At 74.2% G+C, this 96,430-nt stretch carries 109 protein-coding genes and 1 pseudogene (1 of these 110 running past the window's edge); 27 read left to right on the forward strand and 83 right to left on the reverse strand.

Annotated elements, in window-relative coordinates; translation table 11 throughout:
* The 3 genes from ACI8AF_RS07105 to ACI8AF_RS07115 form a co-directional block, all read right to left on the reverse strand.
* Positions 1–1,032 carry the 5' portion of an ABC transporter permease gene (locus tag ACI8AF_RS07105; protein ID WP_456538989.1) on the reverse strand. Its footprint begins 144 nt before the window's first position, so 1,032 of the gene's 1,176 nt are visible here — the first part of the coding sequence; its start codon is at positions 1,030–1,032; its stop codon lies off the left edge, out of view.
* Positions 1,029–2,633 (reverse strand): ABC transporter ATP-binding protein, encoded by a 1,605-nt coding sequence (locus tag ACI8AF_RS07110; RefSeq protein WP_456538990.1) that lies wholly within the window; start codon positions 2,631–2,633, stop codon positions 1,029–1,031. The genes ACI8AF_RS07105 and ACI8AF_RS07110 overlap by 4 nt, the downstream gene beginning before the upstream one ends.
* A gap of 297 nt (positions 2,634–2,930) precedes the next feature.
* Complete coding sequence (locus tag ACI8AF_RS07115; RefSeq protein WP_456538991.1) at positions 2,931–3,998, reverse strand: BMP family lipoprotein; 1,068 nt, start codon at positions 3,996–3,998, stop codon at positions 2,931–2,933.
* A 253-nt stretch (positions 3,999–4,251) separates the two neighbouring features.
* On the opposite strand from ACI8AF_RS07115, the gene ACI8AF_RS07120 reads away from it, so the two are divergent.
* Complete coding sequence (locus ACI8AF_RS07120) at positions 4,252–5,643, forward strand: D-alanyl-D-alanine carboxypeptidase family protein (protein ID WP_456538992.1); 1,392 nt, start codon at positions 4,252–4,254, stop codon at positions 5,641–5,643.
* Positions 5,644–5,710: 67 nt separating this feature from the next.
* On the opposite strand, the pseudogene ACI8AF_RS07125 reads toward ACI8AF_RS07120, so the two are convergent.
* The 4 genes and pseudogenes from ACI8AF_RS07125 to hisC form a co-directional block, all read right to left on the reverse strand.
* A pseudogene (locus ACI8AF_RS07125) lies at positions 5,711–6,610 on the reverse strand (YihY/virulence factor BrkB family protein); the annotation flags it as partial.
* Between the two features lie 44 nt (positions 6,611–6,654).
* Positions 6,655–7,224, reverse strand: coding sequence for a 2'-5' RNA ligase family protein (locus ACI8AF_RS07130; protein WP_456538993.1), 570 nt, complete (start codon positions 7,222–7,224; stop codon positions 6,655–6,657).
* Positions 7,221–8,240, reverse strand: a complete 1,020-nt coding sequence (gene trpS / locus ACI8AF_RS07135; RefSeq protein ID WP_456538994.1) for a tryptophan--tRNA ligase — start codon at positions 8,238–8,240, stop codon at positions 7,221–7,223. Before trpS ends, ACI8AF_RS07130 begins: the two co-directional genes overlap by 4 nt.
* Before the next feature lie 73 nt (positions 8,241–8,313).
* Positions 8,314–9,426 carry a histidinol-phosphate transaminase gene (hisC, locus tag ACI8AF_RS07140; RefSeq protein ID WP_456538995.1) on the reverse strand — a complete coding sequence of 371 codons (1,113 nt, stop codon included), beginning with the start codon at positions 9,424–9,426 and terminating at the stop codon, positions 8,314–8,316.
* Between the two features lie 27 nt (positions 9,427–9,453).
* On the opposite strand from hisC, the gene galE reads away from it, so the two are divergent.
* A complete protein-coding gene (gene galE, locus ACI8AF_RS07145; RefSeq protein WP_456538996.1) occupies positions 9,454–10,410 on the forward strand; it encodes a UDP-glucose 4-epimerase GalE in 957 nt (318 codons plus the stop codon).
* Here the strand turns inward: galE and ACI8AF_RS07150 are convergent.
* Positions 10,407–11,735, reverse strand: a complete 1,329-nt coding sequence (locus ACI8AF_RS07150) for a hemolysin family protein (RefSeq protein ID WP_456538997.1) — start codon at positions 11,733–11,735, stop codon at positions 10,407–10,409. The genes galE and ACI8AF_RS07150 overlap by 4 nt on opposite strands.
* Before the next feature lie 253 nt (positions 11,736–11,988).
* Here ACI8AF_RS07150 and ACI8AF_RS07155 point away from each other — a divergent pair, with 253 nt between their 5' ends.
* Positions 11,989–12,807 (forward strand): CAP domain-containing protein, encoded by an 819-nt coding sequence (locus ACI8AF_RS07155; protein ID WP_456538998.1) that lies wholly within the window; start codon positions 11,989–11,991, stop codon positions 12,805–12,807.
* Positions 12,808–12,882: 75 nt separating this feature from the next.
* On the opposite strand, the gene ACI8AF_RS07160 is transcribed toward ACI8AF_RS07155, so the two are convergent.
* The 5 genes from ACI8AF_RS07160 to ACI8AF_RS07180 all read right to left on the reverse strand — a co-directional run bounded on the left by ACI8AF_RS07160 (position 12,883) and on the right by ACI8AF_RS07180 (position 17,305).
* Positions 12,883–13,440, reverse strand: a complete 558-nt coding sequence (locus tag ACI8AF_RS07160) for an endonuclease domain-containing protein (RefSeq protein ID WP_456538999.1) — start codon at positions 13,438–13,440, stop codon at positions 12,883–12,885.
* Positions 13,441–13,884: 444 nt separating this feature from the next.
* A complete protein-coding gene (locus ACI8AF_RS07165) occupies positions 13,885–15,099 on the reverse strand; it encodes an NADP-dependent isocitrate dehydrogenase (protein WP_456539000.1) in 1,215 nt (404 codons plus the stop codon).
* 37 nt (positions 15,100–15,136) lie between these two features.
* A complete protein-coding gene (mdh, locus tag ACI8AF_RS07170; protein ID WP_456539001.1) occupies positions 15,137–16,090 on the reverse strand; it encodes a malate dehydrogenase in 954 nt (317 codons plus the stop codon).
* Between the two features lie 46 nt (positions 16,091–16,136).
* Entirely contained in the window at positions 16,137–16,436 is a 300-nt protein-coding gene (locus ACI8AF_RS07175; protein WP_456539002.1) for a DUF3017 domain-containing protein, read from the reverse strand.
* Positions 16,436–17,305, reverse strand: a complete 870-nt coding sequence (locus ACI8AF_RS07180) for a bifunctional methylenetetrahydrofolate dehydrogenase/methenyltetrahydrofolate cyclohydrolase (RefSeq protein WP_456539003.1) — start codon at positions 17,303–17,305, stop codon at positions 16,436–16,438. The genes ACI8AF_RS07175 and ACI8AF_RS07180 overlap by 1 nt, the downstream gene beginning before the upstream one ends.
* Before the next feature lie 102 nt (positions 17,306–17,407).
* On the opposite strand from ACI8AF_RS07180, the gene ACI8AF_RS07185 reads away from it, so the two are divergent.
* On the forward strand, positions 17,408–18,073 hold the full coding sequence (locus ACI8AF_RS07185) for a hypothetical protein (protein WP_456539004.1): 666 nt from the start codon (positions 17,408–17,410) through the stop codon (positions 18,071–18,073).
* 30 nt (positions 18,074–18,103) lie between these two features.
* Here the strand turns inward: ACI8AF_RS07185 and purH are convergent, their stop codons facing one another.
* The 6 genes from purH to sucC all read right to left on the reverse strand — a co-directional run bounded on the left by purH (position 18,104) and on the right by sucC (position 24,942).
* Positions 18,104–19,654: a bifunctional phosphoribosylaminoimidazolecarboxamide formyltransferase/IMP cyclohydrolase gene (gene purH, locus ACI8AF_RS07190; protein WP_456539005.1), complete on the reverse strand. Its 1,551-nt coding sequence runs from the start codon at positions 19,652–19,654 to the stop codon at positions 18,104–18,106.
* The gene (gene purN / locus ACI8AF_RS07195; protein WP_456539006.1) at positions 19,651–20,262 is read right to left on the reverse strand and encodes a phosphoribosylglycinamide formyltransferase; all 612 of its coding nucleotides are present in this window, start codon (positions 20,260–20,262) and stop codon (positions 19,651–19,653) included. The genes purH and purN overlap by 4 nt, the downstream gene beginning before the upstream one ends.
* A gap of 9 nt (positions 20,263–20,271) precedes the next feature.
* The gene (locus ACI8AF_RS07200; protein ID WP_456539007.1) at positions 20,272–21,495 is read right to left on the reverse strand and encodes a cell division protein PerM; all 1,224 of its coding nucleotides are present in this window, start codon (positions 21,493–21,495) and stop codon (positions 20,272–20,274) included.
* A gap of 117 nt (positions 21,496–21,612) precedes the next feature.
* Positions 21,613–22,602, reverse strand: coding sequence for a hypothetical protein (locus ACI8AF_RS07205; RefSeq protein WP_456539008.1), 990 nt, complete (start codon positions 22,600–22,602; stop codon positions 21,613–21,615).
* 213 nt (positions 22,603–22,815) lie between these two features.
* Positions 22,816–23,691, reverse strand: a complete 876-nt coding sequence (gene sucD / locus ACI8AF_RS07210; protein ID WP_456539009.1) for a succinate--CoA ligase subunit alpha — start codon at positions 23,689–23,691, stop codon at positions 22,816–22,818.
* A 90-nt stretch (positions 23,692–23,781) separates the two neighbouring features.
* Positions 23,782–24,942 carry an ADP-forming succinate--CoA ligase subunit beta gene (gene sucC / locus ACI8AF_RS07215; protein WP_456539010.1) on the reverse strand — a complete coding sequence of 387 codons (1,161 nt, stop codon included), beginning with the start codon at positions 24,940–24,942 and terminating at the stop codon, positions 23,782–23,784.
* Between the two features lie 173 nt (positions 24,943–25,115).
* Between sucC and ACI8AF_RS07220 the strand changes: the two genes are divergently transcribed.
* Entirely contained in the window at positions 25,116–26,954 is a 1,839-nt protein-coding gene (locus ACI8AF_RS07220; RefSeq protein ID WP_456539011.1) for a CocE/NonD family hydrolase, read from the forward strand.
* A gap of 20 nt (positions 26,955–26,974) precedes the next feature.
* On the opposite strand, the gene ACI8AF_RS07225 is transcribed toward ACI8AF_RS07220, so the two are convergent.
* Positions 26,975–27,385: a cobalamin B12-binding domain-containing protein gene (locus ACI8AF_RS07225; RefSeq protein WP_456539012.1), complete on the reverse strand. Its 411-nt coding sequence runs from the start codon at positions 27,383–27,385 to the stop codon at positions 26,975–26,977.
* A gap of 31 nt (positions 27,386–27,416) precedes the next feature.
* On the reverse strand, positions 27,417–28,388 hold the full coding sequence (locus tag ACI8AF_RS07230) for a hypothetical protein (RefSeq protein ID WP_456539013.1): 972 nt from the start codon (positions 28,386–28,388) through the stop codon (positions 27,417–27,419).
* Positions 28,389–28,668: 280 nt separating this feature from the next.
* Between ACI8AF_RS07230 and ACI8AF_RS07235 the strand changes: the two genes are divergently transcribed.
* Entirely contained in the window at positions 28,669–29,565 is an 897-nt protein-coding gene (locus tag ACI8AF_RS07235) for an esterase/lipase family protein (RefSeq protein WP_456539014.1), read from the forward strand.
* A 212-nt stretch (positions 29,566–29,777) separates the two neighbouring features.
* The gene (locus ACI8AF_RS07240; RefSeq protein WP_456539015.1) at positions 29,778–30,467 is read left to right on the forward strand and encodes a M23 family metallopeptidase; all 690 of its coding nucleotides are present in this window, start codon (positions 29,778–29,780) and stop codon (positions 30,465–30,467) included.
* A gap of 162 nt (positions 30,468–30,629) precedes the next feature.
* Here the strand turns inward: ACI8AF_RS07240 and pcrA are convergent, their stop codons facing one another.
* Positions 30,630–32,936 (reverse strand): DNA helicase PcrA, encoded by a 2,307-nt coding sequence (gene pcrA / locus ACI8AF_RS07245; RefSeq protein ID WP_456539016.1) that lies wholly within the window; start codon positions 32,934–32,936, stop codon positions 30,630–30,632.
* Between the two features lie 281 nt (positions 32,937–33,217).
* On the opposite strand from pcrA, the gene ACI8AF_RS07250 reads away from it, so the two are divergent.
* Positions 33,218–33,493 (forward strand): chorismate mutase, encoded by a 276-nt coding sequence (locus ACI8AF_RS07250; RefSeq protein ID WP_456539017.1) that lies wholly within the window; start codon positions 33,218–33,220, stop codon positions 33,491–33,493.
* On the opposite strand, the gene ACI8AF_RS07255 is transcribed toward ACI8AF_RS07250, so the two are convergent.
* A complete protein-coding gene (locus ACI8AF_RS07255; protein ID WP_456539018.1) occupies positions 33,490–35,820 on the reverse strand; it encodes a putative bifunctional diguanylate cyclase/phosphodiesterase in 2,331 nt (776 codons plus the stop codon). The genes ACI8AF_RS07250 and ACI8AF_RS07255 overlap by 4 nt on opposite strands.
* 162 nt (positions 35,821–35,982) lie before the next feature.
* On the opposite strand from ACI8AF_RS07255, the gene ACI8AF_RS07260 reads away from it, so the two are divergent.
* On the forward strand, positions 35,983–36,873 hold the full coding sequence (locus ACI8AF_RS07260) for an RNA polymerase sigma-70 factor (protein WP_456539019.1): 891 nt from the start codon (positions 35,983–35,985) through the stop codon (positions 36,871–36,873).
* Here ACI8AF_RS07260 and ACI8AF_RS07265 read toward each other — a convergent pair.
* Positions 36,870–39,170, reverse strand: coding sequence for a putative bifunctional diguanylate cyclase/phosphodiesterase (locus ACI8AF_RS07265; RefSeq protein ID WP_456539020.1), 2,301 nt, complete (start codon positions 39,168–39,170; stop codon positions 36,870–36,872). The two genes, ACI8AF_RS07260 and ACI8AF_RS07265, sit on opposite strands and share 4 nt — an antisense overlap.
* Before the next feature lie 110 nt (positions 39,171–39,280).
* Here ACI8AF_RS07265 and ACI8AF_RS07270 point away from each other — a divergent pair, with 110 nt between their 5' ends.
* On the forward strand, positions 39,281–40,021 hold the full coding sequence (locus ACI8AF_RS07270) for a PIG-L deacetylase family protein (protein ID WP_456539021.1): 741 nt from the start codon (positions 39,281–39,283) through the stop codon (positions 40,019–40,021).
* On the forward strand, positions 40,018–40,317 hold the full coding sequence (locus ACI8AF_RS07275) for a TfoX/Sxy family protein (protein WP_456539022.1): 300 nt from the start codon (positions 40,018–40,020) through the stop codon (positions 40,315–40,317). Before ACI8AF_RS07270 ends, ACI8AF_RS07275 begins: the two co-directional genes overlap by 4 nt.
* Here the strand turns inward: ACI8AF_RS07275 and ACI8AF_RS07280 are convergent.
* Genes ACI8AF_RS07280 through ACI8AF_RS07290 form a run of 3 tightly spaced genes read right to left on the reverse strand, consistent with a single transcriptional unit; the run spans position 40,305 to position 42,960 of the window.
* On the reverse strand, positions 40,305–41,102 hold the full coding sequence (locus ACI8AF_RS07280) for an alpha/beta hydrolase (protein ID WP_456539023.1): 798 nt from the start codon (positions 41,100–41,102) through the stop codon (positions 40,305–40,307). The genes ACI8AF_RS07275 and ACI8AF_RS07280 overlap by 13 nt on opposite strands.
* Positions 41,099–41,764: a response regulator gene (locus ACI8AF_RS07285; protein ID WP_456539024.1), complete on the reverse strand. Its 666-nt coding sequence runs from the start codon at positions 41,762–41,764 to the stop codon at positions 41,099–41,101. The genes ACI8AF_RS07280 and ACI8AF_RS07285 overlap by 4 nt, the downstream gene beginning before the upstream one ends.
* Entirely contained in the window at positions 41,761–42,960 is a 1,200-nt protein-coding gene (locus ACI8AF_RS07290; RefSeq protein WP_456539025.1) for an ATP-binding protein, read from the reverse strand. The genes ACI8AF_RS07285 and ACI8AF_RS07290 overlap by 4 nt, the downstream gene beginning before the upstream one ends.
* Before the next feature lie 133 nt (positions 42,961–43,093).
* On the opposite strand from ACI8AF_RS07290, the gene ACI8AF_RS07295 reads away from it, so the two are divergent.
* The 3 genes from ACI8AF_RS07295 (at position 43,094) to ACI8AF_RS07305 (ending at position 45,173) form a co-directional block, all read left to right on the forward strand.
* Positions 43,094–44,014, forward strand: coding sequence for a PspC domain-containing protein (locus ACI8AF_RS07295; RefSeq protein ID WP_456539026.1), 921 nt, complete (start codon positions 43,094–43,096; stop codon positions 44,012–44,014).
* Entirely contained in the window at positions 44,007–44,312 is a 306-nt protein-coding gene (locus ACI8AF_RS07300) for a hypothetical protein (RefSeq protein ID WP_456539027.1), read from the forward strand. The genes ACI8AF_RS07295 and ACI8AF_RS07300 overlap by 8 nt, the downstream gene beginning before the upstream one ends.
* Before the next feature lie 96 nt (positions 44,313–44,408).
* A complete protein-coding gene (locus ACI8AF_RS07305) occupies positions 44,409–45,173 on the forward strand; it encodes an META domain-containing protein (protein ID WP_456539028.1) in 765 nt (254 codons plus the stop codon).
* Positions 45,174–45,249: 76 nt separating this feature from the next.
* On the opposite strand, the gene guaA is transcribed toward ACI8AF_RS07305, so the two are convergent.
* Genes guaA through guaB form a run of 3 tightly spaced genes read right to left on the reverse strand, consistent with a single transcriptional unit; the run spans position 45,250 to position 49,509 of the window.
* Complete coding sequence (gene guaA, locus ACI8AF_RS07310; protein WP_456539029.1) at positions 45,250–46,812, reverse strand: glutamine-hydrolyzing GMP synthase; 1,563 nt, start codon at positions 46,810–46,812, stop codon at positions 45,250–45,252.
* Between the two features lie 4 nt (positions 46,813–46,816).
* Positions 46,817–47,989 carry a GuaB3 family IMP dehydrogenase-related protein gene (locus ACI8AF_RS07315; RefSeq protein ID WP_456539090.1) on the reverse strand — a complete coding sequence of 391 codons (1,173 nt, stop codon included), beginning with the start codon at positions 47,987–47,989 and terminating at the stop codon, positions 46,817–46,819.
* Between the two features lie 2 nt (positions 47,990–47,991).
* The gene (gene guaB, locus ACI8AF_RS07320; protein ID WP_456539030.1) at positions 47,992–49,509 is read right to left on the reverse strand and encodes an IMP dehydrogenase; all 1,518 of its coding nucleotides are present in this window, start codon (positions 49,507–49,509) and stop codon (positions 47,992–47,994) included.
* Between the two features lie 139 nt (positions 49,510–49,648).
* Here guaB and ACI8AF_RS07325 point away from each other — a divergent pair, with 139 nt between their 5' ends.
* Both ACI8AF_RS07325 and ACI8AF_RS07330 read left to right on the forward strand, forming a co-directional pair.
* The gene (locus tag ACI8AF_RS07325; RefSeq protein ID WP_456539031.1) at positions 49,649–50,041 is read left to right on the forward strand and encodes a DUF5319 family protein; all 393 of its coding nucleotides are present in this window, start codon (positions 49,649–49,651) and stop codon (positions 50,039–50,041) included.
* A 105-nt stretch (positions 50,042–50,146) separates the two neighbouring features.
* The gene (locus ACI8AF_RS07330) at positions 50,147–50,581 is read left to right on the forward strand and encodes a hypothetical protein (RefSeq protein WP_456539032.1); all 435 of its coding nucleotides are present in this window, start codon (positions 50,147–50,149) and stop codon (positions 50,579–50,581) included.
* A gap of 84 nt (positions 50,582–50,665) precedes the next feature.
* Here the strand turns inward: ACI8AF_RS07330 and ACI8AF_RS07335 are convergent, their stop codons facing one another.
* Positions 50,666–51,406: a response regulator transcription factor gene (locus ACI8AF_RS07335; protein ID WP_456539033.1), complete on the reverse strand. Its 741-nt coding sequence runs from the start codon at positions 51,404–51,406 to the stop codon at positions 50,666–50,668.
* 358 nt (positions 51,407–51,764) lie between these two features.
* Here ACI8AF_RS07335 and ACI8AF_RS07340 point away from each other — a divergent pair, with 358 nt between their 5' ends.
* Positions 51,765–52,064: a WhiB family transcriptional regulator gene (locus tag ACI8AF_RS07340; protein WP_456539034.1), complete on the forward strand. Its 300-nt coding sequence runs from the start codon at positions 51,765–51,767 to the stop codon at positions 52,062–52,064.
* A 73-nt stretch (positions 52,065–52,137) separates the two neighbouring features.
* Here the strand turns inward: ACI8AF_RS07340 and groL are convergent, their stop codons facing one another.
* Both groL and groES read right to left on the reverse strand, forming a co-directional pair.
* On the reverse strand, positions 52,138–53,778 hold the full coding sequence (groL, locus tag ACI8AF_RS07345) for a chaperonin GroEL (RefSeq protein WP_456539035.1): 1,641 nt from the start codon (positions 53,776–53,778) through the stop codon (positions 52,138–52,140).
* 110 nt (positions 53,779–53,888) lie between these two features.
* Positions 53,889–54,197, reverse strand: coding sequence for a co-chaperone GroES (groES, locus tag ACI8AF_RS07350; protein WP_456539036.1), 309 nt, complete (start codon positions 54,195–54,197; stop codon positions 53,889–53,891).
* Positions 54,198–54,384: 187 nt separating this feature from the next.
* On the opposite strand from groES, the gene ACI8AF_RS07355 reads away from it, so the two are divergent.
* Complete coding sequence (locus ACI8AF_RS07355; RefSeq protein WP_456539037.1) at positions 54,385–55,623, forward strand: THUMP-like domain-containing protein; 1,239 nt, start codon at positions 54,385–54,387, stop codon at positions 55,621–55,623.
* 32 nt (positions 55,624–55,655) lie between these two features.
* Here ACI8AF_RS07355 and tsaD read toward each other — a convergent pair whose 3' ends face one another.
* Genes tsaD through tsaB form a run of 3 tightly spaced genes read right to left on the reverse strand, consistent with a single transcriptional unit; the run spans position 55,656 to position 57,759 of the window.
* Positions 55,656–56,690 (reverse strand): tRNA (adenosine(37)-N6)-threonylcarbamoyltransferase complex transferase subunit TsaD, encoded by a 1,035-nt coding sequence (gene tsaD / locus ACI8AF_RS07360; RefSeq protein ID WP_456539038.1) that lies wholly within the window; start codon positions 56,688–56,690, stop codon positions 55,656–55,658.
* Positions 56,687–57,112, reverse strand: coding sequence for a ribosomal protein S18-alanine N-acetyltransferase (gene rimI, locus ACI8AF_RS07365; protein WP_456539039.1), 426 nt, complete (start codon positions 57,110–57,112; stop codon positions 56,687–56,689). The genes tsaD and rimI overlap by 4 nt, the downstream gene beginning before the upstream one ends.
* A 14-nt stretch (positions 57,113–57,126) precedes the next feature.
* A complete protein-coding gene (tsaB, locus tag ACI8AF_RS07370; RefSeq protein WP_456539040.1) occupies positions 57,127–57,759 on the reverse strand; it encodes a tRNA (adenosine(37)-N6)-threonylcarbamoyltransferase complex dimerization subunit type 1 TsaB in 633 nt (210 codons plus the stop codon).
* A 101-nt stretch (positions 57,760–57,860) separates the two neighbouring features.
* Between tsaB and ACI8AF_RS07375 the strand changes: the two genes are divergently transcribed.
* Positions 57,861–58,361 carry a DUF6221 family protein gene (locus ACI8AF_RS07375; RefSeq protein ID WP_456539041.1) on the forward strand — a complete coding sequence of 167 codons (501 nt, stop codon included), beginning with the start codon at positions 57,861–57,863 and terminating at the stop codon, positions 58,359–58,361.
* Here the strand turns inward: ACI8AF_RS07375 and ACI8AF_RS07380 are convergent.
* Positions 58,345–59,253: an SDR family oxidoreductase gene (locus ACI8AF_RS07380; protein ID WP_456539042.1), complete on the reverse strand. Its 909-nt coding sequence runs from the start codon at positions 59,251–59,253 to the stop codon at positions 58,345–58,347. The genes ACI8AF_RS07375 and ACI8AF_RS07380 overlap by 17 nt on opposite strands.
* A gap of 118 nt (positions 59,254–59,371) precedes the next feature.
* Here ACI8AF_RS07380 and ACI8AF_RS07385 point away from each other — a divergent pair, with 118 nt between their 5' ends.
* On the forward strand, positions 59,372–60,052 hold the full coding sequence (locus tag ACI8AF_RS07385) for an alpha/beta hydrolase (RefSeq protein WP_456539043.1): 681 nt from the start codon (positions 59,372–59,374) through the stop codon (positions 60,050–60,052).
* Here ACI8AF_RS07385 and tsaE read toward each other — a convergent pair whose 3' ends face one another.
* The 3 genes from tsaE to ACI8AF_RS07400 are packed head-to-tail and all read right to left on the reverse strand — an operon-like array spanning position 60,053 to position 62,007.
* Entirely contained in the window at positions 60,053–60,499 is a 447-nt protein-coding gene (gene tsaE / locus ACI8AF_RS07390) for a tRNA (adenosine(37)-N6)-threonylcarbamoyltransferase complex ATPase subunit type 1 TsaE (protein ID WP_456539044.1), read from the reverse strand.
* Entirely contained in the window at positions 60,496–61,125 is a 630-nt protein-coding gene (locus ACI8AF_RS07395; protein ID WP_456539045.1) for a uracil-DNA glycosylase, read from the reverse strand. The genes tsaE and ACI8AF_RS07395 overlap by 4 nt, the downstream gene beginning before the upstream one ends.
* A gap of 24 nt (positions 61,126–61,149) precedes the next feature.
* Positions 61,150–62,007, reverse strand: coding sequence for a helix-turn-helix domain-containing protein (locus ACI8AF_RS07400; protein ID WP_456539046.1), 858 nt, complete (start codon positions 62,005–62,007; stop codon positions 61,150–61,152).
* A 120-nt stretch (positions 62,008–62,127) separates the two neighbouring features.
* Between ACI8AF_RS07400 and ACI8AF_RS07405 the strand changes: the two genes are divergently transcribed.
* Positions 62,128–62,754 (forward strand): TIGR04222 domain-containing membrane protein, encoded by a 627-nt coding sequence (locus ACI8AF_RS07405; protein WP_456539047.1) that lies wholly within the window; start codon positions 62,128–62,130, stop codon positions 62,752–62,754.
* Positions 62,755–62,763: 9 nt separating this feature from the next.
* Here ACI8AF_RS07405 and ACI8AF_RS07410 read toward each other — a convergent pair whose 3' ends face one another.
* The 10 genes from ACI8AF_RS07410 to ACI8AF_RS07455 all read right to left on the reverse strand — a co-directional run bounded on the left by ACI8AF_RS07410 (position 62,764) and on the right by ACI8AF_RS07455 (position 73,070).
* Entirely contained in the window at positions 62,764–63,927 is a 1,164-nt protein-coding gene (locus ACI8AF_RS07410; RefSeq protein ID WP_456539048.1) for an alpha/beta fold hydrolase, read from the reverse strand.
* Positions 63,928–63,941: 14 nt separating this feature from the next.
* A complete protein-coding gene (gene alr, locus ACI8AF_RS07415; protein WP_456539049.1) occupies positions 63,942–65,075 on the reverse strand; it encodes an alanine racemase in 1,134 nt (377 codons plus the stop codon).
* Positions 65,072–66,526 (reverse strand): NAD(P)H-hydrate dehydratase, encoded by a 1,455-nt coding sequence (locus tag ACI8AF_RS07420; protein ID WP_456539050.1) that lies wholly within the window; start codon positions 66,524–66,526, stop codon positions 65,072–65,074. The genes alr and ACI8AF_RS07420 overlap by 4 nt, the downstream gene beginning before the upstream one ends.
* Positions 66,523–66,903 (reverse strand): holo-ACP synthase, encoded by a 381-nt coding sequence (locus ACI8AF_RS07425; protein WP_456539051.1) that lies wholly within the window; start codon positions 66,901–66,903, stop codon positions 66,523–66,525. Before ACI8AF_RS07425 ends, ACI8AF_RS07420 begins: the two co-directional genes overlap by 4 nt.
* A gap of 89 nt (positions 66,904–66,992) precedes the next feature.
* Complete coding sequence (gene glmS / locus ACI8AF_RS07430) at positions 66,993–68,855, reverse strand: glutamine--fructose-6-phosphate transaminase (isomerizing) (RefSeq protein WP_456539052.1); 1,863 nt, start codon at positions 68,853–68,855, stop codon at positions 66,993–66,995.
* Between the two features lie 128 nt (positions 68,856–68,983).
* A complete protein-coding gene (gene glmM / locus ACI8AF_RS07435) occupies positions 68,984–70,327 on the reverse strand; it encodes a phosphoglucosamine mutase (protein ID WP_456539053.1) in 1,344 nt (447 codons plus the stop codon).
* 7 nt (positions 70,328–70,334) lie between these two features.
* Positions 70,335–70,754 (reverse strand): 30S ribosomal protein S9, encoded by a 420-nt coding sequence (gene rpsI, locus ACI8AF_RS07440; RefSeq protein ID WP_456539054.1) that lies wholly within the window; start codon positions 70,752–70,754, stop codon positions 70,335–70,337.
* Entirely contained in the window at positions 70,751–71,194 is a 444-nt protein-coding gene (rplM, locus tag ACI8AF_RS07445) for a 50S ribosomal protein L13 (RefSeq protein ID WP_456539055.1), read from the reverse strand. Before rplM ends, rpsI begins: the two co-directional genes overlap by 4 nt.
* Before the next feature lie 148 nt (positions 71,195–71,342).
* Positions 71,343–72,536, reverse strand: a complete 1,194-nt coding sequence (locus tag ACI8AF_RS07450; RefSeq protein WP_456539056.1) for a DUF7373 family lipoprotein — start codon at positions 72,534–72,536, stop codon at positions 71,343–71,345.
* Positions 72,537–72,584: 48 nt separating this feature from the next.
* Positions 72,585–73,070 (reverse strand): beta-class carbonic anhydrase, encoded by a 486-nt coding sequence (locus ACI8AF_RS07455; RefSeq protein WP_456539057.1) that lies wholly within the window; start codon positions 73,068–73,070, stop codon positions 72,585–72,587.
* Between the two features lie 94 nt (positions 73,071–73,164).
* Here ACI8AF_RS07455 and moeA point away from each other — a divergent pair, with 94 nt between their 5' ends.
* From moeA to ACI8AF_RS07475, 4 genes are read left to right on the forward strand one after another with little or no spacing between them, the layout of a single operon-like run.
* Entirely contained in the window at positions 73,165–74,358 is a 1,194-nt protein-coding gene (moeA, locus tag ACI8AF_RS07460; RefSeq protein ID WP_456539058.1) for a molybdopterin molybdotransferase MoeA, read from the forward strand.
* Positions 74,355–74,828 (forward strand): cyclic pyranopterin monophosphate synthase MoaC, encoded by a 474-nt coding sequence (gene moaC / locus ACI8AF_RS07465; RefSeq protein WP_456539059.1) that lies wholly within the window; start codon positions 74,355–74,357, stop codon positions 74,826–74,828. Before moeA ends, moaC begins: the two co-directional genes overlap by 4 nt.
* Positions 74,825–75,316: a MogA/MoaB family molybdenum cofactor biosynthesis protein gene (locus ACI8AF_RS07470; RefSeq protein ID WP_456539060.1), complete on the forward strand. Its 492-nt coding sequence runs from the start codon at positions 74,825–74,827 to the stop codon at positions 75,314–75,316. The genes moaC and ACI8AF_RS07470 overlap by 4 nt, the downstream gene beginning before the upstream one ends.
* Positions 75,313–75,672, forward strand: a complete 360-nt coding sequence (locus ACI8AF_RS07475) for a VOC family protein (RefSeq protein WP_456539061.1) — start codon at positions 75,313–75,315, stop codon at positions 75,670–75,672. The genes ACI8AF_RS07470 and ACI8AF_RS07475 overlap by 4 nt, the downstream gene beginning before the upstream one ends.
* Before the next feature lie 22 nt (positions 75,673–75,694).
* Here ACI8AF_RS07475 and fdhD read toward each other — a convergent pair whose 3' ends face one another.
* Positions 75,695–76,528 carry a formate dehydrogenase accessory sulfurtransferase FdhD gene (fdhD, locus tag ACI8AF_RS07480; protein ID WP_456539062.1) on the reverse strand — a complete coding sequence of 278 codons (834 nt, stop codon included), beginning with the start codon at positions 76,526–76,528 and terminating at the stop codon, positions 75,695–75,697.
* A 42-nt stretch (positions 76,529–76,570) separates the two neighbouring features.
* Between fdhD and mobA the strand changes: the two genes are divergently transcribed.
* Positions 76,571–77,185, forward strand: a complete 615-nt coding sequence (gene mobA, locus ACI8AF_RS07485; RefSeq protein ID WP_456539063.1) for a molybdenum cofactor guanylyltransferase — start codon at positions 76,571–76,573, stop codon at positions 77,183–77,185.
* A 10-nt stretch (positions 77,186–77,195) separates the two neighbouring features.
* Positions 77,196–77,858, forward strand: coding sequence for an SDR family oxidoreductase (locus ACI8AF_RS07490; protein ID WP_456539064.1), 663 nt, complete (start codon positions 77,196–77,198; stop codon positions 77,856–77,858).
* On the opposite strand, the gene truA is transcribed toward ACI8AF_RS07490, so the two are convergent.
* The 32 genes from truA to rpsJ all read right to left on the reverse strand — a co-directional run bounded on the left by truA (position 77,855) and on the right by rpsJ (position 96,260).
* On the reverse strand, positions 77,855–78,736 hold the full coding sequence (gene truA / locus ACI8AF_RS07495) for a tRNA pseudouridine(38-40) synthase TruA (RefSeq protein ID WP_456539065.1): 882 nt from the start codon (positions 78,734–78,736) through the stop codon (positions 77,855–77,857). The two genes, ACI8AF_RS07490 and truA, sit on opposite strands and share 4 nt — an antisense overlap.
* Positions 78,708–79,523 (reverse strand): 50S ribosomal protein L17, encoded by an 816-nt coding sequence (gene rplQ, locus ACI8AF_RS07500; RefSeq protein WP_456539066.1) that lies wholly within the window; start codon positions 79,521–79,523, stop codon positions 78,708–78,710. Before rplQ ends, truA begins: the two co-directional genes overlap by 29 nt.
* Positions 79,524–79,661: 138 nt before the next feature.
* Complete coding sequence (locus tag ACI8AF_RS07505) at positions 79,662–80,738, reverse strand: DNA-directed RNA polymerase subunit alpha (RefSeq protein ID WP_456539067.1); 1,077 nt, start codon at positions 80,736–80,738, stop codon at positions 79,662–79,664.
* Positions 80,739–80,881: 143 nt separating this feature from the next.
* A complete protein-coding gene (gene rpsD / locus ACI8AF_RS07510) occupies positions 80,882–81,508 on the reverse strand; it encodes a 30S ribosomal protein S4 (RefSeq protein ID WP_456539068.1) in 627 nt (208 codons plus the stop codon).
* Positions 81,509–81,543: 35 nt separating this feature from the next.
* Complete coding sequence (rpsK, locus tag ACI8AF_RS07515; RefSeq protein ID WP_014377968.1) at positions 81,544–81,951, reverse strand: 30S ribosomal protein S11; 408 nt, start codon at positions 81,949–81,951, stop codon at positions 81,544–81,546.
* 99 nt (positions 81,952–82,050) lie between these two features.
* Positions 82,051–82,431 carry a 30S ribosomal protein S13 gene (gene rpsM / locus ACI8AF_RS07520; RefSeq protein ID WP_456539069.1) on the reverse strand — a complete coding sequence of 127 codons (381 nt, stop codon included), beginning with the start codon at positions 82,429–82,431 and terminating at the stop codon, positions 82,051–82,053.
* 29 nt (positions 82,432–82,460) lie between these two features.
* The gene (gene rpmJ, locus ACI8AF_RS07525; RefSeq protein WP_012950458.1) at positions 82,461–82,574 is read right to left on the reverse strand and encodes a 50S ribosomal protein L36; all 114 of its coding nucleotides are present in this window, start codon (positions 82,572–82,574) and stop codon (positions 82,461–82,463) included.
* Between the two features lie 67 nt (positions 82,575–82,641).
* A complete protein-coding gene (gene infA / locus ACI8AF_RS07530; protein WP_012950459.1) occupies positions 82,642–82,863 on the reverse strand; it encodes a translation initiation factor IF-1 in 222 nt (73 codons plus the stop codon).
* A gap of 224 nt (positions 82,864–83,087) precedes the next feature.
* Positions 83,088–83,945, reverse strand: coding sequence for a type I methionyl aminopeptidase (map, locus tag ACI8AF_RS07535; RefSeq protein WP_456539070.1), 858 nt, complete (start codon positions 83,943–83,945; stop codon positions 83,088–83,090).
* A 13-nt stretch (positions 83,946–83,958) separates the two neighbouring features.
* Positions 83,959–84,564, reverse strand: coding sequence for an adenylate kinase (locus ACI8AF_RS07540; protein WP_456539071.1), 606 nt, complete (start codon positions 84,562–84,564; stop codon positions 83,959–83,961).
* A complete protein-coding gene (gene secY / locus ACI8AF_RS07545) occupies positions 84,564–85,874 on the reverse strand; it encodes a preprotein translocase subunit SecY (RefSeq protein ID WP_456539072.1) in 1,311 nt (436 codons plus the stop codon). Before secY ends, ACI8AF_RS07540 begins: the two co-directional genes overlap by 1 nt.
* A gap of 112 nt (positions 85,875–85,986) precedes the next feature.
* Positions 85,987–86,430, reverse strand: coding sequence for a 50S ribosomal protein L15 (gene rplO / locus ACI8AF_RS07550; RefSeq protein WP_456539073.1), 444 nt, complete (start codon positions 86,428–86,430; stop codon positions 85,987–85,989).
* 13 nt (positions 86,431–86,443) lie between these two features.
* A complete protein-coding gene (gene rpmD / locus ACI8AF_RS07555; RefSeq protein WP_456539074.1) occupies positions 86,444–86,626 on the reverse strand; it encodes a 50S ribosomal protein L30 in 183 nt (60 codons plus the stop codon).
* A gap of 1 nt (position 86,627) precedes the next feature.
* Positions 86,628–87,242 carry a 30S ribosomal protein S5 gene (gene rpsE / locus ACI8AF_RS07560; protein ID WP_456539075.1) on the reverse strand — a complete coding sequence of 205 codons (615 nt, stop codon included), beginning with the start codon at positions 87,240–87,242 and terminating at the stop codon, positions 86,628–86,630.
* Between the two features lie 34 nt (positions 87,243–87,276).
* Positions 87,277–87,684 carry a 50S ribosomal protein L18 gene (rplR, locus tag ACI8AF_RS07565; RefSeq protein WP_456539076.1) on the reverse strand — a complete coding sequence of 136 codons (408 nt, stop codon included), beginning with the start codon at positions 87,682–87,684 and terminating at the stop codon, positions 87,277–87,279.
* Positions 87,684–88,223 carry a 50S ribosomal protein L6 gene (rplF, locus tag ACI8AF_RS07570; protein ID WP_456539077.1) on the reverse strand — a complete coding sequence of 180 codons (540 nt, stop codon included), beginning with the start codon at positions 88,221–88,223 and terminating at the stop codon, positions 87,684–87,686. Before rplF ends, rplR begins: the two co-directional genes overlap by 1 nt.
* Positions 88,224–88,238: 15 nt before the next feature.
* Positions 88,239–88,643: a 30S ribosomal protein S8 gene (gene rpsH / locus ACI8AF_RS07575; RefSeq protein WP_456539078.1), complete on the reverse strand. Its 405-nt coding sequence runs from the start codon at positions 88,641–88,643 to the stop codon at positions 88,239–88,241.
* Positions 88,644–88,754: 111 nt separating this feature from the next.
* Complete coding sequence (locus tag ACI8AF_RS07580) at positions 88,755–88,940, reverse strand: type Z 30S ribosomal protein S14 (protein ID WP_113838243.1); 186 nt, start codon at positions 88,938–88,940, stop codon at positions 88,755–88,757.
* 19 nt (positions 88,941–88,959) lie between these two features.
* Entirely contained in the window at positions 88,960–89,544 is a 585-nt protein-coding gene (gene rplE / locus ACI8AF_RS07585; RefSeq protein ID WP_456539079.1) for a 50S ribosomal protein L5, read from the reverse strand.
* Positions 89,545–89,549: 5 nt separating this feature from the next.
* Entirely contained in the window at positions 89,550–89,918 is a 369-nt protein-coding gene (gene rplX / locus ACI8AF_RS07590) for a 50S ribosomal protein L24 (protein WP_456539080.1), read from the reverse strand.
* A 2-nt stretch (positions 89,919–89,920) separates the two neighbouring features.
* Positions 89,921–90,289, reverse strand: a complete 369-nt coding sequence (gene rplN, locus ACI8AF_RS07595; protein WP_012950472.1) for a 50S ribosomal protein L14 — start codon at positions 90,287–90,289, stop codon at positions 89,921–89,923.
* 176 nt (positions 90,290–90,465) lie between these two features.
* Positions 90,466–90,774 carry a 30S ribosomal protein S17 gene (gene rpsQ / locus ACI8AF_RS07600; protein WP_456539081.1) on the reverse strand — a complete coding sequence of 103 codons (309 nt, stop codon included), beginning with the start codon at positions 90,772–90,774 and terminating at the stop codon, positions 90,466–90,468.
* Entirely contained in the window at positions 90,771–91,004 is a 234-nt protein-coding gene (gene rpmC / locus ACI8AF_RS07605) for a 50S ribosomal protein L29 (protein ID WP_456539082.1), read from the reverse strand. The genes rpsQ and rpmC overlap by 4 nt, the downstream gene beginning before the upstream one ends.
* Positions 91,004–91,420: a 50S ribosomal protein L16 gene (gene rplP, locus ACI8AF_RS07610; RefSeq protein WP_456539083.1), complete on the reverse strand. Its 417-nt coding sequence runs from the start codon at positions 91,418–91,420 to the stop codon at positions 91,004–91,006. The genes rpmC and rplP overlap by 1 nt, the downstream gene beginning before the upstream one ends.
* 5 nt (positions 91,421–91,425) lie before the next feature.
* Positions 91,426–92,343, reverse strand: coding sequence for a 30S ribosomal protein S3 (rpsC, locus tag ACI8AF_RS07615; RefSeq protein WP_456539084.1), 918 nt, complete (start codon positions 92,341–92,343; stop codon positions 91,426–91,428).
* Positions 92,343–92,816 carry a 50S ribosomal protein L22 gene (gene rplV / locus ACI8AF_RS07620; protein WP_456539085.1) on the reverse strand — a complete coding sequence of 158 codons (474 nt, stop codon included), beginning with the start codon at positions 92,814–92,816 and terminating at the stop codon, positions 92,343–92,345. The genes rpsC and rplV overlap by 1 nt, the downstream gene beginning before the upstream one ends.
* A gap of 17 nt (positions 92,817–92,833) precedes the next feature.
* Positions 92,834–93,115, reverse strand: coding sequence for a 30S ribosomal protein S19 (gene rpsS, locus ACI8AF_RS07625; protein WP_089402109.1), 282 nt, complete (start codon positions 93,113–93,115; stop codon positions 92,834–92,836).
* 23 nt (positions 93,116–93,138) lie between these two features.
* On the reverse strand, positions 93,139–93,972 hold the full coding sequence (rplB, locus tag ACI8AF_RS07630) for a 50S ribosomal protein L2 (RefSeq protein WP_456539086.1): 834 nt from the start codon (positions 93,970–93,972) through the stop codon (positions 93,139–93,141).
* A gap of 43 nt (positions 93,973–94,015) precedes the next feature.
* Positions 94,016–94,318 (reverse strand): 50S ribosomal protein L23, encoded by a 303-nt coding sequence (gene rplW, locus ACI8AF_RS07635; RefSeq protein ID WP_456539087.1) that lies wholly within the window; start codon positions 94,316–94,318, stop codon positions 94,016–94,018.
* A complete protein-coding gene (gene rplD / locus ACI8AF_RS07640; RefSeq protein WP_456539088.1) occupies positions 94,315–95,280 on the reverse strand; it encodes a 50S ribosomal protein L4 in 966 nt (321 codons plus the stop codon). Before rplD ends, rplW begins: the two co-directional genes overlap by 4 nt.
* A complete protein-coding gene (gene rplC, locus ACI8AF_RS07645) occupies positions 95,277–95,939 on the reverse strand; it encodes a 50S ribosomal protein L3 (protein WP_456539089.1) in 663 nt (220 codons plus the stop codon). The genes rplD and rplC overlap by 4 nt, the downstream gene beginning before the upstream one ends.
* Before the next feature lie 15 nt (positions 95,940–95,954).
* Entirely contained in the window at positions 95,955–96,260 is a 306-nt protein-coding gene (rpsJ, locus tag ACI8AF_RS07650; protein ID WP_014742859.1) for a 30S ribosomal protein S10, read from the reverse strand.
* Positions 96,261–96,430: the final 170 nt, after the last annotated feature.

Consider the following 96,430-nt stretch of genomic DNA (forward strand, 5'->3'; position numbering starts at 1 on the left):
CACGACGGCGAGCACGATCGTGCCCTGGATGATCGTGACCACCGAGGACGGGTAGTCGGCGATCTGCAGCGGCACCTGCGAGCGGTCGAGGAAGGCGAACAGCAGCGCGGCGAGCGCGATGCCGCCGGGGTTGTTGCGGCCGAGCAGGGCGACGGCGATGCCGAGGAAGCCCAGGCCGGCGGTGAAGTCGGTGGTGTACGCGTGCGTCGTGCCGAGCAGGTCGGGCAGCCCGATCAGGCCGGCGACCGCGCCGGAGAGCAGCATCGTCTTGATCACCATGCCGCGGGCGTCGACGCCGCTGGCGCTGGCCGCCGACGGCGACAGGCCGCTGGCCTTGAGGTCGAAGCCGAACCGGGTGCGGTTGAGCAGCACCGCGATGAAGACGCCGACGAGGGCCGCCACGATCAGGAACCCGTAGAGCTGCCGGGGCGGCGCGGCCAGGCCGATCGCGCTGAGGATGCCGTTGAGCCCCGGCATCTGGCCGGACTCGGGGATCTCCGCGGTGCTGATGATCGACGCGCCCTCCGGGCTGCCCCGGAACGGCCCGGTGAGCAGGTAGGACGCCAGGCCCAGCGCGATGAAGTTCAGCATGATCGAGCTGATCACCTCGCTCACGCCGCGGGTGACCTTGAGGACGGCGACGATGCCCGCCCAGAACGCGGCCACGGCCATCGCCACGACGACGATGAGCAGCAGGTGGAGCGGGCCGGGCAGGCTCACCGCGGCGCCGACCGCGGCGGCCATCACCGTGGCCAGCCGGTACTGGCCCTCGACGCCGATGTTGAACAGCCCCATGCGGAAGGCGACGGCGACCGCGAGCCCGGCCAGGAACAGCGGGATCGCGCGGTTGACGATGACCACGATCGCGTTGACCTGCTGGCTCGGGGTGTCCCCGAAGTCCACCATCACCGCGAAGACCTCGAGGGGGTTGACCCGCAGGACGGCCATGACCGCCGAGGAGATGACGATCGCGACGACGACGGCGAGGACGGGCGCGAGCAGCGCCGTCCGGAGCCGCTGGACGGCGCTCATGCCGCACCCGCCCCGACCTGGCCGCCGGTCATGTGGCCGCCGAGCTGCTCCGGCGTGCACGTGGCCGGGTCGAGGGAGGCGACCAGCCGGCCGCGCAGCATGACCTGCAGGGTGTCGGACAGGCCGATGAGCTCGTCGAGGTCGGCCGAGATCAGCAGGATCCCCATCCCTTCGGCGCGGGCGTCCTTGAGCAGCTCCCAGATCGCGGCCTGCGCGCCGACGTCGACGCCGCGGGTCGGGTGGGCGGCGACGAGCAGGCGGGGCCTCGCACTCATCTCGCGGCCGACGATCAGCTTCTGCTGGTTGCCGCCGGAGAGGGCGGCGGCCATGGTGTCGGGCCCGGGCGCCCGGACGTCGTACTCGCGCATGATCCGCTCGGTGTCGGCGCGGGCGCCGGCCCGGTCGATGAAGAAGCCCTTGACCGCCGGCGGCCGGGTCTGGTGGCCGAGGATCCGGTTCTCCCAGAGCGTGGCGTCCAGCAGCATGCCCTGCCGGTGCCGGTCCTCGGGGATGAAGCCCAGGCCGGCCTCGCGGCGGGCGCGGGTGCTCCAGGAGGTGATCTCCTCCAGCCCGCCGCCGGAGGCCAGGAAGACCCCGCCGGTGGCGAGCGGGCGCAGGCCCATGATCGCGTCGACCAGCTCGGCCTGGCCGTTGCCCTCGACACCGGCGATGCCGACGACCTCGCCCTCGCGGACGGTGAGGTCGACCGAGTCGATGAGGTCGCGGCCGTCGACGTCGCGGACGGTGACACCGCGCAGCTCGAGCACCGGCGTCTCGCGCACGGTCGACGTGCGGGTCTCCGGCGAGGGCAGCTCCGCGCCGACCATCATCTCGGCCAGCTGCCGGGACGTCGTCGTCTTCGGGTCGGCCTCGCCGACGGTGGTGCCGCGACGGATCACGGTGATCGCGTCGGCGACCTTGCGCACCTCGTCGAGCTTGTGCGAGATGAAGATGACCGTCAGGCCCTCGCGCTTGAGCTCGGCGAGGTTGCCGAACAGCTCGTCGACCTCCTGCGGGACGAGCACGGCGGTCGGCTCGTCGAGGATGAGGATGCGGGCGTCGCGGTAGAGCACCTTGGCGATCTCGACCCGCTGCCGGTCGCCGACGCCGAGGTCCTCCACGAGGGCGTCGGGACGCAGGCCGAGGTTGTAGCGGTCGGAGAGCTCGGCGATCCGGCGGCGCGCACCGGCGCGGTCGAGGCGACCGCCGCGGGTGGGCTCGCTGCCCAGCACGATGTTCTCCAGCACGGTGAAGTTGTCGGCCAGCATGAAGTGCTGGTGCACCATGCCGATGCCGGCGGCGATCGCGTCGGCCGGGCTGCGGAACTGCACCTCGCGCCCGTCGACCAGGATCGTGCCCTCGTCCGGGCGGTGCTCGCCGTAGAGGGTCTTCATCAGCGTCGACTTGCCCGCGCCGTTCTCGCCCACGATGGCGTGCACCTCGCCGCGGCGGACCCGCAGCTCGATGTCGCGGTTGGCCACGACGCCGGGGAAGCGCTTGGTGATGCCGCGCAGCTCGACGGCGTAGGGGGTCCCGCCCGGCGGCGACCCTCCTCCGGACGGTCCGGCCCCGGCGCCCGCCGGAGCGTCTGTGGTGGCCATCGGGCTCTCCTCGCTGTCGCGGCCGCGGGCGCGCGGCGCGGGGTCCACTCTGCTGCACCGGAGGCGCGGGATCGACCGTCCGCCGCCGGTTCGCCCGGTCGGTCGACCCGGCGACGCGCCGCCGGTGCGGGCAGCTGGGCAAGCACTCCGGCGCATGATCCCCCAGCCGGCGGAGGGGGTGGCCCGCCGCCCCCACCGCGGGGCTACGGACCACGACGGCGGGCCCGGGGGCTCGCGCCCCCGGACCCGCCGCCGGGTGTGCCTGGTGCGGCGGACGTCACGCCCGCCGCGCCCGGGTCACGGGGTGGTCGGCACCTCGATCGCGCCGTCGACGATCTGCTGCTTGTAGTCGTCGATCTGCGACTGGATGTCGTCGATGAACCCACCGGTCGTGGACAGGCCGACGCCGTCCGTGGACAGGTCGTTGACCTCGTCGGTGCCGCCCTCGAGCGAGCCGTCGGCGAACTCGCCGAGGAAGCCCTCGACCGCGAGGTCGACGCGCTTGAGCATCGAGGTCATGATCACGGCCTGCAGGGCCGGGTCGTCGACGGTGTTGTACTGGTCGGAGTCGACACCGATCGCCCGGCCGCCGGACGCCGCCGCGGCCTGGAAGACGCCCAGACCCGAGCCGCCCGCCGCGTGGTAGACGATGTCGGCACCGGCGTCGTACATGCCCTGGGCCACGATCTGGCCGCGGGCCGGGTCGTTGAAGCCGGAGAAGTCACCGGCCGGCGAGATGTACTGCCGGTCGATGGTGATGTCCGGCTTCACGGCCTGCGCACCGGCCACGTAGCCCGCTTCGAACTTCTGGATCAGCGGGGTCTCGACGCCGCCGACGAAGCCGATGTGGTTGGTGGTGGTCTTCAGCGCCGCGGCCACACCGGCGAGGAACGAACCCTGCTCCTCGGCGAAGAGCAGGCCGGTCAGGTTGTCCGCGCCGATCTCGGCGACCGAGGAGTCGACGATCGCGAACGTCACGTCCGGGTACTGCTCGGCCACGTCGCCGATCACGTCGCCGTAGGCGAAGCCCACCGCGATGATCGGGTTGTAGCCCTGGTCGGCCAGCTGGGTCAGCAGCTCGGCCCGGTTGGAGGCGTCGGAGTTCGGCGACAGCTCGGTGAAGTCACCGCCGTGCTCCTCGATCGCCGCCTCGACGCCGGCGTACGCCGAGTCGTTGAACGAGCGGTCGCCGCGGCCGCCGGTGTCGTACGCCAGGCCGACCTTGAGCTCGCTGGCGGTCTCCTCGCCACCGCCGGAGCCGCCGCCGCTGCTGCCGCCGCCCTCCTCGTCGCTGGCACAGGCCGCGAGGGCCATGCTGCCGGCCAGCAGCATCGCCGCGGCCTTCATCATCCGCGCTCGGCGCAAGACGATCTCCTCTCTCGGCGGGTCACCCCGACCCGGTCGGTGGGGCGCCTGCAACTTGCGTGGTCCGCGCGTCGCCGCGCGGCCGGCACGGGACACCGGCGGCCGGGGGCGACACGTCTGGGGGGACGCTAGCTGCGGGTGCGGCCGCTCCCGAGCTCTCCGGACGGACCGAGACCCGATCGTTAAGCGCTGAGGGTTCCGGTCCCGGACGGGGCGGAACCGCCGCGGGCCACCTGCGGGTTAGCGTTCGGGGATGGCGCGCACGGTCCCGGCGAAAGGGCTGCGGCCGGCCCTCGTGGCGCTGGTCACGGGTCTGCTCCTGCTCTCGGGCACGCCGTGGGCCGCGGCCGCCCCCGGCACCGACCCCGTCCCCCGCCCGACCGTCGACCTCACCGCACCGACGCCCACCTCACCGCCGGCGGGGCCGCCGCCGCGGGGCAGCGCGCCCGACGGCAGCGTCGTGGGCGGGGACCGGCTGGGCACCCGCGGGGTGGTCGTGGCCCACGGCGCCCCGCCGCTGCCCGACGGGGTGGGCGCGGCCGGGTGGCTGGTCGCCGACGCGCTCACCGGCGACGTCCTGGCCGCCCGCGACCCGCACGGCCGCTACTACCCGGCGAGCACCCTCAAGACGCTGACCCTGCTCACGCTGGCCCCGCTGCTGCCGCCCGACCGCGTGGTCGAGGGCACGCCCGAGGACGAGAACATCGAGGGCAGCCGGGTCGGCATCGTCACCGGTGGGCGGTACACGGTCGACCTGCTGTTCAAGGGCCTGGTGCTGCAGTCGGGCAACGACGCGGCGAACGCGCTCGCCCGGGCGGCCGGCGGTGTCCCGGTCACCGTCGCGGCGATGAACGAGACGGCGGAGCGGCTCGGCGCGTACGACACGGTGGCGGGCACGCCGTCCGGGCTCGACGTGGCGGGCCAGACGTCGTCCCCCTACGACCTCGCGCTGGTGCTGCGGCAGCTGGTGGCCGACCCGGTCACCGCCGCGGTGCTCACCACACCGACCGCCGACATGCCCGCCGTCGGCGACCGGCCGGGCTTCCAGATCCAGAACCAGAACCCGCTGCTGGGCAGCTACCCCGGCAGCCTGGGCGGCAAGAGCGGGTTCACCGACGCCGCCCGGCACACCTTCGTCGCCGCGGCCGAGCGCGGCGGCCGCCGGCTGGTCGTGACCGTGATGCAGACCGAGCGCCGCCCGGTGCACGAGGCCGCCCAGGCGGCGCTGCTGCTCGACTGGGGCTTCTCCGTCCCGGCGGGCACCGACGGCGTCGGCCGGCTGGTCGAGCCGGGCGAGGTGGGGACGGCGACCCCGACCACGCCCGCGGAGACGGCACCGGTCACCCCGACCGCGGCCGCGCCGGTCGCCGAGACCGCCGCCGGGACGACGTCGCCGGTGTGGCTCGGCGCCGGTGCGGCCGTCCTCGCCGTGGTCGCGGTGGGGACGGCGGTCACCGTCCGCCGGCGCGCGAGGACGGGCGCGGGCGCCGCCGCAGCAGCCGCGACCCGGCGACCCCGATCAGCGCCCCCGCGCTCAGGATCGCCCCCACCACCCGGACCGGGGCCGGCGGCGGCGGAGGGCGCTCCCCCGCCGGAGCCGGAGCCACCGGATCGACCGGAGCCGCCGGAGACGCCTGCTCGCTGACCGCCGGCTGCTCCGGGGCGGGTGCCGGCTCGGCGGCCGCCTGCACCGCCGGTGACGTCGCCGTCCACGCGGCGGTGAAGAAGGCGTAGCGGGCGACGACGTTGATCCACACCAGGATGCCGACCGCGCCGCCGAACGCCGAGGCGGTGACGCTCGTGGAGATCAGCGAGAGGTAGTAGCCGCCGATCAGCTTCAGCGCCTCGAAGCCGAGCGCACCGAACAGCGCCCCGGGCAGCAGCAGCCGCAGCGGGTGGCTGATCGACGGCACCACCCGCAGCAGCCACAGGAAGACGACGGTGTCGCCGGCGATGGCCAGGGCCAGGCCGAGCACCCAGGTGAGCACCCCGTAGCCGGGGGCGTCGTCGAGGCCGAGGAAGCCGAGCACCCTCGAGGTGGCCTGGGTGACGAAGCCGGTCAGGCCCAGGCTCAGCAGGCCGGCGGCACCGAGGGCCACCAGGGCGACCAGGTCCTGGAGGTTGTCGCGGAGGAACTCGGGCGCGTCGACCCGCCCCTTCCAGATGCGCTCCATGCCGAGGCGCAGCTGGTCCATCGTCCGCAGCCCGGCGTACAGGAAGCCGACCAGGCCGAGGACGCCGACGAACCCGGCGGCCTCGATGGCGCCGCGGAGCTGGCGGACGAGCTCCTCGCCGGTCTCCCCCGGCACCGTCTCGCGGATCGCGTCGAACAGCTCCTGCTGCAGCACCGCGTCCCCGGCGAGCACCAGGCCGACGATCGAGGCGACCAGCAGCAGCACCGGGAACAGGCCGAGGAAGGCGAAGTAGGTGACGCCGGCGGCCATGAGGTCGCCCTGCGTGCGCTGGTAGCGGCCGCCCGCGCGGGCGAGGTGGTCGAACCAGCGCCAGCGCCGGCGCACCCGCGTGATGGCGGCGTCGGCCGCGCCGGGGACGCCCGCGACCACCTCGCGCAGCGAGCGCCGCCGGGAGCGCTCGGGCGGGTCGGTGCTCACCCGGGAGAGTCTGGGGCCTGCGCGCGCCGGACGCGCGCCCTTCCTCAGCGGGGCGGGCCGGTGAGCTCGTACTCGCGCGCGACCGTCCAGCCGCCGTCCGGGGTCTGCTCGAACTCGGTGAACGAGGTGACCCGGAACTCCGCGGACAGGTCGGCCAGCCCGCTGTAGGCCAGGTCGAGCATGTCGGTGGGGACGTCGTGGGCGACGGTCACGTGCGGGTGGTACGGGAACGCCAGCGAGCGGGCCAGCGGGCCGCTGCGCACGTCGTTGGCGATCAGCTCGCAGTTGCCGATGCCGCGGGCCACCGCCACGAAGACGACGTCGGAGACCGGTGCGAAGGTGCCGGTCCCGGACAGGTGCATGTCGAACGGCGGGTGGCAGCGGGCGACCTGCGCGAGGTGCGCGCTGATCGTCAGCCGCTCGGCGGCCGACACCTCGGTGGGCGGGAGCAGGGTCACGTGCGGGGGGACGACGGCGGCCTGCGGGTCGCCGACCTTGGCCCGCCAGTCGACCAGCAGCTGCGCCCAGGGCTCGGGGATCCGGATGATCACGCCGAGGACGGCGGACTGCGGCGGGGTGCTGCGGCTGCGCGGGACGAAGGTGTCGTCGTTCACCGCGCACCCGCCGGGGGCAGGAAGCCGACCGCGTCGTACGCCGCGGCCACCGTCTGCGACGCCACCTCGCGGGCGCGCGCGGCCCCGGCCGCGAGCACCTTCTCCAGCTCCGCCGGGTCGTCGAGCAGCTCCTGGGTGCGGCGGCGCACCGGCTCCAGCGCCTCGGTGACGACCTCGGCGAGCTCCTTCTTGAGGTCGCCGTAGCCGCTGCCGGCGAAGTGCTCCTCGAGCGCGGCGACCGGCGTCCCGGACAGCGCGCTGTGGATGGTCAGCAGGTTGCTGACCCCGGCCTTGTTCTCGGGGTCGTAGACGACCTCGCGGCCGGTGTCGGTCACCGCCGAGCGGATCTTCTTCGCCGTCACCTTGGCGTCGTCGAGCAGGAAGACGCAGCCGGCCGGCGGCAGGCTCTTGCTCATCTTCTTGTCCGGCTGCTGCAGGTCGAGGATCTTCGCCGCGCCCGGCGGGATGTAGGGGCTGGGCAGCGTGAAGGTCTGCCCGAAGCGGCCGTTGAAGCGGGTGGCCAGGTCGCGGGTCAGCTCGAGGTGCTGGCGCTGGTCCTCACCGACCGGCACCTGGTCGGCCTGGTAGACGAGGATGTCGGCGGCCTGCAGCACCGGGTAGGTGAAGAGGCCGACCGACGCGCCGGCGGTGCCCTCCCGCTGGCTCTTGTCCTTGAACTGCGTCATCCGGCTGGCCTCGCCGAAGCCGGTCAGGCACTCCAGCACCCACGCCAGCTGCACGTGCTCCGGGACGTGGCTCTGCACGAACAGCGTGCTGCGGTCGGGGTCGACGCCGAGCGCCAGCAGCTGCGCGGCGGAGACCAGGGTGTTGCGGCGCAGCTCCGCGGGGTCCTGCGGCAGCGTGATGGCGTGCAGGTCGACGACGCAGTAGAACGCCTCGGTCGTCTCCTGCAGGCTCACCCACTGGCGCAGCGCCCCCAGGTAGTTGCCCAGGTGGAACGAACCCGCCGTCGGCTGGATCCCGGAGAGGACACGGGGAAGAGGCACGGAGGCCATCAAACCAGCCGCTCGCCCGGAACCGGCCCGGACTCCCCCGAGCGGGGACGACGGACAGCCATGCGGGGGACCCTCAGGCGACCGGTGCGGCCGTGCGCACGTCGTCGAGGGCGGCGAGGAAGACGTCGTCCTCCTCGGGCGTGCCGACCGTCACGCGGATCCCCTCGCCGGCGAACGGGCGCGTGATCACCGCCCGCGACTCCAGCGCGGCGGCGAGCTCCGCGGCCTGCTCCCCCACGGGCAGCCACACGAAGTTGGCCTGGCTGTCGGCGACGTCGAGGCCGCGCTCGCGCAGCGCCGCGGTGAGCCGCTCGCGCTCGGCGGTGACCGCGGCGCAGCGCCGGCGCACCTCGTCCTCGCTGGCCAGGGCGGCGACGGCGGCGGCCTGGGCGAGCATCGAGACGCTGAACGGCACGTGGGTCTTGCGCACGGCCCCGGCCACGGCGGGGTCCTCGGCCACCAGGTAGCCGACCCGCAGCCCGGCCAGACCCCACGCCTTGGAGAACGTCCGCAGCACCGCCACGTTGGGCCGGCCGCGCATCAGCTCCAGGCCGTCGGGGACGTCGGGGTCGGTGACGAACTCGCGGTAGGCCTCGTCGAGGACGACGAGGGTGCTCGCCGGGACGGCGTCGAGGAAGCGCTCCAGCTCCGCGCGGCGCACCGCCGTCCCGGTGGGGTTGTTCGGGTTGCAGACGAACACCAGGCGGGTGCTGTCGTCGACCGCGGCGGCCAGCGCCTCGAGGTCGTGGGTGTCGGCCGGCCCGCCCGGCCGCCCCGGGACCAGCGGCACCTGGGTGCTGCGGGCGCCGGCGACCTGGGCCAGCAGCGGGTACATCTCGAACGACCGCCAGGCGAAGGCGATGCTGGTGCCGGGGTCGTTGTAGGACTGCGCCAGCTGCTGGCAGAGCATGACCGCGCCGCAGCCGGTCACGACCTGCGCCGGGTCGACGCCGTAGCGGTCGGCGAGCGCCCGGGTGAGGACGACGGCGCCGTTGTCGGGGTAGCGGTTCGTCTCGGCCGCGGCCGTGGCCAGCGCCTGGACGACGGCCGGCAGCGGCGGGAACGCGACCTCGTTGCTGGCCAGCTTCACGGCCCGCTCGACCCCGATCTCGCGGGCGACGTCGGCGGGGTTGCGGCCCGGCTTGTAGGCAGGCAGGGCCTGCACCGCGGGGCGTGCGCTGACCACGACGTCCGGCCTCCCTAGTGTTGCGGCATGCGCGTTCTCGTCACCGGCGGCGCCGGGTACATCGGCAGCGTAGTCACGGCCGCCCTGCTCTCGGGCGGCCACGAGGTCACGGTGCTCGACGACCTGTCCACCGGTCACGCCGACGCCGTCCCCTCGGGTGCGGCGTTCGTGCGGGCCGCCCTGCACGAGTCGGGGCCGGTGCTGGCCGACGCCCGCCCCGAGGCGGTGCTGCACTTCGCGGCCAAGAGCCTGGTCGGCGCCTCCCAGCAGGCGCCCGAGGAGTACTGGCGCAACAACGTCGGCGGGACGCTGGAGCTGCTCGAGGCGATGCGCGCGGCCGACTGCCGCCGGATCGTCTTCTCCTCCACCGCGGCCACCTACGGCGAGCCCGAGCAGGTGCCGATCCGCGAGGACGCGCCCACCCGGCCGACCAACACCTACGGGGCGACGAAGCTGGCCGTCGACGCCATGCTGACCTCGTACGCGGCGGCGCACGGGTTCGCCGCGGTGAGCCTGCGCTACTTCAACGTGGCCGGCGCCGCGTTCGGCCTGGGCGAGCGGCACACGACCGAGACGCACCTGATCCCGCTCGCGCTGCAGGTCGCGGCCGGGCAGCGCGACCACCTGACGATCTACGGCGAGGACTACCCGACCCCCGACGGCACCTGCATCCGCGACTACATCCACGTCGAGGACCTCTCCGACGCCCACCTGCTGGCGCTGCCCGCGCCGGCGCCCGGCGAGCACCGCATCTACAACCTCGGCAACGGCACCGGGTTCTCGGTCCAGCAGGTGGTCGACGCCGTCCGGGAGGTCACGGGCCACCCGGTGCCGGTCGAGGTCGGTCCGCGGCGGGCGGGTGACCCGGCGCAGCTGGTCGCCGCGAGCGACCGGATCCACGCCGACCTCGGCTGGACGCCGCGGCACACCGACCTGACCGGCATCGTGCGCGACGCCTGGGAGATCGCGCAGGAGCGCCGCTAGGCGGTCGCGCCGCTCTCCACGGCGTCGTCCTCGCTGTCGGGCGCGGGCGGACGGCTGACCGAGAGCCGGGCGATCCGCCGTCCGTCGAGCTCGAGGACGGTGAACGTGCGGCCCTCGTGCTCGACGGTGTCCCCGACCTCGGGGAGGCGGCCGAGCACGGCCAGCACGTAGCCGGCGACGGTCTCGTACGGCCCCTCGGGCAGGCGCACGCCGGTGACCTCGGTGAAGTCGTCGAGGTTGAGCAGCCCGTCGACCTCCTGCGGGCCGTCGGGCCGGCCCGCCTGCTGCGGGACGACGTCCGCGTCGTACTCGTCGTAGATCTCCCCGATGACCTCCTCGATGAGGTCCTCGAGGGTGACGATGCCGTCGGTGCCGCCGTACTCGTCGACGACGATGGCCAGGTGCTGGCTCCCCCGGCGCATCTCGCTGAGCGCGACCAGCACCCGGGCCGTCCCCGGCAGCCGGGTGACCTCGCGGGCCAGGTCGCCGACGGTCGCGGCGCGGCCGGCCGGGTGCGAGGGCAGGAACAGGTCGCGGACGTGCACGAAGCCGACGACGTCGTCCTGGTCGCGGCCGACGACGGGGTAGCGCGACCAGTTGGAGTCGGCCACGAGCTTGGCCGCGCGGCTGGCGGTCATCCCCGCCTCGAGGAAGGTGACCTCGGTGCGCGGCGTCATCACCTCGCGGACCTCGCGGTCACCGGCGCGGAACACCTCGCCGATCAGCCGCCGCTCGTCGCTGGTGAGCGACTCGTGCGCGGCGACCAGGTCGCGCAGCTCCTCCTGGCTGATCGACTCGCCGCTGGCCCGCGGGTCACCACCGAGCAGGCGGACCAGCAGGTTGGTGGACTTCGACAGCAGCCAGACGATCGGCCGGAACAGCTTGGCGATGGTGTTGAGCGGCGAGGCGACGGCGAGGGAGAAACCCTCGGCCCGCTGCAGGGCCAGCCGCTTGGGGGTGAGCTCGCCGACGACGAGGGACAGGTAGCTGATCGCGATCGTGACGAGGACGAGGGCGAGGGTGGAGGCCAGACCGCTGCTCATCCCGAAGCCCTCGAGCCACTCGGCGACGGGCCGGGCGAGGGTGCTGGCACCGAAGGCCGCGGAGAAGAAGCCCGCGACGGTGACGCCGACCTGCACCGCGGCGAGGAACCGGTTGGGGTCGGCGAGCAGCTTCTCGAGGGCCTGCCCGCGGCGGCCGCGCTCGGACAGCGCACGGACCTGCGACTCCCGGAGCGAGACCAGGGCGATCTCCGCCCCGGAGAAGGCGCCGCCGATCAGCACGAAGACGACGACCATGACGATGTTGAGCCAGACGTCGCTCACCGGCGGCGTGCTCCTCGGGATCGGGTGGTGCGGACCCGTTCCATGCTGCCCGGCGGGGGTGCCCGCGCGCAGCAGGAGACCGGGTGCCCCCACTCTCGCGGACCACGAGTGACCTCGGTCACACCTGACTCGCCGTGACGCCTCGCCTACCGCTAGTCTCGACGAGGTAACGAATCGTGATCTAGTGCCTCCCGAGGATCTTCCCGTGCACCACTCCCCCAGCGGTCCCACCACGTCCGAGCGCCTCCGGGCCGTGCGCACCTCCTGGTGGCAGCGCGGGGTGCAGCTCCGCGGCAAGATCGCGCCGGTGGTGCTGGTCTGCGGCATCGTGGCCGGGATCGCCCTGGTCCTGCCCGACTACGCCCCCGCCGTCACCAGCGCGGAGGGCGGGCTCGGCGCCGCGGCGGCGTCGTCCGGCGCGGCGACCCCCGAGCAGGACCGGAGCGATGTCGTCACGCTGGGCGTCGACGGCGGCGAGGCCGCGGTCGCCGCGCCCGCCGCCCCGGGGACGACGGAGGCGGCCCCCGCCGCGCCGGCCGAGACGCCCGCGGCGACCCCGTCCGCGGAGCCGACGGCGGAGGAGACCACCCCCGCGGAGACCCCCGCGGAGACGGCGGAGGCCGAGGAGAGCGGCAGCGCCCCGTCGGCGCCCGCCCCCGCGCCCGCCGCGTCGGCGCCCGCGCCCGCCGCCGCCCCGGCCGACCCCAGCGCCGAGGGGCAGGTCCTGGCGCTGGTCAACCAGGAGCGCGCCGCGGCCGGCTGCGGCCCGGTCGCCGCCGACGCGGGGCTGGCCGCCGTCGCCCGCGCGTTCAGCGCCGACATGCGCGACCGCGGCTTCTTCTCGCACGTCGACCCCGACGGCCTCTCCCCGTTCGACCGCGGCGACCGGGCGGGCGTCACCGTGCTGGCCGAGAACATCGCCTACGGCCAGCCGGACGCCGCCTCGGTGATGGAGGCCTGGATGAACAGCTCCGGTCACCGCGCCAACATCCTCAACTGCTCGCTGACCCGCCTCGGCGTGGGCGTCGCCCAGGGCGCCGGCGGCCCCTGGTGGACCCAGAACTTCGCCTGACCCCGGGTGCCAGGTGATCAGCCCGGGTGCACCGTTGCCTCATCCGGCGCCGAGGCAACGCCGGACCCGGGGTGATCACCGCCCGAGCGCTCGGGCGATCTCGCGCAGCACCTGATCAGGCCGGCGCATGTCGCCCTTCGTCACGAACTGCACCCGCCAGTCCACGGCCGAGAGCCGGTTGAGCCGCCGACGGTCCTCGGGGAACTGCTCGGGATCGCCGTGCCAGACGCCGTCGTACTCCACGGCGAGCCGCTGGTCCGGCCACCCGAAGTCGACCCTCGCGACGAACCGGCCGCGGTCGTCCCGCACCTCGAACTGCGCGATCGGGAGCGGGAGCCCCGAGCGGTGGAGCAGCAGGCGCAGCCGCGTCTCCGGCGGCGACTCCGCGAGCCCGTCGGCCAGCATCGCCGTCCGGCGGGCGACGGCACTCCCCCGGCAGCGCGGCCGCCCGGCGACCGCCTCCCGGACGTCGTCGAGGTGGACCACGCGGGCGTGCACCAGCCGATCGAGCAGCACGACCGACTCGTCGCCGTCGTCGCGGCGGACGAGGTCGACGGCGGTCCGCACGCGGCTCGTCCGGCGCAGCAGACGATCGCGGACGACGTCCCCGTCGAGCGGCGCCGTCCGGACCACCGGGCGTCCACCTGGTCCCCGGCGGCAGGACGAGCTCGACCGGGTCGTCGGCCGGGACGAGGTCCTCCACGCCCCACAGGTGGGCGGCCGTGAGCCCGCCGAACGCGTACGCCGGCGGCGCGACGAGGGCGATGCCGCGCGCCATCAGCCGGTGGTCCACGGGCAGACCGGCGTCCGCGTACACGTCGCGCCGCAGCCGGCGCCAGGCGGAGCTGCGCAGCTGCTGCTCCGTCAGCACCCCTGCGGAGACGGCCCAGCTGCCGCGGAAGACACGTCCGCGCACGATCGGCGGGCGGAGGGGCGGCACGGGCACCGCCGGAGCCTGCCCGCCGGGACGGCTCGCCTGCTGGCGTCGTCCACAGGCCCGAGATCACCTCGGGCCCACCGTTGCCTCAGGTCTGCTGAGACACCGGCGGGCCCGGGGTGATCATGTGAGCGGAGGCGTCAGGCCATGGCCTTCTGCAGGTTGCTGTCGATCGCGGCGAGGAAGTCCTGGGTGTTGAGCCAGGGCTGGTCCTTGCTGATCAGCAGCGCGAGGTCCTTGGTCATCTGGCCGCCCTCGACGGTGTCGATGCAGACCTTCTCCAGGGTCTCGGCGAACCGGGTGACCTCGGGGGTGCCGTCGAGCTTGCCGCGGTGGGCCAGGCCCCGGGTCCAGGCGAAGATCGACGCGATCGGGTTGGTCGACGTCTGCTCGCCCCGCTGGTGCTGGCGGAAGTGGCGGGTCACCGTGCCGTGCGCGGCCTCGGCCTCGACGGTGCGGCCGTCGGGGCTCATCAGCACCGAGGTCATCAGGCCCAGCGAGCCGAAGCCCTGCGCGACGGTGTCGGACTGGACGTCGCCGTCGTAGTTCTTGCAGGCCCAGACGTAGCCGCCCTCCCACTTGAGGGACGCGGCGACCATGTCGTCGATCAGCCGGTGCTCGTAGGTGATGCCGGCCTTCTCGAACTGGTCCTTGAACTCGGTCTCGAAGACCTCCTGGAACAGGTCCTTGAACCGGCCGTCGTAGGCCTTGAGGATCGTGTTCTTGGTGGAGAGGTAGACCGGGTACTGGCGGTTGAGCCCGTAGTTCATCGAGGCGCGCGCGAAGTCGCGGATCGACTCGTCGAGGTTGTACATCGCCATCGCGACACCGCCGCCGGGCGACTGGAACACCTCGTGCTGGATCGGCTCGCCGCCGTCCTTGGGCTGGAAGGTGATCGTCAGCGTCCCCTCGCCGGGGAACTTGAAGTCGGTGGCGCGGTACTGGTCACCGAACGCGTGACGGCCGACGACGATCGGCTTGGTCCAGCCGGGCACCAGCCGCGGCACGTTGGACATGATGATCGGCTCGCGGAAGATGACGCCGCCGAGGATGTTGCGGATCGTGCCGTTCGGCGACCGCCACATCTTCTTCAGGCCGAACTCCTCGACCCGCGCCTCGTCGGGCGTGATCGTCGCGCACTTGACGCCGACGCCGTGCTTCTTGATGGCGTTGGCGGAGTCGATGGTGATCTGGTCGTCGGTCTCGTCGCGCTTCTCGATGCCCAGGTCGTAGTACTCGAGGTTCACGTCGAGGTACGGGAGGATCAGCTGGTCCTTGATGAACTGCCAGATGATCCGGGTCATCTCGTCACCGTCGAGCTCGACGACGGTGCCCTCGACCTTGATCTTGCTCACGTCGGGTCTTCCCTCTCTGCAGCTCTGACCGGTGCGGTCAGAGGTCGGCTACGTCAGCCTGCTTGGCGCGCACGGCCTCGGCGGCCTCGCGCAGCCCGGCCAGCTCGCTCTCGGACAGGTCGCCCTCGACCACCCGGCGCACGCCCTCCCGGCCGATCTCGGCCTCGACGCCCAGGTACACCCCGGAGATGCCGTACTCGCCGTCCACCCACGCGCAGACCGGCATGACGGCGCCGGAGTCCTCCATGACCGCGCGGGCCATGCGGGCCGCGGCGGCCGAGGGGGCGTAGTAGGCCGAGCCGGTCTTGAGCAGCGCCACGACCTCGGCGCCGCCGTTGCGGGTGCGGTCGACCAGGTGGTCGATGCGGTCCTGGGCCAGCACGTCGGACAGCGGCTTGCCGTCGACGGTGCAGCGCGAGGGCACCGGCACCATCGTGTCGCCGTGCGAGCCGAGGGTCAGCGTCTGCACCGACCCGACCGGGACGCCGAGCTCCTCGGCGACGTTGTTGCTGAACCGCGCGGTGTCCAGCATGCCCGCCTGCCCCATCACCCGGTTCTTGGGGAACCCGGTGGCCAGCTGCGCGAGCGCGGTCATCTCGTCGAGCGGGTTGGACACGACGATGACCACCGCGTCGGGCGAGGTGCGGGCGATGTTCTCGGCGACCGACCGGACGATCTTGGCGTTCGTCTCGATGAGGTCCATCCGGCTCATGCCCGGCTTGCGGGGCAGGCCGGCGGTGATGACGACGACGTCGGAGTTCTCGGTGCCCTCGTAGGAGCCCCCTCCGACACCGACGACCTTCGTCTCGAAGCCCTCGATGGGCCGCGACTGGTTCATGTCCAGGGCGAGGCCTTCCGGCTTGCCCTCCACGATGTCGGTCAGCACGACGGTCTCGAAGATGTCGTACTCCGCGAGCCGCAGAGCGGTGGTGGACCCGTAGAAACCGGCGCCGACGACGGTGACCTTGCCCGACCGGGACTTCTCAGCCATGGCGGTCAACCTATCGCCGGGTCCCCGCGCGCGCCCGAGGGGGCCCTCAGCTGCCCGGGATCGCCAGCGCGATGACCGCCAGCGCGAGGCCCGTGCCGCCCATCAGCAGCACGTCGACCGACCGGCTGCGGACCGCGAGGAAGCCGACCATGCGCACCGGCAGCAGCAGCCGCAGCACCGCCCCGGCGACCACCGCGAGGCCGGTCACCAGCAGCCCGGCCCGCCAGTGCTCCACCGTCACCAGCAGCAGCCCGACGCCCACGCCGGTCAGCACCGCCAGCAGCGGCGCCTGCCGAAGCAGGCCGGCGAGGAACGGCCGGCGGACGTAGAGGGGCGGCCGGGTCATCAGGCGGAGAGCACCTCCACCGCGGCCGCCTGCTCGGCCGCCGAGACCACGTTGGCCAGCAGCATCGCGCGGGTCATCGGCCCGACCCCGCCCGGGTTGGGCGCCACGTGGCCGGCCACCTCGACGACGTCCAGGGCGACGTCCCCGGCGATCTTGCCGTCCACCCGGCTGACGCCGACGTCGAGGACGGCGGCGCCCGGCTTGACGATCTCCCGCGTGATCAGCCCGGGCACACCGGCGGCGGCGACCACGACGTCGGCGCCGCGCACGTGCGCGGCCAGGTCGCGGGTGCCGGTGTGGCAGAGGGTCACGGTGGCGTTCTCGCTGCGCCGGGTCAGCAGCAGCCCCAGCGGCCGGCCGACCGTGATGCCGCGGCCCACGACCACGACCTCGGCGCCGGCGATCGGGACGTCGTAGCGGCGCAGCAGCTCGACGATGCCCACCGGCGTGCACGGCAGCGCGCCCGGCACGTTGAGCACCAGCCGGCCGAGGTTGACCGGGTGCAGCCCGTCGGCGTCCTTGGCCGGGTCCATGGCCTCGAGGACGGCGTACTCGTCGACCTGGTCGGGCAGCGGGAGCTGGACGATGTAGCCGGTGCAGGCCGGGTCGGCGTTGAGCTCGGCGACGACCGCGAGGACGTCGGCCTGCGTCGCGGTCGCCGGCAGCTCGCGCTGGATGCTGGCGATGCCGACCTCGGCGCAGTCCTTGTGCTTGGCGTTGACGTACCAGCGGCTGCCGGGGTCGTCGCCGACGAGCAGCGTGCCGAGCCCGGGGCGGCGCCCGGCCGCGGCGAGCGCTGCCACGCGCTCGGTGAGCTCGGTGCGGATCGCCGCAGCGGTGGCCTTGCCGTCGAGGATCGTCGCGGGCACGAGCGACAGTGTGCCGGAGACGGCTCCGGAGGAGCGTCCGCGGCCCTAGGCTCCGGGGGTGCGGGCCGCGTCCCCGCCCCGACCCGCTGGAGGAGCCACCACATGACCGAGCGCGAACAGACCCCGTACCAGCCGGGGAACCGGTCCGCGCCGCCCCCGCCGCCGCCCGCCCGCGACGAGTCGTGGCGCGAGTCGACCAAGCCCGGCATCCAGCCGGTGAGCGGTGGCTCGCCGGTCGGGTCGGGCGCCCACGGCTACGCCGGCCCGGGCGAGAACTACTACACGACCCCGCAGTACTCGACGCAGCCCGTGGCGGTGCGCAAGGGCGACGCCTTCGCGGCCCTGCTGCTCATCCTCGCCGGCATTGCCGCCGGCGTGAGCCTGCTGCTGTCCTGGCTGCCGGGGGACGACACCCGCGGCTGGGACATCCTGCGCAGGGCCTTCGACACCCTGGGCGAGGGCGTCGGCGAGCTGTTCAGCTCCGGCTTCTGGCAGCCGATGGCGGTCCTGCTCGGCGGCGGCGTCCTGTTCGTGCTGGGCCTGCTGATGCTGATCCCGGCCAAGGCCCACCGCTTCCTGGGCCTGCTGGCGCTGCTGGTCAGCTTCGCCGTCATCGCCGGTGTGCTGGTGCCGCTCGCCGACCGGGGCTGGGCGCTGGGCGACTTCCGCATCGGCTTCTGGTTCGCGATCGCCGTCGGCGTCCTGGGCCTGCTGGGTTCGCTGAAGGCGCTGCTGTCCGGGCCGAAGTACAAGACCGCGGCGAGCTGAGCCACTGACCGGCCCGCCGGGGCGGGCCGGTCAGTGGGCGAAGTGCCGGGTGCCGGTCAGGTACATCGGGACGCCGGCGGCCGCCGCCGCGGCGATGACCTCCTCGTCGCGCACCGAGCCACCCGGCTGGACGACGGCGCGCACGCCGGCGTCGAGCAGCACCTGCAGACCGTCGGCGAACGGGAAGAACGCGTCGGAGGCCGCGACGGCCCCGGCCGACCGCTCCCCCGCCCGCGCCACGGCCAGCCGGGCGGAGTCCACCCGGTTCACCTGGCCCATGCCGACGCCCACGGTCGCCTTGTCGTGCGCCAGCAGGATCGCGTTGCTCTTCACCGCGCGCACCGACCGCCAGGCGAAGACGAGGTTGTCCAGCTCGGCGGCGTCCACCGGCTCGCCCGCGACCAGCGTCCACGTCGTCGGGTCGTCGCCGGGCGCGTCGATCCGGTCGAGGCTCTGCAGCAGCAGCCCGCCGCTGACCGGGCGCATCTCGGCGCCCGCGCCCGGGACGTGCGGCAGCCGCAGCAGCCGGATGTTCTTCTTCGCCGTCAGCACCCCGAGCGCGTCGTCGGTGAACGACGGCGCGACCACCACCTCGGTGAAGACCTCGGAGATCTGCTCGGCCGTGGTCAGGTCGACCTCGCGGTTGGCCGCGATCACCCCGCCGAACGCCGAGACCGGGTCGCACGCGTGGGCCTTGCGGTGCGCCGCGGCGATGTCCGGGCCGACGGCGATGCCGCACGGGTTGGCGTGCTTGATGATCGCCACGCACGGGTCCTCGTGGTCGTGGGCGGCCCGCCAGGCGGCGTCGGTGTCGACGTAGTTGTTGTAGGACATCGCCTTGCCGTGCAGCTGCTCGGCCTGCGCCAGCCCCGGGTTGAACCCGCGGTAGAGGGCGGCCCGCTGGTGCGGGTTCTCGCCGTAGCGCAGGACGTCGGCCCGCTCCCACGTGGCGCCCACCCAGGCCGGGAAGCCGGTCTCGTCGTCGGGTGCGAGCACGTTGCCCATCCACGAGGCGACGGCGATGTCGTAGGTGGCGGTGTGCCGGAACGCCGCGGCCGCCAGGCGCCGCCGCTCGGCCAGGGTGAACCCGCCCGCGGCCGCCGCGGCGAGCACGTCGCCGTAGCGGGCCGGGTCGACGACGACGGCGACCGACGGGTGGTTCTTCGCCGCCGCGCGCACCATGGCCGGCCCGCCGATGTCGATCTGCTCGACGCACTCGTCGGGCGCCGCGCCGGAGGCCACCGTCTCGGTGAACGGGTAGAGGTTGACGACCACCAGGTCGAACGGCGCGATGCCGAGCTCCTCGAGCTGGCTGCGGTGCTCGGCCTTGCGCCGGTCGGCGAGGATCCCGGCGTGCACCGCGGGGTGCAGCGTCTTCACCCGGCCGTCGAGGCACTCGGGGAAGCCGGTGACCTGCTCCACCGGCGTCACCGGGACGCCGGCCTCGGCGATCCGCCGCGCCGTCGCGCCGGTGCTGACCAGCTCGACGCCGGCCGCGGCCAGCCCGCGGGCCAGCTCCTCGATGCCCGTCTTGTCGTAGACGCCGAGCAGGGCGCGGCGGATCGGCGTGCGGTCGGTCATCGGCTGGTCTCCCTCGTCGCGTGCTCGGTGACGAGTCGCGCCACCGTCCCCACCAGGAGCTCGCGCTCCACGATCTTGATGCGTTCGTGCAGGCTCGCCTCGTCGTCCCCCGGCTCGACCGGCACCTCGCGCTGGGCGAGCACCGGGCCGGTGTCGACGCCGGCGTCGACGAGGTGGACCGTCGAGCCGGTCACCGCCACGCCGGCGGCGAGCGCGTCGCGCACGGCGTGCGCGCCCGGGAAGGCCGGCAGCAGGGCGGGGTGGGTGTTGATCAGCCGGCCGCCGAATGCCTCGAGCACGGCCGGCCCGACGATCTTCATGAAGCCCGCGGAGACGACCAGGTCGGGGGCGTGCTCGGCGACCGCCGCGGCGAGGGCCCGGTCCCAGGCGGCGCGGTCGGGGTGGTCGCGCAGGGCGGTGACGAACGTCGGCAGGCCGCGCCGGCGGGCGTGCTCGAGGCCGGGAGCGTCGCGGTCGGCACCGACGGCGACGACCGCGGCCGGGTAGCCGGGGTCGTCGGCGGCGTCGAGCAGGGCGGCGCACAGCGAGCCGGTCCCCGACAGCAGGACGACGACCCGCGCCCGCGGGAACGACTCGGGTGCGGGCACGACGAAACCTTAGTGCGGCCGCTCCCGGACCCTCGCCCCCGGTGAGCGCCACCGCGCCACCGCCGCTGCCAGCGCCGCGGCGATGCCCGCCTGCGCCGCGACGGCCACGCCCGTGGCCAGGGCCGGCGCGCCCACCTCGGCCAGGGCGCCGTCGCCCAGCGAGGCCCCGGCCAGCCACACCACCACCACGGACGCGAGCCCCAGCAGCACGCCGGCGAGCACGCCCCACAGCCCGGCGACGACCGCACCGCCGTCCCGCGGGCCCAGCCGGCGGCCGACCACCACCCCGGTGACCAGGCCGCCCAGGGCGGGCACGGCCTGGGAGACGAAGGCGAGCAGCGGCACCGCCTGGGTGTCGGGCAGCGCGGCCAGCATCGGCAGCGCGGGGACGGCGCCCAGGGTGACCCCGTGCACCGAGACCGCCGTGCCGCTGCCGACGACGAACCCCGGGCCGGCGGCGAGCCCCAGCACGGCGGCCGCGGCGTTGGGCAGCAGCAGCACCGCGAGCCCGAGCAGGCCGGCCGCACCGGCGGCCGCGCCGCCGAGCTCCCCGGAGACCGCGGCGTAGCCGCGGGTGTCGCTGGCGAGGGCCACCCCGACCACGGCGGTGCACAGCGCGAGCAGCGCCCAGCCGCCCGCCAGCACGCCGCGCAGCACCGGCCGCGCCGCCCCGGGCAACCGGTCGAGCGCGGCGTCGAGGTCGCCGGACTCCCGCAGCACGCCCCAGCCGCCCGCGGCCAGCGACAGCAGCAGGGCGCCGAGCGCGGTCCGCAGCAGGTCGACGCCCACGTCGGGGTCGTCGAGCACCACACCGAGCCCCAGGGTCAGGACGGTGTGGACGGCGACCAGCGCCGCGATCGTCACCCCGGCCGCCCGGCCCGTCGTCCCGGCGAGGTGGACGGCGAGCCGTCCCGCCCGGGCCAGGCCCCAGGCGATGGCCGCCGTCAGCAGCAGCGGCGCCAGCCGCAGCGGGCCGCCGGGCAGCGTGAGCTCGGAACCCTGCGCGAGGAGCCACAACCGGCCCGCGAGCGCGGTCGAACCGCCCACCGACAGCCCGCCGCCGGGGTCGAGCGTCCCGACGACGACGACCGCGACGCCCAGCCCGACGAGGCCCAGGAGGGACACCGCCGCCGCGGCCAGCGCCGCCCACACCGGGGCCCGGGCGAGACCGCGGTCGGCCCCGGGGTCGGGACGGCGGTCCACGACCGGTGCCCGTGGGGTGGAGGAGGCCATGCCCCCACTGTCCCAAGGCCGCGCCTCCCAAGGGAGCGCACGCGCCGACGGGCGGACGACGACCGACCGCCGGCGGCCCGAGGGCCACCGGCGGTCGGCGGAGGAGCGGTGCGGAGCTCAGGCGGTCGTCGGACCGCTCGGCCCCTGGGCGGGACCGGAGCCCGACGCGGTGGAGCCGCCCGGCTGGCCGTACGGCGGCGGGGGCGGCGAGCCCGGGCCGGTGGCACCCGGACCGCCGGGGACCGGGCCGGGCCCGGTGTGCGACGGCGGCGGGTTGTACGAGTGCTGCGGCGGCTGACCGTAGGACGGCGGCGGAGGGGCGGGCTGCCCGTACTGCTGGCCGGGCGCACCCCCCTGCGGGGCACCGCCGAACGAGCCGGGCAGGTTCGGCGCCTGCTGGTTGGCCCACTGGGCGGCGTTGGCCAGGTTGCCCGGCAGCGCCGGCCGGTTCTTCAGCTCCGGCAGCACCGAGAGGAAGGCGAAGACGGCGATCGCCAGCGCCACCAGGAACCCGAGCAGCGCGAAGATCGAGAAGCCGGCGTCGAAGGTGTTGATCCACTCGAAGAGCACGAGCAGCGCGCCGAGCGCGGCCAGGCCCACGGTGATCCAGCCCCGCGGGAAACCGAGCTTCACCTCGTAGAAGGCCGGCAGCAACGCCCAGATGGTGGCCAGCAGGAACAGCACGAACGCCGTGCTGACCAGACCCCGGCTGAAGCCGTTCACGGTGAAGCCGGTGAAGAACTCGTCGCTGAAGTCGTACCAGGGGAACAGCGAGAGGACGAGGAACACCAGGGTGCCGCCGGCGATGACGTAGTCCGCCATCTTCAGCTTCTTGGCGTCGAAGGAGACCCCGCCACCGGTGCCCGCGGGCTGCGCGTAGGGGTTGTACCCGGGCTGGCCCGGCTGCTGCGGGGGGTACCCCGGCGGCGGGCCGTAGGACGGCTGGCCGGGATAGGGCTGGCCGGGCTGCGGCTGCCCCGGCTGACCGTAGGACGGCTGCCCCGGCGCGGGCGGCGGGAACCCGGGCTGCTGCCCGTAGCCGGGCTGCCCGCCCTGGGGCGGCGGCCCGTACCCGCCCGGCGGCTGCGGGGGCTGACTGGAGGTCATGACGGGGGTCTCCTCGGTAGTGACAGGCTTGCGGAGCGCATGGTGTCGGCCCTGCTCGCCCGGCGCAACTGTGCCGCGCGGGTCGTCCCCCGTCCGTGACACGCCGCTGCCCGGCGTCCCGAGGGGGACGCCGGGCAGCCGGTGACGTGCTGGAACGGCCACCCTTCGGGGACCCACGCCGAGCGTGCGAGGCGGGGGGAGGGTGGTCCTCCCTCAGGAGACGATGTCGCGCATCAGCCGGGCGGTCTCGGACGGCGTCTTGCCGACACGGACGCCGGCGGCCTCGAGGGCCTCCTTCTTGGCCTGGGCGGTGCCGGCCGAGCCGGAGACGATCGCGCCGGCGTGGCCCATGGTCTTGCCCTCGGGCGCGGTGAAGCCGGCGACGTAGCCGACGACCGGCTTGGTCACGTTGGCCTTGACGAAGTCGGCGGCCCGCTCCTCGGCGTCCCCGCCGATCTCGCCGATCATCACGATCGCCTCGGTCTCCGGGTCGTCCTGGAACGCCTGGAGGCAGTCGATGTGGGTGGTGCCGATGACCGGGTCGCCGCCGATGCCGACGCAGGTGGAGAAACCGATGTCCCGGAGCTCGTACATCATCTGGTAGGTCAGCGTGCCCGACTTGCTGACCAGGCCGATCTTGCCCTGCTTGGTGATGTTGGCCGGGATGATGCCGGCATTCGACCGCCCGGGGCTGATCAGGCCGGGGCAGTTCGGGCCGATGATGCGGGTCGAGCCGCCCTGGGCGTGCGCCCAGAAGTAGGTCGAGTCGTGCACCGGGATGCCCTCGGTGATGACGACGGCGAGCCCGATCTGGGCGTCGACGGCCTCGATGACGGCGCCCCTCGCACCGGCCGGCGGCACGAAGATCACGCTGACGTCGGCGCCGGTCTCCTTCATCGCCTCGGCGACGGAGCCGAACACCGGCACGGTGCCGCCGTCGAACTCGACGCTCTCGCCGGCCTTCTTCGGGTTGACGCCACCGACGATGGCGGTCCCGGAGGCGAGCATGCGCTGGGTGTGCTTGCGCCCCTCCGAGCCGGTCATGCCCTGGACGATGACCTTGCTGTTCTCGTTGAGGAAGATCGACATCTCTTCAGGTCCTGTCTTCAAGAGGCCGGAGCGGCCCCTTCCAGGGGCCCGCCCCGAGCTCGCGAGGGGTGGGGAGGAAGGGGTCCTTTGTCAGGCGGCGAGCTCGGCGGCCCGCCGGGCGGCGCCGTCCATCGTGTCGACCACGGTCACGAGCGGGTGGTTGGCCTCGGCGAGGATCCGCCGGCCCTCCTCCACGTTGTTGCCGTCGAGGCGGACGACCAGCGGCTTGGTCGCCTCGTCCCCGAGCAGCTGCAGCGCGTGCACGATGCCGTTGGCGACGGCGTCGCAGGCGGTGATGCCGCCGAAGACGTTGACGAAGACGCTCTTCACGGCGGGGTCGGACAGGATGATGTGCAGCCCGTTGGCCATGACCTCGGCCGAGGCGCCGCCGCCGATGTCCAGGAAGTTGGCCGGCTTGACGCCGCCGAACTCCTCGCCGGCGTAGGCCACGACGTCGAGGGTGCTCATGACCAGGCCCGCGCCGTTGCCGATGATCCCGACCTCGCCGTCGAGCTTGACGTAGTTGAGGTCCTTCTCCTTGGCGGCGGCCTCGAGCGGGTCGGCCGAGGCGGTGTCCTCGAGCGCGGCCCGGTTGTCGTGCCGGAAGGCGGCGTTGTCGTCGAGGGTCACCTTCGCGTCGAGCGCGAGCACGGTGCCGTCGGGCGCCTTGGCCAGCGGGTTGACCTCGACCAGCGTGGCGTCCTCCTTCTGGAAGACCTCCCACAGCCGCTGCGCGATGGCGATCGCCTGGTCGCGGACCTCGGCGGGGAAGTTCGCGGCGTCGACGATCTCGGCGGCCTTGGCCTCGTCGACGCCCGTGGTGGCGTCGACCGGGATGCGGGCCAGCGCCTCGGGGCGCTCGACGGCGAGCTGCTCGATCTCCATGCCGCCCTCGCGCGAGGCCATCGCCAGGAAGGTGCGGTTGGCCCGGTCGAGCAGGTAGGAGAAGTAGTACTCCTCGGCGATGTCGCTGGCCTGGGCGACCATCACGCGGTGGGTGATGTGGCCCTTGATGTCCAGCCCGAGGATGTCCTGCGCCCGCGCCCGGGCGTCGTCGGCGTTGTCGGCCAGCTTGACGCCGCCGGCCTTGCCGCGGCCACCGACCTTGACCTGCGCCTTGACGACGACGGTCTGCCCGATCTCGCGGGCGATGGCCTCCGCCTGCTCGGGCGTCTCGGCCACGCCGCCGGGGAGCACGGGCACGCCGTGCGATGCCAACAGGTCACGCGCCTGGTACTCGAAGAGATCCACGAACGAGCACCGTAGCTCTCCCGTAACCGGCCCGCCGCACCGGCGGGGGCACAGGTGGGCCGGGTCACAGGACGCCTCGGGGGCTACTCGCGCGTAACCACGGCGCGGCCTGCGCGTTGGGAGGGTGGGCCGCGTCGCGGCGGCCCGGTCCCCGACGACGAGGAGCCCCGCCCGTGCGCCGAGCAGCCACCGCCGCCGTGACGTCCCTGGTGGTCGCCGGGGGGACGGTGGCCCTCGCCACCCCCGCCGCGGCGGCCGAGATCGTGCCGCGGGACCTGACGATCACCGTGACCGGGCTGGGGCCGGAGAACCGCACCTGCTCGATCGACGCGGACCTCTACGTGCCGCCCGGCGTCACCGCCGCGGACCCCGGGCCGGCGCTGCTGGCCACCAACGGCTTCGGCGGCACCAAGGCCGACCAGGCCGACTTCGCCCAGGGCTTCGGCGAGCTCGGCTACGTGACCCTGTCCTACACCGGCCTCGGCTTCGTCGACGGCGACCTCTGCCCGATCACCCTGGACGACCGCGAGCACGACGGCGCCGCCGCCGGCCAGCTGCTGCGCTTCCTCGGCGGGGACCCGTCGATCACCGCGGTGGACGACGCCACCGGGGAGCCGGTGCACGTCGACCAGGTGATCCGCCAGGACGCCCGGACCGGCACCCCGCACGACCCCGCGGTGGGCATGATCGGCGGCTCCTACGGCGGGCAGGTGCAGTTCGCCGCCGCCGCCGTCGAGCACGCCGCGGGCACCGACCGGCTCGACGCGATCGTGCCGATGATCACCTGGAACGACCTGGCCTACTCGCTGAACCCGGACAACGGCTCCCTGCCCGGCGGCACCGCCCGCAGCGGCTCGGTGAGCTACGCCGACAGCGGCGTCTTCAAGTACCAGTGGTCGCTGCTGTTCACCACGCTCGGCGTCGTCAACGGCGTCCAGGACCTGCAGGCGCTCGCCGACCCGGCCCGGTTCTCCGCCTTCGTCGACCAGAACTGCGGCAACTTCGACCCGCCGGTCTGCCGGGCCCTGCTGGAGGTGGCCGCAGTCGGGTACGCCACCCGGCAGTCGATCGACTTCCTGCGCTCCAACTCGGTGGCGAGCTACCTCTCCGACGTCCGGGTGCCCACGCTGATCGCCCAGGGGCAGGCCGACACCCTGTTCAACCTGCAGGAGTCGGTGGCGACGTACACGGCGCTGAGGAGCCAGGGCACGCCGGTGGCGCTGCAGTGGCAGTCGTGGGGGCACAGCGCCTCGACGCCGGTGGCCGGCGAGCTCGACGAGCGCGATCCCGAGAACTCCTTCCAGGGCCGGCAGGTGATCGCCTGGTTCGACCACTGGGTGCGCGGCGAGGGTCCGCGCCCCCGCCTCGACTTCACGTACTTCCGCGACTGGGTGTTCGAGGCGACCGGCGACGTCGCGCGCGCCTACGCATCTGCGCCCCGCTTCCCCGTCGGGACGCAGCGGACGCTGTTCCTCTCCGGCGACGGCGCTCTCGTGCCGGACGGCACCGCGGTGCTGCCGGGGTCGCGCTCGTACAGCAGCGTCGCGCCGGTCGGCCCCGGCTACACCGAGACGTCGTTCCTCGACCGGACCGGGCCGGTGACCGATCCGCCCGGCACCGCGATCCGCTTCGAGAGCGCGCCGCTGAGCCGGCCGCTCGACGTCGTCGGCTCCCCGCAGCTGACGGTGCAGCTGGACTCCCCCGCCGCGCTCACCCAGGCGGCCGGGCCCGGCGGGCAGCTCGTCGTCTTCGCGAAGCTCTACGACGTGGGGCCGGACGGGGTCGTGGAGCTGCCGCACCGGCTGGTGTCGCCGGTGCGCCTCACCGACGTCACCCGGCCGGTGACGATCGAGCTGCCCGGCATCGTGCACCGGTTCGAGCCCGGTCACCGGCTCGCCGTCGTCCTCGCCGGTGGCGACCTCGCCTACCGGGGGTCGACGACGCCGCAGCCGGTGACCCTGACCACCGGGCCGGGCCGGGTGCAGCAGCTGACCCTGCCGGTCACGTCGTGACCGCGCGGATGAGCTGGCCGCTAGGCGCCGGCGGGGGCCCCGACGTGGTCGCGGACCCAGTCGACGATCTCGGTGGTCGTGGCGCCGGGCGTGAAGATGCGGGCCACCCCCATCCGCTCGAGCTCGGGGATGTCCTCGTCCGGGATGATCCCGCCGCCGAAGACCACGACGTCGTCGACGCCCCGTTCGCGCATGAGCTCGGTCAGCCGCTCGAAGAGCGTCATGTGCGCCCCGGAGAGGACTGACAGGCCGACGGCGTCGGCGTCCTCCTGGACGACGGTCTCCACGATCTGCTCCGGCGTCTGGTGCAGGCCGGTGTAGACGACCTCCATGCCGGCGTCGCGCAGGGCGCGGGCGACGACCTTGGCGCCGCGGTCGTGCCCGTCGAGGCCGGGCTTGGCGACGACCACCCGGATGCGTTCTTCAGCCACGAGGGCACTGTAGGGCCGGGGGTGCCACCGGTCACCCTCCGGCGCCGGCCGGCGCCCGCCGGAGCCGCCAGGCCAGCACGGTGAGCAGCGCGTACCCCACGCCGGCGACGACGAGGCCGGCACCCGGGACGGTCCACTGCAGCTCGTCGGAGGTGAGGGCGTCGCGGACGCCGGTGAGGCCGGCGGCCAGCACCGCGACGGCCAGCGCCAGCAGCCCGCCGACGGCGGCCAGCCGGGGCCGCAGCGAGGGCGCCACCACCGAGCACAGCACGATCGCGCCGGCCAGCAGCAGGCCGCCGAGCAGCGCCAGGCCGGGCCGCTCGAGCAGGGCCTGCGGTCCCTCCTGGGTGACGACCGTCTCCAGACCGGTGGCCGGGTCGGTGACGAGGCGGTCGGGGACGTCGGCGGCGGGCAGGGTCATGCACAGCACCGTGAGGACGCCGAGCAGCACCGAGCCGCCGGCCAGTGCCGCCCGCAGGGGGTCGAGGGTGCCGTTGTCCTCCATGACCGTGCGCCCCCAGGCCACCGCGGCGACGACGCCGGCGAGCACGGCCAGCCCGAGGGAGACGACGCCGAGGACCCAGCCGGCGCCGATCTCGACGGTGCTGGTGAGCACCCGCTCGCCGGCCAGCACCTCCACGCCCGGGCGGCTGGTGGAGCTGCGGCCCCGGTACAGCTCGATGAGCAGCTCGCCGACGGCCAGCGCGGCCGCCACCCCGGCGTAGGCCAGCCCGAACTTCGGGACGGCGCCGCGCACGAGCAGCGCGCCGACGGCCAGGTGGGCCACCGGGACAAGCAGCGCGACCAGCGCGCTGCCGAACCCGCCGACCAGGGAGACCTCGGTCCCCCCGACGACGAGGTAGGTCGGGACGAGGGAGACGACGGCGACCAGCCCGGCAAGGACCAGCAGCGCGCCGCTGACCCGGGCGAGGACGGGGACCGTGCCGACGACGACGGCGTCGGCGGGCGGTGAGCTGCGGCGCGCGGACGGGCGGTCCGGCACGCGGCCCGGGCGGGTCCTCCCGCTGCCGCTCCGGCGGTCCCGGGCCTTCCCGGTGGCGGCGCGGTTGCGGGCGGGTCCGCTGCGAGCGTCGCGGGCGGGCACGGCTCCCCCTTCGGCTGGACGGTCACGAACAGGCCTCGATCCGCCGATGACCAGCGTCGTTCGTGTGACGGCGAACACACACGGGCATTACCGTCGGGTGAACGGAGCACAGCACGAGTGCTCCGCCACCGGCGGAGGGCGGTTCCGGCACGGTGGGACGGACGGAGGTAGGCGGCCCATGCGCCCCACGAGCGATCCGGACTCCGGTCCAGAGTCGCACACCGGCGCCGTCCCCCCCGGGACGACGCGAGGTGGGCTGCGGTCGCTGTGCACCCCCGCGACGCTGACCGGCGGGCTCACCGAGCTGGCCTGGGTCGGCGCCCACGCGCTGCTCTACCCGCTCGGCACGCGCACCGAGCCGCTGCGCCCCGACGGCCGGTTCCGCCCCGGCGTGCAGCCCCCCACCGTGCGCGCGCTGTTCGCCGCCGACCCGCTCGCCGCGCGCATCCCCGTGCTGCTCGTGCACGGCCTGGTCGACAACCGCTCGGTGTTCGCGGTGATGCGCCGCAGCCTGCGCCGGCGGGGGTTCGCCTCGGTCTGCTCCTGGAACTACAGCCCCCTGCTCCGCGACGTCGGGCAGGGCGCCGCCGACCTGGCCGAGCACGTCGAGCGCGTGTGCCAGGAGACCGGCCACGACCGTGTCCACGTGGTCGGCCACAGCCTCGGCGGGCTCATCGCCCGCTACCTCGTGCAGCGGCTCGACGGCGACCGGGTCGAGTCGCTGGTGACCCTCGGCACGCCGCACCAGGGGTCGCGCTGGGCGCACGTGGTACCGGCGCCGCTGATCCGCCAGCTGCGCCCCGGGTCCGGCCTGCTGCAGGAGCTCGCCGAGCCCGCGCCGGGCTGCCGCACCCCGATCACGGCCGTCTACAGCGACATCGACCAGGTGGTCGTGCCCACCAGCTCCGGCCGGTGCGACCACCCCGACCTGCGGGCGCGCAACGTCCTCGTGCGGGGCGTGGGGCACGTGTCGCTGCCCATCCACCGTGCCGTCCTCGACGAGGTGGCGGCCACGCTGGCCGGCCTCCGGCCGGTGCCGGAGACCGCGGCGGACCTGCCGGCCGCCGTCGCCTGAGCCCCACCAGTCACACGCCTCACGGCGTCCTGCGGGGGCGGCACGACACGTCCCGCAGGTGCTTTGTCGACTCCTGACGCATCGTTACGGTCCGATCACGTTCCCGACACCAGCCGGGCTCGTCGATCCACCACCGGAAGGTGCTCCCCGTGACCCTGGCTCTTCCCCGGCCCGGGATCCGCCGCCCGACCCGTCCTGCTACGGAGACCGCGGTGGAGTCCGAGCGGAGCGAGCACACCCGCGGTCGCCGGCTGCCCCTGCCGCCCGGCCGGCGGGCGCACCTCTGGCTGGCCGCCCTCATCGCCGGCGCGGTCATCGCCGGCGTCCCGTCCTTCGCCGGCGACGACACCACCGACGTCTCGGCCACCGCGGCCGACTACGGCCTGGGTGCCTCCACCGACATCGGGATGACCGGCGGCATGGACGACGCCGCCATGCGGCAGAGCATCACCGAGGCCGAGGCGCAGGCCCGCCTGGGCGAGCTGGCCGCCTCCCGCGCCGCCCGCGAGCCCGAGACCGTGCTGCCCGTCCAGGGCCGCATGACGACCTGCTACTGCATGCGCTGGGGCCAGATGCACTGGGGCATCGACCTGGCCGCACCGCTGGGCACCCCCATCTACGCCGCGTCCGACGGCGTCGTCATCCGCGCCGGAGCGGCGTCCGGGTACGGCAACGCCGTCTACATCCAGGACGCCGACGGCAACGTCCAGATCTACGGCCACATGCGCTACTACGACGTGGAGGCCGGCGACGTCGTCCACGCGGGCGACCAGATCGCCAAGGTGGGCAGCGAGGGCTACTCGACCGGCCCGCACCTGCACTTCGAGATCCACCGCGGTGGCATGAACGGCCGGCCGATCGACACCGAGGAGTGGCTCGCCGAGCGGAACGTCACCATGTGATCTGCCGGCCTACCGGCCGCACCGCGGCCACGTGCCGTCCCCCACCGGCGCTGAGCCGTTCCCGGGCCTCCTCGAGGACCCTCCGGGCCCTCTCGTCGGACCGCCTCGCAGGGCGGCGTCCAGCGCCTCCTCGCCAACCCCTCCGGGGCCGGCTCGTCGACGCTAGAGCTTGACGAGGGGGGCGTAGCGCAGGACGAGGCGCTTCGTGCCGCCGGAGCCGAAGTCGACGGTGGCCTGGGCCTTGTCGCCGACGCCGTTCACCTCGACCACGGTGCCGAGACCGAAGGCGTCGTGGCTGACGCGGTCGCCGACCTCCACCGAGATCACCGCCCGGTTGCCGGCGCCGCCGCGCAGGCCGCCGGTCGACAGGCCGGTCGCCGCCACCCGGGCCTGTGCCGAGGACGAGTAGCTCGACGTCGTGGGGACCGGCTCGGTGCGGGTCCAGTGCACGGTGTCGGCCGGCAGCTCGTCGAGGAACCGGGACGGCGGGTTGTAGGCCGGCTGCCCCCAGCTGGTGCGCACCTGCGCCCGCGACAGGAACAGCCGCTGCCGCGCCCGGGTGATGCCGACGTAGGCCAGCCGGCGCTCCTCCTCCAGCTCCCGCGGGTCGCCGAGCGCGCGAAGGTGCGGGAAGACGCCGTCCTCCAGACCGGTCAGGAAGACGACCGGGAACTCCAGCCCCTTGGCGGTGTGCAGGGTCATCAGCGTGACGACGCCGGCGTCGTCCCCGGAGACCGGGATCTGGTCGGCGTCGGCCACCAGCGAGACCTGCTCGAGGAAGTCGGTGACCGTGCCCTCCGGGCTGGCCGCCTCGAACTCGGCGGCCACCGAGATGAGCTCGTTGAGGTTGTCGACGCGGCCCTCGTCCTGCGGGTCGGTCGAGGCCGACAGCTCGGCGAGGTAGCCGGTGCGGTCGAGGATGCTCTCGAGCAGGGCGGCCGGACCCGAGCCGGTCTCGACCAGCTGCTCGAACTCCTCGAGCAGGGCGACGAACTCCTGGATCGCCTTGAGCGACCGCGGGGCGAGCGTGTGCACCTCGCTGCACCGGCGCAGCGCCGAGGCGAAGGCGATGCGCTCGCGGTCGGCGAACTGCTCGATGCACGCCTCGGCCCGCTCGCCGATGCCGCGCTTCGGGGTGTTGATCACCCGCCGCAGGCTGACGACGTCGGCCGGGTTGGCGACCACCTTGAGGTAGGCCAGCGCGTCGCGGACCTCCTTGCGCTCGTAGAAGCGCACGCCGCCGACGACCTTGTAGGGCATGCCGACCCGGATGAACACCTCTTCGAAGACGCGGGAGGCGTTGTTGGTCCGGTAGAAGACGGCGATGTCCTTGGGGGCGACGTCGCCCTCGTCCACCAGCTCGTCGATCCGCTCGGCGACCCAGGCCGCCTCGTCGTGCTCGTTGTCGGCGACGTAGCCCTCGATCAGCTCGCCGTCGCCGGCGTCGGTCCACAGGTTCTTCGGCCGCCGGCCGGTGTTCTTCGCGATGACGGTGTTCGCGGCCCGCAGGATGCGCTGCGTGGAGCGGTAGTTCTGCTCCAGCAGGATCGTCGTCGCCTCGGGGTAGTCCCGCTCGAACTCGTCGATGTTGCGGATCGTGGCGCCGCGGAAGGCGTAGATCGACTGGTCGGCGTCACCGACGACGCACAGCTCGGCCGGCGGCACCGGGCCGGCCGGTCCCCCACCCGTCCCCCCGACCAGCTCGCGGACGAGCACGTACTGCGCGTGGTTGGTGTCCTGGTACTCGTCGACGAGGACGTGCCGGAACCGCCGGCGGTAGTGCTCGGCGACGTCGGGGAACGCCTGCAGCAGGTGGGTCGTCGTCATGATCAGGTCGTCGAAGTCCAGCGCGTGCGCCTGGCGCAGCCGCTGCTGGTAGAGCTTGTAGGCCTCGGCGAGCACCTTCTCCGGCGCCGTCTGCGGGACGAAGCTCTCCTCGTCGACCAGCTCGTTCTTCAGGTTCGACACCTGCGCGGCGAGGCTGCGGCCCGGGTAGCGCTTGGCGTCGAGGTCGAGGTCGCGGGCGACCATCGTCATCAGCCGGACCGAGTCGCCCTGGTCGTAGATCGTGAACGACGACTTCAGGCCCAGCTTGGCCGCCTCGGCGCGCAGGATGCGCACGCACATCGAGTGGAACGTCGACACCCACATCGCGCGGGCGCGGGGCCCCACGAGCTGGGCCACCCGCTCCTTCATCTCGCCGGCGGCCTTGTTGGTGAAGGTGATCGCGAGGATCTCGCCCGGCTGCACCCCGCGGGCGCCCAGCAGGTAGGCGATCCGGTGGGTGAGCACCCGCGTCTTGCCCGAGCCGGCGCCGGCGACGATCAGCAGCGGCCCGCCCTCGTGGACGACGGCGTCGCGCTGCGGGCCGTTGAGCCCGGCGAGCATGCGGTCGAGGTCACGCCCCGCCGGGCCCCGAGCCGTGCGCTGGAGGGTGGCGGTACCGGGGAGGGGTTGGGCGCTGCTCATGACCACATCACTGTAAGCCGATCGGGTGACACCTCCTCCCGGGTCCGGGGAGGCCCCCCGCGACACCCGTCCGGGGCACCTGGTGGCCGGCGCGGCGACGGCTGTGGCAGACTCCTCGCCGTGCAGCTCGCCAGCGTCAGCTTTTACCACGGGCATCGGGATCCGGTGTCCGTCACTGCTGGCTGAGCGACCACAGCAACCGACGCCCCGGGCCCGAAGAGCCCGGGGCGTCTCTCGTTCCCGGGGTCCGACGGCCCGGACCGCCCTGAGGAGCCGTTCCGATGAGCACCACCACCGCTGACGCCGCCACCGAGACCGCCGCCCGCATCGGCGAGCTGCGCGGCGAGATCGACGCCTGCGACGCCGGGATCATCGAGCTCGTCCAGCGCCGGCTGGCGATCTCGAAGGAGATCGGCGCGCTGCGCGCCGCCGCCGGCGGCACCCGGCTCTCCCTCGCCCGCGAGCAGCAGATCCTGGCCAGGTTCCAGGACGCGCTCGGCCCGGACGGCGCCACGCTCGCCCTGATGCTGCTCCGCCAGGGCCGCGGCAAGCTCTAGCCGGTCAGGACGGCGGAGCTCCCCAGCAGCTCCGGCACCGCGGTCGGCGGCAGCGGCCGGGCCAGCAGGAAGCCCTGCACCCGGGGGCAGCCCATCCGGCGCAGCGCGGTGAGCTGGCCGGGGCGCTCGACGCCCTCGGCCACCACCGGTAGCGCCAGGTCGCGGGCCAGCCGGAACACCGCGCCGAGCAGCGTCGCCTCCCGCTCGTCGCTGTCGATCCGGGCGAGGAACGACCGGTCGATCTTCACCGACTCGAGGGTGAGCGCGCCCAGCCGGGCGAGCGAGGACTGGCCGACGCCGAAGTCGTCCAGCGCCACCCCGACCCCGACCTCGCGCAGCTCCCGGATGACCCGCTCCGCGGCCTCCTCGTGCGCCAGCAGACCGGTCTCCGTCAGCTCCAACACCAGCTGACCGGGGGCCAGCTCGTACCGGGCCACCAGCCCGCGCACCCGCGGCACCAGACCGGTCCACGCCAGCGACGCCGGCGCGATGTTGACGTGCACCGACAGGACGGCGTCGCACTGGGCCGACCACGTGGCGACGCGGTCGCACGCCTGCTCCAGCAGCACCCCGGTCAGCCGGTCGAGCAGCCCGGCCCGCTCGGCCAGCGGCACGAACACCGACGGCGGCACCTCCCGGCCGTCGGGCCGCCAGCGGGCCAGCGCCTCCAGGGCGACGATCCGGCCGGTGCCGAGCTCGACGATCGGCTGGTAGGCCAGCGTCACCTCCCCGTCGGTCAGCCCCCGGCACAGCCGGTCCGCCTGCGTGAAGTCCTCGACCTCCTCGAGGTGCAGCCCCGGTGTGTAGGTGACGACCTGCCCCTTGCCCGACCGCTTCGCCGCGTACATCGCGGTGTCCGAGCGCACCAGCAGCGCGTCGGGGCGGGCCGGCGGGTCGTCCGGGCCGAGGACGCAGACCCCGACGCTGGCCCGCACCGTCACCGGCCGCCCACCCAGCACGACCGGTGAGCGCAGCGCCTCCAGCGCCCGGGCGCTCGCCGAGTGCACGTCCGCTCCGCTCTCCAGCAGGACCGCGAACTCGTCGCCGCCGAGCCGGGCGACCGTGTCCACGTCGCGGGTCGCGTCCTGCAGCCGCGCCGCCACCTGCACCAGCAGCTCGTCGCCGGCCGCGTGCCCGAGGGTGTCGTTGACGACCTTGAAGTCGTCGAGGTCGAGGAAGAGCAGCGCGACCGGGCTCTGCCGGCGGCGGTGCCGGTTGAGCGCCTGCTCCAGCCGGTCGAGGAACAGCGCACGGTTGGCCAGCCCGGTCAGCCCGTCGTGGAACGCCTGGTGCCGCAGCATCGCCTCGCGCCGGGCCAGCCGGCCGCCGAGCCGCACGTTCTCCCGCAGCATCGCGTACTGGCGCACCAGGATCAGCGTGATCACGACCGTCGACAGGACCACCTCGGCGACGCCGAGCCGACCGCCGCCCAGCGCGAAGACGACGGTCGCCACCAGCGCGACGGCGACCGGCACGTACGGCAGCAGGTCGGCGCGCAGTTCCGCCGCCGGGTCGCCGGTGCCCAGGTCGCCGGCGTCGTCGTTCCCGACCTCCGTCGCCCCCGTGCGGGCCACCCCGGCGAGCGCCAGCAGCAGGAAGCCGACGATCCAGCCGAGGTCGGCCGAGCCCCCGTTGTAGGACGACGTCGCCTGCAGGTAGGCGAACGCGCTGTCGGCGACGCTGAGCGCGACCACCCCGGCGCAGACCAGCAGCAGCGGCAGCCGCGGCCCGCGCGTGCGGGTCGCGGTCAGCACGGCGAGGACGATCAGGACGACGTCGAGCACCGGGTAGGCGAGGAACAGCACCCACGCCAGCCGGCTCAGCTCGGCCGAGCGGTCGCTGACGGCGCTGAGCACGGTCTCCCAGCTGACCAGGCCGACGGCGGCCGAGGTCATGAGGGCGTCGGAGGTCCGCCGCCAGCGCCCCCGGGCACCGCCGTCGGTCGGGTAGAGCAGCAGGGCGGCGGCGGCCAGCAGGGGGAAGACGAGGAAGCCGACGTCGGCCACCGAGGGGAACGGGATCCCGTCGCCGCGGATCTCCTCGCTGGCCCACCAGGACTGCCCCGCCGCCCAGGCGGCGCAGCCGACGGCCAGCAGCCCCCAGCCCCAGCGCAGCCGGCCCGCCGACCGCCGGGCCCGCCAGGCCAGGGCGGCGGCCGCGCCGGCCGGCGCGACGACCTGGGCCAGGTTGGAGACGTAGCGCGACCAGACGTCGGAGGGCAGGACGAGCATCGCGGCCAGGCAGCCGGCCACCAGGGCGACGGCGGCGGCGACCGCGGTGGTGGGCAGCGCCGCCCGGCCGACCACGGGGCGTGCCTGGACCACCACGGTCGGACAGCATGGCGGACGTGGCGGGCGGCCGACCAGGGGTTTCCGCGGCCGATCTCGGTCCGGAAGCGCCGGATGTCACACCGGGGGCCGCCGTCCCGTCTCCATGGGACACCCTGCGGAGAGAGGACGACGGACCATGACGAGCTGCGAGGTGCAGTCGTGAGCGACCCGCTGGAGGCCTTCGACCGGCACCGCCGGCTGCTGTTCACCGTCGCCTACGAGATGCTCGGCAGCGTCGCCGACGCCGAGGACACCGTGCAGGACACCTGGCTCCGCTGGTCGGCGGCCGACCGCGACGACGTCGTCGACGAGCGGGCGTACCTGGTGCGGATCACCACCCGCCTGGCGCTGGACCGGCTGCGGTCGGCGCGGGCGCAGCGGGAGACCTACGTCGGCCCGTGGCTGCCGGAGCCGCTCCTCACCGGCGCGGAGGCCGACCCCCGGCACGACCCGGCCGAGGCGGCCGAGCTCGGCGAGGAGGTCTCGCTCGCGGTGCTCGTCGTCCTGGAGACGCTCTCCCCCGTCGAGCGCGCGGTCTTCGTCCTGCGCGAGGTGTTCGGCCTGCCGTGGGCGGAGGTGGCCGCCGCCCTGGACCGCTCGGAGGCCGCCGTCCGGCAGCTCGGGCACCGGGCGCGCGAGCACGTGCAGGCGCGGCGGCCGCGGTTCGACACCGACCGCCGGTCGGCGCGCGAGGTCACCGAGCGCTTCCTCGAGGCCGCGGTCGGCGGGGACGTCGACGCGCTGCTGGCGGCGATGTCGCCGGGCGTCGTGCTGGTGGCCGACAGCGGCGGCCTGGTCAAGGCGCCGCCGCGCCCGATCGTCGGCGCCGGCAAGGTGGCCCGGTTCCTCGCCGCCGTCGCCCCCCAGGGCACCGCGCTGCCCGGCATGCGGGTCGAGCCGGTCGAGCTCAACGGGGCGCCCGCGGTCGTCGTCCGCACCGACGCCGGGCCGTACATGGCGCTGCAGCTGGTGCTGGTGGACGGCCTGGTCGAGCAGGTGCTGCTGATGGGCAACCCCGACAAGCTCGCCGGCCTGGCGGCCGTGAGCTAGGGGGTCAGCGCGACGAGCTGGTCGGACAGCAGCCCCGGGACGGCGGCGGCCGCGACCGGTTGCCCGAGGAGGAAGCCCTGCGCGAGCGGGCAGCCGAGCTCGCGGAGCATCTCCAGCTGCCGCGGCCGCTCCACGCCCTCGGCCACGACGGGCAGGCCGATGTCGCGGGCCAGCCGGAGCACCGCGGCCAGCAGGGTGGCCTGCGGCGGGTCGGTGTCGATCCGCTCGAGGAAGGACCGGTCGATCTTGACCGAGTCCAGCGCGATGCTGCCCAGCCGGGCGAGGGAGGACTGGCCCACCCCGAAGTCGTCGAGGGAGACGCCGACGCCGAGCGCGCGCAGGTGCGCGACGACGCCCTCGGCCTGCGCCGGGTCCTCGAGGATCCCCGACTCGGTGATCTCCAGGACCAGCTGCCCGGCGGCGAGCCGGTGGCGGGCGACCAGCCGCCCTACCGACCGGACGAACTCCGGCGAGGCCAGCGACGACGGCGGCACGTTGACGTGCACCGACAGCGGTCGGCCGGCCTCGACGGACCAGGCGGTCACCTGCGCGCACGCCTCGGCCAGCAGGGCGGCGGTGAGCTCGTCGATGAGGCCGGTCCGCTCGGCGACCGGGATGAAGACGTCGGGGCCGACGTCGATGCCGCCCGGGCGCCAGCGGGCCAGCGCCTCCAGCGAGGAGATCCGCCCGGTGCCGACCTCCACGATCGGCTGGTACTCCAGCGTGACCTGGGACGCCGCGATCGCCGCCCGCAGCCGCTCGTGCAGCACGCGGTCCTCCACTTCGGCCAGGTGCAGGCCGCTGGTGTAGCTGACCACCTGGTCCTTGCCGGACCTCTTGGCGGAGTACATCGCCAGGTCGGAGCGGACGAGCAGCTCGTCCACGGTGCACGGCGGGTCGTCCGGCGCCACGGTGCACACCCCGACGCTGGCGCGCACGCCGACGGCACGGGCACCCACCGCGAACGGCGCGTGGAAGGCCTCGAGCGCCCGGTGCGCGGGGCCCGCTGCGTCGTCGTCGGCGAGCAGGACGGCGAACTCGTCACCGCCGAGCCGGGCGACGAGGTCGCCGGACCGCATGGCGCCGGTGAGCCGCTCCGCGACGCGGATCAGCAGCTCGTCGCCGCTGGCGTGGCCCAGCGTGTCGTTGACGACCTTGAAGTCGTCGAGGTCGAGGAAGACCAGCGCGACGGCGCTGCCCCCGTCGGCGTGGGCCTGCAGCGCCCGCTCGACCCGGTCGCGGAACAGCGCGCGGTTGGCCAGGCCGGTGAGCCCGTCGTGGGACGCCTGGTGCACCAGCAGCGCCTCGCGCGCGGCCAGCTCCTCGGCGAGGCGGACGTTCTCCCGCAGGGCGAGGAACTGGCGGGCCAGCAGCAGCGAGATGACCACCGTCGCCAGGATGGTCTCGACGCTGCCCAGCGTCCGCCCGACGAGCGTGACCACCAGGCTGGAGGCCAGCCCCGCGGCCACCGGGACGTAGGGCAGCAGGGCGGTCCGGACGACGGCGCCGCTCGAGCCGGCCGTGCTCGCCTCCCCCACCGGCCGCGGCAGCGTCCCGGCCAGCGCGACGAGCAGGAAGCCCACCACCCAGCCGCTGTCGACCAGCCCGCCGTCGTAACCGCCGGTGGTCTGCAGGTAGGCGAACGTGCTGTCGGAGACGCCGATCGAGACCAGGCCCGCGGCCACGAGGACGAGATCGAGGCTGCGCCGCTGGCTGCGGGCCAGCGTGGCCACGGTGAGGACGACGAGGACCACGTCGAGGACCGGGTAGGCGACCAGGAGCAGCGAGGAGAGGACGTCGTCGGCGAACCCCCCGGCCATGACGACGCCGAGCGAGGTCTCCCAGCTGACCAGGCCGACCGCGGCGGCGGTCATGACCGCGTCCATCGCGCGCTGCCACCGGGCGCGGGTGCCACCCTCGGCGGGGTGCAGGAGCAGCCCGACCGCGGCGACGACGGGGAAGAGCAGGAAGCCGACGTCGGCGACCGACGGGAACGGGATGCCGTGCCCGGACATCTCCTCGACCGCCCAGTACAGCTGCCCGGCGGTCCAGCAGGAGCAGGCGAGGGCGAAGGTGGCCCACGTCCAGGCCAGCCGGCCGGTGGAGCGGACGGCGCGCCAGGCGAGGGCCAGGCTCGCGGCCGCGGCCGCCCCCAGCTGGGCCAGGTTGGAGACGACGACGCCGAAGACGTCCGCGGGCAGCCACACCGCGGCCAGCGACCAGCCCAGCACGACGGCCGCCGCGGCGAGCACGGCGGGCGTCGGTGGCGCCGGCCGGCGCCTCCGGGTGGTGGCCATGGGCCTCCGTTCCCTGGTCGGTGGCGCAGCCGCGCCCGACCAGGACGTCGGCAGGATCGGGCGCCGGGTTCATCCCCCGGAGTGGTGAGGGCGCGCCTAGAGTCCGGCGGGTGACGAATCCGTTCGCCCGGCCGACGAAGCCAGCCGAGCACGTGGAGCGGGCGCTGTGCGTGCTCGCCCACCCCGACGACGTCGACTTCGGCAGCGCCGGCACGGTGGCCACCTGGGTGGACGCCGGCACCGAGGTGACCTACTGCATCGTCACCGACGGCGACGCCGGCGGCTTCGACGAGACGCCGCGGCACGAGATGGGCCCGCTGCGGCGGGCCGAGCAGCGGGCCGCCGCGGCCGCGGTGGGCGTCGAGGACGTGCGCTTCCTGGGCTACCCGGACGGCCGGCTGGAGCTGTCGCTCGACCTGCGCCGCGACATCAGCCGGGTGATCCGGCAGGTCCGGCCGCAGAGGGTGCTGACCAGCTCGCCGGAGCGCTTCTACGAGCGCATCGGGGCGAGCCACCCCGACCACATGACGGTCGGCGAGTCGACGCTGCGGGCGGTCTACCCCGACGCCCGCAACCCCTTCGCCTGGCCCGAGCTGCTCGCCGACGAGGGGCTCGAGGCGTGGACGGTCGCCGAGGTGTGGCTCGGCGCCAGCCCGCGCGCCGACCACGCCGTCGACGTCACCGACGTCGCCGACCGCAAGCTCGAGGCGCTGCGCCAGCACAAGAGCCAGGTCAGCCACGTGCCGGACCTGGACGGGTTCGTGCGCGGCTGGATGGCCCAGACGGCGCGGCGGTTCGACCTGCCGGAGGGCCGGCTGGCCGAGGCCTTCCACGTGGTCTTCACGGCATGACCGCCTGGGACGAGCTCGCCGACCGCGTGGTGGACGGCGCGGTGACCCGCGGCAGCATGTTCGGCTCGCAGGGCCTGCGGACCGGCCGCACGTTCTTCGCGATCTGGTGGCAGGAGCAGCTCGTGCTCAAGCTGCCCCCCGCGCGGCGCGACGCGCTGGTGGCCGGCGGGCGGGCCGAGCAGTTCGAGCCCATGGACGGCCGGCCGATGAACGGCTGGGTCGTCGTCGCCCCGTCGCCGGCGTGGCCGTCGCTGGTCGAGGAGGCCCGCGACTTCGTGGCGGCTCAGTCGAGCTGACCGGCCAGCTCGACGACGGCGCCCACCAGATCCGGCCCGTCGAGCAGGACGGCGTCGTTGTGGTCGGCGCCGGGCACCTCGACCAGCCGGTCGAGCCCGGCGGCGGCGTCGGCGACGGCGCGGCTCTGCGCGGGCGGCACGATCGAGTCGGCGGTGCCCAGGACGACCACGGTGGGCACCCGCACGCCGGCGATCCGCTCGGCCACCGGGAACCGGTCGCGCAGCAGCAGGCGGACCGGCAGGAACGGGTAGTGGTGGCTGCCGACGGCGGCCAGGTCGGTGAACGGCGAGCGCAGCACCAGCGCGGCCGGCGGGTGCTCGACGGCCAGCTCGGTGACGACGGCGGCGCCCAGGCTCTCGCCGTAGTAGAGCAGCGGCGCCCCGGTCTCCTCGAGCAGGAAGGCGCGGGCCGCCCGGACGTCGCGGGCCAGCCCCTCCTCGGTGGGGTCGCCGGGGTTGCCGCCGTAGCCGCGGTAGTCGAAGAGGAGCACCGACAGCCCGGCGTCGTGCAGCGCCCGGGCCAGCGGCGCGCGCATGCCCCGGTGCCCGCCGTTGCCGTTGGCGACCAGCACCGCCGGCGCGCCGTCGTCCCCCTCGTAGAACCACCCACCCAGCCGCAGGCCGTCGGCGGTGGTCAGCTCGACCTCCCGGGCGCCGGCCGGCACGGGCCCGGGCGCTCCCTGCGGCAGGTAGACCAGCCGGCGCTGGAAGGCCCAGAAGAGCGTCACGACCAGCGCCAGCACGCAGACGACGATCCCCAGGCCGACCAGCACACGCCGCCTCACAGCAGCCGGTTGGTCGCCGCCCACCTCGTGAGCTCGTTGCGGTTGGACAGCTGCAGCTTGCGCAGCACGTTCGACGCGTGCGACTCGACGGTCTTCACCGAGATGAACAGCCGCGACCCGATCTCGCGGTAGGTGTAGCCGCGGGCCAGCAGCTGCATGACCTCGCGCTCGCGGGCCGACAGCAGGTCCAGCCCGGGATCGGTCGCCGGGTCCTCGGCCGGCGCCGGGGCTGCCGGCCCGGAGGCGGCGAAGGCGTCGAGCACGAACCCGGCCAGGCGCGGGCTGAAGACGACGTCGCCGTCGGCCACCCGGCGGACGGCGGCGAGCAGGTCGGCCCCGGAGATCGTCTTGGTGACGTACCCCCGCGCCCCGGCCCGGATGACCGCGATGACGTCCTCGGCGGCGTCGGACACCGACAGCGCCAGCCAGCGCACCGACGGCAGCTCGGCGCGCAGCGTCTCGAGCACCGTGCGCCCGCCCCCACCGGGCAGGTGCACGTCGAGCAGGACGACGTCCGGCGCGGTCGCCCGGATGCCCTCGACCGCGCTCGGGACGTCGGCGGCCTCGCCGACGAACTCGACGTCGTCCCCCAGCTCGGCGCGCACGCCGGCGCGGACCATCGCGTGGTCGTCGACGACGAACACCCGCACCAGATCGCTCACGCGGCCACCTGCCTCGGCAAGACGAGCTCCACTTCCGTTCCTTCTCCCACGGCCGACCGGATCTCCGCCGTGCCGCCCAGCCGGGTGAGCCGCCCGCGGACCGAGTCCTGCAGGCCGCGCCGGTCGTCGGGCACGGTGTCGGGGTCGAAGCCCTTCCCGCGGTCGCGGACGAACACCGACACCCCGCCCGCCCCGACCTCGGTGTAGAGGTCGGCCGACGGCGCGCCGGAGTGCTTCGCCGCGTTGACCAGCGCCTCGCGGGTGGCGGCGCCGAGCGCGGCCAGGGCGTCGTCGACCGGGGCGTCGCCGACGACCACCGAGTCGACGGTGAGCGCGTGGTCGGCCTCGACCTCGGCGACGACCCGCGCCACCAGCCCGGCCCAGGTACCGCCGGCGGCGACCTGCGGCTCGTAGAGCCAGGTGCGCAGCTCGCGCTCCTGACCGCGGGCGAGCCGGCCGACGGCCTCGGCGTCGTCGGCGTTGCGCTGGATCAGCGCCAGGGTCTGCAGCACCGAGTCGTGCAGGTGGGCGGCGACGGAGGCCCGTTCCTCCGACCGGATGCGCGCGGCCCGCTCGGCGTCGCGGGAGTCCAGCAACCGCCGCCACAGCGGCGCGGTGGCCAGCACGATGCCGACGAGGATGACCAGGGTCGCGGCGAAGCCGTTGCGCGCGTTGGCCAGCTGGCCGGTCGTGGCCAGCAGCAGGACCAGCCCCGTCGCGCCGAGCAGGATCCCGCCGGCGAGCAGCCACTTGACGCCGGGCAGGGCCAGCGTGCGGTCGGTGTCCAGCTGCCGCCAGATGACCGCCAGGCCCGCGGCGACCAGGACCAGGGGCAGGACGACGTTGCCGTTGCCGAGCGAGAGCACCTGCCCGAACAGCGTGACGCCGAGGATGGCGAGCACCGCCAGGCCGACCAGCTGGCTCTTGCTGCGCTGCTTGCCGGGCGCCAGCGCCACCACCGGCTCCGCGCCGGGCTCGGCGACCGGCATGGTCAGCCAGAGCAGGCCGTAGAGGACGACGCCGATGCCCAGCGCGGCCAGGACGACGAACGCGGCGCGCACCAGCAGCGGGTCCTGCCGCAGGTGCGCGGCGGTACCGGCGGCGACGCCGGCCAGCACGCGGCCCGAGCGGGGGCGCGCCAGCGGCGGGCGGGGCGGCTCCCCGACGGCCGGGGTCCCCGCGACAGGGGTGGTCACGTTTCCGATGGTCGCACCGCTCCCCCGCGCGGGACACCGGTGATCACCCGGGTCGGCGGCGGTTCCCGGGACCAGGGTCGGATGGGGGCGATCCCGGATGTCCACCGGCCCCCGCGGCGGGGAGGCTGCTGGCATGACATCCGCACCCCCTCCCGCTCCGCCGGTGGAACCACCGGCCGCCGAGCCCCCACCGCCGGAACCGGCGGTCCGCGCACCGCTGCGCCGCAGCGGAGACCGGATGCTCGGCGGCGTCGCCGGCGGCCTCGCCGAGTACAGCGGCATCGACCCGCTGCTCTGGCGCGTCGGCTTCGTCGCCCTCGCCTTCGCCGGCGGCTCGGGCATCCTCGTCTACCTGCTGCTCTGGCTGCTCATGCCGGGCGCCTCGGTGACCGGCCCCGGCCGGCGCGACCGGGCGCTGGAGCGGCGGCAGGCCGCCGGTCCCCGCTCCCGGGTGCCGGGCATGACCATCGCCGGGTTGCTCATCGTCGTCGGCGCCCTGGTCCTGGTCACCCGGCTCACCGCCTGGGACGTCGACCCGGCCCGCTTCCTCGCCGCGGCGCTCCTGGTCGTCGGCCTCGGCCTGGTGGCCGCCGCGTTCAGCCGCGGCCGGCGCTCCCGGGGTGGCCTGATCGCCCTCGGCTCCCTGCTGTCGCTCGCCACGATCGCGGCGAGCGCCGCGCCGTGGAACTACGGCGGCGGGGTCGGCGAGCGCACCTACCGGCCCGCGGTCCCGGGCGACGTCCGGCCGCTCTACGAGCTCGGCGCCGGCGACATGACCGTCGACCTGTCCGACGTCGACCTCACCGACGTCGACGACCCGATCCGCCTGCGCATCGAGCACGGTGTCGGCGACCTCGACGTCCTCGTCCCCTACTCGGCCGACGTCGTCCTCCGGGTCGACCAGGGCATCGGCGACGTGCAGGTCTTCGACGGCGAGGGCGGCCTCGACTCGCTCGACCCGGGTCGCGGCGCCGCCTGGAGCGACGACGGACGGGCCGAGTTCGTGATCACCATCGAGTCCGGAGTCGGAGACGTGGAGGTGCAGCGTGCCTGAGCCCGACTACAGCGAGTTCCCCACCACGCCCACGGCCTGGCAGGAGCGGGCCTGGCAGGAAGTGATGCCCCTGGCGCTGGAGGACCCGGCGCCGCCGCCCCCGCCGCAGCGCCGCAGGGTCGACCTGGTCGCCCTGGTGCCGGGAGTCCTGTTCACCGTCCTGGCGCTGGTCACCCTGGTCGGCGTGACCTTCCCGCTCTCGGTGTTCGAGGACGGCGGACTGCTCTGGATCGTGCTGATCGGCGCCGGCGTCCTGCTGCTGGCCCGGGAGCTGCGCAGGTCGCGCGAGAAGCGCTGACACCGCAGGAGCGGACGTCACGAGGGCCCGGGGAGCTTCGGCTCCCCGGGCCCTGCTGCTTGCGCGGCGGGATCCCCGCCCGCGACGCTGCACGGCGTGGTGCGGACGGCGGTGCTCCTGGTCACGGGGCTGCTGGTGCTCGCCGCGTGCGGCGGCTCCGCCGGGTCGCCGCGGCCCGACGTCCTCGGCAGCTGGGAGCTGGTGTCGGGCAGCGCCGGCGGAGCGCCCCTCCCCCAGCCGGCCGGCGTCGTGGCGACGCTGGTGTTCGGGGACGGGGAGCTGTCGGGGCGGTCGTTCTGCAACCACTTCTCCGGCACCTACCGCCTGGACGACGGCGCGCTGACCGTCGAGGGCCTCGGCGGCACCGAGATGGGCTGCGACCCCGACGTCATGGCGGCCGAGACGGCGTTCGTCTCCGCGCTGGGATCGGTCGACCGGGCCGCCCTCGAGGGGTCGGAGCTCGTGCTCACCGGGACCGACGTGGCCCTGCGCTTCCGCGAACCGGCTCCGGTGCCCGACCGCGAGCTGGCCGGGACCACCTGGGTGCTCGACACCCTGGTGGACGGTCAGACGGCGTCGTCCACGGTGTCGACCGCCGAGCCCGGGACTCTCCTCCTGGCGCCGGACGGCTCGCTGACCGGCTCGACCGGGTGCAAGCCCTTCCTCGGCACGTGGTCCGTCGACGGCGACGTCCTCACCCTGGTGGTCGACCGCGACGACGTCGGGTGCCCCGAGGGCCTGGGCCGGCAGGACGAGCACGTGCTCGCCGTGCTCGACAGCGGGCCGACCGCCGCCGTCGACGGTGACCGGCTCACCCTCACCGCCCCCGACGGCCGCGCCCTCTCCTACCGGGCCACGTGACGTGCTGGAACGGCCCCGCTGCAGGGGCCCGCCGCGAGCGTGCGAGCGGTGGGGGGCAGCGGGGTCCTTCTACCGCTCATTCCCATTCGATGGTGCCGGGCGGCTTGCTCGTGACGTCGAGGACGACGCGGTTGACGTCGGGCACCTCGTTGGTGATCCGCGTGGAGATCCTCGCCAGCACGTCGTAGGGCAGGCGGGTCCAGTCGGCGGTCATGGCGTCCTCGCTGGACACAGGGCGGAGCACGACCGGGTGCCCGTAGGTGCGCCCGTCGCCCTGCACGCCCACCGAGCGGACGTCGGCGAGCAGCACCACCGGGCACTGCCAGATCTCGGTGTCCAGCTTCGCGTTCGTGAGCTCCTCGCGGGCGATGGCGTCGGCCCTGCGCAGCACGTCCAGCCGCTCGCGGGTCACCTCGCCGACGATGCGGATGCCCAGCCCCGGCCCGGGGAAGGGCTGCCGCTGCACCAGGCGGTCGGGCAGGCCGAGCTGCCGGCCCACCTCGCGCACCTCGTCCTTGAAGAGCGTGCGCAGCGGCTCGACGAGGGTGAACGTGAGGTCCTCGGGCAGCCCGCCGACGTTGTGGTGGCTCTTGATGTTCGCCGTCCCGGTGCCGCCCCCGGACTCGACGACGTCGGGGTAGAGCGTGCCCTGCACCAGGAAGTCGACGCTCTCGCCGTGCGCCTGGGCGTCGGCGACGACGTCGGTGGCCGCCTGCTCGAACACCCGGATGAACTCGCGGCCGATGATCTTCCGCTTCTCCTCCGGGTCGCCGACCCCGGCCAGCGCGGAGAGGAACTGCTCGCTCGCGTCGACGACCCGGAGGTCCGCCCCGGTGGTCGCGGCGAAGTCCCGCTCGATCTGCTCGGTCTCCCCCGCGCGCATCAGCCCGTGGTCGACGTACACGCAGGTGAGCCGGTCGCCGATGGCGCGCTGCACCAGCGCCGCGGCGACCGCGGAGTCGACCCCGCCGGACAGCGCGCACAGCGCCCGTCGGTCGCCGATCTGCTCGCGGATCGCGGCCACCTGCTCGTCGACGACGTTGCTCATCGTCCAGGTCCGCTCGAGGCCGGCGATGTCGAAGAGGAAGTGCTCGAGCACCGACTGGCCGTGCGAGGTGTGCCGCACCTCGGGGTGGAACTGCACCCCGGCGAGCTTGCGGTCGACGTCCTCGAACGCGGCGACCGGCGCCCCGGTCGAGGTGGCCGTGACGGTGAAGCCGGGCGGGGCCTCGGCGACGGCGTCCCCGTGGCTCATCCACACCGACTGCTGCACCGGCAGGCTGCCGAACAGCGCACCGCCGGTGGTGACGGTCAGCGGGGTGCCGCCGTACTCCCGGTCGCCGGTGCGCGCGACGGTGCCGCCGAGCGTCTGCGCCATCGCCTGGAAGCCGTAGCAGATGCCGAACGCCGGGGTGCCGGACTCGAACAGCGCCGGGTCGATCTGCGGGGCGCCGGGCGCGTAGACGCTCGACGGCCCGCCGGAGAGCACGATCGCGGCCGGCTTGCGGGCCAGGATCTCCTCGGCCGGCGTCGTCGACGGGACGATCTCGGAGTAGACGCCGGCCTCGCGGACCCGCCGGGCGATGAGCTGGGCGTACTGCGCGCCGAAGTCGACGACCAGGACGGTCGGGAAGTCCACCCGCTCAGCCCCCCAGGCTCTGCTGCCCGGGGGCCCCCTCCCGGGGGGTCCCTCCCCCTAGGACGAGGTCGACCCGCTGGAACTCCTTGAGGTCCCGGTAGCCGGTCTTGGCCATGGTGCGGCGCAGCGCGCCGAAGAGGTTGGTGCGGCCGTCGGCCTCCTCGGCCGGGCCGAGCAGCACCTGCTGCAGCGAGCCGGCCGGCGGCAGCGGCGCCGAGGCGCCGCCCCGGGGCAGCCGCGGGTGGGCGGCCACCGAGTCCCACCACACACCGCCGCCGGGCACCTCGCGGCCGATCCGCAGCGGCTCGCCCAGCTGGACGGCGTCGGCGCCGCAGGCCAGCGCCCGAGCGATCGACCCGCTGGTCTCGATCCGGCCGTTGGCGATGACGTGCACGTAGCGGCCGCCGGTCTCGTCGAGGTAGTCGCGGCGGGCGGCCGCGGCGTCGGCGATCGCGCTGGCCAGCGGCACGCGGATGCCCATCACGAGGTCGGTCGTGGAGAAGCTGTCGGCGCCGACGCCGACGATCACGCCGGCCGCGCCGGTGCGCATGAGGTGCAGCGCGGTGCGGTAGTCGGCCGCGCCGCCGACGATGACCGGCACGTCGAGGTCGGCGATGAACTCCTTGAGGTTGAGCGCGTCTCCCTGGGTGGTGACGTGCTCGGCCGAGACCACGGTGCCCTGGATGACCAGCAGGTCGACCCCGGCGGCCAGCGCCGCGGGGGCGAGCTGCTCGGTGTGCTGCGGCGAGACGCGGACCGCCGTCGTCACCCCGGCGTCGCGCACCTCCCGGATCCGCGCGGTGATCAGGTCGGGCTTGACCGGCTCGCAGTAGACCTCCTGCAGCAGCGCGACCGGCGGGCCGACCCGGCCGGCCGCCTCGCGCAGCTTGCGGTACACCGGCAGCGGGTCCTCGTAGCGGGCCCACAGCCCCTCGGCGTTGAGCACGCCGAGGCCGCCGGCCTGCCCGACCGCGATCGCCGTCTCGGGGCTGACCACGGCGTCCGAGGGGCTGGTGACCAGGGGGATGTCGAAGCGGAAGGCGTCGATCTGCCAGGCGGTCGAGACGTCGTCGACGTCCCGGGTGCGCCGCGACGGCACGATCGAGACCTCGTCGAGGTCGTAGCCGCGGCGGGCGAAGCGGTTGAGGCCGATCTCGACGGTCTCGCGCACGGGCATCGTCACCGCCCCCGGTAGTTGGGTGCTTCGACGGTCATCTGGATGTCGTGCGGGTGGCTCTCGACCAGGCCGGCAGAGGTGATCCGGGTGAGCTGCCCGTGCTCGCGCAGGTGGTCGATGGTCGGCGCGCCCGCGTAGCCCATCGACGCCCGCAGGCCCCCGACGAGCTGGTGGGCGACGCCGGCGAGCGGGCCGCGGTAGGGCACCTGGCCCTCGATGCCCTCGGGGACGAGCTTGTCGTCGGAGAGGACGTCGTCGGCGAAGTAGCGGTCGCGGCTGTACGACTGGTTGCCGCGCTTCTGCATGGCGCCCAGCGAGCCCATGCCGCGGTAGGTCTTGAACTGCTTGCCGTTGACGAAGACCAGCTCGCCGGGCGCCTCCTCGACGCCGGCGAACAGCCCGCCGATCATCACGGTCGACGCGCCGGCGACCAGCGCCTTGGCGATGTCGCCGGAGTACTGCAGGCCGCCGTCGGCGATGACCGGGACGCCGGCCGGGCCGGCAGCCAGCGACGCCTCGTAGACGGCGGTGACCTGCGGGACGCCCACGCCGGCCACGACGCGGGTGGTGCAGATCGAGCCGGGGCCGACCCCGACCTTGACCGCGTCGGCGCCGGCGTCGATGAGCGCCTGGGCGCCGGCGCGGGTGGCCACGTTGCCGCCGACGACGTCGATGCCGCCCTCGCCGCCGAAGTCCTCCTTGACCCGGGCGACCATGTCGAGGACGGCGCGCTGGTGGCCGTGCGCGGTGTCGACGATGAGGACGTCGACGCCGGCGTCGACGAGCAGGCCGGCGCGCTTGTAGGCGTCGTCGCCCACCCCGAGGGCGGCGCCGACGACCAGGCGGCCGTCGGCGTCCTTGGTGGCGTTGGGGTACTGGTCGCGCTTGACGAAGTCCTTGACGGTGATCAGCCCGCGCAGCCGGCCGGCGTCGTCGACCAGCGGCAGCTTCTCGACCTTGTGCCGGGAGAGCAGCTGCAGCGCGGTGTCGGCGTCGACCCCGACGGGCGCGGTCACGAGCGGCATCGGCGTCATCACGTCGCGGACGAGCCGGTTCTTGTCGGTCTCGAACCGCATGTCGCGGTTGGTGCAGATGCCGACCAGCACGCCGTCGGCGTCGACGACGGGCGCGCCGGAGATGCGGTAGCGGGCGGAGAGCGCGTCGAGCTCGGCGAGGGTGTTGTCCGGCGAGGCGGTCACCGGGTTGGTCACCATGCCGGCCTCGGAGCGCTTGACCAGGTCGACCTGGCCGGCCTGCTCCTCGGCGGCCAGGTTGCGGTGCAGGATGCCCACGCCCCCGACCCGGGCCATGGCGATCGCCATGCGGGCCTCGGTGACGGTGTCCATCGCGCTGGAGACGAGGGGGACGGCGAGGCGGATCCGGCGGGTCAGCCGGCTGCTGGTGTCGACCTCGTTGGGGACGACGTCGGACGGCCCCGGGATGAGCAGGACGTCGTCGTAGGTCAGGCCGAGCGGAGCGAACTTCGCCGGCAGCTCTGGCACGCGGTCGTCGGGCTGCATCGTCGGCGGCCACCCCTTCGCTCGTGGGTCCCGTGGCGGCGGGCGCGCCCCTGGCCGGGCGCGGAGGGACCGCACACGATCGTAGGCGGCGCCGTGGAGGGGGCGGTCTTTCCCCTGTCGGCGCACTACCGTGGAGGCCGTGAACAGCTGGGACGACGCATCGGGAGACTACGGGCGCGACGACCGCCCGGGGCCGCCGCCGCTGACGATGGAGGAGCGCGCCGGCGTCCTCGACGACCTCGCCGAGCTCGAGGTGTTCCGCACCCTGCTGGAGCCGACGGGCATCAAGGGGATCGTCGTCGACTGCCCGGACTGCGAGGAGGAGCACCACGTCGACTGGGCGCTCATGCAGGCCAACCTGCGGCAGCTGCTCGAGGAGGGCCAGACCGGCCGGCACGAGCCGCCGTTCGACCCGAACCCCGACGACTACGTGAGCTGGGACTACGCCAGCGGGTACGCCGACGGCGTCGCCGCGGCCGCCGAGCACGAGGAGGACGGTCAGCCCCGCGGCCGCCACGCCCGCGAGGACTGAGCCCGCCGTCCCGGGAGCCGGGCTGGTCCTGGTCAGCGCCCCGCCCGGGTCCGGCAAGTCCACGGTGGCGCGCCAGCTCGCCGGCCGCTTCCCGAAGTCGGCCTGGTGCCCGGTGACGACTTCCTCGCGTTCGTGGCCGGCGGCTGGGTCGAGCCGTGGCTGCCCGAGGCGCACGAGCAGGACGAGGTCGTCCTGCAGGCGGCCGCCGCCGCGGCCGGACGCCTGGCCCGCGGTGGCTACGCGGCGGCCTGCGACGGCGTCGTCGGGCCGTGGCTCCTGCCGGCGTTCGCCGCCGCGACGGGGCAGGCCGAGCTCGCCTGCGCCGTCCTGCTGCGGCCCGGGGACGAGTGCCTGCGGCGGGTGGCGACGCGGACCGGCCACGGCTTCACCGACGCCGGCGCGACCCGGCGGATGCACCGCCAGTTCGCGGCCGCCGGCCTGGACCCCCGGCACGTGCCGACGGACACCGGGCCGGCGTCAGCGCTCGCGAGCGCCGTCCTGGACCGCCTCGCGGCGGGCACCCTCCGCTGCCGGTCCTGACCTCCCCCTCCACGCGATCATGGCGCCGGAACCACCTCCGCAGCTCGGGAGGTGGTTCCGACGCCATGATCGTCGGAGAGGTGGTTACTGCATCATGCCGCGGCGGAAGCCCGTCGCGACGGCCTCGGCGCGGTCCTTGGCGCCGAGCTTGCGGAACAGCCGCCGGGCGTGGGTCTTGATGGTGTCCTCGGAGAGGTAGAGCTCGCGGCCGATCTGGGCGTTGCTCTTGCCCTGGCTCATGCCGGTGAGCACCTGCATCTCGCGCATGGACAGCTGCACCGGGGCCAGCTCGCGCACCGTCGAGCGCACCGTGGTCGGCTGCGAGCCGGCCAGCGGGGCGGCGCCGTTCCAGGCCGGCACCGGGGAGGCGCCGATGGAGGACAGCTCGCGCGGCGGCCCGGCGGGCGCCGGGATCCGGCCGTCGGCGCGCAGCCCGACGCGGGACAGGCCGAGGCCCATCTCGATCGGCGAGGCGTCCCAGCGCAGGTAGCCGCGGGCGCCGAAGGCGACGGCCGCGCGGACGGTCTCGGCGTCGTCGGGCGCGCCGAGCACCAGCACCGGGAGGTTGGGGTGGGCGCGCAGCGCCTGGGTGGCGGCGGTCAGCCCCGAGTCGACCGCCCGCTGGGTGCCGACCAGCAGCACGTCGGGCGTGCGGGTGGCCAGCCGGGACAGCAGCGACTGGGCGTCGCCGACGACCTCGACCCGGCCCACGAAGGGCAGGGCCACCAGCCGCGACGCGATGTCGTCGCGCACCCGGCGCCGCTCGTCGTACACCCAGACGGTCGTGGCACCGTGGCCCGGACCGCGCATCCGATCGTCGATCACGCCTGCTCCTCGTTCCCCCGGACGGGTTGCCGGCCGGTGTCCCTGCCGACCGGGGAGCGCCCGGCCGGGTGTCGCTCGGACGGGGCCTCCCCCGCCGGGGAGACCGCCGTCCGCTGCGCTGGGCCGCGCCGCGCCGGGTTCCCCCACCCGGTCGTCGGCGCCTCCCGAGAACACCTTGATCGACTGCGTGGAGGGGCAACAGCAGCCCTCACTCCCGGGGGTGAGGTCGCGCGATCGGGGAAACGGGGCGAAAATGCGCCGCCCGGGCGTGTTTGACCGTCCGGGGGCTCGGGCACCGGCCCCCTTGCAGCCGGACGCGCCCCCCGCCGGCTCGCCGACCCGAGCCCTGGAGGACGACATGGCCGACATCCGCCGACTCCCGACGCCCGTCGCCGAGGTGTGGGACTGGCAGCTGCACGGCGCCTGCCGTGGCGAGAGCACGTCCCTGTTCTTCCACCCCGACGGGGAGCGGGGTCCGGCGCGGGCCCGGCGGCAGGCCGCGGCCAAGGCCGTGTGCGCGAAGTGCCCCGTGGTCGAGGCCTGCCTGAAGCACGCCCTCTCGGTCCGCGAGCCCTACGGGGTGTGGGGCGGCATGAGCGAGGAGGAGCGGGCCCGGCTGATCGCCGCGGAGCCCGCCGCCGTCGCCGCCGGGGTCTAGCCGCCCCCTCGACGCACAGAGGGCCGGTCCAGCTGCTGCTGGACCGGCCCTCTGCGTCTGCCGGGCTCCGGGCTCAGTGGGAGTGGCCGTGCCCGTGCGAGTGGCCGTGCGTGTGGTGGCCGCCCGCGTGGTCGTGCTCTTCCTCCGGCGCCTCGACGACGGCGGAGTCGGTGGTCAGGATCATCGAGGCGATCGACGCGGCGTTGCCGAGCGCGGCCTTGGTGACCTTGACCGGGTCGATGACGCCCTGCTCGGCCAGGTCGCCGAACTCGCCGGTGGCGGCGTTGAAGCCCCGCCCCTCGCCGAGGTCGCGCACCCGGCTGACCACGACCGGGCCCTCGAAGCCGGCGTTGGCCGCGATGCGGGCCAGCGGGGCGTCGAGCGCGCGGCGGACGATGCCGGCGCCGGTGGCCTCGTCACCGTCGAGGTCGAGGGCGTCGATCGCCGTGGCGGCGTGCACCAGGGCCGAGCCGCCGCCGGGGACGACGCCCTCCTCCACCGCGGCCTTGGTCGCGGCGATGGCGTCCTCGATGCGGTGCTTCTTCTCCTTCATCTCGATCTCGGTGGCCGCGCCGACGCGGATCACGCCGATGCCGCCCGCGAGCTTGGCCAGCCGCTCCTGCAGCTTCTCGCGGTCCCAGTCGGAGTCGGTGGCCTCGATCTCGCGGCGGATCTGCGCCACGCGGTCGCCGATGGCGTCCTTGGAGCCGCCGCCGTCGACGATCGTGGTCGTGTCCTTGGAGACGGTGACCCGCCGCGCGGTGCCGAGCACCTCGAGGCCCACGCTGTCGAGCTTGAGGCCGACGTCCTCGCTGACCACCTGACCGCCGGTGACGACGGCGAGGTCCTGCATGAACGCCTTGCGCCGGTCGCCGAAGTAGGGCGACTTCACCGCGACGACCTTGATGGTCTTGCGGATCGAGTTGACGACGAGGGTGGACAGCGCCTCGCCCTCGACGTCCTCGGCGACGATGAGCAGCGGCGAGTTCCCCCGGCCGAGCACCTTCTCCAGCAGCGGGAGCAGGTCGGCCAGCGCGCTGACCTTGCCGCTGACGAGCAGCACGAGGACGTCGTCGAGGACGGCCTCCTGCGCGTCGGCGTCGGTGATGAAGTACGGCGACAGGAAGCCCTTGTCGAACTGGACGCCCTCGGTGACGTCGAGGTCGGTGTCCATGGTGTTGGACTCCTCGACGGTGATCACGCCGTCCTTGCCCACCTTGTCCATCGCCTCGGCGATCAGGTCGCCGACCGTGGCGTCCTGGGCGGAGACGGTGGCGACGCCGGCGATCGCGGCGCGGTCGTCGACGGGGATGGCGACCTTGTCCAGCGCCTGGTGCACGGCGTCGACGGCGGCGCGCATGCCGCGGCCGAGCGCGATCGGGTTGGCGCCGGCGGCCACGTTGCGCAGCCCCTCGTGGACCAGCGCCTGGGCCAGCACGGTCGCCGTCGTGGTGCCGTCGCCGGCGACGTCGTTGGTCTTGGTGGCGACGTTCTTCGCCAGCTGCGCGCCGAGGTTCTCGTACGGGTCCTCGAGCTCGACCTCGCGGGCGATGGTGACGCCGTCGTTGGTGATCGTCGGGGCGCCGAACTTCTTGTCGAGCACGACGTTCCGGCCGCGCGGGCCGAGGGTCACCTTGACCGCGTCGGCGAGCTTGTCGACGCCGCGCTCGAGCGAGCGCCGGGCGTCCTCGTTGAACTTGATGATCTTGGCCATGCCAGACCTCTCGGTGTCAGGGGGTCGTACGACGACCGCCCCGGGGACCCGGTGTGCGCGGGCCGCCGGGGCGGTCGTGGGAGAGCGGTTCGCTCAGCAGGCCGGAGAGGTCACTTCTCCACGACGGCGAGCAGGTCGCGCGCCGACAGGACGAGGTACTCCTCGCCGCCGTACCGGACCTCGGTGCCGCCGTACTTGGAGTAGATGACCACGTCGCCGACGTTGACGTCGAGCGGGACGCGGTTGCCGTTGTCGTCGATGCGACCGGGGCCCACGGCGATGACCGTGCCCTCCTGCGGCTTCTCCTTGGCGGTGTCCGGGATGACCAGACCGGAGGCGGTGGTGGTCTCGGCCTCGTTGGCCTGGACCACGACCCGGTCCTCCAGCGGCTTGATGCTGACCTTGGTAGCGGTCGTCACGTCGGTGACGCCCCCTTCGGGATCGCAGGGCTGGTGACTGGTGCTGATGCTGTGGCACGGGAACCGGCCTGCCGTCGCGGGGGTCAGGCGACTGTGCCCGTGTCGGTTGGCACTCTACCCACGAGAGTGCCAGCCGCTCAACCGGGTCCCCCCGGCCCGCGAGCACGGTGTGCGCGACGCTGTGCGCATGTCCGCCGCTCCCGATCCGCTGCCGGCCGACGGCGCGGTCGCCGCGCTGCGCCGGTTGCGCACGGCGGAGGGCAGCGCGGCGGTCCAGCGCGCGGCCGGGCTGCTCTCGGAGGGCGTGGACCTGCTGACCGGCCTCTCCCGCCTCCGCGACGAGCTCGGCGCCGAGCTGGCCGGCCCGGCCTGGGAGCTGGCCCGCCTGCGCGTGCGGGCGCGACCGGTCTTCGGCGCGGACGCCGACCTGCTCCACCTCACGGCCGACACCCTGGAGCAGGCCGGGCGGCCGGATCTCGCCGACCGCAGGGCCGCGCGACTGCTCGCCGACGGCGGTCCCGCGGCCGACCTCGGCTGCGGCGCCGGCACCGACACCGTGGCGCTCGCCCGGCGGGGCGCCTCGGTGGTGGCCCTCGACCGCGACCCGCTGGCGCGGGAGCTGACCGCGGCCAACGCCGCCGCGCTCGGCGTCGCACCGCTGGTGCGGGTGGTCGCCGGCGACGTCGTCGACGTGGTCGACCGGGCCGAGCACGGCTGGGTGGCCGGCTGCCCGGCGGCCGTGCTCGACCCCGCCCGGCGGGCCGGCGGGCGCCGCCGGCTGGACCCCGACCGCTGGTCGCCGCCGTGGTCGACGGTGGCGACGCTGCTCGACCGCGTCCCCCGGTGCGTGGTGAAGGTGGCCCCCGGTCTCGACCACGACCGGGTCCCCGACGGCGTCGAGGCCGAGTGGGTGTCGGTGGGCGGGAGCATCGCCGAGGCGCTGCTCTGGGGCCGTGGCCTCGCCTCGACCTGGCGCCGGGCGACCCTGGCGCACGACGGCGGGTTCCTCGAGCTGACCGCCGACGAGGACCCGGGGCCGGCGCCGGTGGGGCCGGTCCGCGGCTGGCTGCACGAGCCCGACCCGGCGGTCATCCGCTCGGGGCTGGTGTCGCTGGTCGGCCGCCGGCTCGACGCCACGCTGGTCGACGCGACGATCGCCTACCTCACCTCCGACGCCCACCCGGGCTCGCCCTGGGTGAGCTCCTACCGGGTCGACGAGGTGCTGCCGTTCAACCTGAAGCGGCTGCGCGCCCTGCTCCGGGCCCGCGGCGTCGGCCGGGTGGTGGTCAAGAAGCGCGGCTCGGCGATCGAACCGGAGACCCTGGTGCGGCAGCTGCGCGGGCCCGCTGCGGGCACAGCCGTCGTCGTCGTCACCCGGGTGGCCGGCGCGCCCACCGCGATCGTCTGCGACGTCACCGGAGGCTGAGCGCGCAGAGAACCTGCGCTGTCAGCCTCCGGTCACCGCGAGACGACGTCGATCGGCAGCGAGCTGTCGGCACCGAGGTCGGGCTCCGACGGCGTCACCCCCGCGGCCACCAGGCGCGAGCCGAGCGCGGCCACCATGGCGCCGTTGTCGGTGCACAGCCGGGGGCTGGGCACGCGCAGCACGATGCCGGCCGCGGCGCAGCGCTCCTCGGCCAGCGCGCGCAGCCGCGAGTTCGCCGCGACGCCGCCGCCGAGCACCAGGTGGTCCACCCCGTGGTCGCGGCAGGCCCGCACCGCCTTGGCCGTGAGCACGTCGGCGACCGCCTCCTGGAACGAGGCGGCGACGTCGGCCACCGGCACCGGCTCCCCCGCACGCTGCCGCGCCTCCACCCAGCGCGCGACCGCCGTCTTCAGGCCGGAGAACGAGAAGTCGTAGGGGGCGTCGCGCGGGCCGGTGAGCCCGCGCGGGAAGTCGATCGCCGCGGGGTCGCCCTCGCGGGCGGCCCTGTCGATCGGCGGACCGCCGGGGAAGGGCAGGCCCAGCAGGCGGGCCACCTTGTCGAAGGCCTCCCCCGCCGCGTCGTCGATGGTGCGGCCCAGCGACTGCACGTCGCGGGCGAGGTCGGGGACGAGCAGCAGCGAGCTGTGCCCGCCCGAGACCAGCAGCGCCAGCGTCGGCTCGGCCAGCCGCCCGTGCTGCAGCTCGTCGACGGCGACGTGCGCGGCCAGGTGGTTGACGCCGTACAGCGGCTTGTCCAGCGCCAGCGCGTAGGCCTTGGCCGCGGCCACCCCGACCAGCAGCGCGCCGGTGAGGCCGGGCCCGGAGGTGACGGCGATCGCGTCGACGTCGTCCACGGTCGCGCCGGCGTCGGCGAGCGCGCGGTGCACCGTCGGGACCATCGCCTCCAGGTGCGCCCGGGAGGCGATCTCGGGGACGACGCCGCCGAAGCGCTCGTGCTCGCCGACCGAGGTGGCCAGTGCGTCGGCGAGCAGGGTGTGCCCGCGCACGAGACCGACGCCGGTCTCGTCGCACGACGTCTCGAACCCGAGCACCAGCGGCTCGCTCACAGCAGCTCCCTCTTCATCACCACGGCGTCGGTCCCGCTCGGCTGGTAGTAGCCCCGCCGCCGGCCGATCTCGGCGAACCCGCGGCGCCGGTAGAGCCCCTGCGCCACCTCGTTGTCGGCCCGGACCTCCAGCAGCACCACCGGGCTGCGGCGGTCGGCCTCCTCGAGCAGTGCGTCGAGCAGCCGCGCCCCGATCCCCTCGCCCTGCCGGGCCTGCGTGACGCCGATCGTCGCCACGTGCGCCTCGTCGGCGTAGGCGATCAGCCCGGCGTAGCCGACCACCGAGTCGTCCTCCTCGGCCACCAGGTAGTGGCGGGTGTCGGTGCGCGACAGCTCGTCGCGGTACATCGCCGCGGTCCACGTGTCGGGGGCGAAGAGCTCCTCCTCGAGCACCATCACCGCCGGCACGTCCGCCAGCCGCATGGGTCGCAACCGGATCACCGCGACACCGGCTTGACCGACGTCGGCGGGGTGGCGTCGGGACGGCGGAGGTACAGCGGGACGAGCGGCCCGGCGGACGAGGGGCCCACCAGCTGCGGCGCCGCGGCCCGCAGCAGGCCGGCCGTGGTGACGGCGGCCGGGGTGACCGGCGCGCCGAGGCGCTCGGCGAAGCGCTCGTCCCCGACGAACGGCCCGTCCGCGGCCAGCTCCTCCGGCCGGTCCACACCCGGGCCCGCCGTGCGGGTGCCGTCGCCGTCGTAGGCGGCCCAGTAGACCTCCTTGCGGCGGGCGTCGGTCACCACGGTGCGGGGGCCGGTGCCGATCGCGTCCAGCGAGCAGACCCCGACCGCCGGCAGCCCGCGGGCGTCGGCCAGCGTCGCCGCCGTCACCACCCCCACGCGCAGGCCGGTGAACGGCCCCGGGCCCAGCCCGACGACGACCGACTCCAGGTCCCCGGTGCGCACGCCGGCGTCGGCGAGCGCGCCGCGGATCGCGGGGGTCAGCAGCTCGGCGTGCCGGTTGCCCGACGGCACCGCCCGCTCGGCCAGCACCTCCACCCCGCCGTCGGACCAGCGCGCCACCCCGGCGACGAGGGTCGGGGTGGCGGTGTCGAGGGCGAGGACCAGCACGAGCGCCCAGCGTAGGCGTGCGGCCGGGCCCACCCGGACGGGGAGTTGCCTTCCTCCGCCCGTGGGTCTGTACTTCGCGTACCGGGAAGGAGGTCGCCACCGTGACCGAGTTCCGCACCCCGCTCCAGCAGCTGCGCCGGGCCGGCCACACCCCCGAGGCGGTGAGGACCCCCGACCTGCTGCGCACGTGGGCCGCGGCCGAGCGGCTGCGAGCCCTGGAGCTGCGCGAGGAGGCACGCAGCCGGCGCGCGCCCGCAGAACCCGGGACGCCGCCGGACTGGTCGCGGGTGTGGCCGCTGCGGCACTTCCTCGCGGAGCGCACGGCGGAGACGGTGCGCGCTGCCGCGGAGGCCCGGTCGAGCGACCGCTTCGCCGATCCGGGCGCCGCGCTGGCGAACTGCGACGTCGTCGAGCGCCTGCTGGACACGTGGCAGGTCGTCGCCTCCTGGGCCGAGGACCCCGACGCCGAGCCGGCCGACGCCTATCGGCTCGCCGCCGACGGCCTGCACCGCGCCCTGTGGCGCCTGGCCCTGCACTTCGCCGACCACCCGGGGTTCGACCCGGCCTGGCGCCCGGGTCGGCCGCCTAGCGGTAGCCGGTGACGTCGGCGGGCTTCCCGGCGTCCTGCACCTCGACCAGGTACCGCCAGCAGTCCGGCGCCGACCCGTCGAGGTCGGTGAACCCGTACTCCCGCGCCAGCTCGCCGCTGGAGGTGGACCGGCCGTTGTGCCGGTGGAGCTCCGGATCGGCGGCGAGCGCCGCCACCGCGCGACCGACGAACCGCGGGGACTCCGAGATGGCGAAGTGCGGCACCCGCTCGAGGGCGTCGCGCCAGTTGTCCTCGGTGACCCCGAACGCCTCGAGCATCATCTCCGACCGCAGCCAGCCCGGCGTCAGCGCCACCGCCGTCCCGCCGTGCGGTGCGAGGTCCTTCGACTGCGCGAACGCCAGCCGCAGCACCGAGGCCTTGGCCAGGTCGTAGAACGCGTTGATGCGGAAGGTGCCGGCGTTGTACGCGGCGGTGCCGTCGGTCATCTCGACCACCAGGCCGCCCGGCCGCCGGATCAGCAGCGGCAGCGCCGCGTGGCTGGTGACCAGGTGCGTCTCGACCGCGAGCCGCAGCAGGCGCAGGCCGTTGGCGAGGTCGTGCTCCCACAGCGGGGTGCCCCACTGGAACAGCGTCTCGCCGCCCCACACGTCGTTGACCAGGACGTCGAGCCGCCCCTGCTCGGCGTCGATGCGCCGCACGAGGCCGGCGACCTGCTCCGGCTCCAGGTGGTCGACCCGGACGGCGATGCCCGTGCCCCCGGCGGCGGTCACCAGCTCCGCGGTCTCCTCGATCGTCTCCGGCCGGTCGTACTCCGACCGCTGCTCCCGCGTCGTCCGCCCGGTGCAGTAGACGGTCGCGCCGGCCTCGCCGAGCGCCACCGCCGTCCCCCGGCCCGCCCCGCGCGTGGCTCCGGCGACCAGGGCGACCTTCCCCTCCAGCGACATGCGCCGGACCGTAGACCCGGCCACCGACGGAACCAGGACGGCGGCGGGGGGCGTGGCGCGGACGCCCGCGCTCATGATCCACTCCAGCGTCCCCACTCCTCGACGGAGAGGCCCCCGCGTGACCGCCACCCTGCTGCTCGTCCACGGCGCCTGGCACGGCTCGTGGGCCTGGCGCCCGCTGCTCGACCACCTGGACGGCGTCGAGGTCCGCACCGTCGACCTGCCCAGCGCGGGCCCGGACCCCGACGCGCTGGGCGACCTGCACGCCGACGCGGAGGCGGTGCGCGGCGCGCTGGCGGGCATCGACGGGCCCGCGGTCGTCGTGGGCCACTCCTACGCCGGCGCCGTCGTCACCGAGGCGGTCACCCCGGACAGCGGGGCCGCGCACCTTGTCTACCTGTGCGCCTTCCTGCTCGACGAGGGGGAGTCGCTGCTGGGTGCGGTCGGCGGGCAGGCGCCGCCGTGGTGGGACGTGCGGGACGGGCACGTCGCCGTCCGCACCCCCGAGGAGGTGTTCTACGACGACTGCCCGGCCGACCTCACCGCCGAGGCGGTCGGGCGGCTGGGCGTGCACTCCCTCGCCGCGTTCGAGCAGCCGCTGAGCCGGGCGGCCTGGCGGTCGGTCCCGAGCACGTACGTCGTCTGCGAGGACGACCGGGCCATCCCGGTGTTCGCGCAGGAGGCCATGGCACAGCGGGCGGGCACCGTCGTCCGGATGGGCGGCGGGCACTCGCCGTTCCTCGCCCGGCCCGCGGAGCTCGCGGCGGTCCTCCGCGAGATCGCCGGGAAGGCGGGCTGATCAGCCGAGCCGCTCGGCCCACCCGGCGCCGTGCGGGACGAGGACGGCGGTGCGCACGTCGTCGTCCCGCCGGTCGAGCCGCACCTCCAGGTGCTCGTCGGTGAGCTGCTCGACCAGGCCCTGCCCCCACTCCACGACGGTCACCGACTCCTCGGTGGACGCGTCGAGGTCGAGGTCGTCGACGTCGGCGACGCTGCCCAGCCGGTAGGCGTCGACGTGCACGAGGGGCAGCCGGCCGCCGGTGTGCACGCGGGCGATGACGAACGTCGGGGACGTGACCGGCTCGCGCACGCCCAGGCCGTCGCCGATGCCCTGGGTGAGCGCGGTCTTGCCGGCGCCCAGCGGCCCGACCAGCACGACGAGGTCGCCGGCCCGCAGCAGACCGGCCAGCTCCGCCCCGAGCGCGCGGGTGTCCGCCGGGGCGGGCAGGGTGTGCTCGAGCTTCACGACAGGCTCCTGGCGACGGCAGCGAGGTCGGCGGCCAGGCCCGCGCGCGGGGCGCCGTTCGGGCCGAACCGGATCGCCGCCGACGGGTGGTAGGTCGCCCAGACGGCCCGGCCGTCGACGTGGTGGGGGGCGCCGCGGACGGCGGCCAGCACGGTGCGCGGGCCGAGGAACCACTTGGCCGACGACAGCCCGAGCGCGATCACGACCGGCGGGTCGAGCAGCTCCAGCTGGCGGCGCAGCCAGCCGCTGCAGCGGGCGACCTCGGGTGCCTTCGGCGTCCGGTTGCCCGGTGGCCGGCACTTCACCACGTTCAGGACGGCGGCCTGCTCCCGGTCGAGACCGGCCTCGGCGAGCAGCTGGTCCAGCAGCGCGCCCGACCTCCCGACGAAGGGCCGCCCGGTGGCGTCCTCCTGGGCGCCGGGCGCCTCGCCGACGAGCGCGAACCGGGGCCGGCCGGCGCGCGGGACGTCGCCGACGACGACGTGCTGCCGGGCGGCGGCCAGCTCGGGGCAGGCGAGGCAGGGGCGGGCGGCGGCGGCCAGCGCCGCCCAGTCGGCCGCCGCGGCCGCGGTCCGCGCGACCTCCTCGGCGGCCGCGTCGAGGCGGGGCGGACGGGGTGCGGCCACGCGTTGCACCATAGGCGGCGGCGCTCAGAGCGCCGCCAGGGCCCGGCGGATCGTCGCCCGCGACTCCTCGGGGTCCTGCGCCGTCTCGCTGATCAGCTCCCACGCCCGGGTGTAGCGGTGCACCTCGCCCTCGGCGTCGAGGAAGAAGATGCGGGTCTTGTTCTCCAGGTAGACGACGTCGGCCGCGCCGGTCGCGCGCGACTCCAGCACGGAGAACGAGCCGGAGGTCACCGGCGGCAGCCCCGCGGCGAACGGCAGCACCTGCACCGTGACGTTCGGCTGCGCGGTGACCTCGAGCAGCCGCTGCAGCTGGCCGCGCAGCACCCCGGGATCGGCGGTCCGGCGGTGCAGCACCGCCTCGTCGACGACCGCCGAGAGCTCCAGCGGTCCGCCCGGCCGGTCCGGCTCGAGCACCTCCTGCCGGCGGCGGCAGATCTGGACCCGCCGGTCGACCTCCGTCTGCGGCGGCCGCTCCCAGGTGGCGAGGACGACCTCGCGGACGTAGTCCGGCGCCTGGAGCAGCGCGTGCGGGACGACCGCGGCGTAGCAGCGCAGCGCGCGCGAGCCCGCCTCCAGCCGGATGAGGTCGGCGTACCCGGCCGAGAGGGTGTCGGCGTAGGCGTCCCACCACCCCTTGGGCCGCGCGGAGGGGGCGAGCTTGCGCAGGAAGGCGGCCTGCTGCTCGGGCACCCCGTAGAGCTCGATCAGGCGCTCCAGGTCGTCGGGGCTGATCCCGATCCGGCCGTTCTCGATGCGCGACACCTTCGACGCCGACCACCCCAGGCGCTCGGCGACGTCCTTGCCGTGCAGCTGATCGACCTCGCGCAGCAGCCGCAGCTCGGCGGCGAGCCGGCGCTCGCGCACCGAGGGGCTGTCGATCACCGGACCATCCTCGCCGGAGTGCGTGCAATGTTGCAAGCCAGCTTTCGCACGCCGGCTCGGTCGTGCCACCGTCACGGTGCGGCCGCAGCACCCGGTTCCCCGACCGAAGGACGGACGACGATGACGGCACCGACCCGCCTCCTCGACGTGTACGAGATCGCCTACCTCACCGGCGGCCCCACCCACGTCGTCGACACCGCGCTGGCCGCCCTGGCCGAGAGCGGCCGCGTGACCGCGACCCCGACCGGCGCGCTGGCCGCGACCGGCCTGCGCCGCCGCTCCCCCGTCGAGGCCGCGGTCCTCGACCAGGTGGGGGCCCGGCCCCGCCGGTCGGCGTCGACGCTGCGGTGGCGGGCGGCCGAGGACGAGCGGATCACCGCCCTCGGTGCCCGGCTGGCCGCCGACGGGCTGGTGGTCCCCGGGCGCAGCCGGCGCTTCCGGCCCGGCCGGCCGCTCCTGACCCGCGAGGGCCGCCGCCTGCTCCGGCAGCTGCGCCAGGACCCGCCGGTCGACGTCGTCGCGCCCGGGACGAGCGCGCTGCTGGTCGCCCTCACCGGGGTCCGCGCGATGCCCGACACCGACCTGCGGGAGCGGCTGTTCACCCCGCCGCAGCCGCCCCGCCGGCGGCGGTGGGCGGACGGCGGCTCCTCCTCCTGCACCCCGGTCTTCTGGGGCGGCGGGGACGGCGGCGGCTGGGGCGGGTCCGGCGGCGACTGCGGAGGCGGCGGGGACGGCGGCGGCTGCTGACCGCCCGGCTCAGTGCCGGGCGACCGGGACGCCGGCCTCGGCGGCGGCCCGGCGCAGCAGGCCGGCCAGCGCCGCGGTGACCTCCTCGTGCTTCTCCAGCAGCACGAGGTGGCCGGCGTCGGGGACCACCAGGTACTCCGCCTCGGGCAGCCGCTCCACGATGGCGTCGCTGTGCTCCATCGGGATCATCCGGTCCCGGTCCCCGGTCAGCACCAGCGTGGGGATGCGGCGCAGCGGCTCCAGCGCACCGATCTCGTCCATGCCGGCCAGCGCCGGGTAGAACTCGGCGATCACGTCGACCGGCGTCCCGCCGATCATCGCGTCGACGTAGCGGCCCAGCCGCGGTTCGACGTCGGTGGACGAGAACGACAGCGACCAGGTGACCGCCGAGACCAGGTCGGCGGCCCACCGGCGGGTCCGCTCGGCGAAGGCGGGGCGGCGGCGCATCGTCCAGGCGGCGACCGGGAGGACCGCCGCCCGCACGCGGGTGAGCAGCTCCGGCAGCCCGAACGTCAGCTCGGCGAGGTTGCCGCTCGAGGTCGAGACGAGCGCGGCGGCCACCACGCGGTCGCCGAAGAGCTCCGGTCGCAGCGCGGCCAGGGCCATGATCGTCATGCCGCCCATGGAGTGGCCGACCAGGACGACGGGGCCGCGCGGTGCCCGCCGCTCGAGCACGGTGGCCAGGTCGCGGCCGAGCTGCTCGAGGGTGGCGTGCTCGGCCGACCCCCGGCCGGACGATCCGTGCCCGCGCTGGTCGTAGAAGACCAGGCGCGCGGTGGGGCGGGACCCGTTCGCGGTGGCGAGCTGCGCGCCCAGGGAGCGGCGCTGGAACGCCCACGACGCCATCGAGAGCGTGTAGCCGTGCACGAAGACGACGGTCAGCGGGGCGTCGAGCGGGCCGACCTCCTCGACCGACAGCAGCACGCCGTCGTCGGCCTGCACCAGCGCGGTGCGGTCGGCCCGCCGTCCGGCCGGCCCGAGCGGGTCGTCCTCGCGCAGCTCCGCCTCGTCGGCCGCCGACTCGGGCAGCTGCGGCGGCGCGGCCCGCCGGCGGGTGGCCACCTTGGCCACGGCGACGCCGACCGCGGTGCCCGCGGCGGCGAGCCCGAGGACGGCGCCGGCGATCCCGGCGACCTGCCCCGTGGAGACGTGGTGGCCGGCCTGCTTCCGCATGGGCCGGTGCGCCATCAGACCGCCCCCGCCGAGCCGACGTGGCGGCGGGTGAACCGGCCGCCGACCCGGGTGACGAGCTCGTAGTGGATGGTGTCGAGGACGTCGGCCCAGTCCTGCGCCGTCGGCTCGCCCGCGGTGCCGGGACCCCAGAGCACGACCCGCTCCCCGGGGGCGATCGGGTCGTCGCCGACGTCGAGCACGAACTGGTCCATGCAGACCCGGCCGGCGATGGTGCGCCGCGCGCCGGCGGCGAGGACGGGCGCGCGGTTGCCGGCGGCACGGGGCACGCCGTCGGCGTAGCCGACCGGCACCAGCGCCAGCGTGGTCTCGGCCGCCGTCGAGTAGGCGTGGCCGTAGGAGACGCCGGCCCCCGCGGGCACCCGCTTGGTCAGCGCGACCCGTGCCTGCACGGTCATCGCGGGGCGCAGCCCGTGCGCGGCGGGGTCGCCGCCGAGCGGGTCGAGGCCGTAGATGGCGATGCCGGGCCGGACCATGTCGTACCAGGTCTCCGGCAGCGCGACGGTGGCCGCCGAGTTGGCCAGGTGCCGGCGGGCGTCGGTGAGCCCGGCCGCGCGCGCGATCGCCACCGCCTCCTCGAAGACGAGGACCTGGCGGCCGATCGTCGGGTGCCGCGGCGCGTCGGCGTAGGCCATGTGGCTCCACAGCCCGACGACCTCGACCTCGCCGTCGGCCTGGGCACGTGCGGCGGCGGCGACCAGGCCGGGCCACTCCTGCACGGTGGCGCCCTCGCGGGAGAGCCCGGTGTCGACGAACAGGTGCAGCCTTGCCGGCCGCCCGGTCGCGCGGGCGGCGGCGACCACCTCGTCGAGGCCCCACGTCGCGTTGACCGAGACCTCGACGTCGGCGGCGAGCGCGGCGGCGAAGTCCTCCCCCGGGCCGTTGAGCCAGGCCAGCAGCGGGGCGGTGACGCCGCCGGCGCGCAGCCGCAGCGCCTCCTCGACGACCGCGACCCCGAGCATGTCCGCGCCGCCGGCCAGCGCGGCGCGGGCGGCGGGCAGCATGCCGTGGCCGTAGCCGTCGGCCTTGACCACCGCCATCAGGGGTCGGTCGACCTTCGCGCGCAGCACGGCGGTGTTCGCCGCGATGGCGTCGAGGTCGACCACCACCTCGGCCCGGGCATCGCTCACGGACGCCAGTCTCCCAGGCGGCGCGCCGGAACCCCGTGCAGCCGGGCCACCGCGTCGGGCAGCCGGCGGACCAGGTCGCCGGCCAGCAGCGGACCGCGCTCGGCGGCCAGCTGCCCGGTGCGGCCGTGCAGGTGCGCACCCGCGGCCGCCGCCTCGGCCGCGGGCAGGCCGGTGGCCAGCAGCGCGCCGGTGAGGCCGGACAGGACGTCGCCGGTGCCGGCGGTGGCCAGCCACGGCGTGCCGGTCGCGTTGACGAACGCGGCGCCGTCGGGGCCGGCGACGACGGTGGCGTCGCCCTTGAGCAGGACGACGGCGCCGAGATCGGCGGCCAGCCGGCGGGCCGCGCCGATCCGGTCGTCCCCGACCTCGGACCCGAAGCGGGCGAACTCCCGGTCGTGGGGCGTGAGGACGGTGGGCGCCGACCGCCGCCGGACCAGGTCGGGCTCCCGCGCCGCCATGGTCAGGCCGTCGGCGTCGACCAGCACGGGCAGGTCGGTCGCGAGGACCTCGGCGAGCACGCTGCGGGCGTCGTCGTCGGTGCCCGTCCCGGGGCCCACCACCCAGGCCTGCACCCGGCCGGCGTCGGCGGGGCGGCCGGAGGTGACGATCGCCTCCGGCCAGGCGGCGCGGACGCCGTCGGCCGCCGTCCCGGCGTAGCGGACCAGGCCCGGCCGGGTGCGCAGCGCCGCCCCGGTGCACAGCACGCCGGCGCCCGGGTAGGTGCTGGAGCCGGCGACGATGCCGACGACGCCCTGGGTGTACTTGTCGTCGTCCGGGCCGGGCGGGGACAGCCGGGCGGCGACGTCGGCGTCGGTGAGCTGGTGCACGGTCGCCCGGGGCAGGTCGAGGCCGATGTCGACGAGGTGGACGACGCCGGCGTACCCGCGGCCGGCGCCCACCACCAGGCCGGGCTTCACCGCGCCGAAGGTGACCGTGTGCTGGGCGGGGAACGCCGCGCCGGGCACCGCGCCGGTGTCCGCGTCGACCCCGCTCGGGACGTCGACGGCGACCATCAGCCCCGGGCCGGTGGCCGCCGCCTCGACCAGGGCGGCCGCGGGCGGGCGCAGGCCGCCGGTGCCGCCGATGCCGACGATCCCGTCGAGGACGAGGTCGGCGCGGGCCAGCCCGGGATCGCCGTCGGTCACCACCCGCCCGCCCGCCCGCCGGAAGGCGGCCAGCCCGGCGGCGTGCGCCCGGTCCGGTGCGAGCAGGACGGCGGTGACGCGGGCGCCGCGGGCGGCCAGGGCGGCCCCGGCGAACAGCGCGTCGCCGCCGTTGTTGCCGGCCCCGACCAGCGCGGTCACGCGGGCGCCGTAGGCGCGGCCGAGCAGCCGCAGGCACACCGTGGCCAGACCCGTGGCGGCCCGCTGCATGAGGGCGCCCTCCGGGGTCGCGGCGAGCACCGGCTCCTCCGCCGTCCGCACCTCGTCCGCGGTGTGCAGGCCGATCACGCGCGCCCCAGCCCCTCGGCGACCACCATCGCCGAGGCGATGCCGCCGTCGTGGCTCATGGACAGGTGCCAGGACGTGACGCCGAGCTGGGCGGCGCGGCCGGCGACCGTGCCGCGGATCTCCAGGTGCGGGCGGCCGTGCTCGCCCACGGTCACCTCGGCGTCGTGCCAGTGCAGGTCGCCCGGTGCGCCCAGCGCCTTGGCGACCGCCTCCTTGGCCGCGAAGCGGGCGGCCAGCGACTCGCCGGTGCGCGGCGTCCCCGAGGGCGTGTGCTGCTCGGCCTCGGTGAAGAGCCGGTCGCGCAGCCCCGGTGTCCGGACGAGCGACTCCGCGAAGCGCTGCACGGGCACCACGTCGATGCCGACCCCGATGATCACCCGCCCAGTCTGCCTGGTGACGTGCTGGAACGGCCCGGCTGCAGGGACCCGCGGCGCGCGGAGCGTGCCGTGGGGGGCAGCCGGTCCTTCTACTCCACGGTGACGGACTTGGCCAGGTTGCGGGGCTGGTCGACGTCGAGGCCGCGGGTGTCGGCGATCTCGCAGGCGAGGACCTGCAGCGGCACGGTCGTCACCACGGGGGCCAGCAGGGTCGGCGTCCGGGGCACCCGGATGACGTGGTCGGCGTACCGGACGACGTCCTCGTCGCCCTCCTCGGCGATCACGATGGTGCGGGCCCCGCGGGCACGGACCTCCTGGATGTTGGACACCACCTTGCCGTGCAGCAGCTCGCGCGCCCGCGGCGGGACGACGACGACGACCGGCGTCCCCTCGTCGATGACCGCGATCGGGCCGTGCTTGAGCTCGCCGGCGGCGAAGCCCTCGGCGTGGATGTAGGCGAGCTCCTTGAGCTTGAGCGCCCCCTCCAGCGCGACCGGGAAGCTGACGTGCCGGCCGAGGAACAGCATCCGGTCGGCGTCGGCGAGCGAGCGGCCGAGCTCGCGCACCGGCTCCATCTGCTCGAGCACCCGGGCCACCTTGTCCGGCAGCGTGCGCAGGTCGGCGACGACCGAGCTGACCTCGTCCTCGTACTTGATGCCGCGGACCTGGGCGAGGAAGAGCCCGACCAGGTAGCAGGCGACCAGCTGGGTGAGGAAGCCCTTGGTCGAGGCGACCGCGACCTCCGGGCCGGCGTGGGTGTAGAGGACGGCGTCGGACTCGCGCGGGATCGTCGAGCCGTTGGCGTTGCAGATCGCCAGCACGCGGGCCTTCTGCTCCTTGGCGTGCCGCAGCGCCATGAGGGTGTCCATCGTCTCGCCGGACTGGCTGATGACGACGACGAGCGTCGAGCGGTCGAGCACCGGGTCGCGGTAGCGGAACTCGCTGGCCACCTCGACCTCGACGGGCAGGCGGGTCCAGTGCTCGATGGCGTACTTGGCGATCAGACCGGCGTGGTAGGCGGTCCCGCAGGCGACGACGAAGATCTTGTCGATGTCGCGCAGCTCCTGGTCGGAGAGCCGCACCTCGTCGAGGACGAGCTCGCCCTTGCTGCCCAGCCGGCCCAGCAGGGTGTCGGCGATGGCCTGCGGCTGCTCGGCGATCTCCTTGAGCATGAACCAGTCGTAGCCACCCTTCTCGGCGGCCGCGGCGTCCCAGTCGACCGTGTAGGCCCTCGGCTCGGCCGGCCGGCCGGTGAAGTCGGTGACGGTGACCCCGCGCGCGCGGTCGATCTCGACGACCTGGTCCTGACCGAGCTCGAGGGCGTTGCGGGTGTGGGCGATGAAGGCGGCGACGTCGGACCCGAGGAAGTACTCGCCGTCCCCGACGCCCACGACCAGCGGGCTGTTGCGCCGGGAGGCGACCAGCGTGTCGGGCTCGTCGGCGTGCGTCGCGACCAGCGTGAAGGCGCCCTCCAGCCGGCGGCTCACCACGCGCATCGCCTCGATCAGCCGGTCCGGCCCCGCGGGCAGCTCCCGGTACGCCGCGGCGAGCAGGTGCGCGACCACCTCGGTGTCGGTCTCGGAGGAGAACTCGACGCCGGTGGCCTCGATCTCGGCGCGCAGGCTCGCGAAGTTCTCGATGATCCCGTTGTGGATCACCGCCACCCGGCCGTCGGCCGACAGGTGCGGGTGGGCGTTGCGGTCGGTCGGGCCGCCGTGGGTGGCCCACCGGGTGTGCCCGATGCCGATCGTCGACGACGGCAGGGGCGTGTCGGCGAGCACCTTCTCGAGGTTGGCGAGCTTGCCCGCCTTCTTCGCCGACGCGAGTGCACCGCCGTCCGTGCGGACGGCCACCCCCGCCGAGTCGTACCCCCGGTACTCCAGCCGGCGCAGGCCCTCCAGGACGACGTCCAGGGCGTCCTGCGGGCCGACGTAACCCACGATCCCGCACATGTCACCGAGGGTACCGGCGACGAGGGGGTCCCCCGCCGGACGGCACCGCACCCGCCCCGTGCACCACGCGAACGTGCGCACCGTCACGACCGCTGGGCCGCCCGACCGCGACCGCGACCCGGACGGCGTCAGCTGACGGCGGCGACCACGTCGGCGAGGCGGGCGGCGACGGCGTCGGCCTGCTCCTGGGTGGGTGCCTCGACCATGACCCGCACCAGCTGCTCGGTGCCCGACGGGCGCAGCAGCACGCGGCCGGAGTCGCCGAGCTCCTCCTCCACCGCGTTCACCGCGGCGGCGACCTCGTCGCTCTCGACGACGGCGAGGCGGTCGGTGACCGGCACGTTGACGAGGACCTGCGGCAGCTTGACCACCACCGAGCTCAGCTCGGCCAGCGAGGCGCCGGTGGCCGCCATCCGCGCCATCAGCGACAGGCCGGTGAGCAGGCCGTCGCCGGTGGTGGCGTGGTCGAGGAAGACGAGGTGCCCGCTCTGCTCGCCGCCGAGCGACAGGTCGAGCGTGCGCAGCGCCTCGAGCACGTAGCGGTCGCCGACGGCGGTGGTGTGCACCTGGATGCCGGCGTCGCGCATCGTGTGGTGGAAGCCGAGGTTGCTCATCACCGTGGCCACCACGGTCTCCTGCTTGAGGGTGCCGCGCTCGTGCAGCGCCAGCGCGCAGACGGCCAGGATCGCGTCGCCGTCCACCACGTCGCCGTCGGCGGTCACCGCCAGGCAGCGGTCGGCGTCGCCGTCGTGGGCGAGGCCGAGGTCGGCACCGCGCGACCGGACGGCGTCGACGAGCGGACCGAGGTGGGTGGAGCCGACGCCGTCGTTGATGTTCCAGCCGTCGGGCGCGCAGCCGATGGCGTGCACGTTCGCCCCGGCGCGGCGGTACACCTCGGGTGCGATCGCGGCGGCGGCGCCGTGCGCGGCGTCGACCACCAGGTCCAGCCCCGCCAGCGGCTGCTCGAGCGTGCCGAGCAGGTGCGTCGTGTAGTCCTCGGCGGCGCCGTCGAGGGCGCGGACCCGGCCGATGCCGGCGCCGGTGGGGCGGTGCCCGCCGTCGACATGGCCGGTGACCAGCCGCTCGATGTCGGCCTCGACGGCATCGGGCAGTTTGTGCCCGCCCCGGCTGAACAGCTTGATGCCGTTGTCGGGCATCGGGTTGTGGCTGGCCGAGATCATGACGCCGAGGTCGGCGCCGGAGGTGGCGGTCAGGTACGCCAGGGCCGGGGTCGGCAGGACGCCGGCGAGCAGCACCTCGGCGCCGGCGCTGGAGAGCCCGGCCACGACGGCTGCCTCGAGCATCTCCCCGCTGGCGCGGGGATCACGGCCGACGACCGCGACGGGACGTGACGTCCCGTCGCGGTCGGCGAGCACCCCGGCGGCCGCGCGGGCCACCGAGAGGGCCAGTTCGGGGGTGAGGTCGGCGTTGGCCAGACCCCGCACCCCGTCGGTCCCGAAGAGGCGACCCACGAAGAGGTCAGCGCTTCGAGTACTGGGGCGCCTTGCGGGCCTTCTTCAGGCCGTACTTCTTGCGCTCCTTGACCCGCGGGTCGCGGGTGAGGAAGCCGGCCTTCTTGAGGGCCGGTCGGTCCTCGGACTCGACCTCGATGAGGGCGCGGGCGATCGCCAGGCGCAGCGCGCCGGCCTGCCCGGTGACGCCGCCACCCTTGAGGATGCCGACGACGTCGTACTGCTCGCCCTTCTCCAGGGTCACGAACGGCTCGCGGATGAGCTGCTGGTGCACCTTGTTCGGGAAGTACTCCTCGAGGGTGCGGCCGTTGAGCGTGAACTGGCCGGTGCCGGGCAGCAGCCGCACGCGGACCACGGCCTCCTTGCGCCGGCCGACGGTCTGGACGGGACGCCCCTCGGCGTCGGTCAGGGTCAGGGCGCTGGTCACTGGGCCACCTGCTTGATCTCGAAGGTCTGGGGCTGCTGGGCGGCGTGCGGGTGCTCGGGCCCGGCGTACACCTTCAGCTTCTTGAGCATCTGCCGGCCGAGGCTGTTGTGCGGCAGCATGCCCTTGACGGCGCGCTCGATGACGCGGTCGGGGTGCGTGCGCAGCTGGTCGCCCACGTTGATGGTCTTGAGGCCACCCGGGTAGCCGGAGTGCCGGTAGGCGTTCTTCTGGTCCCGCTTCGACCCGGTCAGGGCGACCTTGCCGGCGTTGACGATCACGACGAAGTCGCCGACGTCCACGTGCGGGGCGTACTGGGGCTTGTGCTTGCCGCGCAGCAGCTGCGCGGTCTGGCTGGCCAGTCGACCGAGCACCACGTCGGTGGCGTCGATGACGTGCCAGGCCCGGGCGACCTCGCCGGGCTTGGGGGTGTACGTGCGCACGGGCTCGTCACCTTTCGTCTGTCGGGTGGAGGCCGGTGGGTTCGCCTCGCCGAGGACGGGAGACGGTGCCGCGCGCGCGAGCACCAGCCGACCCGCGCGCCGATCGGCCACGATACCAGCCGGCGGATCTCCGCCGCCGGGCGCGAGGTCAGTCGATCAGGGCGACCTGGGCCGGCAGCAGCTGGCTCATCGGGCCGAGGTCGTCGGGACGCGTCAGGCCGGCCACGTCGACGCTGGCCAGGAAGGTGTTGAAGGCGACGTAGCACCGCTGGAAGTAGAAGCCGTCCTCGCCGGAGTGGAAGCACGGCGCGGTGGGGACCTGCGGCAGCTGGAACGGCGTCCCGCCGAACGTCGCGACCTCCAGCTGGGCGAACGCGGCGTGGACGGAGTACGCCTGCTCGAGCGTCGGGAACGTGTAGAGCGCCACGGCGTAGCTGAGGTCGTCCTGGTCGGACTGCTTGGTGTAGAAGCCCGTGAACCCGTGGCCGGTGAGCAGGTCCCGCTCCAGGACCGGGTCGATGGCCAGCCGCAGGTAGCCCTCGAGGTCGTAGGGGCCCGACTCGTTGCGGAAGTCGCCGGGCGGGTCGAGCGTGTACGCCGACAGGCCCTGCGGGTCGGCCGGCAGCGCGGGCACGTCGGCCTGCGGCGTGGGGGTGAACCCGGCGAGCAACTGGACCTGGTCGGTGAGCACCTTCTCGACGTCGGCGGCGGCCGCGTCGGCCGTGGTCTCGTGGAACAGGTAGGCGATCATCCGCCCGACCGGCACGAACGCCTGGACGGTGGCCTCGTCGCCCTCCTGCAGCACCACCGCGCCGCCGTCCACCTCGATCGGCGCCTCCTCGTACCCGGCGGCCACCTGGTCGGCGACCAGCTCGTCGGCGGCGAGGACGGCGGCCTCGGGGTCGGAGACCTCCATGGCCATCGTGAGGGTGGCCGGACCGCCGTCCGGCTCGCTGCCGCACTGGCCCCACGCGGCGACGAAGCCGTACCGGTCGAGGACGCCGGCGACGGTGCCCGTCCCGAAGTACGCGGCGTCGAGGTCGGCGGCGGTGACCTGCGGACCGGCCGGGAAGCAGCTCTCGGTCCGGCTGGGGAAGCTGATCGGGACGAGCGAGGTGACCGAGGCGATGCGGTGGGACTCGAGCACGGTGCCGACGCCGACCGGCGGCGGCGGGGTGATCTCCACCGGCGTCTCGGTGGGCGTGGGCCCGCCCTCGGTCGTCGACGGCGCGGTCGTCTCCGCCGGGCTCGCCGTCCCCACCACCGTGCTCGTGCACCCGGTCACCAGCAGCCCGGCGAACAGCGCCGGGACCACGGCCCGCACCCACCCCCGTCCGATCACGGGCCGCAGCCTAGGCGGCGGATGGGGCGAACAGCGTGGTCGACGCGCTCAGTCGACCTCGGCGAGCTTGCCGGTGTCGACGTCGTAGACGGTGCCGCGCACCTCGCGGGAGAGCAGGTAGGGGCTCTCCCGAATCAGGCGCATCGACTCCCGGACGTCGTCGGCGGGGTCGCGGAACGCGCGCACCGCCCACGGCGGCCGGCGCCCGGTGGCCTGCTCCACCTGGTCGGCGAACGACGTGTCGTCGGTGGCCTGCAGCCCGCACCGGGTGTGGTGGACCAGCAGGATCTCCCGGGTGCCCAGGACGTGCTGGGAGACGGTCAGCGACCGGATGACGTCCTCGGTGATGACCCCGCCGGCGTTGCGGATGACGTGCGCGTCGCCGACCTCGAGCCCGAGCATCTGGAACAGCGGCATGCGGGAGTCCATGCACGCCACGACCGCGACCTTGCGCGCCGGCCGCACGTCCTTGGACCCCGGGAACCGCTCCGCCCACTGGTCGTTGGCCGCCAGCATCCGGTCGATCTCGGACATCAGCACCTCCGTCACTCGCCTGCCGCACCCTAACCACGGGGAGTCCGTGCCTCCCGCCGCACCCCACGGTGGACGGTTCCCGCAGGATGGGGCCGTGCGCACGGTCGAGGAACACCAGGCGGTGGTGGCCGCCCTGCTGACCCCGCTGCCCGAGGAGGACGTCGACCTCGCGGCGGCGCACGGCCGGGTGCTCGCCCGCGACGTGACCGCGGCGGTGGGCCTGCCGGGCTTCGACAACTCCGCGATGGACGGCTACGCCGCACGCGCCGAGGAGCTGGCGCAGCTGCCGGCACGGCTGCCGGTCGCCGACGACATCCCGGCCGGGCGCACCGACGTCCGCCCGCTGGCGCCGGGCACCGTGCAGCGGATCATGACCGGCGCCCCCCTGCCGGACGGCGCCGACGTCGTCGTCCCGGTCGAGCTCACCGACCGCGGCACCGACGTCGTCGAGATCCGCGACGCCCCCGCCCGGGGCACCCACCTGCGCACCGCCGGGGAGGACATCCCGGCCGGCGCGGTGGCCCTGGCCGCCGGGACCCCGCTGGGCGCGGCCCAGCTCGGGCTGGCCGCGGCGGTCGGCCTGACGACGCTGCCGGTGCGGCGCCGGCCGCGGGTGCTGGTGCTCTCGACCGGTAGCGAGCTGGTCGAGCCCGGGCAGCCGCTGCTGCCGGGCCAGATCTACGAGTCGAACTCGCGGCTGCTGGTGGCGGCCGTCGAGGACGCCGGCGGGGAGGCCCGGCGGCTGCACTTCGTGCCCGACGACGTCGACCAGTTCCTGGCCACCCTCCGCGCCGAGCTGGACTCGGCCGACCTGCTGCTCACCAGCGGCGGGGTGAGCGCCGGCGCCTACGAGGTGGTCAAGGACGCGCTGGCGGAGCTGGGCACGGTCGAGTTCGTCAAGGTGGCGATGCAGCCCGGCGGGCCGCAGGGGGCGGGCACGGTGGACGGCGTCCCGGTCGTCACGCTGCCGGGCAACCCGGTGAGCTCGTTCGTGTCGTTCGAGGTGTTCGTGCGGCCGGCGCTGCGGCGGGCGCTCGGGCACGCGCTGCCCGACCGCTTGCGCGCGCCCGCCCGGCTCACCGCGCCGCTGTCCTCGCCCGCCGGCAAGCGGCAGTTCCTGCGCGGCCGCTACGACGCCGGCCGGGTCTCCCAGGTCGGCGGCCCCGGCTCCCACCTGGTGGCGCACCTGGCCCGGGCGAACTGCCTGGTCGTGGTCCCCGAGGACGTCACCGCTCTGCCCGACGGCGCCGAGGTGGACGTCGTCCTGATCGAAGGAGCCCTGCAGTGAGCGACGCCCGCTTGACCCACGTCGACGAGACCGGCGCCGCCCGGATGGTGGACGTGTCGGAGAAGGCGGTCACCACCCGGGTGGCGACGGCGGCGGGACGGGTGCTGGTCAGCCCCGAGGTGGTCGCGCTGCTGCGCGGCGAGGGCGTGCCCAAGGGCGACGCGGTGGCGGTCGCCCGGATCGCCGGCATCGCAGGGGCCAAGCGCACGCCGGACCTCGTGCCGCTGTGCCACCCCATCGCGCTGCACGGCGTCACGGTCGACCTCGAGGTCACCGACGACGGCGTGGAGATCACCGCCACCGCCCGCACCGCCGACCGCACCGGCGTGGAGATGGAGGCCCTCACCTCGGTGGCCGTGGCCGGGCTGACGATGATCGACATGGTCAAGGCGGTGGACCCCCGCGCGGCGATCACCGACGTCCGGCTGCTGGCCAAGAGCGGCGGCAGGAGCGGGGAGTGGCGGCGGTGAGCGAGCTGCCGGCGGACGCCCGGGCGCTGGTGCTGACCGCCTCCAACCGGGCCTTCGCCGGGGTGTACGAGGACCGCAGCGGGCAGGCGCTGGCCGCGGGGCTGCGGGAGCTCGGGTTCGACGTGGAGGGTCCGCACGTGCGCCCGGACGACGTCGGCGAGCTCGAGGCGGTGCTGCGCGCGGCGGTCGACGCCGGCTTCGACGTCGTCCTCACCACCGGGGGCACCGGGCTCTCCCCCACCGACGTCACGCCCGAGGCGACCCGCCGGGTGCTCGAGCGCGAGGCGCCGGGGCTGGCCGAGGCGGTGCGGCGGTACGGAGCCGGGAAGGTGCCCACCTCGGTGCTGTCGCGGGGCGTCGCCGGCACCGCCGCGCGCACCCTGATCGTCAACCTGCCGGGCTCGACCGGCGGGGTGAAGGACGGCCTCGCCGTGCTGGGCCCGCTGCTCCCCCACGTCGTGAGCCAGCTCCGTGGAGGTGACCATTGATCGGCCGTCTCGAGAAGACGGTGCTCGACTGCCCGGACCCGCGCGCGCTCGCCGGGTTCTACGCCGAGCTGCTCGGCATGCGGGTGAACGAGGACGGCGACGACTGGGTCGTGATCGGCCGGGAGCCCGGGATGCGGGAGCTGGCGTTCCAGCGCGCGGACCCCTACGAGCCCCCGCGCTGGCCCGACCCGGCGCGCCCGCAGCACGAGCACCTCGACATCCGGGTGGACGACGTCGACAGCGCGGAGCGGGCCGTGCTGGCCCTCGGCGCCCGCAAGCTGCCGGCGGAGCGCGAGGACGGCTTCCGGGTGTTCGCCGACCCCGCCGGCCACCCCTTCTGCCTGGTCTTCGGCTAGGCAGCCCGTCGCTCCCGGGTGGCTAGCTCTCGGGCAGCACGATCCGCTCGGGCCGCGCGTACACGTTGCAGCCGTCGCCGCGCAGGAAGCCGACCAGCGTGATGCCGACGTCGGCGGCGAGCTCCACGGCGAGCGACGACGGCGCGGACACCGCGGCCAGCACCGGGACGCCGGCCATGGCCGCCTTCTGGGTCAGCTCGAAGCTCGACCGGCCGCTGACCATGAGCACGTGCCCGGCGAGCGGCAGCCGGCCGGTGCGCACGGCGTCCCCCACCACCTTGTCGACGGCGTTGTGCCGGCCGACGTCCTCGCGCAGGGCGACGAGCTCGCCCTCTGCGGTGAACAGCCCGGCCGCGTGCAGCCCGCCGGTCTTGTCGAACACCTGCTGGGCTGCGCGCAGCCGGTCGGGCAGCGCCAGCAGCACCTCCAGCGGCAGGCGGAGACCGTCGCCGGCCACGTCGAAGCGGGTCCGCGTGCGGATCGCGTCGATGCTGGCCTTGCCGCACACGCCGCACGAGCTCGACGTGTAGAAGTTGCGGTCCAGCGCCGTGTCCGGCGCGGCCACGCCGGGGGCCAGGTCGACGTCGACGACGTTGTAGGTGTTGCGGCCCTCGGCGTCGACCGAGTTGCAGTAGCGGAGGCCGGCGAGGTCGTCGGCGGAGGCGATCACGCCCTCGGTGAGCAGGAACCCGTGGACCAGGTCGAAGTCGTCGCCGGGGGTGCGCATGGTGACCGCCAGCGGCGTGCCGCCGAGCCGGATCTCCAGCGGCTCCTCGGCCGCGACGGTGTCCGGCCTCGTCGAGGAGACCGGCCCGCGGATGCGCAGCACCGGTGTGCGGCTGGTGACTCGTCCCACGCGGGGAACGGTACCCACGCGCGAGGCCCTACCGTGCAGGTCATGGACGGGTCCGTTCCGCTGCCGCCGTACGCGGCGGTGGTGCTCGCCGGCGGCCGCGCGGCCCGGCTGGGCGGGCAGGCCAAGCCGCAGCTCGAGGTCGGCGGGCGCAGCATCCTGGCCGCCGTCCTCGCCGCGGTCGCCGACGCCGATCCGCGGGTCGTCGTCGGCCCTCCGCAGCCGGTGCCGGCGGGCGTGGTCGTCGTCCGGGAGGAGCCGCCGCGCGGCGGTCCGGTGGCGGCACTGCGGGCCGGCCTGGCCGCGGTGCCCACCGACGTCGTCGCCGTCCTCGCCGGCGACCTGCCGTTCCTCACCGCCGGGCTGGTCCGCTCGCTGCGCGAGCGGCTCACCGGCGACGGCGTCCTCGTCGTGGACGACACCGGCCGCGACCAGCTGCTGCTCGGGGTCTGGCGGACGGCGGTGCTGCGCGCCGCGGTCGCCGACGTCGCGGGGCCCACCTCGATGCGCAAGGTGCTCAGCCCGCTCGCGGTGCGGCGGTTCCGGCCCCCGACCGTGCCCGGCGTGCCCCCGCCGTGGACCGACTGCGACACCCCGGCCGACCTCGCCCGGGCTCGTGAGGCGGCCGCCCGGCTGCGCCGGACCCGCCGACCGGAGTAGGAAGGGCGGCATGCGCGTCGTCGTCGCCGGGGCCCACGGGCAGGTCGCCCGCCGCCTCGGCCGCCTGTTGTCCGCCCGCGGCGACACCGTGGTGGGGATCGTCCGCAACCCCGACCACGCCGCCGACCTGGAGGCCGACGGCGTGCAGCCCGCGGTGCTCGACCTCGAGCATGCCTCGCCGGACGACGTCGCCGAGGTGCTGCGCGGCGCCGACGCGGTGGTCTTCGCCGCCGGGGCCGGGCCGGGCAGCGGCGCCGCCCGCAAGCACACGGTCGACCACGGCGCCGCCGTCCTGCTGGCCGACGCCGCCGAGCGGGCCGGGGTGCGGCCGTACCTGCTGGTCTCCTCGATGGGCGTCGAGCAGGCGCGCGGGGGGACGCCGGCCGGGATGGACCCGGTGTTCGCCGTCTACCTGCAGGCCAAGCTGCGGGCGGAGGACCAGATCCTGCCGCGCCCCGGTCTGGACACCACGATCGTCCGGCCCGGGCGGCTGACCGACGAGCCCGGCACCGGCCGGGTCACCCTCGCCCACGGGGTCGAGTTCGGCGACGTGCCGCGGGACGACGTCGCGGCGGTGCTGGCCGAGATCCTGCGCACGGGCAAGGTCAACGACGTCGTGGAGCTGGTGGGCGGCGACACCCCGGTGGCCGAGGCGGTCGCCGCGCTGCCCTAGCCGCGGCGGGCGCGGGTGACCGTCGCCCGGGCGGCGAGCATGTCGTCCGGCGGGTAGTCGACGCGCAGCAGCGTGAGCCCCCCGGCCGGGGCGACGGGCACCTCGTCGGCCCGCGCCGTGCGCGTCAGCAGGCCGGCCGGCCAGTCGGCGGGGCGCCGCCCCTCCCCCACGACGAGCAGGGCGCCGACGAGGCTGCGCACCATCGAGTGGCAGAAGGCGTCGGCGGAGGCGTGCACCAGCACCAGGTCGCCGTCCCGCTCGACCGACAGGGCCAGCAGGGTGCGCACGGTCGTGGCACCGTCCCGGCGGCGGCAGAAGGCGGCGAAGTCGTGCTGGCCGAGCAGCAGGGCGGCGGCCTGCGCCATCGCCCGGTCGTCCAGCGCGCGTGGCCAGCCGACGGTGTCCGCCCGGCGCAGCGGTGACGGGCCGCCCGGGGCGTCGGTGAGCCGGTAGGCGTAGTGCCGGGCGAGCGCGGCGAAGCGGGCGTCGAAGTCGGGGTGCGCCGCGGCGACGGCGGAGACGGCGATGTCGGGCGGCAGGAGGCCGCGCAACCGCCGCAGGAGCTTCCCGTGCTGCTCCTCCCAGGCCGCCTGCGGGACGTCGCCCGAGGCGACCTGGCCGGTGGCGTGCACGCCGGCGTCCGTGCGGCCGGCGACGGTCAGCGCGACCGGCGTCCGCAGCACGGTGGCGAGGGCCTGCTCCAGCTCGCCCTGCACCGTCCGCTGACCGGGCTGGCGCGCCCAGCCGTGCAGCGCCGTGCCGTCGTAGGCGATGTCGAGCCGGACGCGGACGAGCCCGCCACCGTGACCGGTGGCGGGCTCGTCGGGGTGGTGCGAGGTGATCAGCGGATCACTTGGGGTCGGGCGCGGACTCGCCACCCGGGGCGTGCGTACCGGCGGTGGCGGCGTCGCCGAGCTCGGCGGCCTCCACCTCGGCGGCGGCCGCGGCGGCCACCTCGGGCGAGACGTTGTCGCTGTCGACGACGGCGAGGTTCTGCGCCGACGGCTCGGCCTCGACGTCGCCGTCGTCCTGCCGCTCGCCGTCGGGGTTGAAGACGTCGGCGACGACCTGCTGCGCCTCCTCGTCCACCTCCCCGTCGGTGACGGCCGGCGAGGTGTCGCCGCCGGGGCCGGTGTCCTCGCCGGTGCCCTCGGTGTCGGTGACCTCGGTGTCGGTGACCTCGTCGGCGTCGGCGGTCTCGACCGCGTCGGCGGTGACCTCACCGGACGCGGCGGCCGCGCCGGCGCCGGAGGCGAAGCGGGTGCCGCGGGCGCGCTCGGCCTCGCCGACCGCCTGCTGGCCCACGGTCAGGGCCTCGACCAGCTCGATGACCGCCATGGGGGCGTTGTCGCCCTTGCGGTTGCCCACCTTGGTGATCCGCGTGTAGCCACCGGCGCGGTTCTCGTAGCGCGGCCCGATCTCGGCGAACAGGTGGTGGACGACGTCCTTGTCGCGGATGACGGTCATCACCTGGCGCCGGGCGTGCAGGTCACCGCGCTTGGCGAAGGTCACCAGCTTCTCGGCGAACGGACGCAGCCGCTTCGCCTTCGCCTCGGTGGTGGTGATCCGCCCGTGCTCGAACAGCGACGTGGCCAGGTTGGCCAGCATCAGCCGCTCGTGCGAGGGGGACCCGCCGAGGCGGGGGCCCTTGGTGGGGGTGGGCATGGTCGGTCTCTCCTCGAGCGGCCGGGCGGGCAGTGCCCGGCTGCGGTCCGTTGCTGCGGTGCGTCGCTGTTCAGTGTGGCGGGCCGGGAGACCCGGCCGGGCAGCGGGGGTGGTCCGCCGCTGCCCGGCCGTGCAGCGTCAGAGCTGCTCGGTCTCCTGGTACGCGGTGTCGTCGTACTGCGCGTCCCCGTAGGGGCTGCCGTACTCGGCGGTGCCGTGGTACGCGTCGGTCTCGTAGCCCTCGTCGTAGCTCTCGACCGAGGTGGGGATGAACCCGGGCGGGCTGTCCTTCAGCGCGAGACCCATCGCCGCGAGCTTCATCTTGACCTCGTCGATGGACTTGGCCCCGAAGTTGCGGATGTCGAGCAGGTCCGCCTCCGAGCGGGTGACGAGCTCACCGACGGTGTGCACGCCCTCGCGCTTGAGGCAGTTGTAGGACCGGACGGTGAGGTCCATGTCCTCGATCGGCATCGAGAAGTTGGCGATGTCGGCGGCCTCGGCCGGGCTGGGGCCGACCTCGATGCCCTCGGCGTCGATGTTCAGCTCGCGCAGCAGGCCGAACAGCTCGACCAGCGTGGAGCCGGCGCTGGCGATCGCGTCCCGGGGGGCGATCGACGGCTTGGTCTCGACGTCGACGACGAGGCGGTCGAAGTCGGTCCGCTGCTCGACACGGGTCGCCTCGACGGCGTAGGTGACCTTGAGGACCGGCGAGTAGATCGAGTCGACGGGGATGCGGCCGATCTCCTGGCCGGGCTGCTTGTTCTGCGGCGCCGGCACGTAGCCGCGACCGCGCTCGACGACCAGCTCGATCTCCAGGCGGCCCTTGCCGTTGAGGGTCGCGATGTGCAGGTCGGGGTTGTGCACCTCGACACCGGCCGGCGGCGCGATGTCCGCGGCGGTGACCTCACCCGGGCCCTGCTTGCGCAGGTACATGGTCACCGGCTCGTCGGAGTCGGAGCTGACGACCAGGCCCTTGAGGTTGAGGATGATCTCGGTGACGTCCTCCTTGACGCCCGGCACGGTGGTGAACTCGTGCAGGGTGCCCTCGATCCGGATGCTGGTGACGGCCGCACCGGGGATCGAGGACAGGAGCGTCCGCCGCAGGGAGTTGCCGAGGGTGTAGCCGAAGCCCGGCTCGAGCGGCTCGATCACGAACCGCGAGCGCTGCTCGGAGATGGTCTCCTCGGTCAGCGTGGGGCGCTGTGCGATGAGCATGGGACTGCTTCTCCTTCAGGTCCTCCGGCGCCCGCCATATGACGCCGTGAGGGGGGTGGTGCGGGCGCCGGCGGGCATCTGTCCGCCCGCCGGGGCCGGACCTGCGGCAGGAGCCGGAGCCCCTGCCGCAGGCCGACGAGCTGCTACTTGGAGTAGAGCTCGACGATCAGCTGCTCCTGGACCGGGGTGTCGATGACCTGCCGGGCCGGGACGCTGTGCACGAGGACGCGCAGCTGGCTGCTGATGACCTCGAGCCACGGCGGCACCGGGCGCTCGCCGGCGCGGGCCTGGGCGATCTCGAAGGGCACCATGCGGCGCGACTTCTCGGCGACCTCGATGATGTCGTTCTCGCTCACGCGGTACGACGGGATGTCGACCTTGCGGCCGTTGACCCGGATGTGCCCGTGGCGGACCAGCTGGCGGGCCATGTCGCGGGACTCGGCGAAGCCGGCCCGGTAGACCACGTTGTCCAGCCGCGACTCGAGGATCTGCAGCAGGACCTCACCGGTCTTGCCCGTCTTGCGGTTGGCCTCTTCGTAGTAGCCGCGGAACTGCTTCTCGAGCACGCCGTAGATGCGGCGGGCCTTCTGCTTCTCGCGCAGCTGCAGCAGGTACTCGCTGTCCTTGCTGCGGCCCCGGCCGTGCTCGCCCGGCGGGTACGGCCGGATCTCGATCGGGCACTTCGGGGACTCGCACTTGCTGCCCTTGAGGAACAGCTTCATCTTCTCGCGCCGGCACATGCGGCAGTCGGCACCGGTGTAGCGGGCCACGTCGGGTTCTCCTCGTTCGTCTCGTCAGTGGCCGGTCAGACCCGGCGACGCTTCTTCGGGCGGCAGCCGTTGTGCGGCTGCGGGGTGACGTCCTGGATCTGGCCCACCTCGAGGCCGGTGGCCTGCAGCGAGCGGATCGCGGTCTCCCGGCCCGAGCCCGGGCCCTTGACGAAGACGTCGACCTTGCGCATGCCGTGCTCCTGCGCCTTGCGGGCGGCGTTCTCCGCGGCCATCTGCGCCGCGAACGGCGTGGACTTGCGCGAGCCCTTGAAGCCGACGTGGCCGGCGGAGGCCCAGCTGATCACGTTCCCGTTGGGGTCGGTGATCGACACGATCGTGTTGTTGAACGTGCTCTTGATGTGCGCGGCGCCGTGGGCGACGTTCTTCTTCTCCTTGCGGCGGACCTTCTTGGCGCCGGCCGCAGCGCGAGCCCTGGGAGGCATGAGTCTTTTCCGTGTCCTTCTGACGAATGGCCAAGAACAGCGCGCCGCGCGCGGTCGCTCCCGCCCTCTCGGGGTAGCTGCGACCGCGCGCGTGGCGGCTTACTTCTTGCCGGCCTTCTTCTTGCCGGCGATGGTCTTGCGCGGGCCCTTGCTCGAGCGCGCGTTGGTGCGGGTGCGCTGGCCGTGGACCGGCAGCCCGCGGCGGTGGCGGAGCCCCTGGTAGCAGCCGATCTCCACCTTGCGGCGGATGTCGGCGGCCACCTCGCGGCGGAGGTCACCCTCGACGCGGAAGTGCTCGTCGATGTAGTCGCGGAGCTTCAGCAGGTCCTCGTCGCCGAGGTCCTTGACGCGCAGGTCGGGGCTGACGCCCGTCGCGGCCAGGGTCTCCTTGGCGTGGGCCTTGCCGATGCCGTAGATGTACGTGAGCGCGATCTCCGTCCGCTTCTCGCGGGGCAGGTCGACGCCGGCCAGTCGTGCCATGTTCTAGGTACTCCCAGTCCTGTTCCGACTCAGCCCTGGCGCTGCTTGTGCCGGGCGTTGTCGCAGATGACCATGACCCGGCCGTGCCGGCGGATCACCTTGCACTTGTCGCAGATCTTCTTCACCGACGGCTGGACCTTCACCGGTGCCGCCCCTCATTCCTTCTGATCGGGCCACCCTCGCGCGCCGCGGTGCGCGGCGCGCCGGTGGTCACTTGTAGCGGTAGACGATGCGACCGCGGGTCAGGTCGTAGGGCGAGAGCTCCACGACCACGCGGTCCTCGGGCAGGATGCGGATGTAGTGCTGACGCATCTTGCCGCTGATGTGGGCGAGCACCCGGTGCCCGTTCTGCAGCTCGACCCGGAACATCGCGTTGGGCAGCGGCTCGACGACGCGACCCTCGACCTCGATGGCCCCGTCCTTCTTCGCCATGCCCGACACGGCCTCCTGATTCGATCTGCGCCCACGCCGGAACCCGGCGGTGGACGCGCGGTGGTTTGCAGAACTGGTGGTGCCTGACGTCCTCGCGAGGGCGCCCTGCGTCACGCGGCCACAGCACGACGACAGAGCGGCGCGAACGCCACAGGCCACTGTACCCCGCTGTCCCAGCCGTCACCAACCCGGGTCGGGGGTGACGAGCAGCGCAGCGACTTCCGTCAGCGACGGACCGTGACGCCGTGGGGCGCCAGCCCCGCGGCCCCGCCGTCCTCGGCGGTGAGGACCCACGGGCCCTCGGGGGTGATCGCCACCGTGTGCTCGAAGTGCGCGGCGCGCGAGCCGTCCTTGGTGACGACCGTCCAGCCGTCCTCGAGCTCGGCGGTCGCCGGGTCGCCCACGGTGACCATCGGCTCGATGGCGAGCACCAGACCGGGCACCAGCTTGGGGCCGCGGCCGGGGCGGCCGTAGTTGAGGACGTGCGGGTCCTGGTGCATCTCGGTGCCGATGCCGTGGCCGCCGTAGTGGTCGACGATCCCGTACGGGTGCGCCTCGGCGGTGATGACCTCCTCCACGGCGTGGCTGATGTCGGTCAGCCGGCCGCCGGCGACGGCCCGCGCCAGGCCGGCCCACATCGACCGCTCGGTGACGTCGAGCAGCGCCGCGTCCTCCGGGGACGGCTCCCCCACCGTCACCGTGACGGCCGAGTCGCTGTGCCAGCCGTCGAGGATCGCGCCGCAGTCGATGGAGATGTTGTCCCCCTCGGCCAGCCGGCGGTCGGGGTTCGGGATCCCGTGCACGATCTCGTCGTTGATCGACGCGCAGATGGTGCCGGTGAACCCGTGGTAGCCGAGGAAGTTCGGCACCGCGCCGTGGGAGCGGATGTAGTCCTCGGCGACGGCGTCCAGCTCCTTGGTGCTCACCCCGGGGCGGACGGCGGCCTTGACCGCCTGCAGCGCCCCGAAGGTGATCAGCCCGGAGGCGCGCATGAGCTCGATCTCGTGCGGTGTCTTGATCTGGATCATGCGTCCACTCCACTTCGCCAGCAGCGGGATGCGGGCCAGGAGCTGGTTACCCATTCCCGCGCTGCCCTCAGTCTGCGTGCGGCTGCGCGCCGTCCGACCGGCCCAGCGCGGCCATCGCGCGGGCGGTGACCTCCTCGATCTCGCCGATGGCGTCGATCCGCGAGAGGAGGCCTTCGGACTCGTAGAACCCCGACAGCGGGGCCGTCTGTTCCCGGTACACCTCGAGCCGGTGGCGGACGGTCTCCGGCTTGTCGTCGTCGCGCTGCACCCACTGGCCGTCGACGAGCATGCGCCGCCCGGACAGCCGGCGGACCAGCTCGTCCTCGTCGACGACGAGCTCGAGCACGCGGTCGAGGGCGCCACCGAGCTCGACGAGCGAGGCGCGCAGCTGCTCGGCCTGCGGGATGGTGCGGGGGAAGCCGTCGAGCAGGAACCCGGCCTTGGCGTCCGGCTCGGCCAGCCGGTCGCTGACCATGGCCACGGTGATCTCGTCGGGGACGAGGTCGCCGGCGTCCATGTAGACCTTGGCCTGCCGACCCAGGTCGGTCTTGCCGCTGACGTTGGCGCGGAAGATGTCGCCGGTCGAGATGGCCGGGACGCCGAGCCGCCCCGCGATGATCTGCGCCTGCGTGCCCTTGCCGGCCCCCGGCGGCCCGAGCAGGACGACGCGCACTACTTCAGGAACCCTTCGTAGTTGCGCTGGTTCAGTTGCGTCTCGATCTGCTTCACCGTCTCCAACCCCACTCCGACCATGATGAGCACCGCGGTCCCGCCGAACGGGAAGTTCTGGTTCTGCCCCTGCTGCGTGATGGACAGGAAGAAGTTCGGCAAGACTGCCACGAGCCCGAGGTAGATCGAACCCGGGAGGGTGATCCGGGAGAGCACGTACTGCAGGTACTCGGCCGTCGGCCGGCCGGGACGGATGCCGGGGATGAAGCCGCCGTAGCGCTTCATGTCGTCGGCCCGCTCCTCCGGGTTGAAGGTGATCGACACGTAGAAGTACGTGAAGAACACGATCAGGCCGAAGTACAGGGCGATGTGGAACGGGCTGCTCTGGTCGATGACGTAGGTCTCGAAGAACTGCCGGACCGGTCCGGTCTCGTCGCCCTGCAGCTGGGTGATCAGCTGCGGCAGGTACAGCAGGGACGACGCGAAGATGACCGGGATGACGCCGGCCTGGTTGACCTTGAGCGGGAGGTAGGTCGAGGTGCCGCCGTACATGCGGCGGCCGACCATCCGCTTGGCGTACTGCACGGGGATGCGTCGTTGCGCCTGTTCGACGTAGACGACCGCCCCGATGATCAGCAGGGCCAGCAGGCAGATGAGCGTGAAGACCAGCACGCCGCGGGTCTGCAGGATCGAGCCGCCCTCGGCAGGGATCCGCGCCGCGATCGAGGTGAAGATCAGCACGGACATGCCGTTGCCGATGCCCTTCTCGGTCAGCAGCTCGCCGAGCCACATGATGACGGCGGTGCCGGCGGTCAGCGCGGTCACCAGGATGACCGTCGTCCACACCGAGTCGTCGGGGATGATCTCCTGCTGGCACTCGGGGAACAGCTGGCCGCTGCGGGCCAGGGCGATGATGCCGGTGCTCTGCAGGATCGCCAGGGCGATCGTCAGGTAGCGGGTGTACTGGGTCAGCTTCTGCTGGCCAGACTGCCCTTCCTTCTTCAGCTGCTCGAACCGCGGGATCACCACGACCAGCAGCTGGATGATGATGCTGGCCGTGATGTACGGCATGATCCCGAGCGCGAACACCGACAGGCGCAGCAGCGCCCCGCCGGAGAACAGGTTCACCAGCGAGTAGACGTCGCGCTGGGCGCCCTGGCTGGCGGCGTCGAGGCAGCTGTTGATCGCGGCGACCGACACACCGGGACCGGGCACGCTGGCGCCCAGGCGGTACACGGCGATGATCGCCAGGGAGAACAGCAGCTTGCGCCGGAGGTCTGGCGTCCGGAACGCCGCGGCGAACGCCTGCAGCACGTGCCCTCCCCTGGTCGGTCGTTCGAGATTAGCAACGTGCCCGGCCACTCCTGTGGAAGGCCGGGCAGCACGTGACCCCGGGGCGGGAGAGCCGCCCCGGGGTCACCGTGGTTCAGATGAGGGTGGTGCTGCCCCCGGCAGCGGCGATCTTCTCGGCGGCGGACGACGAGAAGCCGTGCGCGTGCACGTGCACCTCGATGCCGCCCAGGTCGCCGGTACCGAGCACCTTGACCGGCTGGCCGCGACGGACCGCGCCCGCCTCGGCCAGGCTGTCGGGGTTGATCGAGCCGCCGTTCGGGAACAGCGCCGCGATCCGGTCGAGGTTGACGACCTGGAAGACGACCTTGTTCGGGTTCTTGAACCCGGACAGCTTCGGCAGCCGCATGTGCAGCGGCGTCTGGCCACCTTCGAAGCGGGCGGAGACGTTGCCCCGCGCGCCGGTGCCCTTCGTGCCGCGGCCGGCGGTCTTGCCCTTGGAGCCCTCACCGCGACCCACGCGGGTCTTCGGCGTGTGGGCGCCCTTGGCCGGGCGCAGGTGGTGGACCTTGAGAGTCATCGTGATTCCCTGCTCAGCTGATCTCTTCGACGCGCACCAGGTGCGGCACCGTCGCGACCATCCCGCGGATCTCGGGACGGTCCTCCTGCACGACCGTGTCGTTGATCCGCTTCAGGCCCAGGGACCGCAGCGTCTGCCGCTGGTTGGGCTTGGTGCCGATCGCCGACCGGATCTGGGTGACCTTCAGCTGCGCCATCTCAGACCCCCTGGCCCGCACGCGCGCGGAGCATGGCGGCCGGAGCGACGTCCTCGAGCGGCAGACCACGGCGGGCCGCGATCTCCTCGGGACGCACGAGGTCCTTCAGCGCCTGCATCGTCGCGTGCACGATGTTGATCGGGTTCGACGAACCCAGGCTCTTGGAGAGCACGTCGTGGATGCCCGCGCACTCCAGGACGGCGCGCACCGGACCACCGGCGATGACACCGGTACCGGGGCTGGCCGGCTTGAGCAGCACGACGCCGGCCGCCGCCTCGCCCTGCACGGGGTGCGGGATCGTGCTGGCGATGCGGGGCACCTTGTAGAAGTGCTTCTTGGCCTCCTCGACGCCCTTGGCGATGGCCGCGGGCACCTCCTTGGCCTTGCCGTAGCCGACGCCCACGGTGCCGTCGCCGTCGCCGACGACGACCAGCGCGGTGAAGCTGAAGCGCCGACCGCCCTTGACGACCTTGGACACGCGGTTGATGGCCACCACGCGCTCGATGAAGTTGCTCTTCTCGGCGGGAGCGCCTCCCTGGCCCCGCCCGCCGTCACGACGGTCGCGGCGGTCGTTGCCGCCGCCGGCGCCGCCGCCGCGTCGCTGTGGTCCTGGCATCAGACGTCCCTCTCGATCAGTTCAGAAGCGTTCATCAGAAGTCCAGCCCGCCCTCGCGGGCGCCGTCGGCCAGGGCGGCGATCCGCCCGGCGTAGCGGTTGCCACCGCGGTCGAAGACGACCGCGGTGATGCCGGCCGCCTTGGCGCGCTCGGCGACCAGGGCGCCGACCTTGCGGGCGAGGGCGGACTTGTCGCCCTCGCTGCCGCGGATGTCGGCGTCCAGCGTCGAGGCGCTCACCACGGTGCGGCCGACGGTGTCGTCGACGACCTGCACGTGGATGTGCCGCGAGCTGCGGTTGACCACCAGACGGGGGCGCTCCGGCGTGCCGGAGACCCGCTTGCGCAGCCGGGTGTGGCGACGCAGCCGCGAGACGCGGCGCGCGGTGCTGACGTCGGTGCCGACGGGCTTGTGCACCCGCGCGGTCTTCTCTGCCTGAGCCATCACTTACCCGTCTTCCCGACCTTGCGCTTCACGACCTCGCCCTGGTACCGCACGCCCTTGCCCTTGTAGGGGTCGGGCTTGCGGAGCTTGCGGATCTTGGCCGCTACCTCGCCGACCTGCTGCTTGTCGATGCCCTCGACCCGGAACCGGGTGGGCGCCTCGACCGTGAAGGTGATGCCCTCGGGGGCCTTCACCGGCACCGGGTGGCTGTACCCCAGCGCGAACTCCAGGTCCGACCCGCGGGCCTGGACGCGGTAACCCACGCCGACGATCTCCAGGGTCTTGCTGTAGCCCTGGGTGACGCCGGTGATCATGTTGGCGATGAGCGTCCGGGACAGGCCGTGCAGGGCACGGCTGTCGCGCTCGTCGTCCGGCCGCTTGACCAGGAGGGTGCCGTCCTCACCGCGCTCGACGGTGATCGGGGCCGCGACGGTGTGCGAGAGGGAACCCTTGGGGCCCTTCACGTTCACCGTGCGGCCGTCGATGGCGACGTCCACACCACCGGGCACCGGAATCGGCAGTCGTCCGATCCGTGACATCTTCGCTCGCTCCTCTTACCAGACGTAGGCGAGGACTTCCCCGCCCACGCCCTTCTTGGTCGCCTGCTTGTCGGTCAGCAGCCCGCTGGAGGTGGAGATGATCGCCACCCCGAGGCCGCCCAGGACCTTGGGCAGGGAGTTCGACTTGGCGTACACCCGCAGACCGGGCTTGGAGACCCGCCGGACGCCGGCGATGCTCCGCTCGCGGTTGGGGCCGTACTTCAGGTCGACGACGAGCTCCTTGCGGACGGTGCCGTCCACCTCGACCTCGTTGACCTTCCAGCCGGCGATGTAGCCCTCCTGCTGGAGGATCTCGGCGATGTGCGTCTTCAACTTCGACGACGGCATGGTCGCGGAGTCGTGGTACGCGGAGTTCGCGTTGCGGAGCCGCGTCAGCATGTCCGCGATCGGGTCGGTCATCGTCATGACGGTGTGGTGCCTCTCTCGCCGCGGTTCCGCGTGCGCCGGGTCTCTCGGGACTTGGCGCGGGGCCTGTCGGCGATCAGTACTGCTCGAACAGTGAGGTGGTGCTTACCAGCTGGACTTGCTCACGCCGGGGAGCTCCCCGGCGTGGGCCATCTCCCGCAGGCAGATCCGGCACAGGCCGAACTTGCGGAAGACCGCGTGCGGACGCCCGCAGCGCTGGCAGCGGGTGTAGCCGCGGACCGCGAACTTCGGCTTGCGGGCCGCCTTGTTGATGAGAGCCTTCTTGGCCATCGGTATCTCCTGCCCCGGCTCAGCGGGTGGTCGTGACGACGGGCTGGCCGGCGAAGGGGAAGCCGAGCTGGCGGAGCAGCTCGCGACCCTCCTCGTCGGTCGTGGCGGTGGTGACCAGCGTGATGTCCATGCCGCGCGGCCGGTCGATCTTGTCCACGTCGATCTCGCGGAACATCGACTGCTCGGTCAGGCCGAACGTGTAGTTGCCGTTGCCGTCGAACTGCTTGGCGTTCAGGCCGCGAAAGTCACGGATGCGGGGCAGGGCGAGCGACAGCAGGCGGTCGAGGAACTCCCACATGCGGTCGCCGCGCAGGGTCACCTTGGCGCCGATCGGCATGCCCTCGCGCAGCTTGAACTGCGCGATGGACTTGCGGGCCCGCACGACGGCCGGCTTCTGGCCGGTGATGGCGGTGAGGTCGCGGACCGCGCCGTCCATCAGCTTCGCGTCGCGGGTCGCCTCGCCGACGCCCATGTTGACCACGATCTTGGTCAGCCGCGGGATCTGCATGACGTTCTGGTAGCCGAACTCCGACTGCAGCGCCGGCACGATCTCCGCGCGGTAGCGCTCGAGCAGCCGGGGCAGCTCACGGGTGGGTGCGCTCATGGTCCTCAGAGATCCTTACCGGTGCGCCGCGAGACCCGGACCTTGCGGCCTTCTTCGTCGATGCGGTAGCCGACCCGGGTCGGCTTGTCCTCGGAGTCGATCACCATCACGTTGCTCACGTGGATGGGCGCCTCCTGCGTGACGATCCCGCCCTGCTGGGCACCGCGCTGGCTGGTGCTGATGCGCGTGTGCTTCTTAATCCGGCCGACGCCCTCGACGAGCACCTTCTGGATCTGGGGGTAGGCGGCGATGACGCGGCCCTTGGCGCCCTTGTCCTTGCCGGACAGCACCAGGACGGTGTCGCCCTTCTTGACCTTCATGGACGGCGCCTTGGCGCGGCTGGTCGCGGCCTTCTGCTTCTTCGTGACGGCCATGGTCACAACACCTCCGGGGCGAGCGAGATGATCCGCATGAAGCGCTTGTCGCGCAGCTCGCGGCCGACCGGGCCGAAGATGCGGGTCCCGCGCGGGTCGCCGCTGTCGCGGATGATCACCGCGGCGTTCTCGTCGAATCGGATGTAGGAACCGTCCGGACGACGCCGCTCCTTCACCGTGCGGACGACGACCGCCTTGACGACGTCGCCCCGCTTCACACCGGCCCCGGGCAGCGCGTCCTTCACGGTGGCGACGATGACGTCGCCGATGCCCGCGTAGCGTCGCCCGGAACCGCCGAGCACCCGGATGCAGAGGATCTCCTTTGCCCCGGTGTTGTCGGCGACTCGCAGTCGCGACTCCTGCTGGATCACGTCCCTACTCCTATGTCTTCGTACTTCTGCTGTAGGCCCTGGGGCCGCGGCTGCGCGTCTGGGGCCGACGTTCCGCCGCTCTCGTCACGCGCAGACGGCCGGAGGCGAACCGCCCCGGCCGTCGGGTCCGCGGAAGGCCGGCCCGAGGTGGGCCGACCGTCCACGGTACCTGGTCCTTACTTGGCCTTCTCGAGGACCTCGACCAGCCGCCACCGCTTGGTGGCCGACAGCGGCCGGGTCTCCATGATCTGCACGCGGTCGCCGACGCCCGCGACGTTCTGCTCGTCGTGGGCCTTCAGCTTGCTCGTGCGGCGGAGGACCTTGCCGTAGAGGCCGTGCTTCACGCGGTCCTCGACCTCGACGACGATGGTCTTCTCCATCTTGTCGCTGACCACGAGGCCCTCGCGGACCTTGCGGTAGCCACGGCCGGCCAGGCCGGGGCCGGTCGCGACGGAATCGTTCACAGGCGTCTCGGGGCTGCTCATGCCACACCCTCGTTCGGGGCGACGGACAGACCGAGCTCGCGCTCGCGCATGATCGTGTAGATCCGGGCGATGTCGCGGCGCACCGTCTGCAGTCGCCGGTTGTTGTCCAGCTGGCCGGTGGCCACCTGGAAGCGGAGGTTGAACAGCTCTTCCTTCGACTCGCGCAGCTTGGAGGCCAGCTCGTCGGCGGAGAGCTCACGCAGCTCCGGAGCGGTCAGACCGGCAGCCATCACACCTCTCCTTCACGCGTGATGAAGCGGCACTTCATCGGCAGCTTGTGGATCGCGCGGCGCATGGCCTCGCGGGCCACCGGCTCGGCGACGCCGGACAGCTCGAAGAGCACGCGACCGGGCTTCACGTTGGCCACCCACCACTCCGGAGAGCCCTTGCCGGAACCCATGCGGGTCTCGGCCGGCTTCTTGGTCAGCGGGCGGTCCGGGTAGATCGAGATCCAGACCTTGCCGCCACGACGGATGTGCCGCGTCATGGCGATACGGGCCGACTCGATCTGCCGGTTGGTCACGTAGGCCGGCTCCAGCGCCTGGATGGCGTAGTCACCGAAGTTGATCTCGGTGCCGCCCTTGGCGCGCCCGGAGCGGCTCGGGTGGTGCTGCTTGCGGTGCTTGACCCGCCGAGGGATCAGCATGGGGATCAGGCCTCCGTGTTCTCGGCACCGGCCGACTCGGCGGCGGCGGTGCCCTCGGCGCCGGCGGCCTCGCCGACGCTCTGCGCGGGGGCGACGTCGCCGGAGGTGGCGGCGACGGCGCTGGTGGTGTCGACCTCGGGCGCGGCCGGGGCGTCGGTGGACTCCGCCGCGGCGCGACCGGCCTCGGTGCCGCCGGCGGTGGTGCCGGACGAACCCGAGCGGCGCGGGCGCTGCGAGCGCTCGCGGCGCTGCTGCCGGGCGGCCAGGGCCTCGAGGGCCTCGCGCTCGGCGCGGGAGCCGCTCACGTCGCCCTTGTAGATCCAGACCTTGACGCCGATGCGGCCGAAGGTGGTCCGGGCCTCGTACAGGCCGTAGTCGATGTTCGCGCGCAGCGTGTGCAGCGGCACACGACCCTCGCGGTAGAACTCCGACCGGCTCATCTCCGTGCCGCCGAGGCGGCCGGAGCACTGCACCCGGATGCCCTTGACCTGCGGGCTGCGCTGGGCGGACTGCATGGCCTTGCGCATGGCGCGGCGGAAGCTCACGCGGCTGGAGAGCTGCTCGGCGACGGCCTGGGCGACCAGCTGCGCGTCGGCCTCGGGGTTCTTCACCTCGAGGATGTTCAGCTGGACCTGCTTGCCCGTCAGCTTCTCGAGCTCACCGCGGATGCGGTCGGCCTCCGCGCCGCGGCGGCCGATGACGATGCCCGGCCGGGCGGTGTGGATGTCGACGCGGACGCGGTCGCGGGTGCGCTCGATCTCCACCTTGGAGATGCCGGCCCGCTCCATGCCCTTGCTCATGAGCTTGCGGATGGCCACGTCTTCCTTGACGTAGTCCTTGTACAGCTTGTCGGCGTACCACCGGGACTTGTAGTCGGTGGTGATGCCGAGCCGGAACCCGTGCGGGTTGACCTTCTGACCCACTAGCGGGTCCCTCCCCTCGTGTTGCTCTTACGGCCGGTCTGCTGGGCGGCCGGCCCCGACTGGCCGGTGTCCCGCCGCGCCTTGCGCGACTTGGACGCCAGCTCCGGGCTGACGGTCACCTCGCTCACCTCGACGGTGATGTGGCTGGTCCGCTTGTTGATGCGGTACGCGCGCCCCTGGGCACGCGGGCGGATCCGCTTCATCGTCGGGCCCTCGTCCACGAACGCGGCGCTGACCACCAGGGCCTGCGGGTCGAGCCGCAGGTTGTGCTCGGCGTTGGCCACCGCGCTGGCGACGACCTTGGCCACCGGCTCGCTGGCGGCCTGCGGCGCGAAGCGCAGCAGGGCGAGCGCCTCGTCGGCGGGCAGGTAGCGGATCAGGTCCACCACCCGGCGGGCCTTCATCGGGGTCACGCGGACGAACCGGGCCGTAGCCCGGGCGACCGGCGCCTCCTGTCCCAACTGGGAAGTCATGGTGATCTCTCTCTACCTCAGCCGCGCCGCGACCGGCGGTCGTCCTTGACGTGCCCACGGAACGTGCGCGTGGGCGCGAACTCGCCGAGCTTGTGCCCGACCATCGCCTCGGTCACGAACACCGGGACGTGCTTGCGGCCGTCGTGCACGGCGATCGTGTGCCCGAGCATGTCGGGGATGATCGTCGAGCGCCGCGACCAGGTGCGGATGACGGTCTTGGTGCCCTTCTCGTTCTGCGCGTCCACCTTCTTGAGCAGGTGGTCGTCGACGAACGGGCCCTTCTTCAGGCTGCGTGGCATCTCTGTCGGACTCCTCTACCCGCTCAGCGCTTCTTGTTGGCGCGCCGGCGGCGCACGATCATGGCGTCGGAGGCCTTGCGCTTGCGCGTGCGGCCCTCGGGCTTGCCCTTCGGGTTGACCGGGTGGCGACCACCGGAGGTCTTCCCCTCACCACCGCCGTGCGGGTGGTCGACCGGGTTCATGGCGACACCGCGGACGGTCGGGCGCTTGCCCTTCCACCGCATGCGGCCCGCCTTGCCCCAGTTGATGTTCGACTGCTCGGCGTTGCCCACCTCGCCGACGGTCGCGCGGCAGCGCACGTCGACATTGCGGATCTCCCCCGACGGCATGCGAAGCTGCGCCAGCCGGCCCTCGCGGGCGACGAGCTGGACGCTGGTACCGGCCGAGCGGGCGATCTTCGCCCCGCCGCCCGGACGCAGCTCGATGGCATGAACAACGGTGCCGACAGGGATGTTCCGCAGCGGCAGGTTGTTGCCCGGCTTGATGTCGGCCGAGGGGCCGCACTCGACGGTGTCGCCCTGCTTGAGCCGGGCCGGCGCAAGGATGTAGCGCTTCTCGCCGTCGGCGTAGTGCAGCAGCGCGATCCGCGAGGTGCGGTTCGGGTCGTACTCGATGTGCGCGACCTTGGCCGGCACGCCGTCCTTGTCGGCCCGGCGGAAGTCGATCACCCGGTAGGCCCGCTTGTGCCCGCCGCCCTGGTGCCGAGCCGTCACCTTGCCGTGGACGTTGCGCCCACCGCGGCCGTGCAGCGGCCGGACCAGCGACTTCTCGGGGTGGTCGCGGGTGACCTCGGCGAAGTCGGCGACGCTCGAGCCACGCCGGCCCGGCGTCGTCGGCTTGTACTTGCGGATAGCCATTACTGGTTCCCTCGTGTCCTTCGTCCCTGGTCGCTCAGGCGCCTCAGGCGCCCGGGCCGCCGAAGATCTCGATGCGGTCGCCCGGCGCGAGCGACACGATGGCGCGCTTGGTGTCCTTGCGCTTGCCCATCCGGTTGCCGCGGCTGCGCTTGCGCTTGCCCTGACGGTTGACCGTGTTCACGCCGAGCACCTTCACGTCGAAGACCTGCTCGACAGCGATCTTGATCTGCGTCTTGTTCGCCTCGGGGAGGACCAGGAACGTGTACTGGTTCTCGTCCAGGAGGCCGTAGCTCTTCTCGGAGATGACCGGGGCGAGCAGGACGTCCCGGGGGTCGCGGACGCTCATGCCTTCTCCTCGGTGCTCGCGTCGGTGGTGCCGTCCTCGGTGGGCGCGGTGGCGCCGGCACCGGCGTTGGCGGCCTCGGCCTGCTCGGCCGGGGCCGCGGCTGCCTCCTCGGCGGTGGCCGGGGCGGCGTCCTCGGGGGTCGCGGCCACCGGCTGCGCCTCGACGGCGGCGGCCTTCCTCGCCGGGGCCGGCTCGGCCGGCGCCTCGCCGAGGTCGAGGTCGGTGGTGCCCTCGCCCTCGATCGACGGGATCGCGCCCGGGATGTGCGGCGTGGTCAGGTCGGGCTTGTCGACGCCGGCGCCCCGACCCTGGGCCGGGCCGGCGACGAACTCGGCGAGCGCGGCCTCGGTGAAGACCACGTCGTCGGCGTTGAGGACGTCGTAGGTGTTCAGCTGGCCGGCCTCGAGCAGGTGCACCCGCGGCTCGTTGCGCAGGCTGACCCAGTTGAGGACGTCGTCCCGGTCGAGGACGACGAGCACCTTCTTGGCGTCGGTGACGGCGCTGAGCGTGGCGATGGCGGCCTTGGTCTTCGGGGCGTCCCCGTCGACGAAGGTGCTCACCACGTGCACGCGGCCCTCGCGGGCCCGGTCGGAGAGGGCGCCGCGCAGGGCGGCGGCCTTCATCTTCTTGGGCGTCCGCTGGCTGTAGTCGCGCGGCTGCGGGCCGTGGACGGTGCCACCGCCCTCGAACTGCGGCGCGCGGGTCGAGCCCTGACGGGCGCGGCCGGTGCCCTTCTGCCGGTACGGCTTGGCGCCACCGCCGCTGACCTGGCCACGCGTCTTGGTCGCGTGGGTGCCCTGGCGGGCCGCGGCCAGCTGGGCCACGACCACCTGGTGCATCAGGGCGACGCTGGCGGTCGTGTCGAACAGCTCACCGGGCAGCGTCGCGGTGCCGGAGGTCTCCCCCGCCGGCGTGCGGACGTCGACCGTGCGGTCGGTCCGGCTCTGCGTTGCGCTGGTCACTTCTCACTCCCCACGGGGCCGCCCTTGACGGCCGAACGGACGAGCACCAGGCCGCCCTTCGGGCCGGGGATGGCGCCCTTGATCAGCAGCAGACCGCGCTCGGTGTCCACCTTGTGGACGTTGAGCGACAGGGTCGTGGTCTTCACCGCACCCATGCGGCCGGCCATGCGCAGGCCCTTGAACACGCGGCCCGGGGTGGACGCGCCACCGATGGAGCCGGGCGAACGGTGCTTGCGCTGCGTGCCGTGCGCGGCGCCGAGGCCGCGGAAGCCGTGGCGCTTCATGACACCGGCGGTGCCCTTGCCCTTGCTGGTGCCGATGACGTCGACCTTGGCCACGCCGTCGAACACCTCGGCGGTCAGCTCCTGGCCGACCTCGTAGGTGGAGGCGTCCTCGGTGCGCAGCTCGACCAGGTGCCGGCGCGGGGTCACGCCCGCCTTGGCGAAGTGCCCGCCCTCGGGCTTGTTCACCTTGCGCGGGTCGATCTCGCCGAACCCGAGCTGGACGGCCGAGTAGCCGTCGCGCTCCGGGGTGCGCACCTGGGTGACCACGCACGGCCCGGCCTTGACGACGGTCACCGGCACGATGCGGTTGTTCTCGTCGAAGACCTGGGTCATGCCCAGCTTCTCTCCGAGGAGGCCGCGGAATGTGCTCGCCATGTCTGCTGAAAGCCCTTACTGGATGTTGACGTCGACCGAGGCCGGCAGGTCGATGCGCATGAGCGCGTCGACCGTCTTCGGGGTCGGGTCGAGGATGTCGATGAGGCGCTTGTGCGTGCGCATCTCGAAGTGCTCGCGCGAGTCCTTGTACTTGTGCGGCGAGCGGATGACGCAGTACACGTTCTTCTCCGTCGGCAGCGGCACCGGGCCGACGACGCGCGCACCGGTCTTGGTCACCGTGTCGACGATGCGCCGCGCCGAGGCGTCGATCGCCTCGTGGTCGTAGGCCTTCAGCCGGATGCGGATCTTCTGTCCCGCCATCGCTGTTCTTCGCTCCTGCCGATCGGTATGTCTGTAGCTGGGGTGGGTCCGGGTGGACCGGGCCGGGTCCTGTGGACCCGGGAGACGGGCGGCGGCCGGGAGGGCCCCCGCCCCTCAGCGGGGTGTTAATTGATGATATTACTGACCCGACCGGCGCCGAAGGTGCGGCC

The sequence above is a fragment of the Blastococcus sp. SYSU D00669 genome, assembly GCF_054050715.1.

Coding starts and splice junctions, on each gene's coding strand:
- ACI8AF_RS07275 (WP_456539022.1), top strand. CDS start 40,018: ATGACCGCCTGGGACGAGCTCGCCGACCGCGTGGTGGACGGCGCGGTG.
- rpsM (WP_456539069.1), bottom strand. CDS start 82,431: ATGGCACGACTGGCCGGCGTCGACCTGCCCCGCGAGAAGCGGACGGAG.
- glmS (WP_456539052.1), bottom strand. CDS start 68,855: ATGTGCGGGATCGTGGGTTACGTCGGCCCGCAGGACGCCCTGGACGTC.
- ACI8AF_RS07505 (WP_456539067.1), bottom strand. CDS start 80,738: ATGCTCATCGCACAGCGCCCCACGCTGACCGAGGAGACCATCTCCGAG.
- groL (WP_456539035.1), bottom strand. CDS start 53,778: ATGGCCAAGATCATCAAGTTCAACGAGGACGCCCGGCGCTCGCTCGAG.
- rpsQ (WP_456539081.1), bottom strand. CDS start 90,774: ATGAGCAGCCCCGAGACGCCTGTGAACGATTCCGTCGCGACCGGCCCC.
- ACI8AF_RS07250 (WP_456539017.1), top strand. CDS start 33,218: ATGAGCACCACCACCGCTGACGCCGCCACCGAGACCGCCGCCCGCATC.
- guaB (WP_456539030.1), bottom strand. CDS start 49,509: ATGCAGCCCGACGACCGCGTGCCAGAGCTGCCGGCGAAGTTCGCTCCG.
- rpsH (WP_456539078.1), bottom strand. CDS start 88,643: ATGACCGACCCGATCGCGGACATGCTGACGCGGCTCCGCAACGCGAAC.
- sucD (WP_456539009.1), bottom strand. CDS start 23,691: ATGTCGATCTTCCTCAACGAGAACAGCAAGGTCATCGTCCAGGGCATG.
- rplE (WP_456539079.1), bottom strand. CDS start 89,544: ATGAGCGCACCCACCCGTGAGCTGCCCCGGCTGCTCGAGCGCTACCGC.
- rpmC (WP_456539082.1), bottom strand. CDS start 91,004: ATGGCTGCCGGTCTGACCGCTCCGGAGCTGCGTGAGCTCTCCGCCGAC.
- ACI8AF_RS07455 (WP_456539057.1), bottom strand. CDS start 73,070: ATGTCCGAGATCGACCGGATGCTGGCGGCCAACGACCAGTGGGCGGAG.
- ACI8AF_RS07185 (WP_456539004.1), top strand. CDS start 17,408: ATGACCGAGCGCGAACAGACCCCGTACCAGCCGGGGAACCGGTCCGCG.
- ACI8AF_RS07315 (WP_456539090.1), bottom strand. CDS start 47,989: ATGCCCGTGCGCGAGACCGTCGAGATCGGCCTCAACCGCTTCGCCCGC.
- infA (WP_012950459.1), bottom strand. CDS start 82,863: ATGGCGAAGAAGGACGGGGCCATCGAGGTCGAGGGTCGCGTCGTCGAG.
- ACI8AF_RS07410 (WP_456539048.1), bottom strand. CDS start 63,927: ATGCGGAAGCAGGCCGGCCACCACGTCTCCACGGGGCAGGTCGCCGGG.
- rplQ (WP_456539066.1), bottom strand. CDS start 79,523: ATGCCCACCCCCACCAAGGGCCCCCGCCTCGGCGGGTCCCCCTCGCAC.
- ACI8AF_RS07405 (WP_456539047.1), top strand. CDS start 62,128: ATGACGGCACCGACCCGCCTCCTCGACGTGTACGAGATCGCCTACCTC.
- ACI8AF_RS07580 (WP_113838243.1), bottom strand. CDS start 88,940: ATGGCCAAGAAGGCTCTCATCAACAAGGCGGCCCGCAAGCCGAAGTTC.
- ACI8AF_RS07235 (WP_456539014.1), top strand. CDS start 28,669: ATGCGCCCCACGAGCGATCCGGACTCCGGTCCAGAGTCGCACACCGGC.
- ACI8AF_RS07340 (WP_456539034.1), top strand. CDS start 51,765: ATGGCCGACATCCGCCGACTCCCGACGCCCGTCGCCGAGGTGTGGGAC.
- ACI8AF_RS07110 (WP_456538990.1), bottom strand. CDS start 2,633: ATGGCCACCACAGACGCTCCGGCGGGCGCCGGGGCCGGACCGTCCGGA.
- mobA (WP_456539063.1), top strand. CDS start 76,571: ATGGACGGGTCCGTTCCGCTGCCGCCGTACGCGGCGGTGGTGCTCGCC.
- rplF (WP_456539077.1), bottom strand. CDS start 88,223: ATGTCACGGATCGGACGACTGCCGATTCCGGTGCCCGGTGGTGTGGAC.
- rpsS (WP_089402109.1), bottom strand. CDS start 93,115: ATGCCACGCAGCCTGAAGAAGGGCCCGTTCGTCGACGACCACCTGCTC.
- ACI8AF_RS07380 (WP_456539042.1), bottom strand. CDS start 59,253: ATGTCGCTGGAGGGGAAGGTCGCCCTGGTCGCCGGAGCCACGCGCGGG.
- rpsE (WP_456539075.1), bottom strand. CDS start 87,242: ATGCCAGGACCACAGCGACGCGGCGGCGGCGCCGGCGGCGGCAACGAC.
- rpsK (WP_014377968.1), bottom strand. CDS start 81,951: ATGCCTCCCAGGGCTCGCGCTGCGGCCGGCGCCAAGAAGGTCCGCCGC.
- rplB (WP_456539086.1), bottom strand. CDS start 93,972: ATGGCTATCCGCAAGTACAAGCCGACGACGCCGGGCCGGCGTGGCTCG.
- rplO (WP_456539073.1), bottom strand. CDS start 86,430: ATGACTCTCAAGGTCCACCACCTGCGCCCGGCCAAGGGCGCCCACACG.
- ACI8AF_RS07265 (WP_456539020.1), bottom strand. CDS start 39,170: ATGGCCACCACCCGGAGGCGCCGGCCGGCGCCACCGACGCCCGCCGTG.
- ACI8AF_RS07355 (WP_456539037.1), top strand. CDS start 54,385: ATGTCCGCCGCTCCCGATCCGCTGCCGGCCGACGGCGCGGTCGCCGCG.
- ACI8AF_RS07295 (WP_456539026.1), top strand. CDS start 43,094: ATGACATCCGCACCCCCTCCCGCTCCGCCGGTGGAACCACCGGCCGCC.
- purH (WP_456539005.1), bottom strand. CDS start 19,654: ATGACCGACCGCACGCCGATCCGCCGCGCCCTGCTCGGCGTCTACGAC.
- ACI8AF_RS07120 (WP_456538992.1), top strand. CDS start 4,252: ATGGCGCGCACGGTCCCGGCGAAAGGGCTGCGGCCGGCCCTCGTGGCG.
- ACI8AF_RS07490 (WP_456539064.1), top strand. CDS start 77,196: ATGCGCGTCGTCGTCGCCGGGGCCCACGGGCAGGTCGCCCGCCGCCTC.
- rplR (WP_456539076.1), bottom strand. CDS start 87,684: ATGGCTCAGGCAGAGAAGACCGCGCGGGTGCACAAGCCCGTCGGCACC.
- mdh (WP_456539001.1), bottom strand. CDS start 16,090: ATGGCTGAGAAGTCCCGGTCGGGCAAGGTCACCGTCGTCGGCGCCGGT.
- rpmD (WP_456539074.1), bottom strand. CDS start 86,626: ATGGCGCAGCTGAAGGTCACCCAGATCCGGTCGGCGATCGGCACCAAG.
- ACI8AF_RS07205 (WP_456539008.1), bottom strand. CDS start 22,602: ATGACCTCCAGTCAGCCCCCGCAGCCGCCGGGCGGGTACGGGCCGCCG.
- rplV (WP_456539085.1), bottom strand. CDS start 92,816: ATGACTTCCCAGTTGGGACAGGAGGCGCCGGTCGCCCGGGCTACGGCC.
- rpsJ (WP_014742859.1), bottom strand. CDS start 96,260: ATGGCGGGACAGAAGATCCGCATCCGGCTGAAGGCCTACGACCACGAG.
- rplW (WP_456539087.1), bottom strand. CDS start 94,318: ATGAGCGTCCGCGACCCCCGGGACGTCCTGCTCGCCCCGGTCATCTCC.
- trpS (WP_456538994.1), bottom strand. CDS start 8,240: ATGGCCTCCGTGCCTCTTCCCCGTGTCCTCTCCGGGATCCAGCCGACG.
- rimI (WP_456539039.1), bottom strand. CDS start 57,112: ATGCGGCTGGCGGACGTGCCGGCGGTGATGGTGCTCGAGGAGGAGCTC.
- pcrA (WP_456539016.1), bottom strand. CDS start 32,936: ATGAGCAGCGCCCAACCCCTCCCCGGTACCGCCACCCTCCAGCGCACG.
- rplP (WP_456539083.1), bottom strand. CDS start 91,420: ATGCTGATCCCTCGGCGGGTCAAGCACCGCAAGCAGCACCACCCGAGC.
- galE (WP_456538996.1), top strand. CDS start 9,454: ATGCGCGTTCTCGTCACCGGCGGCGCCGGGTACATCGGCAGCGTAGTC.
- rplX (WP_456539080.1), bottom strand. CDS start 89,918: ATGGCCGTCACGAAGAAGCAGAAGGCCGCGACCAGCCGCGCCAAGGCG.
- rplC (WP_456539089.1), bottom strand. CDS start 95,939: ATGGCGAGCACATTCCGCGGCCTCCTCGGAGAGAAGCTGGGCATGACC.
- map (WP_456539070.1), bottom strand. CDS start 83,945: ATGGGTAACCAGCTCCTGGCCCGCATCCCGCTGCTGGCGAAGTGGAGT.
- ACI8AF_RS07175 (WP_456539002.1), bottom strand. CDS start 16,436: ATGACCCGGCCGCCCCTCTACGTCCGCCGGCCGTTCCTCGCCGGCCTG.
- ACI8AF_RS07200 (WP_456539007.1), bottom strand. CDS start 21,495: ATGGCCTCCTCCACCCCACGGGCACCGGTCGTGGACCGCCGTCCCGAC.